This is a genomic window from Alkalihalobacillus sp. FSL W8-0930, from assembly GCA_037965595.1.
Classification (GTDB): Bacteria; Bacillota; Bacilli; order Bacillales; family Bacillaceae_D; genus Alkalicoccobacillus.
The window spans coordinates 2,938,629-3,053,971 of the sequence record CP150183.1; the positions used below are offsets into that span (position 1 = coordinate 2,938,629).

A 115,343-nucleotide genomic window follows, 5' to 3' on the forward strand; every position below is an offset into this window, starting at 1 on the left:
ATACACTTGTATTCACTGCCTTCGAGGTGGTGCTTTTGATGAAGATAGAACCGGCATTGAAACGCCACCATCGAGGAAAGCAGAATGTGTATAAGTTTCCCATACATGTGGCAGAGAAACCGATCTGGATTCATCGCGCGCACGTGATCAATGGCGAAAAGGGATTTCCACGTTTTGAAAAGAATCTCGACTTGCCAGCGTAAGGAATACATCGGATACAATGCTTGCACATCCATTTCTTCCTGTGTTAGGTTAGTGGCAAGGATTTGGGTATGATCCTTTTTGTCGGCGGATTGGGTATGACCCCCTTTCCGTCTTCTTTTTCGTAAACCGGCTTTCCTCTTGTTTTGTTGATCCTCTGTCAATCGTTGCACGATGACACGGGTTTGAAGGGTGTTCTTTCCTTTGACCCCTAATTGGATGACCCCATAATCTTTGATCGCTCCCGGTTCTAGCTGCTTCGCATCTTCTTCTGGTTTGATTTGGATTCGTTCCCCTTGATCATCTCTAGTCCAATAGGTCATATTGGCCGGCGTCCGCGTGATATAAGAAGCGCCTGCACGATCGATTTGTTTCAAATGGTCGCCAGAAAAGTAGCCGAGATCACGGATGATCAAATCACCTGGTTGAATCGTATCGGCTAATGCATAGGCGGCGTGATGGTCACTTTCTCTTGAACCGGAAAGTAAGGTATGCAAAAATTTCCCCTCATATAGCTCATACTCTAAATGAATTTTCGCTCCATCTGAAGAAGTACCATCTTTCTTTGGTCGTTCAAATGAAGTCGCATCTAAGATGCGGATCCGAGAAAACGGGGTCTCAGGAAGAGGTGGCATGGCCATCAACTCTTGTTTGGCCGCCAATTGAAAAAACACATGCTTCAAAAAAGCCGCTCCTTTTTCATCGAAGCGTTGATGTAAGGCTTGTTTGGAAAGGTGGGTATTGGATTCACGTGAAAGAGCCCCGCAAAGCTGTGTTAACTCTGTCGCACCGACGGGTTGAGGAAGAAAGGAACAAATACTTAGGAAATCCTCAGGTTTTAATTTCTTTAGACGCTGTACAAACCCAACATCTCGGGCAGATTGGCGAAGGTTCGGTACAGATAAAACGTCCAACACGGTTTTCGCAAACGTACTGAACTCCTCTTTTAAAGACACAAACGATCCCTCCCTAGGACTGGTTAAACCCCCATCCTAACGAAGAATCGTCTATAGTTAAACCGATTTTACTTAACTTGACGGCTATGGGGAACGGCCTCAGCCCCTTTCGCGAAAAGGGCACCGCTACAGTGTCTTCACCGCGTTCTGTTCCGTAGGAGTCTCGAGTTCTCCCTCCGCTAGTTTTAATAAAACTACAAATGGCGAATGATTCTGCAATCGAATCATTCGCCATTTGTGTATTGATTTTTTAGTTTATGTCCCAAGCTCAATCATTTCAAAGTAGCTTACTGAACCGGTAATACAGCACCTTCGTACTTTTCTTCAATGAAATCTTGAATTTCTTGAGAGTGAAGTACTTCTACTAATTTCTGAATGTCTTCACGCTCTTCATCACCAGCACGAACAACAATTAAGTTACCAAATGGGTTATCTGTACCACTTGACTCTGTGATCAATCCGTCCTCTGAAGGGTTAAGATCAATCTCAAGTGCATAGTTTGCATTGATAATTAGCGCATCACCTTCATTGTTTTGATATAACTGTGGTAATAGCGATGCATCTACATCATTTCTAAATTCTAAGTTTTTTGGGTTCTCTTCAATATCGTCCAATGTTGCATCATAGCCAACACCTTCAGTTAATGTAATTAATCCTTCTTGTGCAAGTAGTTGAAGAGAGCGTCCTTCTTCTGCAGGGTTATTACTAAAAATAATAAGTCCACCTTCTGGAATATCATCCACATTATCATACTCCGAAGAATACAATGCGTAAGGCTCAATATGAACCGCATCTCCAGCTACTGCAAAATCATATCCAAACTCTTCCGTTTGCTTATCTAGGTAAGGCTGATGCTGGAAATAGTTTGCATCAATATCTCCATCTTCTAGTGCAATGTTAGGAATGTTATAATCTTCCGCAACAATAATATCTAAAGCAATGCCATCGTCCTCAAGGATCGTTGCTGCTTCTTCAAGAATTTCAGTGTGTGGAACGTTTGAAGCTGTAATACGAATCGTGTCTTCATCTCCTGAACCACAAGCTGCAAGTGCAAGAATAATACTGGATGTCCCAAGCGTACCTAAGATTTTTTTCATGTTTCCATCCCCCATCTGATTTTTTAGCGTTTGTCTGTTTTATATGTGAGAAGGTCGCCGATCCACTGCACAATAAATACAATGAGTAGAATGACAACTGTAGCCACCAATGTTACATCGCTATTATTCCGTTGGAACCCTTCCTGATATGCAAGTGTTCCAAGTCCTCCACCACCAACAATTCCAGCCATTGCTGTGTATCCAATCATCGCAATCGTTGTGACTGTAATCCCTGAAATAAGTGCAGGTGTTGACTCTGGTAATAAGACTTTAAAAATAATCGTTGAAGATGTGGCACCCATTGATTGGGCTGCTTCGATGACACCACGGTCAATTTCTCTTAAAGCAATCTCAACCATACGAGCATAAAATGGAGCCGCTCCAATAATAAGTGCAGGCAAGGCAGCGGTTGGTCCAAGAATGGTTCCAACTAATAACTTTGTAAATGGAATAATCAAAATTAACAAGATGACAAATGGTATCGATCGAGTAATATTTACGTAGGCACCAATCACCGTATTAATCGGCTTGTTAGCCCATAAGTTTCCCTTACCAGTTAAATATAACAGTAATCCGAGCAGAATACCAAGAATAAATGTAGCGATTAAAGAAATTCCCGTCATATAGACGGTTTCAAGGGTTGCATCCCAGATGCGATCCCAACGAACGTTTGGAAATAATTCAGTCACGGCGTAACACCTCCGCTTCAACCTCTTTGGTCATGATATAATCTAATGCTTTTTTCTTTTCTACTTCATCGCCGGTGATCTGGATAAAAAGAGTTCCATAAGATCCACCTTGAACCTTTGTAATTTTACCGTGCAGAATGGACACATCAATTTCAAATGTACGAATGAGCTCTGAGATTAACGGGCGCTCTGCACTTGTTCCTGAGAACGTAAGCTGAACGATGTCACCTGATCCAGTATCATTTAAAATTTCTTGAATCGTTTCTTCTGTATCATCCTGCTCCGTAATTTGTTTGAGAAATTCTTTTGTCATTTCTTCCTTAGGGTGTCGGAACACATCAAGTACAGGTCCCTTTTCAACAATTTGTCCATTTTCCATTACAGCAACCTCTGAACAAATCTTACGAATAACATGCATTTCGTGTGTGATCAATACAATAGTCAGCTTAAGCTTTTGGTTTATATCTACTAACAAATCTAAGATCGACTCAGTGGTTTTTGGATCAAGTGCTGATGTAGCTTCATCACAAAGGAGTACCTTCGGATTATTTGCGAGAGCTCTTGCTATTCCCACGCGCTGTTTTTGTCCTCCACTTAACTGAGAAGGATAACTTGCATCTCTTCCTTCTAGCCCCACAAGCTTAATCAATTCTTTCACACGCTGATCTTTATCAGTCCCTTTTACTCCTGCAATTTCTAGAGGAAAGGCGATGTTATCGTACACTGTACGAGACCATAGCAGGTTAAAGTGTTGAAAGATCATTCCCATTTCTTGACGGGATTTACGAAGATCTTTTTTAGATAACTTCGAAATGTCTTCTCCATCTATGTTTACCTCGCCACTTGTCGGACGCTCTAACATGTTCAACATACGTATTAATGTACTCTTTCCTGCACCACTATACCCAATGATGCCAAAGATACCGCCCTTTTCAATCGTTAAGTCAACGCCATCGACTGCGGTAACGGCACCGCTTTTTAATTCAAAGACTTTCTTTAATCCTTTAAGTGTTATCACAAGCGTAATCCTCACTTTCTTCTCGTACTAAACAAAAAAACCTCATGCAGATAAGCAGAAGGTTTTCATCTATCCCTCTCTCATCTATCAAAGTAACAACCGTTACTTTGCTGGAATTAGCACCTGCAGAATCTAAATAAGATTCCGTGGTTGCCGGGCATCGTCGGGCCAGTCCCTCCGCCACTCTTGATAAGAGTTTATTTAATTTGTACTAAGTTGGGAAAATCATAGCATGCAATCGTAACCTGGTCAACTTTTTTCGATAACGAGAGGGGCTGGAATATCTTTCTGCTTTCGTCCAAAGACAAAATAGAAGTAAACAGACCCAATTAAATAGAGACATGCGGTAATCGTAAAGACAATGGCGTAGCCTGTATACGAACCATACATTAATACAATCCCCATGGACACCGGTCCCATGATTGCCCATCCTAATTGAAAAACCATCTGTCCTAATGAATTGGCAAGACCACGCATTGACGGGTCCACCAATCGCATCATGAGTGCAGAATGAATGGGGTTTCCAGCATTCATTAAGGCTTGCCTAAACAGAAAACCAATAACCGCGAGCCATAGAATTTCCGTATAGGCACTTAGTAAAAGAAATGGCAGTGATCCAATTTGAAGAAGGACAACGGCCTTAACCTCACCAAAGCGTTTAACAACACTCGGTCCAATCATCATGGCAACGGCTGTCATCCCCTGTCCGAGCGCCAGAATGATCCCTACAAGTGAATAGCTCACATCAAATCGATCTGTGAAATAAAGGTTTAAATATGGAATAACCAGCCCTGAGCCAAATCCAATTAACAAACTGGCTAATGCAAATAAGACAATTAACTTTAGTGATTCTTTTTTCTCAGCTAACTGCTTGATGCCAGATAGTCGACCTGCTGAGAAAGAGGCTACTTTGCGTTTTTCTTTAATTTTGATGAGAGGCAACAAACCTATACAAACAATGGTTACACCAATTAGTAGTGTAATTCGGACACTCTCAAGCATTGATATGCCAAACCACGTATGTAATGAATCCGTTAAGACTCCACCGAATAAATTCCCAATTACATTGGCTGCCATCATCATGGCAGCATTTAAACTAAACAAATGAACGCGTTCCGATTCCTTAGAGTTTTCTGCAAGAAGCGGAATGGATGTCACTTGGACAAATGCCATGAAAAACCCTGTGATGAAAGCTCCAAGAATTAATAAATCCTCTGCCACACCGACACTTCGCAACACGAGGCTTGCTGCAACCACTACTGAACCAATTAAAATTAATCGTTTTCGTCCAAGCCGATCACTAAGCAATCCGACTGGTAACAAGGCAATCGCTGTAGCCGTAGCTTGCATCGCAATGACACGACCATTTACATCATCAGCATAGCCAAGCTCTCGTATATAATAATTGTAAATGACCATAAAAATGCCCATTCCTACATTAAGCATAAAAGAAGCCAAGAGAAATAGACGTATGTTCAGATTGTATCCTTTGATTTTTGTTGACCAATCCTTTGTAAATTGAGCCATTTGCCCTCTCCTATATCTTTCTATTTCGGTTCCCTAAGTAATCATATACGAACTTCTATAGAAAGAGAAGAGATAAAGCACAAAAAAACCCTTCAAGATTGAAGGGCCTTACGTGCATATTAGTCTTCGCTAATCATTGTGTTGTACTCGTCAGCAGACATTAGCTTGTCCACTTCGCCTGCATCTTTAGGTTCAACGACAATCATCCATGCTTTTTCATATGGAGACTCGTTCACAAATTCTGGAGAGTCATCTAAGTTCTCATTGATTTCAACAACTTTACCACTAATCGGTGCATATAATTCAGATACTGTTTTCACTGATTCAACACTACCAAATGGCTCGTCCGCTTCGATTTCGTCTCCAACCTCTGGAAGCTCAACGAACACGATATCCCCAAGCTCTGATTGAGCAAAGTCTGTAATTCCGATACGGACTTTGTCACCTTCTGTTTTTACCCATTCGTGTTCCTCTGAATACTTAAGTTCTGCTGGTAAATTGTTCGTCATGTCATAACCCCTCCATCAACTTGTTCCAATCTGCATTTATTATAACTGAACTTCCTCATAAAAAAAATGAGTTAGTTCCAGATTTGTTCAAATTGTTCTTCTTTAAATCCAAGAGTGACCTTCTCCCCGTCTGTTGTAATCGGCCGTTTAATCAGCATTCCATCCGATGAAAGCACTTCTAACATTTCATCTTCATTCATTGTTGCCAGCTTATCTTTTAACCCTAGTTCCCGGTATTTTTGACCACTTGTATTAAAGAATTTCTTGAGTTCAAGTCCGCTTTTATTATACAAATCTCTAAGTGTCTTTGGTGATGGCGGATTTTCAACTATATGTATAGAGTTCACATCAACATTATGATCTTCTAGCCACTTCTTTGCCTTTCGACATGTACCGCATTTCGGATACTGATAAAATGTCACACTCATGTTTGTTGCCTCCCTAGGTTTTTTCTACTGCTATTATGTCCGATTTAAGATATCTCTACAATGGATACGCATTTTTGATGGATAAAAACCGACAACATTTTTCAAACTAAGGAAGTATGACCAGTTAGATAAAAGAAGGAGGGTACATCATGCAACAGCAACAACAAGGCACACAATCAAACCAGCAGCAAGGGTTTATGCAAGAACCGCCACAGGTGATCTCTGTAAAGGATCATCTTTACCTTAATGACATGCTTTCATGGAATCTCCTTGCGATGAAAAAAGCGAATTTCTATGCTTCTTATTGTCAGGACACAGAAATCAAGGAAGCGATCACGCAAGCTGGACAGATGCATCAGCGCCATTACGAGCGATTACTGAATCACCTGAAGCCAACTACCGAACAACCGACAGTACAATAAAAAGAAGGGAGCATTCACATGAAAATTCAAAACCAAGAAACATCATTTCCAAAAGATACACAAATGACGGATCGTGAATTTATTACAGATATGTTGACGACTGAAAAGTACATCACACATTCGTATGATGTAACTGAAAATGAAGTGAGTCACTCCGAGCTGTATCAGGACGTAAACACGATTTATCAAGAGTCTCAGGATTGCCAACGTAAGCTTTATGATGTCATGTTTAGAAAAGGTTTGTATGCAATCGATAGTGAATCACCACAGAAATTACAGCAAAGCTACCAGCAATTTTCCGGATACTCCAACCAGTTTCCTTACTCTGGTACGCATTAATGAACTTTAGAAAACACCTCTAGATCAACGCTTTCTAGAGGTGTTTTTCTTATGCCTCCAAAAAATATTCCTTTAATTGGTTGACATCCTACCACCTACGTCATATAGTTAATTACATAAGTAATGAACCAAGGAGGTCAAGATGTCTCACTCGATTGATGATAGTCAGCCGATCTTCCAACAAATTGCAAGACGGATCGCAGACGACATTATAAATGGCACCACAAAAGAAGGCGAGCAAGTACCTTCAACGAATCAATTCGCCAAGCATTATCAGATCAACCCAGCTACTGCCGCAAAAGGGATTAATCTTCTTGTTGAGCAGGAGATCTTATTTAAAAAAAGAGGTGTCGGAATGTTTGTTGCAGAGGGAGCCAAGGAGATTTTATTGAAAGAGCGTAAAGTAGAGTTTTACGAGCGATATATTGTTCCATTGCTACAGGAAGCTGAATACCTACAGCTTAGCAAAACCCAAATTAAGCAGTTAATTGATGAAGGGGGAAATGAAAAATGACGTATCAAGCAACCGTCCAGCAGGTATCAAAGAAAATCGAGAAAAGCCAAATTTTAACCGAAGTCAGTTGCTCGTTTAAAAAAGATGTGATCTACGGACTGTTAGGAAGAAATGGGGCAGGTAAAACAACTTTATTAAACCTCCTTTCAGGAAAAACCCTTCCAGATACAGGAGAAGTTAAAGTCAATAATCATCAACCCTTCAATCACTCTGACACACTGGATCACATTTGTTTTATCCGAGAAAGTAAGAATTTTAAGCCATCCCTTACAATTAAGACAATCTTAAAAACAATGCCTGCCTTTTACCCAAATTGGAATGCTGAAAAGGCGCTTGAGCTTCTTGAGATGTTCGAGCTGCCTCATCACAAAAAGGTGTCTCAGCTTTCAAAAGGGATGGAGTCCGCTCTCGGCATTACAGTCGGTATTGCTAGCAGATCACCACTAACTATTTTTGATGAACCTTACATCGGTATGGATGCCCATGCACGCCAGCAATTTTACGAAGTCTTACTTGAGGATTATTCCGAGTTTCCTCGAACAATTATTCTATCCACTCACCTGATTGACGAAGTGAGTGATTTATTCCAGGAAATCTATTTTATGAAAAAAGGTCAGATCTCCTTGCACGAAACGGTGGAGCAGCTTCAAGAGCGTTCATTTCTTATAAAAGGACCAAAGGAAGCCATTGAAACACTCGCAGCAAAAGGGAAAGTCCTGGATCGTTCTCATTTCATGGGAGATTACAGCATTACTCTTTATATTGAAGACGCGGAAGAATTAGCAAGCCTCCATATACCGGCAAGTTGCTCCAGACAAAAGCTCTCTTTACAACAATTAATGGTTTATCTAACAAATCACAAGGAGGAGTCATTCACATGAATCAGTTAGTTGCTCAACTGCGTATGCATGCTTCTGAACTTATAAAAGGTGCACTCATTTTCTGGACAATTTTGCTTACGATCATTGTGGTCTCTTATTTGATTGCTTTCTTTGGAGGTGTGCCAGATATGTTTGTTGTGACAAACGCACCAATCATTGTCTTTGTCGCCATTACTGCTTTTCGCTTAGTTAAAGAAGATCTTAATTATTCCATTCATCTCGGTTTAACACGAAGTCGATTTGCTTTAGGAAGTCTGGTTTATATTCTTGGGATTTCCGTGCTCTTTAACCTATTTCACCAAATCATTCTTTTTATCGCCGCTACTCTTCAAGGATCTGTTTTAAAAGATACACTAACCTTTCTGTCTTGGTCTTCCATCTTAAACAATGAAACTAGCTTCTTATTGGACTTTGGATTGGATTTGTTATTAACCGTATTAGTAGGATTTCTTCTCTTCTTTCTGGCTAGCTTGTTGAATCGCTTTGGACAGTTAGCGCTGTATATCGTGGGGCTGGTAAGTATTGTTGCAATGATCGTTCCCGCGGTGAATCAAAAGCTATTTGAAATGGTTATGAATTTCTACCATGGAACAGACCCGCTCTTCATATGGGGAATGATTGGTGTACTGATTTTATTGCCAATTTTTAGCTTTTTCACCTTACAGAAAGCTTCTGCATAACTAAAACAAACTGGCTCCCCAAGGAGAACCAGTTTGTTTTAGTTATTATTCATTTGACTCAACTACACCACACGCTACTCGGTCACCAGCATCCCCTGTTGACAATGAATCTTCGTCTGGCCCAGCCTCGTCTTGCTCACTAGATTGATATCTGTCAGGAATATGTCCAAAGTTATCAGGACCTTCATGAATCATGACTGACGTTTCATTCGTTATATCTTCTACAGTAAATTGATCGTAGCTAAAGGTTAGTTGTGCAGTTCCGTCCTCATTCACATAAAGTGGCGGGAAATCCCCCGCATGCTCGCCATGATCTGACCCTTCAGGATTATAGTGTCCTTCAGCCGATGTAAAGGCTCCATCACTGTGATCATGCTCACAGTTTGGTGCTTCGTGTAAATGAAATCCGTGATATCCCGGCTCCATCCCGTTCACCGTAGCCTCTACAAATAGTTTTCCATCTGGAGAAAGGATAAAGTCAACCATGCCAACCGAGTTTCCCTCATCGTTCATCAACTCAGCCGATGCTTCTGGCTCTTTACCTTCCGACACCTCAATATCTGAATCTGGTTCAAATGCATCCGATGCCGGCTCTTCCTCCCCGCAAGCAACTAACCCAAGACTGACTGTGATTCCAAATAAGATTGTTGCAACTCGTTTCATTTAACCGTCTCCCCTCATTATGTATAATTTTCTATAACCGTTATAAGGGGACCTTAAAACATCGATTTCTTGGGAAAATCTAAAAAAGAACTCGGTAACGTGCACCGAGTCCTTAATTGCCTTCTTATTGAAGAATTTCTGATAATGGTGGTACCACTTGTTTTTTTCTAGAAACGACACCAGGAAGGCTCGCTGTATGATTCTCGAGTGTTACATTAAATGCTTTTTCAACCGCATCTGTTACTGATCCAAGAGCAAGAACCACTGAATCATTTGCAAGGATGTCTGTGATCACAAGAACAAACAAATCTAATCCTTTTTCTGAGATCACTTGATCAAGTGTTGCTTCAATCTCAGACTGACGAGCCAAAACATCTTGAACGTCAACCGTATTGACTTGAGCAATCTCAACCTTTTTCTCACCCATTGCAAATTCTTTTGCATCTAAAGAAATCAGTTCTTGAACTGTTTTTTGGCTTAAGTCCGCTCCTGCTTTAAGCATGTCTAAGCCGTACACTTGGCTGTCTACTCCAGCAATGGCTTCAAGTTCTTTTGCTGCTGCCACATCTTGATCCGTGCATGTTGGCGATTTAAAAAGAAGAGAATCTGAAATGATCGCTGAAAGCATCAGTCCAGCAAGTTCCTTTGTTACTTCTACATTGTTTTCTTTAAACAGTTTTAAAAGGATTGTTGCCGTACAACCAACTGGTTCTGCACGGTAATAAAGAGCTTCATTCGTTTCAAAGTTTGCAATACGATGGTGGTCAATGACTTCAACCACACGTACATCTTCAATATCGTTAGCACTTTGTTGCTTTTCGTTGTGATCAACAAGAATGACGTCTGATACTTCATTCGCTACCGTATCAACTAGTCGTGGCGCTTCAGTGTTGAAGTACTCTAACGCAAAAGCCGTTTCCCCGTTCACTTCACCTAAACGAACCGCTTCTACGTCCGCTCCTAGTTTCTTTTTAAGCTCTGCATAGACAATCGCAGAAGTAATTGTGTCTGTATCTGGATTTTTATGACCAAAAACTAATTGTTTACTCATAACTCTCTCCCTCTTTATCCAACTTAATAAGTGTTCATGTCCATATGATCATACCAAATCTTTTCCTTTAGGGAAACCAGTAGAGAAAGGGAAAATGAAAAAATCTGTCGGAATACTTTGATATTAATTTATGTGATGGAATTCTTCACGCAAAATGGCGTAATAATATTCATCCCACCATTTCGAAATGATCGGATGGTTAATCTTTCCGTTGTGATATTCATATCATTTCCTCTCTTTCCTAAAATAAAGAAAAAAATTAATTAGTCGAATCATGACGAATGTGATATGATAGCTTTTATTATTTAGAACTATTTATGTAATCACACAATTTAAATAGTCTGAATTTACACATTAGTAAATGTACACACTTTTTTTAGAATGTTTGGGGGAAATCATTATGAATCCAGTTGTTGTCACCATGATCTTGCTTCTAGTCCTTGCATTAGGAGAGCTTATTTCCATTTTAACAAAAGCTCGCGTTCCTATGCTCCTGGCTTCGTTAATGATTTATTTAGTTCTATTATGGACAGGTATTGTTCCAGCCGGTTTAATGTCAGATTCATTGTTAAAAACATTTGGTTCTCTTGCTATTGCACCACTAATCGTGCATCTAGGGACACTCATTCCTTTTTCGCAGATTAAGGGGCAAGTGAAACCGATCGTTATTGCCGTATCTAGTTCACTATTCGCAGTTGGTCTTGTTCTAATAATTGTTACAGCACTCTTTGATTATACTACAGCCGTTTCAGGGGCTGGACCAGTTGTTGGTGGAATTGTAGCATTTTTATTAACAAGTGAAAAACTAACTCAAATTGGTTTGGGTGCTCTAGCCGTTTTACCTGCACTTATTTTAGCTATTCATAAATTAGCTGGCATTCCATTTGCCTCATACTTTTTAAAGAAACATGCTTTATCGATTAAAGCCTCAATTAAAGATGGATCGTTTAAAGGCTCAACATCCGAGTCAACGAATCCACATGCAGTGGAAACAAGAAAATCAGTACTACCTGATAAGTTCCAAACTCCGATTATTTTACTTGCGCAGTTATTTATTGCAGGTTCAATCGCCATTGGGCTTGATGCATTAACAGGAATAAACTACTCGATTTTCTGTTTAATCATCGGTATTGTAGGAACCTATTTCGGTGTGTTGCAACCACAAATGCTAAACAAAGCCAATTCGACAGGAATTTTTATGGCAAGCTTAATGCTTGTTGTTATCGCATCAATGGATCAAGTAACACCAGATGTATTCTTTAGCTACCTTCCACAAGTCTTTACAATTTGTCTGATTGGTACAGTTGGTGTCATGATCGGTGGTTTTATCATGTCAAAGCTATTCAAGTATGAAAAGAATCTTGGAATTCCTGTGGCGCTCACTGCACTATTTGGATTCCCGGCAGACTACATTCTTTGCGAGGAAGTCGCACGAGAAGTCGGAGAAAACGAAGAAGAGCGCGCAGCCATTATGAATGGGATGGTCACCCCGATGTTAATGGGTGGATTCGCAACCGTTACAACCGGCTCGATTGTTATTGCGAGTATTTTAGTAGAGACATTGTAAAAGAAAAAAGAGGACCGGATGAATCTTTTGATTTGTCCGGTTTTTTGTTTTGGGATAGGCTTTGATGCTTGAAGGTCGGCCGAGTGCTTTGATTTAACACGGGTTTCACCTGGTTGTGCGCGACTTTCAGCCTACTATGAGTGGACTCCCCTCATTTTGCTTGACTCTATTAACCCCCTTACCACAAGTCACCAAAGATGGATAATCTCATAGTTAGTAAAACTATTTTCCCAATCTTAATTCTTTCATTCTAGCGATATAATGGAGATCATTCATATATCTGGAGGGACATTCCTTTGAAACCAGCAAACACATTTTTAAAAACTACAGTAGCAGCGACCATTCTATTATCTAGTACTTCCTTTTTACCTGAAGCAATGATTGCACACGAAAATCAGACAAGCTCATCTATTATCTCTTCACCCTATGATCGTTTAACTGCAAGCGCATCCCAAACTCATGATTGGTCATACTCCGGATCAACGGGCCCTGAATTCTGGGGAGAGCTGGACTCTCAATTTAAAGCCTGCTCAAACGGCACTGAACAATCACCGATTGCGCTAGATCCAAGTGAGGTTGGAGATGAAAAATGGGCCATGGACCTGGATTACGCGAGAACAGAGTTTTTCATTGAAAACAATGGTCATACCATCCAAGCAAATGTGATTGAGAAAAAAGGACAGCCTTCCAATCAATTAACACTTGGCGACTCCACATATGAGTTGGTTCAATTTCATTTTCATTCACCGAGTGAGCATACGCTCGCAGGAGAGTTCTATGAAATGGAAGTGCACCTTGTACATAAAGATGAGCAGGACGATCTTGCTGTTTTAGGGGTATTAATGGAAGAAGGCGAGAAGAACAAAACGCTAAAAGACATGTGGAAGTGGATGCCGACTAGTGTCGGAACTTCAACTAAAACCGTTAAGTTAAATCCTAGTGACCTGGTTCCTACTGATCTATCTACTTTCCAATATGACGGTTCTCTTACTACCCCGCCTTGCTCGGAAGGTGTGAAATGGAGTGTGAGTGATACTTCCATCACACTCTCTGCAGAACAGCTAGAAGCCTTTCAAGATCTGTATCCAGATAACTATCGCCCGATTCAAGATTTAGGGGATCGTGAAGTTGGTTTTCATTACTAAAATTCAGAAGCTCATCGCATTTTACTGCGATGAGCTTTTTTAGTGTTTATATCCAATGAGAAGGTCGCTTTAGATTCATTGGCAATTTAGTCGTTTGATCTCCAATAGCAGCATTCATTTGAGCCTGAGTTAGAAAAAGAGCACCTGTAAAATCTGCTCCACGCACATCTGCATCCCGGAAGTCAGCTCCTAACAACTCTGCACATGTGAAATTAGCTCCACGTAGATCAGCAGCAATGAAAAATACACCTCTTAAATTTGCGCCTTGAAAGTTGTGCCTTTTCAACTGAGCTCCCATAAATTCAAAAGCCGCTTTCTGGATTCTAGGTTCATTGGCTTTTGTAACTCCTACAAGCTCTCCAGCTTCTGAGAGATATTTACTAATCTCCAAACGAATAGATGCAAGATCAAGTGTTAGAATCGTCTCTGGATCACTATAGGTATAGGCATCAATTTTATTAAATTCCTTCTTAAGCTGTGTGTGAATCGGCTTTGTTTCCTCTCTTCTAAGAGCTTCATCTAAATATGAAAGCATCTCATGGAGTTGTTGAATAACCGGGAACACTTCAAACATTTCTCCCGACGATTTTTTATTCCAACTCACACCTTTATATATACTTTGAGATACCTTCTGTCCCGCTCCAAAACATTCATACACTGTGCAGCCCTTGTACCCTTCTTCTCTAAGCTTTGAATGAATGGTACACATAAAGCGGTCATTTAAGTTATGACAGGGAGTCCCTGCTGCTTTGTCTTTTGCAAAATCAGTGGATTGTATATAAGGTAGTGCCACACAACATAGTCCAAAGCACTGAGAACAATCTGATGTCAGCTCTGTCGTAGTCATAGGATGGATCACCGTCTTTCTAACTCTCGTGCCTAAACATTATACCATATAATCCCAAACACTATGAAAAAGCTTTAAATTTTAGGGGCACTCAATCAATCGTCCTATTCGCAAAAATAGTTGTCTGAATTGCCTGCGGTGTGACAATCACCGGCCAATAAAAAGCTCCGCCACGCCATCCTTGCTCCAACAGTCCATTTTGTCTCGTTAATATCAGTGCTGGAACGGTCCTCGCAAGCTTTCTCGCTACTTTTAATTCATCCTGTGTTGTAGCTGGTGAATCTTCAAAGCTATTCGTTGAACTTCTGATCCGTCCAATGTTCCGGTTCTCCCTTAGAACAATCCAGATCTTGCCTCGGTCCCTCGTCTCATTTTCCTCAGTTAAATAGTTCAGGATTGCTACATGTTGATCCAAATCCCATTCATAGTTTTCATGCATCACATATGTCTCTGCGATTAGCTGTAATAGACGTACTGCATCCTCCTTAAGAACGAGGAATGAGCGCCGGTCCTCAGCATCTATTTTTGATGCATTCTCACGCACCTTTTTTACAAAGGCGTCGATCTTGTTCATCTTTGGTTTTAATTGAGTTTTAGGTAGTGTCTGAAACCCTATTGGTAATAATCTTTTACCTGCTTTTAACGTATGAATACTAGAGAGTAGAATTTTATTTGGGTTACATGGAATGATGTTGTGATTCAGGTCTTTTCTGATAAAGGTGACTTCTCCACCGTTTGCACCCGTTTCAAATGCCCGGCGTAGCTCTTTATCAAACTCATGCATCCGCTCCATCACTGAATAAATACGATTCGTTGTATAAAAACGAGTGAGCGCTACATCTGCTAATGGGCGAGCACCATACATTCGGGAATGCTGTAACACTGTATCCTGTTGGAACTTTTGCGGGTTACGCCCATAATAAAATCCAATTAAATTCCCGATCGTGATCCCTCTATCTAAAATTTGACCACCTATAAATAAATTAAGAGGTGTACGTAATTTTAGCTGTCCTGACTTATCCAATAAATTCTCTACATCTTTTTCTGAATTCACGATTTCAATTAGTAGCTCTTGATCTAGTAGTGATTCTTTTACACTTTCTAGTACATCAGTAAAAGTTGGAAAATAGACATCGTTTAGTTTAGATCGTTTCAAATCGTTATAAGAATGGAGGATTAGTTCTTTAAAGAGAGTTGGATCATTCTTCAGAGTTTCTACTAGCTTTTCTTCCATTAAAACGGCAACATCTTCTTGCCATTGATGAGCTGATTTCGAAGTCATCGTATGGATAATAAATGCGTATTTTTCTAATCTATCTCCCAACTTCCGCTGCTGTAAATTTCGAATTTTGCCAGCTACGATAAAGTTAATCAGAGCGCTTCGAATACCCTCTATACGAGAATTCATCAGTAACGTATCTGCTTTGACTCTGCGCTTATCACTTTTTGCTAAAATCTTCAGCTCTTCTTCTTGAATTTCGTGATAGATATAACTTGCGGGGTGTTCCTCAATCTTTGAACGTTCAAAGTACATGTCCCCTCCAATATATCTATTATGAATAGGAACTAATTCAGTAAATGCAGGACGCTTCGGTTGATACCTTTTATGTTCATGAATCGCCATATCATCTGGTTGCAAGTAAAGTGAATACGGTGTTGCGGTTACTTGTAAGTACGAAGCATTCACGAGCTTTGCGCGAATATTATCAATTTGACCAGCAATCACCTTTAACTCGATAATGTTTTTCTCTTTTGCATTATCATACGCAACAGAAGCAAAGTCTGCCTCATCATCAATAAACAAAAGCTTGCGTGATGCTAACACCGTATATTGCTCAAAAAGCAGCTTTTCGAGTCGTTCCATGTTCTTCTTTTCTTTTTTTAACACAATGACTAACTTTTTCTTTAATTCATAGTTACGTAGCTTGTCTGGCATTTTCATAATGTCATAAACAGTTAGTTGATCTTGATCAATCGCCTCACTGTACTCCTGCTCAATACGTTCATAGGTTTGTTTAACTAGTGCACTTGAATTCTTTGTGAAAATAATGACCACATCATACCCATTATCATAGGCTAAGCCCATTGCTCCGATAAACGAACGTGTTTTACCGGATTGGATGTTTCCTAGAAGCATTCCTGGTTTGTTTGAAGACGTTGAACATGCAAGCAAATTTCGAACGGTGTTTTGCATCGTCTTCAGTTCATCTTTATTGTATTTATTTTTTTCATTTAAATGCTTGAAATAATTCCCTACTACGAGCTCTGTCGACATCTTTCTTAACCTCTCTTCGAAATAAATGGCAATAAAAAAGCCACAAGCGTGAATGATTCATCGCTTGTGACGCTTGGCGAGGTTCAGTGAACCCCTATGTATGGAGACGGTGGGAATCGAACCCACGTCCAGAAACAACGACACTTACGCTTCTACGAGCGTAGTTACTGTATTAGCATTTCGCCGTCATCTCAGCCCAGTAACAGGCTTTGATACGGCTAGTCCGATTATTCTCTTCCTCCCCCTTCAGACTGCAGGGGAAAAGGCGTAGCCCACTTAGAGTGAGTCCCAGGTCCTACCACATGGGCGATGGAGGGTGGAACCGCAAAAGAGCTGTTACGCTGCTACTGCGAAGTTGTTGTTTTCTTTGCCAGTTAATTGGCTTTGGCGTTTTAACGTGGCCGACCCCCACGACTCGCAACGCAAGCACGACCTGTTCCTGTCGAATCCAAAACGTCCCCGTGTCAGAAAAAGTTCCGAGTTCTACTGCCTCGGAACTCTAATCATAACATAATCAACGGACAAAATCCACACATGTGCTATCCGTTAAATCTTTCCTTTAGTGCACGATCGACTTCGCGTTTGGCGTCCTGACGACGAAGGGTATCACGCTTGTCATAGTTCTTTTTCCCTTTTGCTACTCCTAACAATACTTTTGCAAAGCCATTTTTGATATAGACTTTAAGAGGAACGAGTGAGTAGCCTTGCTGCTGCGTTTGTCCAATCAGCTGACTGATTTCTTTTTTCTTCAGCAACAGTTTACGAGCACGAGTTGGCTCGTGATTAAATCGGTTTCCCTGCTCATATTCTGCAATATGCGCATTATGAAGATAAACCTCACCATTACGGATGCGGGCAAATGAATCTTTAAGGTTCATTCGCCCTGCTCGCATGGATTTGATTTCTGTTCCTTGAAGAACCATTCCTGCTTCGAATGTTTCTTCAACAAAGTAATCATGTCTGGCTTTTTTATTTTGAGCGACTACATTATCATCTGTTTTTGGTTTTGCCATTGTCCGCACCTCAAATTCTCTTCGTCCATCTATCTTAGCAAAGGCTTTAAGTGAACGTCAATTGGAGCTACTAGCTAAGAACGCTTTTTCCGTTTCCCTTTTTTGCGCTTTGCTCCTGGAGCATTTTCATAAAACGGCTTTTTCTTTTTACGATTGCCTGTTGAAGACGAACCCTCACCAGGTTTCTTGTCTCGTGATCCAGCTGTTTTAAGTGGTTTACGTGCATTCTTCCCGGGGCGTTGCTTACGTTTTCCACCGTCGATTACTTTAGGACGACTTTTAGGAGCACGTGGCGCTCGAGCTTTCATACCCGTCAGTTCAAAGTCAATCGATGCTTCCTCCACATTTACTTGGACCACACGAATTTCAACTTCATCACCAATTCGGAACATCTTTCCTGTTCGTTCTCCGATCATGGCAAATTGCTTTTCGTCGTAATGGTAGTAGTCATCTGTTAAATAGCTAACATGGACAAGACCTTCAATGGTGTTCTCAAGCTCAACAAACAACCCGAAGTTTGTGACTCCACTAACAATTCCCTCAAACACTTCACCAATCTTATCTTCCATGTACTGAGCCTTTTTCGCGCTATCAGTATCACGCTCGGCTTCTACAGCACGGCGCTCCATTTCAGAAGAGTGCTTTGTAATTTCAGGTAGCTTTTCTCTCCAGTATTCTTGAGTAGCCGTATCAATTTTTCCTTTAATTAAATACGTACGAATCAAGCGGTGTACGATTAAGTCTGGATAACGACGAATTGGCGATGTAAAGTGAGTATAGAATTCTGTTGATAAACCAAAGTGGCCAACACTATTAGGATCATATTTAGCCTGTTGCATAGAACGAAGCATTAACGTATTGATGACCGCTTCTTCCGGCTCACCTTTCACTTCTGCTAAAAGCTTCTGCAACGCACGTGGGTGCACAGTGTTTGCTGTTCCGCGCACAACATAACCAAAGGTCGTGATAAACTCCATGAACTTTTCAAGCTTTTCCGTTTTAGGATCCTCGTGAATTCGATACACAAATGGAAGGTCCAGACGGTGGAAATGCTCAGCAATCGTTTCGTTTGCTGCAAGCATAAATTCTTCAATGAGCTTTTCAGCAACAGAACGCTCACGAATCGCTACATCAACTGGCTTACTTTCTTCATCTACAATGACCTTTGCTTCTTTAAAATCAAAGTCAATGGCACCACGCTCTGTACGCTTGTTGCGCAAGATAGCCGCAAGCTTTTCCATACGTTCAAAGAATGGAATCAGTTCTTTATACTTTTCACGAACCTCATCATCTGTGTTCAGCAGGATCGAATTTACATCCTTGTAGGTCATACGCTCGGTTGTACGAATCACACTTTCAAATATATCGTGATTCACGACTTTCCCTTGAGCGTCAAATTCCATCTCACAAGAAAGAGTTAAACGATCCACCTGAGGATTCAATGAGCATATTCCATTTGAAAGGCGATGCGGAATCATTGGAATCACTCGGTCAACCAAGTACACACTTGTTCCACGCTCAGCTGCTTCCACATCGATTGGAGAGCCTTCTGTGACGTAATGAGTCACGTCGGCAATATGAACACCTAGAACATAGTTTCCGTTATCAAGCTGTTTCACTTGAACGGCATCATCTAAGTCTTTAGCATCCGCACCATCAATGGTAACGATTGTCTCATCGCGTAGATCACGGCGACCTTCAATTGCAGCAGGGTCAATGGTCTCTCCGACATCTTCTGCTTGCTTAAGCGCCTCATCTGGGAAGGCTAAAGGAATGCCATGCTTATAAATGATACTTAGAATATCCATTCCAGGATCATTTTTGTGACCGAGTACTTGCTTTACTTCCCCTTCAGCACCGGCGCGGCCTTTTGGATACTTTGTGATTTCAATAACCACTTTGTGACCAGCGACTGCTCCTTTTTCTTTGCCTTTAGGAATTAAAATATCATCAGGAATTCGCTTGTCGTCTGCTCGGACCATTCCATAGGCTTCGTAATCTAGATATTCACCGACAATATCAGTAGACCCACGCTCAACAATCCGTATGATTTTTCCTTCTTGCCTTGAACCTGAGGATTTTGAATGGAGTCTAACAAGAACGGTGTCTCCATTCATCGCACCTTCCATGTCTTCCGCGCTTACGTAGATGTCCGTTTCCCCTTGTTCCTCAGGAATAACAAATCCAAAGCCTTTAGCATGCGCCTGAAGTCTACCTCGAGTTAAGTTCATTTTCTCTGGAACACCGTATCGATTTGTTCTTGTTTGTACAAGAATTCCTCTGCGTTCCATCTCATTTAATACTTTTACAAGCTCTTTAAATTCATCACTATCTCTAGTGGGAAAAGCCACTTCTAATTCCGAGACAGATAGCGGCTTTTCTGCTACATCTTTAAAATAGTGAGTGAGTTTAACAATTAATTCTTCATTCATTTTTTCGTACTCCTTTCGTTTCTTTCATTTGCCCATTCTATCTGTCCCTGCTCCAAGCTACTGATCCCAATCACATGATTCAAGAAAGTCGAGTACATCCTGATGGAGCTGTTCCTTCTCATCACCAAGCGTAATGACGTGGCCTGAATGCTCATACCACTTCAGCTGTTTGTTAGCTGACTCAGCTTCATCATGAATAATGTTTGCGCTGTTTGTATCAATCATGCCATCGTTACGTGCTTGTACAACAAATAGTGGCGAATAAATAAAGTCTAGCTGACTTCTTACATCGTCCATTAACTCTTTTAGTTTAAATAGTGTATCCATTGGAAGCTGCTTGAATGCGTCCATTTCTTCCTTGATCTCATTCTCTGACTTCTGTTCTCGTTTTTTATATGCTTCCGCATACTCGAGCATACCATTATAAATTGCATCCTCCGTTTTAGCTTTAACCGGTGCACACATTGATACGATACCCTTTACAGGTAAAGTGTAACCGATTTTCAAGGAGAATACCCCTCCAAGTGATAAACCGCAAACAGCGATCTCATCATAGCCTTTATCTTTTAAAAATTGATAACCCGCTTCAACATCACGCCACCAATCTTTAGGGCCTGTTTGAACCAATTCTTCAGGTGGTACCCCGTGTCCACTATAAAGCGGCGCGTATGAGGTGTAGCCCTCCTTTTGAAGGAAGCGTCCAATCATACGAACATCTGCGGTAGTTCCAGTAAACCCGTGCAGAAGTAAGACCGCACGCTTGCCTCCTTCAAAGAAAAATGGCTTAGGTGCTACTAATTTCATGTTGCTCATCCTTTCGATCGATCTGACCCACTAAAAAATCATGTATAAGAATCATCAATTGATCTTTTTCAAATCCATGACAAATCATATGACGTCCATCTTTTAAATAATGAATGTGTTTCTCTTCGGATGCAATGGTACGAAACAAGAATTCCGAGCTTTTTCTTGGAACTAACGCATCCTTTTCTCCTTGAATAATTAAAACAGGCGTATGCACATGGCGAATGTACGGACGAATCTTTTTTACAGCCGCCATAAACTGACGGACAGCAGTCATCGGCGTATGTGTCATTTTATGTGTATACAAATCCACAAGCTGGTCCGGTTCTGCTTCACCTGTTAGCCTGGTATGGACAGCCGCCTTCACACTTTCAAATAGCATAGGGGGATTTAAATAGTAGGCTGCTGCACTTAAAAGAACCAGTTTCTTTATCTCATATTTGGCCGCAAGATAACAAGCCAAAAGACCACCCATTGAAAATCCAATGACGTATACTTCCTCACACCGTTTAATGAGCTCACGCGCTGCAACCTCCACCATGTAAAGCCACTCTTGATAAGTGACCTCTCGTAGGTCTTCGTCTGGGCCATGTCCCGGTAATGTAGGAGCGTAGACAAGCCACCCTTTTTGTTTTCGTAAGGATTCAGCAATCGGTTCAATTTCCCACGGTTCCCCCGTAAAGCCATGAATACACAGACAACCGATCATGATTTTCTCCACTCCTTTTTCATAAAATCACTATTTTATGTTCAGAGCCTCTGATACGAGTTGATACGAACGGAAGCGATCAGCGAATGAATGGATATTACAAAGAATTAAAAATTCATCTATACCATAACGCTCGGCAAGCTTACTTAATTGCTCACGCACCGTTTTTGGTGAACCAATGATCGTTCGCGTCCGGTTATGTATCATACGCTTGTGGTCATCATCTGTATACTGATACTCGCTTGCTTCTTTAATAGAAGGTACACGGCTATCAAGCCCTTTTTCAACGCGTAGTAGCCAAAGATCCTGACTGCTTGCCAGTCGCTCAGCCTCTTCATCTGTGTCGGCACAAACCACAAATACAGCAGCAAGCATTTGTGGCGTCTGGGACCATTCGTTTGGTCTAAAATGCTCACGATAGGTGCGCATTGCCTGCTCCCCGCGTGCTGATTTAATAAAATGGCCAAACACATACCCGAGCCCTCGTTTTGCCGCTTGCTCCGCACTATTTTCACCTAATCCTAGAATCCAAAGCGGAGGTGGAGTGTCTATTGCAGGTGCCGCTTTAACTCCTGCATTTGGATGGGTACGCGGCAGGGTGTCTCTGACATAATGAATGAGATCATCTACTTGTCGCCAAAAATCATCTAAGCTTCTAGGTGTTCCATCCACAAGGGCCCGACGCAACGCCGGGGTACCTCCAGGAGATCGCCCTAGCCCAATATCAACTCGGTCCGGAAAAATAGATTCAAGCTGTTTTGTCACTTCAGCTACTTTAAACGGACTATATTGAGGAAGGAGTATACCACCAGAGCCTACTCGAATTCTCTCTGTTTTAGCTGCAATGGCTGCCATTAAAATTTCAGGCGCCGTACTTTGCATGCCCTTTGTTCCATGATGTTCAGCAAACCAATATCTAGTATACCCCAGCTCCTCAGCAAGAGTAGCCACCTTTATCGTTTCTTGCATCTTTTCCGTAACCGTTTGACCTTTTGATAGAGGGACTTGATCTAACACACCTAATTTGATCATCTGTATTCGCCTCCCTCTAGCTATTGTATCCTTTTACGTTTATTTTCCCTATTTATCTGCTTTCCACACATGGTGTGTGGAGTTTATCGATTCACCTCACACCCTCTCCCCCACACAAAAAAGCAGTGAGCCTCCACCGACGCTCACTGCTCCTACCTCTTATACAGTTAATCCTTCCGACTGAACAGTTACTTCCTTTGGTCGATAGGTTGCCATCACTTCGCCCTCTGCGTCTGTACAGAACAATACGGAACGCTCTTGTTCTATCGTGACAGAATACGTACGATCCAGAACTGGATTTGTTACTTCAACATCTACATCTCCGGCACACTCGGATACAAAGATATACAAATCACCATGTTCAAAGGAAAGTCTACGTCCATAGATACCTGGATGATCGCCACCCTTTTCCCATATCAATTCTTCTCCGATAAATGCTTGTTGAAGTGCATAACCGTATATCGCTTTCACCGTGTCAATTCGGTCGTTCAGCTCTACAGGTAAAGGACTCCAAATGAATGTTCCTTGCCCGATTGTTAGTGTTTTCACAGAAGCAGTTTTCGTTTCATGAAGCTGCTCCTTAGACAATTCAGCAATCTTTCGTTCACCAAAGCTGACTGGAAGTGTCTTTCCCTCAAGTATTAACGACTCTTCGCGCAGCACGTTCAGTAGAGTTGACTTACCTAGTTCGTCTGTAAGTCTTTCTGTCATTTTCCAGCCTTCATTTAATCGTAGTGGTCCTGTATATAGAACCGTCCCTCCTTGATCGGCATACTCTAAGAGCTGATTAAATGCTTCCTCGCTAAAGTTATGCGCACTTGGAACAATGACAAGCTTCGGCTTATCCTTACGTAAATCATCTAAATGATACTCGCTGAGTCCCCGTGCATGAACATTACATTCATACGAAAGCGTGCGCACAGCTTTGGTTGTGGCCTCAAACGCAAGCTTGCGAGTAGAAAAGTCATTTGAATACGGATAAACAACCGCCACTTCTTCAAGCTTCCGATCAACAAAGAGCTCTTTTGCTTCATTTATAAATGCACCAAAATCATAGGATACATCCGCTTCCGGCTTCTCGGTTCCATCCGCACGAAGCGCTCCAATATTAGACTCATTCACATTATCCATATAGAAGTTTGTATTCCAGAGCCACTGTACTGCACCGGCCCCTCCAGTTGAAAATGCGTACGCATATTTACGCTCTAGGATATTGCGCAGCTCTTCCTCTGTGCGTTTCGCACGTCCATCCGGTTGCTCTAGATACATAATGCCCGTTTCTTGGACTAAATTCGGCTTTGAAGCTGTTTTTGTAAATACACCGTCCCACACAAGATGATCCATCTGCCACCACGTATGATTCGTGGTGTAATCAACAACGGACTCATAGAAAAAAGGAGTTGGACGTTGAGAACGTAATGCCTCGTCCTGGCCGACAGTAATCAAGCGATCGCTATGGATTGCCTGAATGGTTTTTGATAAATCCTGCGCCCACCTGTTATGCATATCCATCGTAAATAATGTATAGTCGCGCCAAATTAAGTTCTTTGCTGGTTTTCTCATATCCTGGACATCAAAATTCATATCCTCCGGTTCAGGAGGTAGGATGTCTTCAAAGCTTGGCAGTTCAACAGAGGAATAATTCCATGCTTCTTGAACCTTTCGAATCGTACCATACGTTTCCTTTGTCCACTCTTGAAATGCGTTGATTTCAAATGAATCTCTGGCTGATCGCGGTCCAGAAAAGATTCGATTTGGATCAAACATCGATGGCTCGTTAATTAAGTCCCAATGCAAGTGCGTCGCCTTTTTGTATCTCGATACAATAGCTGCAATAAATCGTTTTTGTGCGTCCAGACTTCTTGGATCAAGATATGGATTCTTCCCTTCCCACATTTCTGGAGTGAAGGCAAAAAATGTGAAGCATAGATCAAGGTCGTTCTTTTTAGCCGTTAACACAAATGCATCGATGGCACGAAGCACCTCTTCATACGGATGGCCATCAACATACATCACCTGTCTCCAGGCCGTCCAAATACCCGATCGGATATGATTAATGCCTGCCTCCCTCATTTGCTCCATGTCTTGATCCCACACAAGCGCATTCGGCATAAAGAGAAACTTTCTCGCCACATCCGATGTCATATAGGTCATACCAACAATCGGAAATGGTTTCCCGTCTTTCTCAAAATAATCCCTGCCTGCAACTAGCGGAGTACCTTCTTGCAGTAGGGTTTCAGAGAATCCCCAAAATCCTTGGTTAAAATGGATAACCTCTCCCGTTGATGAAATGGCTTTAACATGGATGGTGTAGAAGCCCTCCTCCACCTGAAACGGCATCGTTCTTCTGAGACTTGACCATTCTCTCGACTCGTCAAACGTAAATACCTCCTGATAGCTAATCTCATCTGACCCATCTTTTAAAACGTGCAGTTGCATCGTCCATTGCTTGCCTTTTATGTGAGCCAGACTTTGTAATTGTATTGTTAGAGTTGGGGTCTCACCCGGATAGTAGCTGGCATACCCTGGCTTTACCCATATTTCCGTTACGCCCTCAGACGCATAGCGAGTAGACTCATTAAGGACCTCTACTCCATGCTCCCAAAACATATCATCTGTTCGCTGATTAATGAAAATCCAGCGACCACCTGTAAATGAACCCTTTGTATGTTCAATTAACACCACGGGAGCTGAAATCTCTCTACCTTCCTCCGATATTCCTTTAAGCAAGGGATAGATGTGCGCATCCATCGGACCACTTGACCCATTTTCGTGTGGTTGATCATCCTGCTTGGTTGGGTGTAAAACAAACCCGTACGTCGGTTGAATCGAAAATGCCTTCTCTAGTCCATCAAGCAATGGCCGATCAGCTGAACTAACAAGCTCACGAACCTTAGAGCTGTTCACCTGAAGCGCTTCGTGAATATGAAGATGTTGATGGTAGGCTGTTTGCTCTACTTCAATCTTCCACTCACCGTCTTCTTTATAAACAGGGAAACGAAAAGGGATCTCTCCTACATGGACAAACCCTCCTCCATTTTTCAGGAAACGCAAGATTGTAGGCCAATGATCTTTCGGAAAATAAGAACCATGTAAATGCACAAGGGTCTGATAGTTGCCACTCTCAAGCGCTAAATCCAACTCATCGGTGTTTGCAATATCTTGGAAGCTAGCAAGCTGGCTGTCAGACGGACGCACGCCATCAAATGGAAACGTAGAATCATAGAAAAACAAAGTACTCATGATCGAACCCCTTTACTTCTAGTTTTTCACAGCACCTTCAGTAAGACCTGCGATAAAGTAACGACTAAACAAGATAAATACGATTAAGATCGGAAGTGTTGCCATAAAGGTTCCTGCTAGAATCATTGAATAATCAGTATAAAAAACATCATTTAATGTCCGTAACGCAATTTGAATCGTGTGTACACTGCGATCTTTTAAGACAACCAACGGCCAGAGAAAGTCATTCCACGTGTTCATAAATGTAACGATTCCAAGTGTGGCAAGCCCTGGCTTCACAGTAGGAAGCACAATGTTCCAATACGTCCTAAACGTGCTGCACCCATCCATTCTAGCTGCTTCTAATAGCTCATCAGGAATGGCAGATGAAATGTACTGTCGCATCCAAAAGACTCCAAATGCACTGACCATCGCAGGCACAATAACTGCTTGTAGCGTATCAATCCACCCAAGACTACTAATAATCATAAAGGATGGGATTAATCCCAATTGAGGTGGAATCATCATCGTTGCTAGTAAGAAAACAAACAAGAGATTTTTCCCCTCAAACTGAAGCTTGGCAAAAGCAAATCCAGCCAACGAACAAAAGAACAATACAGATAACGTAACGGTTGTTGAGATAAAAAAGGAATTAAACATCGCTCCAAAAAAGTCAATGCGATCAAACACATTCATTGCATTCTCAATAAAATGAGTTCCCGGTAACATGGCTGGCGGGAATTGATTCACAGAAGAGGTTGTGTTAGAACCGATAACAAACATCCAGTAAAAAGGGAACAGCGATAATAAGGAACTGATGACCAAAAAGGTATATAACAACACTTTAGGCCCTTTTCTTTGTCCAACTTCTTTCATAGTCATGTCACTCCTTTTATGCAGACTTTATCCGTTTGGTTAAGAACATATTTAGTAGCGAAACAAGAATGATAATGAGGAACAACACCCAAGCAATCGCTGCTGCGTAACCAAATGAGAATCGTTCAAACGCTTCTTGATATAAGTAAAGTGTCATCGTTAGCCCTTGAGACTCTGAGCCAGCACCAAAGATTAATGGCTCTGTGAATACTTGCATTCCACCGATAGACGATAGAAGAACAGTAAAGATAATAATTGGTCGTACCATTGGAATGGTAATATAAAAGAACTGCTGAACCTTTGTAGCTCCGTCAATTGTAGCTGCTTCATATAAGTCTTTCGGAATACTTTGAAGGCCTGCTAGATAAATAATCGTATTGTACCCAACCCATCTCCACATAACCATGAGAGAGATGGCGACATGTGTTCCAAAGTAGGAGCCTTTCCAGTTAACCGGATCAATCCCAATCATGCTAAGAACATAGTTGATGATTCCGTACTGAGTTCCAAAGATTGCAGAGAACACAATCGTTACAGCAACGATTGACGTAACGTTTGGCATAAATACAGCCAGTCTGAATAAGCTTTTCCCTTTTAAGAAGGCCTGGTTTAAAATAAAGGCTAAAATTAATGCAACAAACAACTGCGGAATGGTTGAGAGTGCCCAAATACTAAATGTATTTCCGACCGATTTCCAAAACAACGGGTCGTTTGTAAATAACCCTACATAGTTCGCAAATCCAATAAACTCTCGTTCGCCGAGAATGTTCCATTTATGAAAAGATAGATATGCTGTGAAAATAAGAGGAAACATCCCAAATACACCAAACAGTAAAAAGAACGGAGAGATATATAGATAACCTGAGATTCGGTCACGAACACGCTGGTTATATTTTCTCTTTGGCGCGCGGGGTGCAGGTGGTGTCTCTTGTTGCACGTTAGTTGATGTAGCCATTATCTTCATCCTTTCTAATATTCATAAGAAACAGCGTAAGATCTCTCCTACGCTGTTATCCATCCTGTTAACGAGAGACCTGTCTATCTACCTCTTCTAATGCCTTATCCCATGCCGCTTCAGGAGTAGACACCCCATCCGCAATAGAACCGAGCGCATCCTGCATAATCGTATTAATTGGTGCTGTCATTGGAGCACGATACACATCTTGAACTAAAGTGGCTGCTTCAGCATAGATCGCACCAATATCTTTACGGATAAAGAATTCATCATCTAGCTCTTGAACCGCAGGATCATCATAAATACCTGGTGTTGATGGGAAGTTTCCATTTTCTTTAAAAATATCTAATTGATTTTCTGGTGACATTAACCATGTAATAAACTCGTACGCTTCCTCTGGATGATCACTCTGTTTTGGTACAGTAAGGAATGAACCTCCCCAGTTACCTGATCCTTCAGGCATTAAAGCAATGTCCCAAAGTCCTGATGTGTCTGGTGCATCATTTTTAATGTTTTGCAGCATCCATGGTGGTAAGAAAACCGTTGCAAAATCGCCATTTGCAAGGGCCGCTCCCCACTCAGGTGTGCCTCGTTCAATATTCGCTTGAATATCCATCGCTTCAACAGATTTATCCCATGCCTTTTGAATTTGAGGACTGTCTTCTAGGATGAGCGTTCCATCCGTCTCAAAGTATTGCTTATCCCCTTGCTCTCTGATCGCAGAATACATATCCGCCACATCACTGAACATAAAGGCGCCTGTCTGTTCTTTTAGTTGCTCACCTGCTTCAATGTATGAATCCCATGTTCCAAGGACTTGGTTCACTTCATCAGGATCAGTTGGTAAGCCCGCTTCTTCAAATAAATCAACTCGGTACGCCATGGCCATCGGTCCGATATCAGTTGGAATACCAATTACGGATCCATCTTCTGAAGAGGCCTGCTTCCACTTCCAATCAAGATAATCTCCCTCTAAGTCCTGAGCACCATATTCAGACAGATCGTAAAACATATCGCTGCTTTCTTTAATTCGTTCTAAGTATCCTTCATCTACTCCAGAGATGTCAGGAGCTCCCGAGCCTGCTGCAAGGGCCGTAATTAAATTTTGGTGAGCATCTGCATATTCCGCTTCTTGAATATCAATCTTAATTCCGGGATTTTCTTCTTCATATTGTTTAGCTTTTTCAGCAAAACCCATCCCTGGCCAGAGCCACATCGTTAAAGTGACATCACCACCACTGTCACTGCCACCTCCATCAGAACTTGATCCTGATGAACATGCTGCTAAACTAACTGCAAGTCCGGCACTTCCTAAGACCAATAACGATTTTTGAGTAAGCTTGTTCATATTAACTCCCCCTTTGTTATTTTTGTTATCTTAAGTTGTTATTTATAAATAAAACATATCACTACTAAAGAATAATGTAAACGCTTAATTATTTATAAATAAAAAATCGATGAGCGCTTGCTCATCGATTCCTTGGTACATCAACGGATTCTTTTAACAACATATCGCCAGCAATTAATATTTTCTCAGAAGGATATTCAGGATGCTGTAATCTCCACACTAACCGTTCTACCGCACGCTGCCCAATCATTTGTTTTAAGACCTGAACAGTAGTAAGCGAAGGCTTTTTCCCTTCTTCTTCATCTAATAAATCAAACCCGGTAACAGATACATCCCTAGGACAGGCATACCCGTTGTGATCAAGTAAGTTAATCATCCGTCTACCAATGTGATCATTCGCGCAAACAAAGGCAGTTGGGAATTCAAGTTTGCTTCGCTTCCACTTATCTATCTCTTTTTGAATCGCTACTTCCATATCATCATTGTATTCAATGTCCATTAAAGTTGAGAAATGCTCAAGTCCAGCTTGCTCAATAGATGTTCGATATCCTAACCACCGATCAAAGAAACTGGTAGAATAGTTCACTTGCCCAACAAATGCTAATCGCTTATGACCTAAACCAATTAAATGATCTGTCACTCGTTCAATGCCATTACGATTGTTCATAAACAAGCTATCCGCTCGCATCATCTTATCGTCATGATCGATCATGACGATTGGTAAACCGTAATCAGATAAAGCGACTAGCGTTTGTTCATCTAACGTACCGAGTGTGATAATCCCAATTAAGTTGCCTAGATCGACTTTTTTAGTTAAGTCCATTTCATTGGAGATAACGATCATCCCAGCTTTTTTAGACTGAATACTGGCAGACACACCTTGAAACACTGTTCCCCAGTATGTATAGGTAATATTTTGGTATTGTTGATTCGGTAGAAAAACAAGGATATACCCGTTTTCAACTTCTACTTTTTCATTATTTAAACCCTGGTTCGGATTGCCCCCCTCTTTTAAATAACCTAATTGCTTAGCCGTAAAAAGAATTTTCTTTCTTGTTGCCTCACTTACACCAGGTTTACTATTTAACGTTTTAGATACCACATACTTCGACACTCCTACTGTATCAGCAATCACTTGCATGGTTATCTTTCTATGACCCATTCTTCCACCCCGTCGACAGTCTCTTTTGTTATCTTTGTTAGCATTATAACAGAATAATTAGCAGAAAGCGTTTAAATTAATGGAATGACTATATAAAGCAAAGGTATATATACAATCAATAGACTTGTATTCACCAGCCAGTTTGAATTGGCCAAATTAACATCAAGCTGATAAAGCTGAGGAGGGACTAAAGCAGAAACGGCTGTAGGCATCATACATAAGATAAGAATGACTTGTACAATATACCCATCGTTTAAGCTCCCAAGTCCCAATGCGAGCGCTACACCGACCACGAGAAAAGGAACAAGTAAGCCTTTAACAAGTGATAGCGAAAGACTTAGTTTAAGATGCTTCCGTACAGATTTGACTCTCATTGAAAAACCTACAGGAATAAGCAATAAAATGGCGGTGATCGGAACAAGAACTTGTATCATTTGACCATATCCGTCCATCCGTTCCAGACCTGAAATATTTAAGATACCTCCGATGATAATTGAAAAAAACGTCACCATAATAAACGGGTCACGTATGATCGAGCGCCAGCCTTTATGCATTCCTTCATTTTTAGAAACACCGTAACGTTTAGCGACTGGATAACAAACCGTGTAATAAAATAATTCCTCAAGCAGCCTAAACATTGCAACGTACGCTAAGCTTTTCTCTCCTAACAGCATTACACAAAAGAGTGAGCCAAATGTTCCTAAATTTATAAAGGACCCAGTTACAAACATAGAACCTGTTTGTTTACGATTCAGTAAAAAAACCTTTGATAATAAAATGCCAAAAAGCCCTCCAAGCACAATCGTCAGTACTCCGAGCAATGGCAGGAAAACAAGGTGACCATCTGTTAATTCAGCAGACCAAAAAGCACCTATTAGAATGATAGGGTTCATTCCAAGTAAAACAATTCGAATACAATAAAACAAGAATTGAGATAATGGAAACCAGCTAGGTGTATATTGCTTATCAGCCATCATTCGTAGCAATACGCCAATGATTAGCCCTAAAACAATCACACTCATTGCAAACACTAGTTGATTGATTCCAATCCACTCCTAATTATATAATAGTTGGAAGAAAAGGTCTAAAAAAGAGAAAAATGGGGGACGAAACATTGAAATCAGCTCTACTTATGCTTGATATACAAAACGGGTTTACACAAGCAGGGGACTTCGATGATGTCATATCTCGTAATCATTTACTTGCTACTCATTTCCATCAGCAAGAACGTATAGTAATTATGACAAGACATGTAGATCATCATGAAAAGAGTCTCATACAAACAAACACTTCCGCCGGGGAATTAGATGCATCACTTCATTCGTTTGCTCACAAAGTTGTTGAGAAACAGCAGCCTAGTGCTTTTTTACAGACAGATTTAGATGAGTATCTGCGACAAAATCAGATCACACATCTTGTTGTTACAGGGTTTAATGTGGAATTCTGTTGTTTGTTTAACAGCATCATCGCTCATGAAAAGGGGTATCACGTCACATTGATTGAAGATGCTTCTGCAATCGTTAACACAGATCAAACCTATGAAATGCCCGGGTTGGATATACGAGACTTTGTTGCGACTATACTTGATTGGTCTGGAGCGATTCAAGTAATGGACACTGATGAATACATAGGATAAAAAGAAAGAACCACTCCATTACCTAAAAGCGAAATGGAGTGGTCGAGTATCGATCTATTATAAGAAGTAACCAAGAGTAACTGCCAAGATAAAGAATAGAACAGCTAGAACGATTGTTGCTCTATGAAGAACTAAGTCCACTCCTCTGGCTTTTTGTTTACCTAGTAATTGCTCAGCTCCACCTGAGATTGCTCCAGATAAACCCGCACTCTTACCTGATTGAAGTACAACAACTGTGATTAAAGCGATTGAGACAATCACTAACGATATCATAAGTACTAATTGCAAAAAATCCACCTCCAAGCACATTTTACGCTAATTTTAATCTACCATAACCACGTAATCAATTCAATCTACTTTAGTAAAAATTGTTTATAAGTCATATAATAGCTAAATTCAGCGACATTCTACAGCATCTCATCTATTTCCCGAGCAATAGTTATATTTCCACTGACAGTCATTAGAGAAAATCTTATGACACAACTAAAAAACAAGAAAATGGCGAATGGTTCGGTTACATAATCAATGCCATTCGTGATTTTATTTGCACAAGCGGAGGGAGAACCCGAGACTCCTACGGAACAGAACGCGGTGAAGACACTGTAGCGGATATATCGCTATAATCGTGGTTTGCTATTCACATTAATCGAACATCCCGACCTCATAAGAAAAACCCACTCACAGCGGTGAGTGGGTTTCAACTGCAATTACTTAGAAAGATTGTAGAAAGACTTACGTCCGCCGTATACAGATACGTCAGCAAGCTCGTCTTCAATACGAATCAATTGGTTGTATTTCGCTACGCGGTCTGTACGAGATGGTGCACCCGTTTTAATTTGACCAGCGTTTGTAGCAACTGCGATATCAGCAATTGTTGCATCTTCAGTTTCACCAGAACGGTGAGAGATAACTGCTGTGTAACCAGCACGTTTAGCCATTTCGATTGCTTCGAATGTTTCAGTAAGCGTACCAATTTGGTTAACTTTGATAAGGATTGAGTTAGAGATTCCTTTTTCAATTCCTTCAGCAAGCTTTTCAGTGTTCGTAACAAACAAGTCATCACCAACAAGCTGAACTTTGTCTCCAAGCTTTTCAGTTAAAAGCTTGTGACCTTCCCAGTCGTTTTCGTCTAGGCCATCTTCAATTGAGATGATTGGGTATTTAGAAACAAGATCTTCGTAGAAAGTAACAAGCTCTTCAGAAGATAATACTTTACCTTCACCAGAAAGGTGGTATTTACCGTCTTCTTTGTTGAATAGCTCAGAAGAAGCAACGTCCATTGCAAGTTGTACTTCTTCGCCTGGCTTATAACCAGCTTTTTCAATTGCTTCAATGATTGTTTGAAGCGCTTCTTCGTTTGAAGATAAGTTAGGAGCAAATCCACCCTCATCTCCTACTGCAGTGTTATAGCCTTTAGCTTTAAGAACTGATTTAAGGTTGTGGAAGATTTCCGCACCAATTTGAACAGCGTGCTTGAAGCTGTCAGCTCCAACAGGCATGATCATGAATTCTTGAATATCTACGTTGTTATCAGCGTGCTCTCCACCGTTGATGATGTTCATCATTGGTACTGGAAGAGTTTTCGCGCTGAATCCACCAAGGTAAACGTATAAAGGAATACCAAGTGCTTTAGCAGCAGCATGAGCAACAGCCATAGATACACCAAGAATCGCGTTAGCACCTAATTTTGCTTTGTTTTTCGTACCGTCAAGCTCAAGAAGAAGCTTGTCGATTCCTAATTGATCCATTGCGTCAACACCGATTAATTTTGGTGCAATGATGTCATTTACGTTAGCAACAGCTGTTAAAACACCTTTGCCCATGAAACGGTCTCCACCGTCACGAAGTTCTACTGCTTCGTATTCTCCTGTTGATGCACCACTTGGTACAAGGGCACGTCCCATTGCTCCAGATTCTACATATACTTCTACTTCTACTGTTGGGTTACCACGTGAATCAAGAACTTCACGAGCATGAATATCAGTAATCATAGTCAAGCTAATCATCTCCTTAAAGGTTTGTTTATTTTATTAGTGTTTTCCCAGTCATTTCTTCTGGTTGTTTTGCATCAAGTAATTGAAGAACAGTTGGTGCAAGGTCAGCTAAAATACCATCCTCACGTAGTGTAACGCCCTTTTCAGTCACAATGACCGGCACACGATTTGTTGTGTGGGCTGTCATTGGATTTCCTTCAAGGGTAACGACTTCGTCAGCATTTCCGTGATCAGCGGTAATGATGGCCGCGCCACCTTTTTCAAGGATTGCGTCAACTACTTTTCCAAGACATTCGTCTACTGCTTCAATCGCTTTAATCGTTGGTTCAAGCTTTCCTGAATGGCCGACCATGTCAGGGTTTGCGAAGTTTAAGATAATCGCATCGTGCTTGTCCGCTTCAATGTCAGAAACTAATGCATCCGTTACTTCGTATGCACTCATCTCAGGTTGTAAATCATATGTTGCTACTTTAGGTGAATCAATTAAAATACGTGACTCGCCAGGGAACTCCTGCTCACGTCCACCACTAAAGAAAAACGTGACATGAGGATATTTCTCGGTTTCAGCAATACGAAGCTGACGAAGGTTTTGCTGAGAAAGAACTTCTCCGAGTGTGTTATCAAGATTTGTTGGTTTGAAGGCTACAAATCCGTCTACAGACTCACTAAACTTTGTTAAGCACACAAAGTGTAGCTTCTTTGGAAATTTCTCTCCACGGTCAAATCCTCTAAAGTCTTCATTTGTGAATACTTGAGATAATTGAATGGCACGGTCAGGTCGGAAATTAAAGAAAATGACAGCATCGTTATCCTGAACAGTAGCTACTGGTTTACCTTCTTTGTCCGTCAACACAGAAGGAATCACAAACTCATCATGGATTTCGTTTTTGTAATTATCTTCAAGTACATCTAGAGCATTCTCATATGAAGGTCCATCACCATAAACCATGGCGCGGTATGATTTCTCTAGACGATCCCAACGCTTGTCGCGGTCCATTGCATAGTAGCGGCCATGCAGAGTAGCAAGCTCACCTATGCCGACCTCATCAAGCTTTTCCTGAAGAGAACGTAGGTAGGTTTCCGCACTTGTCGGAGCTACATCACGTCCATCAAGGAAGCCATGAATGTAAACTTTTTTCACATTTTTGCGCTTCGCTAAGTCTAACAGTGCAAATAAGTGCTCAATGTGACTGTGAATACCACCGTCAGATAACAAGCCATATAAATGAAGAGCGGTTCCCTTTTCATTTACATGATCAATGGCATCAAGGAAGGTTTGATTTTCAAAAAACTCACCTTCACGGATAGCTAGATTCACTCTTGTTAAACTTTGATACACGATACGGCCAGCACCAATGTTTAAGTGTCCAACCTCTGAGTTCCCCATTTGACCATCTGGTAGGCCAACTGCTTCCCCATCTGCTTTTAGAGTCGCATGAGGGAATTCGTTGTGATACCGATCGAAATTAGGTTTTTTCGCCTGCTCTACCGCGTTGCCTTTGGTTTCGTCCCTTAAACCAAAGCCATCAAGGATAATTAGAGCAACGGGTTTCTTACTCATTTTACCGCCTCCAGAAGCTCAAGGAATGAAGCAGGCTCAAGGCTCGCTCCCCCAACTAAAGCTCCGTCAATATCAGTTTGAGCCATGTATTCAGCAATGTTAGCAGGTTTTACGCTACCGCCATACTGGATACGAACAGCGTCAGATACTTCATGAGTGAACGCTTCTGCAACAACGGTACGGATGTATCCGCAGCCTTCGTTTGCATCTTCAGAAGAAGAAGATTTCCCAGTTCCAATTGCCCAAACTGGCTCATAAGCGATAACCGTGTTTTTCACTTGCTCTTCAGAAAGTCCCTCAAGACCTTTTGTGATTTGCTCGTGAAGAACATCATTTGTACGGTTAGCTTCTTTCTCTTCTAATGTTTCACCGCAGCAAAGAATTGGAGTGACTCCTTGTTCGTGAGCAGCATGAACTTTTTTGTTAATCAGTTCATCAGTTTCTCCGAACAATTCTCTACGCTCAGAGTGGCCTAAAACCACATAGTGAACACCTAGATCAGCAAGTGCTGATGGGCTGATTTCACCAGTGAACGCTCCACTTGTTTCAAAGTAAGCATTTTGAGCTCCTACTTTTAAATCTGTACCTTCTGCTGCTTCCACTAAACTTTGTAGGAAAAGAGCAGGTGCACACACAACTGAATCAACAGACTCAGAGCTAGGCAGCTTTGCTTTTACTTCTTCTGCAAACGATTTTGCTTCAGAAAGTGTTTTGTTCATTTTCCAGTTACCTGCAATAATTGGTTTACGCATGGTTCATCACCTCTCGTAATTAATTACTCTTTATCTGAAAGAGCGACAACGCCTGGAAGGTCTTTCCCTTCCATAAACTCTAATGACGCGCCTCCACCAGTAGAGATATGGCTCATTTTATCTGCCAGTCCAAACATTTCAACAGCAGCTGCTGAATCTCCTCCACCAATAACGGAATACGTATCAGTGCTATCTGCAAGAGCTGTTGCTACAGCCTTTGTTCCATTAGCGAATGCTTCAATTTCAAACACACCCATAGGTCCATTCCAGATAACAAGCGCAGATTCAGATACGACACTCTTGTATGTATCTTGAGTTTTTGGACCGATATCTAATGCTTCCCAATCAGATGGAATTTCACTAATTGGCACAATTTTCGTATTGGCATCATTTGAAAAATCATCTGCTACTAATACATCTTGTGGCATATAGAAGTTCACGCCATTTTTCTTTGCTTTTTCCATGAAGGTTTTAGCAAGATCAATTTTGTCTTCTTCAAGTAAAGATAATCCAACTTCGTGACCTAATGCTTTTACAAATGTATAAGCAAGTCCACCACCAATGATTAAGTTATCTACTTTATCAAGAAGATGATCAATAACACCAATCTTGTCTTTTACTTTTGCTCCACCGATAATCGCTGTAAATGGACGCTTAGGCTCAGTTAATGCTTGTCCAAGCACTTCAAGCTCTTTCTCCATTAAGAAACCAGCTGCAGATGGAAGGTGTTTTGCAATACCTTCTGTTGAAGCATGAGCACGGTGAGCTGCACCAAATGCATCATTCACATAAAAATCAGCTAGAGAAGCAAATTCTTTTGCAAGCTCAGCATCATTTTTCTCTTCACCAGCATAGAAACGCACGTTTTCAAGCAATAGAATGTCGCCATTCTCAAGCTTACTTACAGCAGCTTCTGCCACTTCACCGCGTGCTTCAGTGCTTGCTGCAACAGGCTGGCCTAAAAGTTCAGACAAGCGCTCTGCAACTGGCTTAAGACGAAGTTCTTCAACTGCTTCACCTTTAGGACGTCCTAAGTGACTAGCAAGAATCACTTTTGCCCCTTGGTCTACTAAATGCTTAATCGTTGGAAGTGCAGCTTTAATACGAGTTTCATCCGTGATTGCCCCATCTTTCATTGGAACATTAAAATCCACACGTACAAATACGCGCTTCCCAGTAAGTGTTACGTCTTGAAGGGTTTGTTTATTCATAACGAACCTCCTCCTATTCATATGTTGTGACAAGCGGAAAGGGGAGTCAGATTCTGGACCCTCCTCCCCTTCTATGCCGCTCGCTTAATTATAGCCCTTTGCTAGCGATGTATTCAACTAAGTCAACGACACGGTTTGAGAAACCAGTTTCGTTATCATACCAAGAGATAACTTTAACCATGTTACCTTCCATAACCATTGTAGAAAGTGCGTCGATTGTAGAAGAATGAGTGTTACCATTGTAATCTTGAGATACTAGTGGATCTTCAGAGTATCCAAGGATTCCTTTAAGGTTACCTTCAGCAGCTTCTTTAAGAGCAGCATTTACTTCTTCAGCTGTAACTTCTTTGTCAAGTTCAACAACAAGGTCAACTAAAGATACGTTTGGTGTAGGTACACGCATAGCAGCACCGTTAAGTTTTCCTTTAAGTTCAGGAAGAACTAGTGCAACTGCTTTAGCAGCTCCAGTTGAAGTTGGGATGATGTTTTCAGCTGCAGCACGCGCACGACGGTAGTCTTTGTGCGGAAGATCAAGGATTTGTTGGTCGTTCGTGTAAGAGTGAACAGTGTTCATTAGTCCACGACGGATACCAAATTGATCGTTTAATACTTTCGCAAATGGTGCTAGGCAGTTTGTTGTGCAAGATGCGTTAGAGATAACGTCATGGCTTGCTGGATCGTATTTATCTTCGTTAACACCTACAACAACTGTGATATCTTCATCAGATGCTGGTGCAGAGATGATTACTTTTTTAGCTCCTGCTTCGATGTGCTTCGCAGCGTCAGCACGCTTCGTGAAGAAACCAGTAGACTCGATTACAACTTCTACTCCGTGCTTATCCCATCCGATTTCAGCTGGGTTACGCTCAGCAGAAACTTTGATCTCTTGACCATTAACAACTAAAGAGTTGTCTTTTACTTGAATGTCAGCATCAAGGATACCGTGAACCGTGTCATGCTTAAGTAAGTGTGCAAGCATGTTTGCATCCGTTAAGTCGTTGATTGCTACTACCTCTACGTTAGGGTTGTTAAGAGCCGTGCGGAAAACGTTACGTCCAATACGACCAAAACCGTTAATACCAATTTTTGTTGCCATGTTAAATTCCTCCTGACTTCTATTAAAAAGCAAAATCTATCAAAAAGGGCAAAACCCTTTTCTTCCTATTCATTATGAAGCAATCCTCTAGCGGCAGCTTCATCCGTAATGAGAACATCACTTGGACGATGCTTCATGTAAGCTGCAATGGCATTTGCCTTTGATGCGCCACCCGCAACAGAAATCACATGCTTTCCTGCATCCAGCTCATCCAATTGAAGACCAATGGTCCGCTGTTTGTGAATGATCTCTCCCCTTTGGTTAAAGTAATAACCAAAGGCCTCTGCTACTGCATGTTCCCGTTTTAGTTTGTTCATAAACGGTTCTTCTGAGCTTCGTCTCGCCGCCATTCTAGTAGCATCACCAATCCCATGAAGTAAAATTCGAGATGTTCTAATTAAATCTAGAATTTCCTTAACGGATGGCTCAAGTACTAATGAAGAATAGGCTTCTTCACTTAACTGATCTGGAACATGCATGAGCCTGTATTCAGCCCCCGCTCGATCAGCAAATTCCGCGCTAATGGTGTTGGCTTGATTTTCAACTCGTTCTCCGAGTCCACCTCTAGCTGGAACAAATATTGATTGACTCACCTTTGGATCAGGTGTCATCATTTGTGCAACAGCAGCAAGCGTTGTTCCACCCATTACTGCAACAACTGAGCTTGGAATAATGATTGATTTCAGCTCACGGACACAAGCCTGCCCCATCTCTTGCTTAACCCAATCTTCTTCGTCACTATTTCCCGGCACAATAACGACCTTTGTCACGCCAAGCTTTTGTTCAAGCTCCGTTTCAAGCGCTCGTAACCCGAGAATTTCCTTCATCATTTCCTCAAGCTGAACAAGAACAGTTTCTCCTTCTCTTGTTAAACTCATTCCCGCCGTATTAAATGAAATAAGGCGTTGGTCCTTCAGAAAGGTGACTTCACCTCGCACCACTCGTTCGGAAAGCTGAAGATTCACTGCAAGCGACCTTCGTCCAATCGGTTGTTTAAGATGAACAAACTGTAGCATTCTGTATCGCTTCTGCATGGTTTCCACTAAATCAGGTACTAACTGTTTTTGGATATTAACCAGCTTTCTCAACATTCAGCAGCACCTCTTCCTCAGATAGGGACTATATACGTCCCGCGATGACATTTTACGTCCCGACTAATGCGTACGAAACGTTTGCCACAAGGTCATCATACCAATCGTTCACGAATATGACAAGTTTTTTACCTTAGTTTTTTTTATTAAATGAATCGTTGATATGCGTGGCAGAATGGATTGCTTCCTTTAACGTATCGTATGAAAGGATTCCTTCATCGGCAACTTGTCCATTAACCGTCACGACAGGAATACGAAACATGTAGGTTTCAAGCAACGCGTCATCTTGATAAATATCAACGGATTGATAGTGGAGGTCTAATTGATCTAACACCTTTTTCCCTTTCTCACATAACGAGCATTGATTCTTTGTATAGAATATAATTTCCACGGACAATCCCCCCTTAGTTGTACTCCTATCCACAGTATACCAAACAAGGTTTTTATATCTAACGGTTTAACTTCTTTTAGAAACGGAAATGATGAATAGAGGATTTACGCAATGAATAGGGAATGTATATGTGTAGAGTGGTTTTTATTTGACCTTCTCTGACCTAATAGGTATGATGTACATAACAGCAATGAAAGAGCTGACAAACAGTAAAATGAATTTAAATTACATTTCACAGGAGGAATGATCCATGAATCTCATCCCTACAGTTATTGAACAAACAAACCGCGGCGAGCGCGCGTACGATATCTACTCTCGTCTTTTAAAAGATCGTATCATTATGCTAGGAAGTGCAATCGATGATAACGTAGCAAACTCAATCGTTGCCCAGCTTTTATTCCTACAAGCAGAAGATCCAGACAAAGATATCTCACTTTACATTAATAGCCCAGGTGGTTCCATTACAGCTGGTATGGCAATCTACGATACAATGAATTTCATCAAACCAGACGTATCAACGATCTGCATCGGTATGGCTGCATCTATGGGTTCATTCCTACTAGCAGCCGGAGCAAAAGGTAAACGTCTTGCTCTACCTAACAGTGAAGTCATGATTCACCAACCACTAGGTGGAACACAAGGTCAAGCGTCTGATATCGAAATCCACGCTCGTCGTATCATCGAAATGCGTGAGAAACTAAACGAAATCCTATCAGAGCGCACTGGTCAATCTATCGACATCATCTCTCGTGACACAGATCGTGATAACTTCATGACAGCTGAACGCGCGAAAGAATACGGTCTAATCGACCAAGTCATCTCTTCACCATCTGATCAGAAATAAGAACGAAAAAAAAGCAGCCCATGTGGCTGCTTTTTTTGTGTGGTATGGTCGTGGGTGCTGGGATTAGCTAGGATCTGAAGTTTTAGGTGAGCTAGCATCGTATCAGAAGGTTCTATCTTTTTGCGCATTCCACAGCTTTTTTAGCACATACCCTGGGTTTTTGCGCATTCCACAGCTTTTTGAGCACAGACCTCGTTTTTTTGCGCATTCCACAGCTTTTTGAGCACACACCCGGGTTTTTTGCGCATTTCACAGCTTTTTGAGCACGCACCCGGTTTCTTCTCGCATTCTACAGCTTTTTTGAGCACGAACCCTAATTTTTTGCGCATTCTGCTGCTTTTTGAGCACGCCCCCCGCTTTTTCGCGCATTCCACTGCTTTTTGAGCAAATCAAGTTAATTTCAGAACCTCCACACCAAGCGGACGAGATGGCCGACCGACTCCTAAGAGAAGAAAAGGCAAGGTTGAAATGATTCTGGCATAGCCAGAATTAGTTCAACGCCTTCCCTAGGAAAGCGTGTCGGCCAGCTCGGGAGCGTGTTCACTCCTCCGCACATGGATACCCAAATCCTACTATCTAATTCCTCTTCCTAGGGAAAGCCTGCCGAACAGCTTGGGAGCGAGTTCGTTCAATACCACATTAATTAACTATAATCATCCTTCTCCACAAACAAAGAAAAGCAGCCCCCATGGCTGCTTCTCCCTTAAGCGTTCTGAATATAATCAACTAGCGTATCTAATGCTTCCTGTTCGTCGTGTCCATCTGTACTAATCACAATTGTGGCATCCTGCCTAATGGCTAAGCTCATAATACCCATGATGCTTTTTGCGTTTGCTACCTTTCCATCCTTCTCAATGTTCACTACGGATGTAAAACGATTCGCTTCTTGTACAAACATGGCTGCTGGTCTTGCTTGCAGGCCTCCTTTAATGGCAACCTTTACTTCCGACTTAAGCATAACGAGTCCCCCTTTGATTAAAATATATTCAGCTATTTATCATATCTCCTGATCGGATCTTTTCGGCAATTTCGTCAATCTTCTTTAATCTGTGATTAATCCCAGATTTGCTCACTTTACCACCTTCAAGCATGTCCCCAAGTTCTTTTAGCGTCACGTCTTGATGAGTTAATCGAAGCGTAGCAATGTCCCTTAATTTCGGTGGCAGCTGATCCAAACCGATCGTCCGCTGGATCAACCGGATGTTTTCAACCTGTCTAAGCGCCGCACCTACCGTTTTGTTCAGATTGGCGGTTTCGCAATTCACCAGTCGATTTACAGAGTTCCTCATATCCTTTAAAATACGAACATCTTCAAAATAAAGCAACGCCTGATGCGCACCTATAATACTTAAGAACTCTGTAATCTTCTCACTTTCTTTAATGTATACAATATATCCTTTTTTTCGTTCTAGTGGCTTTGCTCGCAATCCATATTCGTTCATTAATTCACATAACGATTGATTATGTTCCTCTGATGAAGAAAAAATTTCTAAATGATAGGAGGATGTTTCCGGATGATTCACAGAACCACCCGCTAAAAAAGCTCCCCGCAAGTACGCTCGTTTACGTTGTTCCGTATGAAGGAAGTCAGGTGTAACCGAACGAATCAGCGTGAATCCTTCACCGATAATCCCTAACGTCTCCATTAGAGGTTTCGCCCCTCGTGATACTCTTACCAAGTAGACATTGTTCTTTTTTAATCGCATTTTTTTCCGAACAAGCAGCTCGATAAAAATGTCTGGAAACAATTGTTTTAATAAAGTGTAGATTCGTCTGGCAATTGCAGCATTTTCGGTGGTAATATCCAAACCGACCTGCTGCCTGGCAAACGATAGTGAACCATTCATACGAACGAGAGCAGCCAACTCAGCAGAAGCTTGTGGAGTCGCAGGATCAAGCTGAGTTAATTCTTTTTTTACTTTAGCTGCAAAAGACATCTTGTCCCCCCCTTTCAGATGAATCTAATTTAAGTCAGGGGCACATCCAAGCTCCCTGATCGAAGAATGGCCTCTGATACCATTTTTGCATTGTGTCTTAATTGGCCGTCCTGCTCTAACACAAAGTCATCACAGATTATGTTAACACCCATCTCTTGTAGTCGTTCATGATCAACCGTCACTGGAAAGGCAATCTCTTCCTCGTATCGTGCTCGCACGTTTTGAGAGATAATTGAACCATTTACCAGGATGTCATCAACCAAATGAGGTCCACAATGAAAAATCAGTCCATATAGGTGATCAGCAGCAGAATATCCATCTGTCTCACCTAGTTGAGTCATTGCATTGCAGATATACATTTTTCTAGCGTCGGATGCCCGAATCGCTTCCACAATACCTGGTACGAGTAGGTTTGGTAATACGCTAGTATATAAGCTGCCCGGACCAAGTACAATAAGGTCTGCATTCTTAATTGCTTCAAGACTTTCAGGTAGGGGCTCAATCACTTCAGGTGTTAAAAAGACACGCTTAATCGGCTTACGGGCTGTTGGAATCTTTGATTCACCCGTAACCATTGAACCATCTTCCATCTCTGCATGAAGTACGATACTCTGATTCGCAGCTGGAAGAACTGTTCCGCGTACATTTAACACTCGACTGACAGCAACAATGCCTTGATGAAAGTCACCAGTGATGGACGTCATACCAGCTAGAAGCAAGTTCCCTAATGAATGACCTGATAAGCCACTTCCATTTTCAAACCGATGCTGAAAAAGCTCTTCAACCAGCGGTTCCACTTCGGCTAATGCGGTTAACACGTTTCGCACGTCTCCTGGCGGTGGGATATCTAATTCCTTCCGTAATATGCCTGAGCTTCCGCCATCATCGGCTACAGTTACAATAGCCGTTATATTAACCGGAAACGTTTTGAGACCGCGAAGTAAAACCGATAAACCCGTGCCGCCTCCAATGACAACTACATTCTTACTCACAGGTTGAGAACCTTTCGTTTCGCGATATCGCGGTGGCTTGCATGAACCTCATAATCCGCCTCGAATTGTTTTGCGAAATGCTCTACCAGTGTAACGGAGCGGTGTTGACCACCTGTACAGCCGATTCCAATAACAACCTGGCTTTTGCCCTCTCTTTTGTATTGCGGAAGCATAAAATCAAGCAGGTCCGTTAATTTGTCAACAAACTGCTGAGTTTCAGACCACTTAAGTACATAGGACGACACTTCTTCATCCAGGCCTGTTTGTGGACGCATATGCTCAATATAGTGTGGATTGGGCAAGAATCGCACATCAAATACTAGGTCTGCATCAATCGGTATGCCATATTTAAATCCAAAGGAAACAAGCTGGATTGAAAAGGATTGTCTAGCATTAGAAGAAAAACGACGGATGAGACGCTCGCGTAATTCCACCGGCTTTAAATCCGTTGTATCAATAATCAGTTGAGCACGTCCTTTTAACTCTTCAAGCATTTCTCTCTCAAGACGGATGCCTTCAAGTGGCAAACCATTTTTGGCTAAAGGATGCGTTCTTCTTGATTCCTTGTATCGTTGTACCAGCTTGTTATCTTTTGATTCAAGAAACAAAATCTGTACGGCTGGTTTCATATGACTATGACTTAATTGATCAACTGCCTCAAATAAATGATCAAAGAAACGCTGTCCACGTAAGTCCATGACAAGCGCTACTTTATTCATCTTTCCACTTGCACCTTCAACTAAATCCATGAATTTGGGAAGCAGTGCAGGAGGAAGATTATCAACACAGAAATAACCTAAATCCTCAAAGCTTTGAACAGCAACGGTTTTCCCCGCTCCTGACATTCCCGTAATTATGACAATCTCAATGGTTTGTTCTGTCTCTCCCATTCATCAACACCCTTTTCCTATTCTGGCTTCGTTTGTGCAGCTGGGTCTAGGCGTGACCGTAATAGCTTATAATCCGGAGTGTAATAAAACGTTCCATACTGAACGCCTTTACCATTTAATGCATGTTCAATAATGAACTTGTCTCCCGCAGCCATTGGCAGATGAGCTACCTCTTCGCACGGCCACCATTTTAATTTTCCTTCAGGAGATTGCTCGAGCAATGTACCTGAATAAGCTTCTGCTTTAAATGTAAACAACATCCACTCTGAAACTGTCTCGTTGTTTTCTTCTATTACAATGGTATACACACCATTTAATTCTGGATGACTAACGGATAAGCCTGTTTCTTCTCTAATTTCTCTAGTAGATGATTCTTTAATTGATTCTCCAGACTCCATTTTCCCACCTGGAGCAACCCACCAGCCACGACTCGGCTTTTGAAGAAGCAATACTTGATCATTTGTTACAAGTACGCAATTTGTAACCCTTTGCAATTCGATCACCTCATTGTCTATACATCATAAGTATACATTTATTTTAGGACTGCTACAATTATTCAAGGGACGAATTAAAGGATTTGACAAAAAAAAGGGCACGAGCTTCAAAAGCTCGTGCTAAAGATATATAAAAAGGGGGTCAATTACTTAAACATATTGTAACAGTTATATATTTCATGATTGTTACAGAATGATTAAGAAGGAATTACGAAACCCTTGGCGCGCAAGGGTTTCAGCATTAGTCCATTTTAGAAAATTGACTAATTCATACCGTCTTTATGACTACTTTTTATACAACAGTTTGGCAATTCGTCACGGATTGACTTTTTCAGCAAGACTTTCGATGTAATGTTGCACGTTTTGCGCTGCTACACTTCCATCACCAGTTGCTGTAACAATTTGACGAAGAGATTTCTCACGGACATCTCCAGCTGCAAAAATACCAGGGATTTTTGTTTCCATCTCTTCATTTGTCACAATGTATCCTTCTTCATTCAGGATACCTAGGTTCTTCACACTTTCATTCAATGGAAGCAAGCCAATGTAAATGAATACGCCGTCTGTCTTGAACTCAGAGACTTCGTCTGTTTTTGTGTTTTTCAGTTTGACACTTCCAACTTTGCCGCCTTCTTCATCTATCTCAGTAACAACGTGATTCCAGATGAATTCAACTTTGTCGTTATCAAAAGCACGTTGTTGTAAGATCTTTTGAGCACGTAATTCATCACGACGGTGAATAACAGTAACCTTTGAAGCAAATCGCGTTAAGTAAACCGCTTCTTCTACTGCAGAGTCTCCTCCACCTACGACGACAAGCTCACGATTTTTGAAGAACGCTCCGTCACAAACCGCACAGTAGGATACGCCGCGTCCGCCTAGCTCTTTTTCACCAGGTACGCCAATTTTCTTATACTCGGCTCCAGTTGTAACGATCACAGCTCGAGCGCGGTATTCTTTTGATCCTGCAATGACGCGTTTTGTGTCGCCTTCATCTATAATTTCCTTAATGTCTCCATATGCATATTTGGCACCAAATTTCTTTGCGTGCTCAAACATTTTAGTTGAAAGATCCGGTCCTAAAATATGATCAAAACCAGGATAGTTTTCAACTTCTTCTGTATTGGCCATTTGTCCGCCTGGAACACCTCGCTCAAGCATTAATGTGCTTAATTGTGCACGAGATGTATAGACAGCTGCAGTCATCCCTGCAGGTCCTGCTCCGGCAATAATAACATCATAAATGGTTTCTTCACTCATGGTTCGTACCCTCCTAAAATACACGTTAGAACGTATGTGTGTCTATCGTATCCAAATCAATCTAAAGTGTCTATTGATCTGCTCATATACTTTGTGGCCATAGACGGAAGCTGACCTCGCTTTTTTCTGGGTGCGCAAGATCTGCCAATCTTTCTTCTGTTTCAGTATGTCCTTTTTTGATCGCCTTTTTCCATAAAGAAATCGCTCGTTCCTGTTTTCCAAGTTGGAACTGGGCAACTCCAAGGCAATCATACAGCTCAGGATCAAGATCAAAGGTAAGTGTATCCACTTCTGCTAAACGTCTTTCAGCTTCCTGATACTCCCCTAACGCACAAAGTACACGCGCTAATTTTAAATAATGATCTGTGTCCATTGGATAGACCTGAGTGAGCACCTTCGCATAGGATTTTGCTTCACTCATTTCACCTAGCTCCAGGTTAAATAAAGCAAGATTACATAAAGCAAACAGGTTGCCTTTATCTTCGGTAAGCACATGCTTTGATATAGTAAAGGCTTTACCAATTTGCCCAGATCTAAAATAGGCTTCAGCTAAATGATTAAAGGCTGCCCAACAGCTTGGATAATCCTCTACCATCTCTTTTAAAACCGGAATAGCCTGTTCTGGCTTGTTTTGCTTTAGAAAAGATCCAGCTGTAGTATGGCCAGAAATCAGGCTTTCAATCTCCTCTGACTCATCCTCCATTGCTAGTTCTTCTTCCTTAAGCATTTCCAGTAACTCCTCAGCACCCTCAAGGCGAGATTCAGCTGTAGTCTCTTTTAAATACGTTTTTACTGATTGCTCAGCTAACAAAAACTGACCTAAATAAGCATAGTTATTGGCCATAAAAAAGTAGCATTCAGGATAATCACTCGTCTCGGTTAACACAGCACGAAGAATATCATTTGAACGCTCATATTCACTAAGCTCTGACAATACAGCAGCTAATTGAATTTGAAACACAGGTTCTTTATCTGTTAGCTTGACCGCTCGTTCAAACAACGTGACGGCACGCTTTAAATTCTTTTTTTTGTAGGCATCAATGCCTCTATGAAAGAAGTAATCTCCATTTTGTAGAAATGGGATTACATTGGTCTGTTTTTTTCGATAAACCGATACATCCATATAGACTGCTTTCCCTCCAGATGTCTTCTATGTGCTTGTCCAGTATACATCATCTGTATGAAAAATGGGAGAGAAGCGATTGACAATTAAACGAAGAATCTTTCCAGAGTCTATAATAACTTGAAACATCCCTACTATTCACACAATCATTTCCATGTTTCGGTTTATAAAAGTTAAGGAATATGATGGTCAGAGATGGTGCACCCTCTCAAGATTCGACACAAATAGATAAAGCTATCCTTTTTTTAGAGATGTGATTTGCTTTATGTAGAAAGGATGCGAACGTGTGAATCTGTTCATTCGATTTGTTTTAGGCGTTTATGCCTTACTCACACTTCTATTAACAGCAAGTGTTCTACTCACTGTAACAGACACGTATGACCCAATTAATGCTTGGCTAGATGCTCAACAAGCGAATGAAGGGTTTTGGATCATCATTGGGATACTTAGTTTCATCGGGTTGTTATCCCTAATCTTCTTAATCCAGGCATTCAAAATGAAACGATCTTCTGATTCTAAGTATGTGGCACCGACTGATATCGGAGTCATCGGAATATCAAAAGCATCCATTGAATCAACGGTGCTAACGATCATTAGAAGATTTGACGGGCTTAGATCGGTCAAAGTCGATGCGAATATTCTATCAAAATCTCAGCAAATTTTGATCAATGTCCGTTATACGCCGTTTGGGACAAGCCCAGTACAAGAAAACGCAAAAAAACTTCAAGAAACGATAAAAACAGAGCTTGAGAAGTGGTTAGAGATCCCTGTTAAAGAAGTGAAAATTGCTGTGGAAAATGAACCGTACACTTCAAAGAAACGGGAACGCGTCATATAAGGAGGAAGCGTAATGAATCCTGAAACCTTCATGCGCTATCGTGGGCGCATTCTAGGATTATTGATTGCCATCGTCTTCAGTATTTTGTATTTGACGATTGGCTTCGGATATACAGTGGCCGTTGCACTATTTGTTTTAATTGGTTACGTCATTGGAAAGTGGATAGATGGAGACTTAGATGTAAGTACCTACATCCAGGCGTTATTTAGCCGAAGAGATTAACAACAAAGGGAGATGCGAGAGATGGAAACAAACATTAAATCAACTGAAAAGACAAATGCACAATTACAAAAGGAACAAGAGCAACAATCAACAGAGCAAACAAACCGTGAAAAGCTAACCTATGATGATGAAGTCATCAAAAAAATTACGGCACTTGCCACAAATGAAGTATCAGGAATCCTAGGAATGAGCGGCAACCTGTTCCAAGGAGTGAGAGAAACATTTGGCGGCGATGAAAAGATTACTAAAGGTATCCACGCTGATGTCGGGGAAAAACAAGTTGCGATCGACATTGAGGTCTATGTGGAATATGGTAAGAACATTCCAAGCATTTACCGTGAAGTAAAAGAAAGTGTAAGCAAAAATATCCATAACATGACTGGACTTGAGCTTGTAGAGTTTAACATGAATGTAGATGATGTCTACACTCGTGAAGAATTCGAAAGCAGAAAATCAAATTCAAGCTCATCTACTGCTGGAAGAGTAGAGTAATAATTAGAGATTTGAAACAGAACGTAATCAATTAAAAAATGGCGAATGATTCTGCAACCGAATCATTCGCCATTTTTGTTTTAACACAACAAGCGGAAGGAGAACCCTAGACTCCTGTGGAATAGTACGCGGTGAAGACACCGAAACGGTGGGTTTTCGCGTACCCACGGAAAGGGAGGGATTCTCCTGCAGCGGATTTGTTGCTATATTCTTTTTTTACTTAGCTACATTCATGTTATGCCTCGACCTCTTTAACATTATTTACGAACGTTCCTTTAAAATATCTGTTACTTCGCTAAATGACACCTTCTGTTCTCTGAGTAAAACAAACAGGTGATACAAAAGATCCGCAGCTTCGTTTGTTAGCTCCTCGCGATCACGGTTTTTCGCCGCTATAATCACTTCCGCTGATTCCTCGCCTACTTTTTTCAGGATCTTATCGACTCCCTTTTCAAATAAGTACGTCGTGTAGGCTCCCTCTGGTCGTTCAGCTTCTCTTTCGGCAATGATTTGTTCAAGTTCCGTAAGAATAGTTACCGAGCTCGTTTCACTAACAGCTACCTCCTGCTCATCTAATGAAGAAGAGAAGCATGTGTATGTGCCCTTATGACATGCCGGGCCTTCTGGCGTAACAAGCACGAGTAATGCATCCTTATCACAGTCGTAACGAATATCTTGGATTTTCTGAGTGTTTCCAGAGGTTTCACCTTTATGCCACAGCTCCTGCCTTGAACGGCTGTAAAACCAGGTTTCTCTTGTTTCAAGTGACTTAGTTAATGATTCCTCGTTCATGTACGCAAGAGTTAATACTTCTTTGCTTGCTGCATCTTGAACAATGGCTGGCACAAGACCTTTCACGTCATATTGAATGGATTCTAGATTCATCGAATGGACAGCCCTTCCTCTTTAAGATAGCTTTTCACTTCTGCTACAGATGTTTCTTTATAATGAAAAATAGACGCTGCAAGTGCGGCATCAGCCTGTCCCTCATGGAAGGCTTCTAAAAAGTGTTCCTTGCCGCCTGCTCCACCTGATGCAATAACAGGTACGGTGACCGCTTCATTTACTTTTTGTAAAAGTGGAAGATCAAAGCCTGTTTTCGCTCCGTCCTGATCCATACTCGTTAGCAGGATTTCACCTGCACCAAGTGTAACAACATGTTTGGCCCACTCTGAGACGTCCCAATCGGTTGCTTTTCGTCCACCATGTGTATAAACACGCCAGGATTTAAGGTCAGCATCGTATTTTGCATCTATGGCAACCACAATACATTGGGCTCCAAAGAAGTCCGCACCTTCTTTGATTAATTCCGGTCTTAAAACAGCTGCTGTGTTTAAGGAAACCTTGTCCGCTCCTGCACGCAGCACACGTTTCATATCAGCAAGTGTGCGAATGCCACCGCCCACGGTAAAAGGAATTGCTAGTTTTCCAGCTACTTCTTCAACTACCTCAATCATCGTCTCGTGACCTTCATGAGAGGCAGAAATATCAAGAAACACAAGCTCGTCTGCACCTTGTTCATCGTAAAAAGCAGCAAGTTCAACTGGATCTCCAGCATCTCGTAAGCCGACAAATTGAATGCCTTTTACAACTCGCCCTTCCTTCACGTCTAAGCATGGAATAATTCGTTTGGTCAGCATCCAACTACCCCTTTCTGTCCAGGGCTTCTTCAAGCGTAAATTGATTGGTATATAAGGCTTTTCCAACGATTGCCCCATCAATCCCCGATGATTGCTTCGCTGCCAGTTCATCTAAATCTGCGAGTGTACTGACTCCACCTGATGCTATCACTTTTGCACCGCTCGCTAATGCTAATGCTTCAATGGCTTCTGTATTTGGTCCTGACAACATCCCATCGCGTGCAATATCGGTAAAAATAAACGTCTTTGCACCAAAACGAACCATTTCACGAGCGAGATCCTCTGCTTTTACTTCAGATGTTTCAAGCCATCCCTCCGTTGCCACATATCCATCTCTCGCATCAATTCCAATGACAATTCGATCCCCACCATATGTAGCAAGCATCTCTTTTGTGAAATTTGGATTTTGTACCGCGACACTCCCGAGGATCACTCGGTCTACATCGCGCTCCAAATAATAAGCAACATCTTCAGCCGAACGAATGCCTCCACCGATTTGTACTGAGGCATCTAATTCTTTTGCCACACGGATAACATATTCATGGTTCACGCGTTTTTTCGCTTTTGCTCCGTCAAGATCAACCATATGGATCCACTTCGCTCCAGCTTGAGCAAACGATTTCGCCATTTCAAACGGCGAATCTCCATACACCGTTTCCTGGTCATAGTCCCCTTGGACCAGGCGAACACATTTCCCGTCCCTCATATCAATTGCTGGATAAATAATGAATTCAGTCAAATTGTTTCACCCCTTTTTCAACCAAACGTCCGAAGTTCTTTAGTAATTCCATGCCGACCTGGCTACTTTTTTCCGGATGGAATTGCGTACCGACAACAGAGCCTCTTCCAACAATGGCAGGAACGTCCTGATGGTAGTCAGAAGTTGCAACCAGGATGTCTTCATCTTCTGTTTGTACTGCGTACGAATGTACAAAGTAAACATACCCCGCATCAACTTCTTGAAGAATGGCATGATCCTTATGAAACTGGAGCTGGTTCCATCCCATATGTGGAATTTTGTAACTCGCACCTTCACTCGTTACCCCTGTAAACTTAGTCACTTTTCCAGGTAATAATCCCAATCCCTTAGTTTGTCGATGTTCTTCGCTTTCTTCAAACAACAGCTGCATCCCAAGACAGATGCCCATCAATGGCTTCCCCTCTGCTGCCCATTGTTTAAGAAACTCGCTTTTTCCTGTTTCATTTAAAATCTCCATGGCATCCGGAAACGCACCAACACCGGGTAAAAGCAAGCCGTCCGTTTTAGCAAGCTCCTCTATTTCCTCTGAAATGAGGTAAGGCAGACCAATTCGCTCCATTGCTTTTGAGACACTATGCAAATTGCCCATGCCATAGTCAACTATTCCAATCATCTACAACATTCCTTTCGACGAAGGGACTCCTTTTACACGTGGGTCAATCATTGTTGCTTCATCTAATGCACGTGCTAATGCTTTAAATACAGCTTCAATCATGTGGTGTGTGTTGTGACCATAATGAACAATCACATGCAGATTCATTCGTGCCTCCAACGCAAATTTCCATAAAAACTCATGAACAAGCTCTGTATCAAATGTCCCTACTTTTTGGGAAGGAAACTCTGCTCTAAACTCTAAGTGTGGACGATTACTAAGATCCACAACCACTTGAGCCAACGTTTCATCCATCGGGATAAAGGCGTTTCCGTAACGTTTAATCCCTTTTTTTGTACCTAATGCTTCCTTCACAACCTGCCCAAGACAAATTCCAATATCCTCTGTTGTGTGATGATCATCCACATCGGTGTCACCATTCGCCTGAACAGACAAATCAAATTGACCATGCTTTGCAAAAAGGTCCAGCATATGGTTCATAAAAGGCACCCCTGTATCAAGTGTGGTTGTGCCTTCTCCGTCAATATTAAGATCTAGCTTGATTTGGGTTTCTCCCGTATTACGCTCAATACTGGCATTGCGTGTTTCTTCAGTCATTTTGTTCATCTCCTAATCGAATCTCTACCGCACGTGCGTGAGCCTCTAATCCTTCTAATCTGGCAAGTGTTGTAATCGCATCTGCCTGTGCCATTAATGCTTCTTTGGAATAGGAGAGCACACTCGATTTTTTCACAAAGTCATCTACACTTAATGGGCTTGAAAAACGAGCCGTTCCTTCGGTTGGTAACACGTGGTTTGGTCCTGCAAAATAATCTCCAATTGGTTCCGTAGTATATGGACCGATAAAAATAGCACCAGCATGACGAATTTTTCCTAGCTGCTCCATTGGATTCTGAACAATGATTTCTAAATGTTCAGGCGCAATTTGATTGACTGTTTTAATTGATTCCTCTAGGTTTTGAGTCACATAGATTACCCCTTGACCTTCAATCGATGCGCGCGCAATGGCTTCTTTTGGTAAGGTCTGCAGCTGAAGCTCAACCTGCTCGGAAACCTCTTCTGCTAATTTCTCTGAATCTGTTACTAAAATGGCCGTTGCCAGTTCATCATGTTCTGCCTGCGAGAGAAGATCAGCTGCAACATGAGAAGGAATCGCTGTTTGATCCGCTAAGACGGTAATATCACTTGGACCTGCGATCATATCAATGTCCACAACGCCATATACTGCACGCTTGGCAAGCGCAACATAGATATTCCCTGGACCGGTAATCTTATCAACTGGGGCAATTGATTCCGTTCCGTAGGCTAGTGCTGCAACCGCTTGAGCCCCACCAATTTTATAGATCTCTTTAACGCCTAGTTCACTCGCAGTAACAAGGACTCCAGCGGGGAGTTTGCCATCTTTCTGTGCCGGTGAAACCATCGCGATCTCTTCCACGCCTGATACTTGAGCCGGAATGATATTCATCATAATGCTTGAAGGATAAGCGGCCTTTCCACCCGGTACGTAGACACCCACTCGGTCAAGTGGTGTGACCTTTTGTCCAAGAATGACGCCATCTGGTTTTGTTGTCATCCAAGACTGTGTCACTTGTCTCTGATGGAAATCTCGAATTCGCTGGATCGCTTCACGAATCGCTTCGATTACGTTAGGTTGAAGGTGTTGATACGCTGCCTCAAGCTCTTTAGGATCAACCTTTAACTGAGTGAGTTCCGCCCCGTCTAGCTCCTTGGTATAGCGATACAATGCATCGTCTCCATGATCTCGAACGTCCTTCATAATTGATTCTACAATTTGTTGTTCCTTTTCTTTTCCAGCCTCTATCGTTCGCTTAAACGTTGTGGATCGATCTACTCTTTGAATCTTCACCCGTTATTCCCCCTCTACCACATCAAATAACCGCTCTACCATTCGATCAATTTGCTCTGCTTTCATCCGGTAGCTTACAGGGTTCACAATAAACCGAGATGTGATTGGCTCAATGGTTTCAAGCTCGACTAGCCCATTATCTTTTAACGTTTGACCTGATGAAACGATATCGACAATTCGATCCGCTAGTCCGATAAGAGGTGCCAATTCGATGGATCCATTCAGCTTAATGATCTCTACTTGTTCACCTTGTTTTTTAAAATAATGAGCAGCTAGATTTGGATACTTTGAGGCCACCTTTGGGTTAATTTCCTGCTTTTGATAACCCGGCAAGCCTGCAACAGCCATATAGCATTCACTAATTTTTAAATCAAGCACCTCGTACACATCACGTTCTTCTTCAATCATGACGTCTTTTCCTGCCACACCAACATCTGCCACACCATGCTCTACATAGGTTGGCACATCCATTGGTTTCGCTAAGATGAATCGTAAATTTTCTTTGGGAACTTCAATAATTAACTTTCGTGAATCATCAAACTCTTCAGGAAGCTGGTAGCCCGCTTTACGCAGAAGGTCCAAGGCTTCTTCAAAGATACGGCCCTTTGGCATTGCGATTGTTAACGAATCACTCATCAGCTTGACCTCCTTGCTTGGATTTCCCAATGACATAAAGGATTTCATCGTATTCCTCACTCATTTGATCAACATTTGCAATTCCATTTAAATCTTGAAGAACAACGACCTGCCCTTCCTCTCTTAACTGACGTGCCTGACCAATTGCTTCCGCTCGTCTTTCTCGACTAAAGATCACACATGTCCGTTGTTTGGTCGGAGCAATTTGTCCAACAGCCTCCGCTAACAGATCTAAGCGAATACCAAAGCCAATCGCTTGTGCAGGACGGTTAAATTGCTGTAGCAATTCATCGTAGCGCCCTCCACTTCCAAGCGGAACGCCAAGCTCCTGACTGTACACTTCAAAAACGGTGCCAGTATAGTAGCTCATATGAAGCACAAGATTTAAATCAATCGTGATAAACGAGTCTAGTCCATATTCCTCTAGTACAGACCACAGCTCTTGAAGTTCCTCAAGCGCTGCTTTGCCTTGTTCGGATTCAACGAGCTTCCAAGCCTCTTCAAATAATTCATTTCCACCACGAAGCTTAAGTAAGCCGAACAGTCTTTTCTTATCAATAGAAGAAAGCTGAAGTCCTTTTACATGCGATCTGAACCCAACATAATTTTTTTCATAAAGAAAACGGCGAAGTACCTCTGCGCGTTCCTTATTTCCAACGATTTCAAGAAGCAGTGCATCAACAAATCCAACGTGGCCAATCGCCAGTTTAAACTGCTGTAATCCAGTCCGCTTTAACGATTCAATTAAAAGAGCTATGGTTTCAGCATCGGCACTCACTGAACCATCACCGATTAATTCCGCTCCTACCTGCTCAAACTCCGCCGGACGACCGCCATCGTATTGCTGCGCTCTAAATAAATTAGAATGATAGCCTAAACGAATAGGATAAGCTGTTTGATTTAAGCTTGAAGAAACGAGTCGTGCTATCGGTGCTGTCATATCTGGACGAAGCACCAAGGTATAGCCCTGTTTATCCATTAACTTAAACAGCTGCTGATCCAAAATGGCCGATTTGGCTCCAATTGTATCGTAGTATTCAACCGTTGGTGTCTCAACCATTTGATACCCCCAACGTTTCATTTCATTTACAATCTCAGTTCGTAAATACGTTTTTGTTTCGTACAGCTCTGGCAACGTGTCTCTCATGCCAAGAGGTTTCTCAAACATGAATAACTTTGACAATATTCGCACCCCACTATGTATCGATTCATCTTATTTTCAGTATATCACACGATTTTGCTTTAGTTCGCTAAATCAATAGCGAGGTAAAGGATTTATTGATAGTTTACATCGCTCTTCCTTATGCGTCAACCAATTCGTGTCATTGTAAGAGCGCAAATGTAAAAATAACAGTCATTTCACTCACAATAAAAAGGACGGGACTGGGACATAACAGTAAATCGCTCACGAAAACACGAAAATAGCAAGATATCCGCTACAGGAGAATCCTTCGCTTTCCACGGGAACGGCCTCAGCCCCTTTCGCGGAAAAGCGCCGCTACAGTGTCTTCACCGCGTTCTGTTCCGTAGGAGTCTCAGGTTCTCCCTCCGCTCGATACATAGAAATACGAATGGCGAATGATTCGCTCATTGAATCATTCGCCATTTTCTCGCTTATTTTGAGTTATGTCCCAGGCTCATCCTCTTATCATTTATGTTCATTTAATTCGTTGAAATTGTAGCATTTACCGACTCGAGTGCTTGTTTAAAATCAGCCAAGATGTCCTCTGAATCTTCTATCCCACAGGATACACGGATGAGCCCTTCTGCAATGCCCATCGCCGCACGTTCCTCTGGCGTGCATTCCACATGACTCGTTGTTCGAGCAGGTCCAACGGTTGTTTCGACGGAGCCTAAATTTGCCGCCCGGTTGGCAAATGCAAGCCTTGGCAATAGCTCACGTACCGTATCAATGCCACCTTTTACAGCAAAACTCAGCATCCCTCCATATCCCTTCATCTGACTTTTGGCAATGTCATGATTGGGGTGAGTAATGAGCCCCGGATAAAATACAGACTCGACCAAATCACTTTGTTCAAGGAATGTTGCCAGCTTCATCGCATTTTCAGCCTGACGTTTCACACGCAAATCCAATGTTTTCATTCCTCTGAGTAATAAGTAGGCAGCCCACGGATCCATTGTGGCACCATTAATCTCACGGTAATGATAGATTGCCTCTACCAATGCTTCATCATTACCAACCACTACTCCCCCAAGCGCATCTGCATGTCCGCCAAGAAACTTAGTGGCACTATGAATGACTAGATCCGCTCCAAGAGTTAGTGGATTTTGGTTAATCGGTGTCGCGAATGTATTGTCCACAACCACAAGGGCCCCCGAGTCTTTTGCACATTGAGCTGTACGCTTGATATCTGTTATTTTTACGGTTGGATTAGTTGGTGTTTCAAGGTACAGGAGTTTACATCCTTTTGCAATTTCCTCTTCAATTTCTTCGTGATTACCTGTTTCGCAAAAGACAACCTCAATATGAAGCCTTGGAAGAAATTCAGTAAATAGCTTGTTTGTCCCACCATACGTATCTTTAATCGTTACCACACGATCTCCTGGTACTAAGAAGGTGTAAAGCGTATTACTAACAGCTGCCATTCCAGTCGAAAAGCTAGTCCCTGCTTTCGCTCCTTCAAGCAACTTCACCTTATCTTCAAAAGCTTGTACCGTGGGATTTGTATTTCGTCCGTAGATATGCCCCTTTTTCTTTCCAATCGCCACGTCATACCATTCGTCCATATCGTCATAGCCAAAAGCTACACTCGGAATGACCGGGACTTGTGTAGCGCCATGAACTAAATACTCCTTCTCTCCACCCCAAACAGCTTTTGTACCGATTCGTGCCTCATTAAAACGACTCATCTAACCTCTCCCCTCGTTATCATTCCATATGAAAGAAGGCTTGAATCAAGCCTTCTTTTATTTACGATGCCGTGTGAATATCCGGTTGCTTACAAACAAGTTCTCTTGGAAACTCTGCAAAGGTCTCACACCCATTTTTCGTCAGGCGAATGGATTCACTAATCTCAACTCCAAATTGATCAAACCACATACCTGGAATCACATGAAACGTCATGTTTTCTTGGAGAATCGTCGTATCTCCTCTTCGAAGGCTTGCTGTATGCTCGCCCCAGTCAGGAGGGTAATTCAGCCCCATTGAGTAGCCAAGCCTTGATTCTTTATCCAATCCGTGCCTGGCAATGCTCTTTCGCCAAACCGCTTCAACTTCTCCACAGGTCATACCTGGTTTCGTTGCATCAAGGGTTTCATTTAATCCCTCAATCACAATCTTTGAAAGCTCAGAAATGTGTGGGTCTGGTTGACCGACAACAAGGGTGCGAGCAAGCGGACAATGATACCGCTTATAGCATCCTGCGATTTCTAAGATAACCGTTTCTCCTTGCTTATAGGTCCCGTCTGTCCACGTTAAATGGGGTGAAGATGTTTTGATTCCTGATGGAAGCAGTGGAACGATCGCAGGATAGTCTCCGCCGTACTCCTCTGTCCCTGATATTTGTGTGTGATAAATCGTTGCTGCAACATCGCATTCACGGACTCCCACTCCGATAGCATCCATTCCTGCCTGCATAGAGCGTTCAACAATGCGCGCTGCCCGTTTCATGTATTCAATTTCTTGATCAGACTTAATGAGTCGCACCCAGTTGACTACATTCGTCGCATCCTTTAGTTGTCCAAGTGGCAGATGCTGTTTTAAATGCTGGTAGCAAGAGGCTGTGAAATAATACTGATCCATCTCTACTCCTACTACTCGGTTTCCTTGGCCAATTTCCGTTAAAAACTGTGCAACAAAATCCATTGGATGCTTACTTAAAGACTGAACATATTCCTCAGGGTAGGGAATAATGTGATCATGATGTAACCAAGCGGTTTGCTTTGCTCCATTCGCATCCTGTGATCGACCAATCCAAAGGGGCTGCGGTTCATCAATAATCACCACAGCCAGCTGATGAACGTAAAAGGACCAGCCATCATACCCTGTTAGATAATTCATATTGGCAGGATCACTTATTAGGAGAACTTCAATTCCTGATGCCTCCATCCTTTGTTTTGTTTTTCTTAAACGATCCTGATATTCCTCCATTGTGAATGAAAGCATCGCTGTTCCTCCTTTGTCATAGCAAGCAGTACAAACAATTGTGTTAATCATCTGAATACTCAAAGTATATGCAAGGAGACAACTTACAAACAATCATCAAAGTGTAAGAAATTCTAAACCTACTTGTAGTCAAATAAACCAAAAGAACGTTTACATGCAGTTTTATGAAAGAAAATCTTTCATTAAAGTCTGTCCCTTTTTTGCATTTGCCAAATACGAATACTAAGCTCCAATAAAAAGATATCATCTGGATTGGCTAGAGACAATTGGGTTAGAGATTCAATTTTTCGTAACCGATACAACAGTGATTGCCTGTGCAAATGCAGGGCACGTGCGGTTTGACTGATTTTACTTTGATTTCGATGATACGTAGTAAAGGTTCCTATTAAGTCCATATTGCGCTTGAGGTCATACCGGTGTAAGGGGGTAACGACTTCAAGAACAACTTCATAAAGCTCTGGATCATCTCCCATTGCCTTCAATACTCGATCCACACGAGTATCTGAATAAAAGACTCGACGAGATTGATCGTTTCTTCGTTTACCAATCTGTAAGGCTTGAAAGGCTTGTTCATAGCTTTGTGAAAAAGAAGATAAGGAGCCTCCTCCCTCACCAATGCCCCAATCCATAACCATACTTGGAAAAAGATTAATCAGTCGACGGCTTATTAAATCTAAGAAATTGTGGACGGTTTCTCGTTCAGCATCTTCTGTTACTTCTAAAAAGATAATCAACTCATTGTTTTGAAAGGTAGACATCGTTTGATGATGAATCGACCTTGCTACAAGATTCACCTCTTTTTCAACGTAATGCTCCAGACTAACTGCCCATGCATCCTGAGAGTGATTTTCGAAAAAGGAATGTGTGATATCAGGGTAACCAACAATCGCTACATACGGTAAATCAAGATAATATCCCAATACTTTTGCACGACTCTGCATTTCTTCATCTGAACGAATTAAATCTTTTGCAAGCTCCCATACAAAATGATTTTTCACTTTTGCTTGAGCTTCTAGAACCGCATTTTCTCGTAAAAACCAAAAGGCTGCAGCTGTGCCTATGTGCTCCAGTACGATTAAAAATGTATCGGGAACAGACGTTGGATTGTGATCGAGTATCATATACACATAGCCTTGAGGGACTTGTTTGCCTTGTGAGATGGGGAGTCGTATAAACGTACCCAAAGCTGTAGATCCGGTTTCAACTTTTGTTAAAAGGGGATGATCAAGATTTCCGGGAATTGGTTGTGCAAGCGAATCTGCTTGTTTTTTGATTAAGGTAACCCAGTTTAATGGATCTTCAATGTCTAATGCAATGGGACCCATTAACTCTCCATCAGGATCAGTAATGTATGTCGATAAGTGAAGCTCATCGCGTACATACTGAGTCAATTGTGCAAGCGTGCCTCCACCTAAAACAATAGATAAAAGCTCTTGTCCAATTGTCTGTAATTCTTCCATGTATCCTTTTTTTACATCCATCATTTTCGTTGTAATCGATTGTGTGACATCAGCGAACCGTACTTCCCAAGGCAGACAGATAATCGGAAAATCGTGCTCTTCAGCTAGTTCAAGACAGAACGGATCAATATCCATAATGTATCTGCCTGTAGCGACACCAAGACCTGATGCCCCCGACTGAATCACATCTTGAACAAACTCATAAAACCGCTCTGGCTCCTGCGCGTACCCAATTCCCGTTGTTAAGACCATTTCATTTTTACGCACAAAATGTTCAACAGGCGCTTCCGTTATGGAAACCCATTCAACAACACGCTCCTGAAGAGATGGATACGCCGTTTTTACAGCAGATGTCTTTAAGATGTCTAATTCCATTACTTCTTTCATTGTGAGCATCCGTTTCATCCCCCCTCAAACAAAACTAAGGTTCATCACTAGTTCTTGATGTAGTAGGAGAAATCCTTTATTACTGGCGATTTTTTGACAATCTGACACATATAAAAGAGACTGGTACATAACAGTAAATCACTCACGAAAACACGAACATAGCAGTATATCCGCTACAGGAGAATCCTTCGCTTTCCACGGGAACGGCCTCAGCCCCTTTCGCGGAAAAACGCCGCTAAAGTGTCTTCACCACGTTCTGTTCCGTAGGAGTCTCAGGTTCTCCTTTCGCTCGTTTCGCAAAAACACGAATGGCGAATGATTCTCGTTGAATCATTCGCCATTCCCTCGTTTATTTTGAGCTATGTCCCAGGCTCAATATTATTTTACTTTACCCTCAGGTCTAGGAAGCTTTCTAATTATTTGCATGGGGTTTCCCCCTACAAAGGTGTACGGTTCAACATCACGATGAACGAGCGTACATGCTGACACAATCGCTCCATCACCGATCGTGACTCCAGGTAGAATGGTGCTGTTTGCTCCAATCATCACTTCATCACCGATCTTAACCTCACCTAATCGATATTCCTTAATTAAGTATTCATGAGCAAGCAATGTCGTATTGTATCCAATCACCGAATTACGACCGATGGATATTTTCTCAGGAAACATCACATCCATCATCACCATTAACGCAACAGCTGTTTCCTCACCAACCTTCATTCGAAGACCATGGCGGTATAGCCAATTTTTCATGCCTAGCCAAGGTGTGTACCGAGCGAGCTGTATCACGATAAAATTCTTCATGACCTTTAAAAAAGGAACCGTTTTGTAGATATGCCATAAAGAGTTAGCCGACGGAACTGGATAACGTTCCGTTTTCCGACTCACGACTGTGTCACTCCAACAATATCCAATAAGTCATCCATGGTGTGTAAGATGTAGTCGGGGTTAAATGATTTAAGGTACTCTTCTCCCTTAATGGCCCATCCAACTGCAGCCGTGGTTACACCTGCATTTCGACCTCCCAAAATGTCATGAGAATTGTCTCCAACCATAATGGCCTCTTCAGGTGTTGACCCAAGTGCCTCAAGAGCTTTCATTAGAGGTTCTGGATCTGGTTTGGCTTTTGTCACATCATCTAGTCCAACCACAACATCAAAAAAGCCATCAATCCCTTTAAGCTTTAGCCCCATATGAGCCGTTTGATTTTTCTTTGTTGTGACAATCGCCATTTTAAACCCTTGTTCATGCAGCTTTTGGAGACCTTCATACACTCCCGGATACTCTTCGACAAGCTCATCATGATGCTTATGGTTGTGAGTCCGATACGTTTCAACCATCTCTTCCCAGCGTTCGGCATCAATTGATTGGAATGTATCTTGAAGAGTTGGTCCGATAAAAGGGAGAACCGTTTCACGCGTATACTCGTTTGGCCGATAGTGTTCTAATGTATGCAAAAATGATGCAATAATTAATTCATTTGTATTAATAAGAGTCCCATCTAAATCAAACAACAATGTCGTTTTCTTCATCTAATCTTCCTTCCTACTTCTTCTTATTCTTCTTCGCTGGCTTATCCTCGTCAAGATAACCAGGCGGACGAACAACGAAGCGACGGTAAACAATAAGCGCTATTGCACCTACGACAAGTATAACTGAAATCAATTGCGCCACTCTTAGAACATCTCCAATTAGAAGGTAGTCTAAGCGAATGCCTTCAATGAAGAATCGTGCGATCGAATACCAGATCACATAGATCAAGAACAGCTCACCTAAACGCAGATTAACACGGCGAAGCCATAATAGAAGGGCTACCCCAATAAAGCTTAAAATGGATTCGTATAAAAACGTCGGGTGATAATAGGTACCATTAATGTACATTTGATCAATAATAAACGTTGGCAGATGTAGATTTTCTAAAAAGGCTCTACTAACTTCTCCGCCGTATACCTCTTGGTTCATAAAGTTACCCCAACGGCCAATCGCTTGTCCGAGCAAAATACTTGGTGCTGCCACATCTGCAAGCTTCCAGAAGGAAACGCCTCGCTTACGAGCAAATACAATGGCCGTAATGACTGAGCCAATTAATGCTCCGTGGATCGCGATCCCACCCTCCCAGATGTAGAACACTCGAATAGGATCATCAGCAAACTGATCCCACCGGAAAATCACGTAGTAAATACGTGCGGAGATAATCGCTATTGGTAAAGCAAACAATAAGAGATCTGCAAAGATGTCTTTAGGTAGACCTCTTCTTACACTCTCCCTAGATGCCAGAATGTATCCGAGTAAAACGCCTAGCCCAATAATTACGCCATACCAATAAATAGTGATAGGCCCTAGCTCTAAAAAAACTCGATTTAATGCTTGTATGTTTTCATCCATCTTTACACCTCATTTAACCACGTAGATTGATTAGTATTCATCGCGGTCTCCATCTTGTATCACTTCTGTTAATCGCTCTGAGAATTCCTGTGCCGCATTAAACCCTAAGCGCTTCAGCCTAAAGTTCATGGCAGCTACTTCAATGATAACGGCCAAGTTACGTCCTGGGCGAACCGGAACCGTCAGTTTAGGAATTTCCGCATCAAAGATCTTAAGCGTTTCCTCGTCTAGTCCCAAGCGATCATACGCTTTTCCTTGATCCCAGTTTTCAAGATTAATACACAGGCTAATTCGTTTAAATGGACGAACGGCTCCTGCTCCAAACAGCGTCATCACATTAATAATACCGAGACCACGTATTTCAAGCAAATGACGAATCAATTCCGGAGGATGTCCAATTAACGTATCCTCATTCTGTTGTCTAATTTCAACGGAATCGTCAGCCACAAGGCGGTGACCACGTCGGACTAAGTCAAGAGCTGTTTCACTTTTACCGACTCCACTACTACCTGTAATCAAAACGCCAATCCCATAAATATCGACCAATACACCATGCATTGCTGTTAACGGAGCAAGCCTACCCTCAAGGAAGTTAGTCAATCTACTACTTAATTGCGTCGTCGTATGTGTTGAGCGAAGAACGGGAACTCCCACCTCTTCAGCCGCCTCTACTAATTCTTTAGGCGCTTCCAGCCCTCTTGAAAGAATGACGCCTGGCGTATCGTATGTACATAGCTTTAACATACGCTCTTTTTTCTCTTGATCACTTAGTTGTTTAAAAAAGGACAATTCTGTTCGACCAATTAATTGAAGTCTTCGTGCTGGATAATATGTAAAAAAACCGGCCATCTCAATACCAGGACGAGAGATATCACTCGTTGTAATTGGGCGATAGATCCCTTCTTCTCCGGCTACTAACTCAAATTGAAACTTTTCTAATAGATCATTCGCAGTCACTTTTGCCATTCCTGTCCAACCCCTTCAGAAGCTTCATTCTACACACGTATGTACTCACCCATTTTAGCACGTTTTGACTAAAAACATTCAAGAAACCACCAAAGAAAAACGACGAGTCAGCCAAATGATTGGATAACTCGTCGTTACGATTACGAATGTGCAGATTTAATTGGGTTAATAAGCAGTGTTTGAAAAATCGTTAAGATCAAGGAAGCGAGTAAAGCTAATCCAAATCCGTTGATCACAAAGGCATCGCCCATAAACCATGAGGCCAAGTAAAGCGTGATCCCATTAATAACAAGCAGAAACAATCCTAACGTCAGGATGGTCGCTGGTAATGTAAACAAAATTAAGATTGGTCGAACGGTTACATTTAATAGTGCTAAAACTAAACTAGCCACAAAGGCAGCGCCGTATCCTGTTAATGTGATGCCATCAAATAAGAAATCAATTAGAAGTAGCACAAACGCATTTAAAATCAAACTTACAATAAATTTAATCATCGAACATTTCCTCTTCATTTGGCACAACTAGAGCCATAATAATATAAATTAAAAGCGCTGTTCCTGACGTGAAAAATACAAGCAATGCCCATATAATACGTAAAAGGGAAACATCGAAATTATATTGTTCAGCAATTCCTCCACAGACCCCAGCTAGTTTCCGATCATTTTGTGATCGATATAACTTTTTCATTCTTCATGCCTCCTATTTAAAAGCGGTCTGCCAGTTGTCCTGGCAGACCCTATGCTTTCTTTTAGTCTAAATCTTTTGCTTTAATAGAGCCAGTATTTGAAACAGCACTCACCTTCACGCGCGGAGAAGCACTTGGGTTTCCAACGAAGTGTAAGGAGCGGTTAGCAAAGTCCTTTTTCTCCTCTAACACTTCTGAGTCAGCCATTGCATTTGAGACTCCACCAACATTTGTTTTAAACTTGCCTTCAAGACGAATCGTTGACGGAACATGAATATGGATCGTTCCAGTTGTTGTTTTCAGTTCGGCAAAGCCTGCCTCATCCAGCGATTCAAGCTCATACGTTAAAGTTCCATTAATCGCTTCGATATCAGCATCTTGAATTTTACCACCTACAAACACAGTACCATTTAGTGTTTTCGCATCGACAAGGTGAATCGTTGAATCTTTTAATTGGATGCTTCCATTCACCGTTTCAACGTTTGCTTTTTTCGCTTTCACACCTTCAAATGATAATGCGCCATTTAAGGTGTTTACATCAAGAGTATCCACCTCTAAATGCGAGGCAGCAATTTCGCCGTTAAAACTGTATAGTTTCACACGATCATAGCTTGATTTAGGTACATAGATCGTTGTTTTTACTTTAAGTGACTTCACTTTAGAGTGGAATGTAAGTTTTTTATCTTCCACAGCAAAAGCAGTCTCTTGAAGGAAAATCCGTCGTGCCTCTTCTGAATCCTTGACTCGATAGACATGAGCTTGGCATTCTACTCGAATATCTGATTCTTCCCATGGAATCAGTGTGATTGCACCATTTTCAAGTGAAACATCAATGACTTCTGGGGTTTCGTCTCGGTGATGAAACGTATGATCAACAACAACATGAGAACCAAAATTAAAATCAAAGTCAGCTTCTTTTATTTTCTTAAAAGCTGTTTCAACAAAGTCTGTGAACTTGGTCGCATACGAGCCTGCATCAGACTTAGTCTTATTTTCTCGTGATTCATTTCCTTTTTCCCAGTTCACTTCTGTAGAAAGTTGAGTGGAGCTTGATGTTGAGTCGTCCTTTTCAATCGCTTGAAGTAACTTAATTCCCTCTTCAGCAGTTACCTTACCATCCTCGATCATCTTCAGGATCATTTTCTTCTCTTCCATGCTTTCACTCCTCCAGGTACATTTAGTTATTCTTACTAGTCTATACGAGGCTTCGGACAGAAATGTTTCAAGAAATTAAGATTGTTGTTGTAATTCTTTTTGCTCAAGTCTAACGCGCATTCTTTCTTTGTCCCGTTTTAAGATTGGATCTAAGTATTGACCGGTGTAAGATTTCTTTACAGCTGCAACCTCTTCAGGGGTTCCCTCTGCAACAATCGTTCCACCTTTATCTCCACCTTCAGGACCAAGATCAATAATGTGGTCAACGGTTTTAATCACATCAAGATTGTGCTCAATCACTAGAACCGTATCTCCATTGTCTACCAAACGCTGCAGCACATGCAAGAGATGTCCAATATCCTCAGTGTGCAAACCAGTGGTTGGTTCGTCTAAAATATATAGCGTGCGTCCAGTCGCTCTTTTATGAAGCTGAGAAGCTAATTTTACACGTTGTGCTTCTCCACCTGAAATGGTTGTCGCCGGCTGACCAAGTCGGATATAACCGAGCCCTACATCAACTAAGGTTTGAATCTTACGTTTTATTTTAGGAATGTTCGTGAAAAATTCTAGGCCTTCTTCCACCGTCATCTCAAGAACGTCTGCAATCGTTTTTCCTTTATACGTAATTTCAAGTGTCTCTCGGTTGTATCGTTTCCCATCACAAACCTCACACGGAACGTATACATCCGGAAGAAAATGCATTTCAATCCGAATAATTCCGTCTCCACGGCATGCTTCGCAGCGTCCACCTTTGACATTAAAACTAAAACGACCTTTTTTGTACCCACGTACTTTTGCTTCATTCGTCATGGCAAATACGTCGCGAATATCATCAAATACACCAGTGTATGTGGCTGGATTAGAGCGCGGTGTCCGGCCAATGGCTGATTGGTCGATATCGATGACTTTATCTATTTCTTCAATACCCGTAATTTCTTTATGGGCACCCGGCTTTTCCTTGGCACGATGGATAGAGTGAGCAAGTGACTTATGCACAATTTCATTAACCAATGTACTTTTTCCTGATCCCGATACACCTGTGACCGCAGCAAACACACCGAGTGGGAAGCCAACTGTCACATTTTTCAAGTTATTCTCCGTTGCATTTTTCACAGTGAATTTGCGGCCTGTTAACTCTCTGCGCTTCTCTGGAACAGGGATAAACTTTTTACCAGATAGATATTGTCCAGTAAGCGATCCTTCATCTGCCATAATTTCATTAGGTGTCCCGGCAGCCGTAATGGTTCCACCGTGTACTCCGGCACCTGGGCCGACATCTATGATGTAATCCGCAGCAATCATTGTGTCTTCGTCATGTTCAACGACAATTAGAGTGTTACCTAAATCACGCATTTGCTCAAGAGCTCGAATTAACCGATCATTATCTCGTTGATGAAGACCAATGGATGGTTCATCGAGAATATACAGAACCCCCATCAATGATGAACCAATTTGAGTCGCTAAACGAATACGCTGTGCTTCCCCACCAGAAAGTGTTCCAGCGGCTCGTGAAAAGGTTAGATAATCAAGTCCTACATTAATGAGAAACTCAGCTCGATCATAAATTTCTTTTAAGATTAACGCACCGATTGATTTTTCCTTTGGTGTAAGGTCTAAATGCGTAATAAAGTGTTGAGCATCCTTTATGGACATTTTCGTTACTTCTCCAATATGCTTCTCATTTACCTTAACTGCTAATGCTTCTTTCTTTAATCGATAGCCTTTACAAGTAGGACAAGGCTTCTGACGCATATAGCCTTCCATTTGCTCACGAATGTAATCAGAGCTTGTCTCATGATAACGACGTGAGATGTTCTTTAGAACACCTTCAAACTCAATGGTCCCCTCACGAACGCGCCCAAAATCATTTTCATAGTGGAAAAAGATTTTTTCCTTTCCACTTCCTTTAAGAATCTTATCCATTTGGGCAGCAGGTAGCTTTTCAACAGGAGTGTCCATATCAATACCAAAGTGGTCACATACCGCCTCAAGCAACTGCGGGTAATATTGAGAGCTTATAGGTTCCCAAGGGGCAATGGCATGCTCTCTTAATGTTCTAGATGGATCAGGGATCACTAAATCCACATCTACCTCAAGCTTTGTGCCTAAACCATCACAACTCCCACACGCACCATAAGGACTGTTAAATGAAAACAAGCGAGGCTCAAGCTCTGGAATTGAAAACCCACAGATCGGACATGCATAATGTTGACTAAATAAGATTTCTTCTCCATCAATTACATCAACAAGTACTCGTCCATCAGCAAGCTGGAGTGCCGTTTCTAACGAGTCGGCTAGACGGCTATTAATTCCTTCTTTAATGACAACACGGTCAATGACCACTTCAATTGTATGTTTTTTGTTCTTCTCCAGTTCAATCCCTTCTGCAACCTCATGCATCTCACCATCAATTCGAACACGCACATAGCCTTGCTTTTTTAAATCATCAAGAACCTTTACATGTGTTCCTTTCCGACCAGATACAAGTGGAGCTAGAATTTGCATTTTTGTGCGTTCAGGAAACCCTAATAGACGATCTACCATTTCTTGAATCGTTTGTGAGGAGATTTCAATGCCGTGATCAGGGCAATATGGTCGACCGATACGCGCATACAATAAGCGAAGATAATCATAAATCTCGGTTACTGTCCCAACCGTTGATCGCGGATTACGGCTTGTTGTTTTCTGGTCGATAGAAATGGCCGGAGATAACCCATCAATTGAATCAACATCTGGTTTGTCCATTTGACCTAAGAATTGTCTCGCATACGCAGACAGAGACTCAACATATCGTCTCTGTCCTTCTGCGTAAATCGTATCAAAAGCAAGTGACGATTTCCCTGAACCAGATAATCCTGTTAAAACAACAAGCTTATCACGTGGAATTGTCACATCAATATCTTTTAAGTTATTGGAACGAGCTCCTTTTACAATGATATTTTCCTGTGCCATGTGCTCACCCTTCCGCTTTCATTTGAATCACGATATCTCGTAATTCTGCCGCTCGTTCGAAATTAAGATCTTTTGCTGCTTGTTTCATTTCAGCTTCAAGACGCTCGATCATCGCAGCCTTCTCTTGTTTGCTTAGCTTTGTTTTAGGAGCAGCTGATGCAGCGTAATCCTCTGTATCCTCCGCAGCGTACGTTGCTTGAATGACCTCAGGCACTTTCTTTTTAATTGTTTGAGGCGTAATTCCGTGCTCCTCATTAAATGCCTTCTGTATCGTTCGTCTACGCTGAGTTTCATCTAAGGCCACTCTCATCGAATTAGTAATTTTGTTTGCGTACATAATGACGTGTCCATTCGAGTTACGAGCAGCACGTCCGATTGTTTGAATAAGCGATCGTTCCGCTCTTAAGAAGCCTTCCTTATCAGCATCAAGAATGGCTACAAGTGAAACCTCAGGTATATCAAGACCTTCACGGAGTAAGTTAATCCCAACCAGTACGTCAAATGTACCTAAACGAAGCTGCCTTAAGATTTCAATCCGTTCAAGTGTTTTTATTTCAGAATGAAGATATCTTACCTTAATACCAAGCTCCTTCAGGTAATCTGTTAAGTCTTCAGACATCTTTTTTGTTAAGGTTGTGACTAATACACGCTCATCGCGAGCCATGCGGTCATGAATTTCACCAACAAGGTCATCAATCTGACCTTCTATTGGACGTACATCAATCGTTGGATCAAGTAATCCAGTTGGTCTAATAATTTGTTGAACCATATCAGGTGTTTTTTCAAGCTCATAAGGGCCCGGAGTTGCTGAAACGTAGACAACCTGATTCACCTTTTCTTCAAACTCTTCAAATCGTAATGGTCGGTTATCTAAAGCAGATGGTAAACGGAATCCATGATTCACTAAGATTTCTTTACGTGCTTTATCTCCATTAAACATTCCGCGAACCTGCGGCAGTGTTACGTGGGACTCATCCATAATTAATAAGTAGTCATCGGGAAGGAAATCCATCAATGTATATGGTGTAGCACCGGCTTCTCTTAATGTCAAATGACGTGAATAGTTCTCAATCCCTGAGCAAAAGCCCATTTCAGCCATCATTTCTAAATCATACCTAGTCCGTTGCTCCAAGCGTTGGGCTTCAAGCAGTTTTCCTTCTTCTTGCATGTTCTTAAGCTGTTCCTCAAGCTCTGCTTCAATGTTTGCCATAGCGCGCTTTAATTTTTCCTCACGCGTAACGAAGTGAGATGCAGGGAAGATCGCTACATGTTTTCGCTCGCCTCTAACTTCTCCTGTAAGAGCATCAACTTCTGTAATTCGGTCAATTTCATCTCCAAAAAGCTCAACACGAATACATTGCTCATCACGGGAAGCTGGGAAAATTTCTACCACATCTCCACGCACACGGAATGTACCACGAGTAAAGTTAATATCGTTTCGGTCATATTGAATGTCAACCAGTTTCCGTAAAAGTTCGTTTCGATCAAGCTCCATCCCTACTCGCAGGGACAAAACAAGGTCTCTATACTCCGTCGGAGAACCTAAACCATAAATACACGAGACACTCGCGACAATGATCACATCGTTACGTTCGAACAATGAGCTTGTTGCAGAGTGTCTAAGCTTATCAATTTCATCATTAATACTTGCATCCTTCTCTATAAACGTATCAGAACTCGGTACATATGCTTCCGGCTGATAATAATCATAATAACTAACAAAATACTCCACAGCGTTATTCGGGAAAAATTCCTTGAACTCACTATATAACTGACCAGCAAGTGTTTTATTATGAGCCATAATTAACGTTGGCTTATTCACTTGCTTAATCACATTTGACATGGTGAATGTCTTACCGGTACCTGTTGCGCCAAGCAACGTTTGAAACTTTTCACCATTATTTAACTTCTCAACAATCGTTTTAATTGCTTCTGGCTGATCACCCTGAGGTTCATAATCAGAAACAAGTTCAAATTCTTTCTGTTCCACAAGCCAGCCTCCTAATCGAACATATGATCACATGCTAAGTATATCATAACTACATTAAATACACACAAAAAAGCGAACGTTCGTACCCCATTTATTGTAGCCAATCTCTGACACTCACATACTCTATAAAGCATTAATACCCGTTTCTCTGAATAATAAAATGGCAAAACTTTTTACTGGACGAATTCTGATGGGTGAGCTATGATATGAACTATCGAAATGAAAATAGAATATGGATCTTCGGGGCAGGTGTAATTCCTGACCGGCGGTGATGTTTCATTAAACTAAGCCCGCGACTCCAGCTGCTTGCAGCTTGGACTGATCTGGTGTAAATCCAGAGCCGACGGTTAAAGTCCGGATGGGAGAAGATATAGATAGGCGCATTTATTTAAGTGTACCTATTTGAAGATGCATGTTTATTTGTGCTTTTTCTGACTTCTAGTCCCGATTGTCTACTAAGTTGATCGGGTTAATCAGAACAAGCGGAATCCATGCATCTTTTTTATTTCTTACGAACGATCCCATATTCAAACAACTAAAAGGGGTTTGAATCATGGAACAAACAGGTCTAAAATCAAAAAACACGTTTTGGCTCATCGTTATAGGTGCTGCCTTCTGGGGAGTCAATCCGCTCTTTAGAGTATTACTTCTCGATACATTAACATCTGCACAAATTGTGTTTATTGAACACATGTTACTCGCTTTTATTACGATTCCTATACTCTGGTTTAATCGCCGAGAGTTAAAAGGGCTGAAGAAAAGTCATATTGGTGCATTGCTTTTCATTTCATGGGGAGGATCCGCTTTAGCTACGCTGTTATTTACGGCAGGTTTGACGTATGGAAATATCAATGCTGTATTATTGCTTCAAAAAATGCAGCCATTGTTTGCGATTATACTCGCACGTATCTTACTAAAAGAGATGTTTCCAAGACACTTTACACCACTCGTTATTGTCGCTTTAATTGGAACATACTTTTTAACGTTTGGTTTCTCGTTACCACTTGGTCATATGGGTGAAGTCATTCAGATGGGAAGTATCCTTTCATTAGCTGCCGCAGCATTATGGGGTGGATCAACGGTAATGGGTCGATTATTATTAAAGCAAATGAAGTTTGAAACCGTCACGTCCTTACGATTCGTATTAGCTATTCCATTTATTACAGTCATTATGCTTATTCAAAATGCTGCGTGGACACTTCCAAGTGATTCCGTAAGTATGACACTAATTGGTGTAAATCTATTAGTATCTGCGCTATTGCCAGGATTGTTCAGTATGCTTCTTTATTACAAAGGGTTGACGAATACAAAAGCAAGTGTCGCTACACTCGCTGAACTAAGTTTTCCGATGACAGGTATGATTGTGAACTGGCTTGTTTTCCAAGAGAGTGTCACTGCTGCTCAATTCACTGGATTCATCTTGATTTGGATTGTTCTCTTTACAATCTCTAAGCAACGTGAAATTGTTGCTCCGATCTCAAAGGAACAAGCACCGTTACTATCAAAAACGTCTTAACAAAAAGCCAGAATGGACCTAGTCCATTCTGGCTTTAATTTTGTTCCTCTGCATAATAACGGATAGCCACTTCAAGTGCCCTTCCTTTATTAACTGGTACACCGTAATAAACAAGAACGCCCTCAAGTGCACCTAGAACAGCGAGAATGTTTTCTCGTCGACAGCTATATCCCATTGTACCAATTCGCCAAATCTTCCCATGAAGTGGTCCAAATGAGCTCGCAATTTCAATCCCAAACATCTCAAGTAATGTGTGCCTCACTTCATCGGCTTCTACACCTTCAGGCACGTTAATACATGTAACCGTCGGCAGTTTAACCGAATCGTCTCCGAATCGCTCTAATCCCATTGCCTCGAGACCGATCATTAATGCCTTCTCATGATAAGCATGACGCTTAAAGCGCTCCTCCAATCCTTCTTCTAAAACAAGACGTAACCCTTCGCGTAAGGCATAAATCATAGTAGTCGCTTCCGTGTGATGGTTTAAACGACGCGGCCCCCAGTAATCCTGAAGCATCGATAAGTCAAAGTAATTACTACGAATAAATTGCTGATTGGTTAATTTAAGCTCTTCTTCTGTTGCAATGCCTCGCTCTACTTTCTTACGTTTAGCAATCCGCTCTTCCACTCGTTCGTTGTATGTTAACGGAGCTAGACCAGAAGGAACGGATAAGCATTTTTGAGTACCGGCAATTAATCCATCGATACACCATTCATCCACTTTCACATCTGCTCCACCAATAGAAGCGACGGCATCAACAATGAATAAAATGTCTTGCTTGCGACAGGCCTCGCCCACTTCTTTTAATGGCTGCATACGCCCAGTTGATGTTTCAGCATGAACAAGCGCAACGATATCAGGGTTAACCTCGTTCATGGCTCTAATGATTTCCTCTGGCTCAAAAACACGACCCCATTCTTTCTCAATCACCTTGACTGTTGCACCATATCGCTCACAAATTTCAATTAACAGGTTGCCAAATCGACCATAGACAGGGACGAGAACAACGTCTCCAGGGTGAATCACACTACAAAGCATCGCTTCAATGCCCGAGCGTGACGTCCCATCGACCGGAAAAGCCCATTGGTTCTTCGTTTGAAATAACTGACGTAACATGTCCATTACTTCATTCATAACACCCGTAAATGCTGGGTCAAATTGGCCAACAATTGGTGTGGACATCACACGCAATACTCTCGGATCAACCTCCACTGGACCCGGTGTTAAAATCGTTCGCAATGGAGTAGATAAATCTTGATACATGAGTTCATTCCTCCTATTCATACGCTAGTGCATAAAGCTGTGCTTTCAGAAGTTGAAGTCCTTTTTCAAGTGCCTCTGGGTCTGTCCACTCCTCAGGAGAATGACTGATCCCCTTTTGACTTGGTACAAATAAAAGCAAGGTTGGACAGGTTTGTCCAAACACCTGCGCATCATGCCCTGCCCCACTCACCATTTTTTCAGAAGAGAAGCCAAGCTCGTCTGCTTGAGATAATGCCCGTTCAACAAACACATTGCTTAATTGGACTGGCTCAATCTGTAACCAGCAATCTTGGCTCATCTCCATCTCATTTTGCTTAGCTACCTCTTTAAATTGATGAATGATTGTTTCAAATTGATCTAAAACACTCGTTTGTGCGTGTCGTACATCTAAGCTGCACTCAACCCCTCCAGCAATGACATTTGGCACATTCGGTGATGCCACTAAACGTCCAACCGTCGCCACGAGTGATGAATCAAGTTGTTCAGCCTGATCTGTGATGTATGTGATAAATTCAGCTGCTAAACGCATAGCGTCTTTTCGCATGGACATCGGTGTGGTTCCTGCATGGTTACTCTCACCGCTAAACTGGATCATGTATCTTCGCTGCCCGACAATGTCGCTCACAATCCCAACGTCCTTTTGTTTCTGTTCAAGAAGAATGCCCTGCTCAATATGAAGCTCAATAAAAGCCTGAATCGTTTCTGCTGACGTATTTGTTGAAAGGCTCTTTCCAAATCCAGCATCAATCATCGCCTGCTGAAGGGAGATGCCGTCAGAATCAATATAGGTGTCTGCCGTATCCAACACACTTTGTCCAGTTATCCATTTGGAACCCCAGAACGTAAAAGGGAAACGACTTCCCTCCTCCTCCGCTAAAGAAACCACATCAATCGTCCGCTTAGGGGGGCCATACTCAAAGTACAATTCACTTGCCGCCAGAAAACTAGCTAGCACTCCATAGGCTCCATCAAACTGTCCTCCATCACGAACCGTATCAATATGGGAGCCTGTCAGAATGATAGAATCTGGTTCATCTGTGCCGACATAACGTCCATACAAATTACCAACTTCATCAAAACGAACCGTGAATCCTCTTTGGATCATTTGTTTTTGTAATGCAAGCTGAGCTTCCAGCCAGGACTCTGAATAGAGAAGCCTCGTCACCCCTCCATTTTCCGTTTTCCCGTAGGATGCTAACCATTTAATCCAATCACTAATTGATTGTTCTGGATACATCGGCTGTAGTTGTGCGATCGTTCTCGTCCTCCTTTACTCCACTCTATCTGTTAGCTTTATCATAACGATTTCAAGCTAATGATACATTGGCGATAACACCAAATAATAGTTCATTTTTTAGATAAAATAACTAAACACACAATAGAAAAAAGGCCTCTCGTTGGCCTCTTGTTTGAATTAAGTTTCAGGAAGAAATTCCGTTGTGAAAATGTCTTCTGTTTCAAAGTCTTCATCTAAAAGGTTTATTTCAAGGAGTTGATCTATTAACGTCCTCCACTTATCAGCTGTCATATACCCTGTTCCCTGGCTAGCTGCATCAAACCCGTAAATATATTCATATTGGGTTTCTGCTTCGTAATTTAATTCTTCTAGTGCGATATTAGGATTTGCCGCTGTAATAACTTCATTAATCTCCTCGTAGTTTTCTTCGTACAATTTCCATCCTTCAAGGTAACTGTCTACAAATTTCTCCACAACGGATGCATGCTCATTTAAATAATCTTTGGTGACAAATAACACCACATTGTATGGATCATATCCCGATTCAGAAACTAAGAGTGTCTCCGTAGGAATCCCTTCACGTTCTAGAAAAAATGGTTCTGACGTCACAAAAGCCTGAGTAACGGACTCCTGTTTTTCAATAAACGTTACGTTCTGACCATTATAAGCCAGTTCATTTACGCCTGATAAATCATATTCATTTTTAAGAAAGTCCCAGTATGTAATACCTGGTTGAATGAATACCTCGCGACCATTTAAGTCTTCAAAATCATTTATTTCTGTTCCCTCATGATACATAAATGCCTGAGGACTACCTTGCATGGTAGCGGCAAGTGCCACCAACTCTATGCCTTGATTACGTGCGATGACTAGTTGATCAGCGTGTGCTAGTCCAAAATCCGCATCACCAGCCGCTACAATCTGAATCGGTGATACTTGGGGACCCCCCGGCTCAACCGTTAACTCAATCTGTTGTTCTTCAAATAGCCCCTCTTCTATTCCTGCATATACTCCTCCATGCTGAGATTTAGGAAACCAGTTTAATACAAGCTTTACATCCTCATGAGACCCATCCGCTGCTCCCAAGGCACTTCCTTCTTCTCCACACCCCGCTAAAAGAACTCCAGTCGCAATCATTAAGCTTGCTCCCACAAATGATGAACGTTTCATAGATTAGACCCCCAACTCCAGTTTAATTTTCGAGTTTCATGGCCGATTCATGCCAGCTGGCAAGCAGCCATTTTGCACATAGGCTAACAAGCAAATAGAAACAAATTCCGAGAATAGCAGCTGCCATTCCACACGCGAACAAAAATGGAGTCTTCACCTGAATGGCTGCCACTGTAATGGCATAGCCAAGTCCACCATTACCGCCTCCAATGCCCGCTACATATTCTCCAACGATGGCACCCACAATCGACAAGGTACACGAAATTTTTAAGCCAGTCATCATGTATGGCAATGCAGCAGGGATTCGCAACCTCCACATTCTTTGCCATCTAGAAGCACGATAGATTGTAAAAAGCTCATTCATTTGTTTATCTACTGATTGAAGACCCATTAATGTATTTGAGATTACAGGAAAGAACCCTATAAGAAACGATATGACCACAATTGAATTCAAACCTGCGCCAAACCAAATAACGATGATAGGGGCTACAGCGACAACAGGAATACTCTGCAGAACGATGGCGTATGGGTACAAACTTCTTTCAATGATTTTTGAACTAGCCAAAAGAATTGAACTTGAGATTCCTATAACCGCACTAAGTAAAAAACCGATAACAGATTCTAGGATTGTTACTTGCACAGCTGCACTTAAAATGGCCCAATCGGTGATAGCAGCTTGAAAAACGTCTGTTGGCTTCGGCAAGATAAAGGGTGGAATCGTAAATAGGAGCGGAACAACCTGCCACAAGGATAGAAATAAGATAAAAGCCACGATTGGTCCTACATAATATTCTTTAAATGTAAGCCAACCTTGATTTGGTCTTAATTTTTTCTCAGCTACTCGCTGCACAGTTTCTACTTCAGATGTTACTGGCATTAGCCTGTCTCCCTTCTTCCGCTTTTTTGTTCTAGCTCTAAGGAAGCTTCTTCAACATAGTGGACAAATTGAGGGTTTGTTCGTATTTCTTCTGTTCTTGGATAAGGTAGATCAATATTGAGTGTGGCTGTGAGTCTACCGGGACGAGAAGACATAACAGCAATCCTTGATGAAAGGTACACAGCCTCATACACATTGTGTGTAACAAATAAAATGGTCATCTGCTCTCTTTCCCAAATGTCCAGAAGTTCACTTTGTAAGGATTGCCTTGTTAATTCATCTAGTGCCGCAAATGGTTCATCCATCAGTAATACCTTTGGCTTAGCTACAAGTGTGCGAGCAATAGACACTCTCATCTTCATCCCACCTGAGAGCTCTCTTGGGTAGGCATGTGCATAATCCTTTAATCCAACAAGTTCAAGAATCCGCATGGCTTCTTTCTTATTCTCTGCTTTTCTTCCTCCTCGGAGTTCAAGTGGCAGCATGACATTATCAAGAACTCTTCTCCATGGAAGGAGATTTGCCTCTTGAAACACAAATCCAATATCGTTTGTTTCTTGAAGGGCTTGCTTCGGAGATCGTCCAAAGATGGTAATCTCACCTTCTGTTTGTTCTGACAAACCCGCTGCCATTTTTAAAGCCGTTGATTTCCCGCAACCTGAAGGGCCTAAGAAACTAATGAACTCTCCTTCCTTAACAGTCAATGAGAACGAATCTAATGCGGTTGTGCCATTAAGGTATTGCTTTCCAACCTGCTTAAAGCTCATTGCCAGCTGTTTATCACTCAATGTCCCTCACTCCCCTCTAGTAAATGTTGAATCGACCTGATAATCCCGCCATAACCCGTACATCGACAAAGGTTTCCAGACAGCGCTTCTTTAATCTGTTCTTCCGTAGGATTTGTGTGAGTGGCAAGCAGTGCATCAATGGCCATCACCATTCCAGGGGTGCAATAGCCACATTGAAAGCCACCATGCGTGAGCATTGCTTGTTGTACGGGATGGAGCTCTTCACCCTGCACTAGATTCTCAATCGTTGTGACGGATTTTCCTTCTACCTGATAGGCCATTGTTAAACAGGAAGCAGAGAGTTCCCCGTTAATGTGTACAGCACAGGCACCACATCGGCCGATCCCACATGAGCGCTTTGTCCCTGTTTTTCCGCAATCTTCTCGTAGGACATCTACTAACAGCTTGGTTGGCTGAACTTCTTTTTCGACCGATTCATTATTCAACTGAAATTGAATAGTCATCTCACCTGAAGCATGTTTGTTCACCGACTGACTCATGTACGTACCTCCCTTTTTGTTAGAGAGTGTAATATGAATTCAGGAGAGATTGGCAGCTTGTGAATTCTTACGCCAATCGCGTTATATACAGCACTCGCGATCGCTGGAGCAACACCTACCGTTCCAATTTCTCCCACACCCCTTGGGCCATAGAGATCGTGTTCTGGTAAATCTTCAATTGGAATGGTTTTCATCTCAAAAGGAAGATCAGAGATTCCAGGCATTAAATACGTATCAAGGTTTGTCGTTTCATATTGTCCGTCCTTCATCAACGCTTCTTCCATTAACGTATAGCCCACTGCCATACTTCCTCCACCTTCAATTTGACCCACGTACCCGTTTCGGTTCACAATCGGTCCGGCAGCCACTGCTTGATCAAGTTGAATCAGTTTCACTTTTCCAGTGAGTACATTCACTTCTACTCCTGCTAGCACACCACTATACGAATATAAAAAATGACCAGAATCAATAGGGTCTGGTGTTGTCGGAAAATCAAAGCGTGTATCCATAACGATTTCTTCCTTTAACTCGGAAGCGAGCTCGGCATAGGTTAGAACAAGGCGAGATTCAGCTTCTTTGTTTTGCCAAATCCCTTGCTTTCCTAATAGTAGTGACGGTTTATCCATTCCTAGCTTTAGTGCAGCACAAGAGATCAACTTTTCTTTAAATGGTTGTTTGAGCTTTTGAAGTGCGTGCCACACCATGCTAGTTCCTCTCGATGCTGTTGTAGAACCCGAGGTAGGAACTCGAGATGTATCGCCGATGACAATGGACAAATCATTTACGTCACATCCAATTTCTTCTAATGCTAAGGTTTCAATGACTGCTAGAATTCCTTGCCCTGCTTCTTCAAATCCAAAGGCAAGCTCAATTTTTCCATTTCTTCTTAACGAGATTCTTCCCCCCGCAGGGTCAAGTCTTCCATAACCTAATCCGCCTCCGTGCATGGTTATCGCTGTTCCGAACCCTCGAATGACGTGTGACATTGGAGAGGCCTCTATAAGCTGCTGTTCCTGATGTAAACGGTCTATGGCTTCAAGAACCTGTGATGCACCATCCGTTTGGGCAATTCGTTGACCAAGAGGGCCCAAATCGTGTGCTTTTCGAAGGTTTTTTTTTCTAAAGTCAATTGGATCCATCCCCAGCTTTTTTGCTAATCGATCCATTTGACCTTCTAGGGCAAACGTCACCTGATTTCCACCGAAGCCTCTAAATTCTCCCGCCACACCATTATTCGTAAAAATGGAATAGCCTTTTGTTTTCACAGCTGGAATCACATAAGGACCTGTTGCGTGCTCCACTGAGAAATCAAGAACGGCTGGACCAAGCGTTGAGTAAGCGCCTGTGTCTGCTTTTATCAACGTTTCATGAGTGAGGAGATACCCATCTTTATCTACACTGGTTTTCATTGTAATAGTCATCGGGTGACGTTTGATGCTACTGCGAATCGACTCCTGTCTTGTTTGATGAAGATGAATAGGTCGCTTTGTTGCCAATGCAAGTAACGCGCCGTATGGTTGGATGTTCAACTCATCTTTGCCTCCAAAGGATCCACCCATGGGTGATGAGACAATTCGAATGGCTGATTGGGGCATGTTTAAGATACGCGATAGTTGAAACTGATCTTTGAAGCCATGCTGGGTTCCTACATACACTGTGAGCTCACCATTTTCTTCTGGAACAATCACACCTCCTTCTGTCTCCATATATCCATGCAGCTGTCTAGGAAGCTCATAGGTTTGTTCAACAGTATGAGCTACATGTGTAAACGCTTTGTCGAGATCCCCCCTAACGTGACCAGCTTCATGCAGGATATTTCCATTTGGGTGAAGCGCTGGATACGCTGGATCAAGAGCCTTCTCTAGCGTATCGATTACCGGAAGTGGTTCGTAATCCACCTCAATACATGTACATGCGTAGGCTGCAATTTCCTTTGTTTCAGCCGCGACACATGCGATTGCATCGCCCACATATCGCACCCTATCCCAGCAGAGAACTGGCTGATCTGGCAGAATAATTCCGAAGCCGTTTGTACCTGGCACATCTTTATACGTCAGAACGGCATGCACACCTGGGATTTGCTCTGCCTTTTTGGTATTAATGCTGAGAATGTTTGCATGTGCGTGAGCACTACGAAGTATCTTGCCATACAACATTCCTGGCATATCCAGATCAGTCAGGTAAGATAAGCGACCCGTTACCTTTGCCTTCCCATCCGGACGAATTCGATTTCTCCCATCTATCTGTTCCATCTTCATATCCCCCCTCTCGTTACGATGACTGAATAAGCTCTTTAAACTGATGGTAAATCAAATTCGTTGCCACCATTTCAAGATAAGAACCTGAAGAAAACGCGCTCCCACTAAAAGTAATATCTGACTGCAAGCTTGTTTTTACTTGTTCTAAATCTAGAGTATCCATTGACGAAGCCTCAATGACGGATTGAGATGCTTGTAATCGTTGAGGTGGATGATCACTGCCGGATACAACAAGTCGGGCAGATTGAAACGTCGTTGTATCATCCCACGTTAAACACATCGCGACTGTAACAGTGGAAGGAACAAACGCCTCCCTTCTTCCGACTTTTTCATAAAACCAGTAATGATTCTTAGGTTCTACAACAATAGGGATATGAACAGCGACTAACATAGCAGAGTCTATATCGTGTAAATACTCCTCTAGAAGCACGGTCGAATAACCACTTGCATTGTACGTGGTAACTGTTGCTTCTAAAGCAAGTAACGCAGGCAAGGTATCACCGATTCCGTAGACAACGTTGCCTCCAAGAGTACCCTGATTACGAATAGCCGGGGCACCAATGGTTGAGATCGCTTTTGTAACGAGTGGTGCGCCCTCTTTAAGAAGTGGTTGACTGAGACATTGGCTTAACGTAACATTTGCCCCTATGGTGAGGGTGCCTGCTTCTTTTTCTTCCATTCCTTGCAACGCTGAGATTAGATGCAAACTAATGAGTTGAGGTGCAAGAATACCAAGCTTCTCTCGTTTCACCTGGACAAGCGTCCCACCAGAAACAAACTCAGCCTCTTCTCCATAGGTTTCTTTGAATTGCCAAGCCTCCTCTACCGTTTGAGGTAGCCAAACACTTGGTGATTGAGGGATGATATCCTCCATTTGCTCAGCTCCCTTTTTTTGCAATGTACTGCCTATAATCTGAAGGAGTATCAATGTCTTTTAAATAGGCTACTTCAAGGTACGTTCCTTTTGTTGCAAGTGGGTTAGCACGGATCAATTGCCCCGCTCCCCGGTCACCTTTTAACTTATGAAACTGTGGAAATAATTGCTTTGAGAATAGAATTGGAGGTTGTGGAATTCCATTTAAACGACTAGCTACAAATAAAAGGTCCTTGGATTGTTTATAGCGACTAATCATGTGGTTAAGATAGCTTTTCGTAATATGAGGCTGATCTGCAAGTAAAATAAGGACGGCATCGGCAGCGAGCTGTTTAGTTGCTTCCATTCCACATTTAACCGAATACGATTGCCCCTTCCAAGCTTCGGGGCAAACGACAATAGACCACTTGTGCGACCAATCTGAATGACTGTATTCTTGTGGTGCCCACAGACAATGATTAGTTGGATTTGTCACAACGATGGTATGGTCTACGTTCGATTGAAGTGACGATGATAACACGCTTCCAGCAATGGTTCCGCCGCGAATAGGCAAACTTAGCTTATCTCTTCCCATACGTTTGCTTTGTCCTGCAGCAAGAATGATGCTAATAATCTTCATCAAACAAGCACCTTATTTACATTTGTTGATTTTGAACGAACCACCTGGATGAGCTCGGCAACAATACTTATGGCGATTTCTGTGGCACCTTGGGCTCCTATAGAAAGCCCAACAGGTGAACGAACATCTGGTGGAACATCCTCTTGCTCGACTAAACGTGCGGTTCGTTTAGCCGATCCAAGTACTCCTAAAAAGGTAAGTTCTTTGCCTCTGAGTTGCTTTAGGAGCGTTCGATCATGCTCAAAATGATGGGTCATAAGAATAACAAAATCATTTGAGCAAACATCTAACGTTTGCAGGACTTCATGAGGGAAACCATGTAAGACACTTGTTGCCTTGGGAAACCGTTCAACTGTACATAAACGTTGGCGCCAATCCGAAACCATGACGTTAAACCCTACATCTGCGGCCATTGTCACAAGCGGGAGAGCATCTTCTCCAGCTCCAAATAAGATTAAACGCGGCTTCGGAGTGATTCGCTGTATAAAAAGGGGATTGCCTGTCTGTGTATACACTCGTTTACTTACATAACCTAAGGAATCCGCTTGATGTTTTATTTCCTCCATTTCAGACCTTGAGAAAGGTGAAGCACTGCCAAACGGGTTCTCTCCTTCAGGAATAAATAAGGATCTGTTCAGAGACAGGTCTTTCACAACAAGAACCTCCTTCCCGCTTTGAACAAGCCTTTTCACTTGTTTTAAATGAGTGAGATAAATAGAATCCATCCTCTCTAGCCGTACATGGATAATGCCATTACATCCTGCACCTGAACCAAACGATACGTCGTCTTCTGCACTCATATCATAAATAACGGTTTGTGAATCCTCTCCTCGTTTCACTCGTTCAATTAAGTCCTGTTCTAGGCAACCTGCGCTTATAAACCCTACTGTCTTTCCATCGCTTTGAATCAACATACATGCCGATTCTTTTTTGTAAGCAGATCCTTCAACTTCAACAATCGTTGCAAGATACGCTGGTAGCTTTACTTGATCTAGGTGATCCAACACGACATGTATATCATTCATACCGAACCCTCCCAATCAACCTGTTTAACTTCCGCGATACACTTGATAGCCCCATGGTGAAACAAGAAGTGGAATGTGATAGTATTCTTCGGCTACAGATAGAAAGATTCGGGTAACAATCCATTCTGTAAAATGCGGCTTCTCTTCAATTAGACTCTGTTGCCTAAAGTATGCTCCTGCGGCGTAGTGGATCTCGTATTCACCTTCGTGAAAATGCTCGGAAGATATGAGTGGTTGGTCCATTCGACCATCCGCATTTGTTTGTTGTGATGAGATCAAACGTTTCTTCCTATTTGATTCGAGCGCGTATATGTCAACATGAATCCCTTCTGCTGGGCAACCTCTTGTTAAATCAAGGACATGAGTAGTTACTGTTGTCATTTACCGTACACCCTCTTGAGACTGTTGCTTTTGTCGACTACCTACATCTTCCCTCGTTACGGTAAAGAGCTGAAATCCATAAGGTGGTCTTGGCTCTGTATAGACTTTTCCAACTGATCCTGGAATGTCTTCTACAATGAGATCCCACGTGTGGTTCTGTGATTCAAATGACACATGTGTGAGCTGAGGAAACGTTGATAAAATCGTGCATCCTATTTCATAAATTAAATGCTGAATTGATTTTGTTTCTGTCTGGTCAAAGATAGATGCTGCAAGATCACGAATTTGCTCAGCTGCTACATACAGTTCAGGTTGATGACCAAGCGCATCACTCTGATGTTCATAAGCCCAATGAATGTCTAAGTAAATAAACAAGGGACGATTTGAATCCTCAGGTAACGTGGTGTATTCATCTCTCACAAAACCAGAAAAGGAATTCCCTTGAACTTTAATGAGTTGAAGATTTTTTAAGCTACTTTGTTGTTTAGTGATTTCGTATGAATCATCCAGTCGCTCCATGAGTAGGGAAGCTTGTGATTGTTCGTTGTTTGACTGTTTAAAAACAAGCTCACTGGCAAGCCGTTCCACTCCATTTGTGACATCCATCTGTTCAAATGATAGAAGATCTCCTGTAAGCTCTACTGACGACATTTGATCGTATTTATCTAAAAAAGCTCTAGCGACATAATCGAGGAATCCTTCCATAGTCGAACCATTATAAGATCCCAAATGACGCTGAATGAAGTTCTTCATTGAATCGGTTGCCACAACTAATGAGTTATCTCCTTCTGAAAAAGACGGACGAAAGGCTTCCCCTGCTACCTTTACTTGTATATTGGAAGCAAATAAAATATTGGATCGTCCTTTAAAGACCGATTCAGGAATTACTTTTACCCCCACAAGAGGAGGAAGATATGTGCGATAGGCAAGCACACTCCCTTTTCCATACGCAACTTCATGCTGAGATTTTGTCATATTTAACACCCTTTCTGAATCGTATTAATATTCCGTCAAATGAAGCGATGAAGAAACAGCTTAAATTCCTTTAAGCTGTTAACCATGTTCCTGTCCTTGATTGGATGGGTCCATTCTCCTGAGAAAAAACCTGGATGCCTGATGCAAGAACCGTTTCAATGCGTGCATCAAATTGTTCACTTGTATATAGAGAAAGGGGGTGTCTCGCATACATGTTTTCAAGGGTCACTTCGTGCGACTGAAGGGCGACAAAAACAAGATCCGCATCCTTCCCTTCCTTAATCGAACCCTTTCGTTGACTAAGGCCAAACCGCTCTGCCGGATGTTTTGCCGTCCAGTTCACCACATGAGAGAAATCTAGCTTCTCTTCGATAGCAAATTGAATGGCACCAAGTAATGTGACGCCTCCTCCATTAATCCCTCCCCATGCATCAAAAATAGAATAGGTCGAAGCATCCTTTAGCTCGGCCGCGCATGGGGAGTGATCGGATGTTAAAAAGTCAATTCGGCCATCCTTCATTGCCTGACGAAGTTGTAGATGGTCCTCCTGCTTTCTAAGTGGAGGTGCACACTTTGCAAGATTCTTCTTTTCAAATAACGCTTCATGTGAAAATAGTAAGTAGTGAGGACATGTTTCTAGTGACACATTCATCCCTTGTGCTTTTGCCTGCTCGATTCTTGAAACGGCCGCTACACTGCTTATATGGACAAAATGTAGAGGACAGCCTGTGATTTTTGCATAGTGTAACGCTCGGTCAACAGCCTCTACTTCTGCCTCAATCGGACGGGATGCTAAGTAATCATGATAAGTCGTTCGATGCTGACTCTTCATTTTTTCAGTTAAGAAGGTTGTCATTGGGCCACTTTCTGCATGAAGAGCAAGAACCTTGCCAAGCTCGGCAATTCGGTCCATTCCTTCAATTAGGTCCTTATCTCCTACCGATTCAAATTCTTTGTTTCCCGTTGGAGACAAAAAGGCTTTAAAACCTAAGCAACCAGCTTCGGACAACCCAGCAAGTTCATGTACATTTCCTGGAACCAATCCACCCCAGAGACCAAAATCGACAATTGATTTTTCTTCACCCAATCTCGCTTTATCATACAGGTCCTTCTTTGTTACAGTAGAAGGGATGCCGTTTAAGGGCATATCAACGAATGTGGTTGTTCCACCTGCTGCAAACATACTTGAACCTGTTTCAAAGCCTTCCCAGAACGCACGACCTGGTTCATTTAGGTGTACGTGTACGTCTACAGCTCCTGGAAACACGTACTGTCCCTTTGCATCTATTTCCTTTACTCCCTGTATTGAAATAGTCTTGGATAGCTCAGCAATTTTTCCATTGTTAATGCCGATTTCACTTTCAACTACTCCTGTTTCCAATACAACTTTTGCATGACGAATCACTACATCGTACATGTTTGTCCCCCTATATTTATACCAACGCTTACGTACATTGATCGTAGCACTGTTCTCTTTTTTTCGTTTGTCCTTATCAGATTATCTTCCAACCTTTTTTAATTACTCTTGAATAAGATCCTTTAAACGGAATAAGGCAATCTTGTCAACCTCGGCCAAAGCTGTGTCAAACTCTGTTTCAGCTGAGTGGTGGACCCTTCTTTCCATCTCATGATAAATTTCCTGCTTCTTTTTCCCTTTTACAGCTAAAATAAATGGAAACGTAAATGTGGCCATATAACGTTTGTTAAGTGCTTTAAAGCTTTTAAACTCCTCTTCTGTTAATTCAGTGAGACCTGCTTGGCTTTGCTCTGCTTTTGATGAATCTGTCATCTGAATTCGTTCTCCGAGATTCGGATGCGCACAAAGCAGGTTTAACTTGGTGGCTTCGTCCGATTGACTGACTTCCATTTTCATTGCTTCATAAAGAGAATGAATGGACTTAAAAGGTCGATAGTTCACCACTTGTTCAGCCACCCATGGTGAATGCTCATACATTCCTGCAAGGGTTTCAACGAATTCTTCAGGTGAACAGTGATTAAGCTGATCAAGTGTTTGTTTTATCACTGACATCGTACCTTTCTGCTTTGATTTCCATTATTCTACGAAACCAAGACTCTTCTGTCATTGGTGATTCTAACTAAATATTTAAAACAAACAGTCATTTCTTCCAGAATGAATCTGACTATGCTACGATGAGAAAAAACATGTGGATTGGAAGAGAGAGATGAAGCTACAAACCCTACTTACACGTGAACCATTTACTCAGCTATCCGTTATTGCTGGCGCATCTGGACTCAACCACGACATCAGTCATGTAACGATGATGGATGCGCCAGATATTTTACCATATTTAAAAGCAAATGATCTTCTGGTGACAACAGGCTACCATTTTAAAGATAAGCCTTGGGAAATGGCTCATTTAATTGAGGAGATGAGTAAAAGACATTGTGCAGGGCTCTTTGTGAAAACAGAACGCTTTATCCACGCCCTTCCTCAACAAGTCATTGATAGTGCGAATACTTTAGGTTTCCCTATTCTTAACCTTCCCTCAGATTGGTCTCTTGGAGATACCGTAAATCAACTGCTATCCATTATTTTAGATAAACGAACGAATGAGCTTCGACATGCCATTGATACGCACCGGCAATTTACGTTGCAAATGATGAACGGAAAAGGTCTTAATACATTACTTTCTCGATTAAGCGGGCTTATCCAACATTCCGTTATCTTAACAAATTCATATTTAACACCAATTGCCGGACAGGAACAGGTGCTTAAATCGATGCCATATTTAACAGAGCTCGCTCAGTACGGATATCTGCTTCTGCCAAAATCAACTGAAGTAGCATTTTGTGATCTAGCGACTAAGCAAGAAATGACGGTTTATCCAGTCCATAAACATACGAATCAACCAGATTTATTATTTATCAAAGGCTCAATCGCTCCATCTGACCACGTGAATCGACTGACCATTGAACAGGCTGTCAATGTATTATCCTTTGAACGGATCCGGGAAGAAGCGATTAAACAAACAACGCGCCGAATCCGTAATGAGTTCTTCTCAAGCTTTCTTGATCAGACGTATTCAAGTACAAAGGAGATGGAGAATAGAGCCAGTGAGTTTGGGTTACCAGTTGAACAAGAATATATTTGTGCGGTAGGAGAACTGGATCCTCTGCATGAGATGTGGAATGATCAAAGTCATCATAAAGAGATGGATCAGCTCTATGACTTTCTTGAGAATGAGCTGCAATCCTTAGCTGTCCCTTGTTACCTTTTTACAAAAGGAGAACAATTAATACTCCTTCTTTCTGTGAATGACTTAATTGAGGATACACAGGCATTCTGTGAGTCCTTCTTAGAACTTCTCCAATTACGGTTATCCCGTTTCTATGAAATGACGGTATCATTTGGAGTCAGTCACGTTTGCTCCTCTTTCTTTGCGGTACATCAAGGCTTTGAGGAAGCACAAAAAGCATTGTTTCAACATAGTGGCTGGCGCCAACCGTCCTCTATTCATTTCTTCCAGTCTACCGATATTAGCGGCTTACTTAGGATGATTCCTGAAAAAGAATTGATTGCCTATTATCATCAGACCTACAAACAATTACGTCTAGATTACTTAGATGAGGACCAAACACTGCTGCAGACATTGTTTATGTACATGGAATGCCAATGTCAGATTTCTGAAACAGCCAAACAGCTTTTTGTTCACCGGAACACGGTCGTTTATCGTTTGGAAAAGTGCGAGGAATTATTACAGACTTCATTAAAAGATCCAGAGTTTACGTTGCAAGTTCGTACCGCTATGCGGATTAAGCAATTAATCGAATCATAAATGTTACAAAAAAACGAACCAGCCTACGTAAGGCGGTTCGTTTTTTAACGACTATTACTCTTTTACTACACGTTTTTTAAGCTTCATTAGTAATTCATAGACTAACGGTACGATTAACAACGTGAGTAGAGTTGAACTTGTTAATCCTCCAATAACGGTCACTCCAAGACCTTTAGAGATTAGTCCTCCGCCCTCAAATCCAAAGGCTAATGGGAGAAGCGCACCAATTGTCGCAATGGCTGTCATCAGAATCGGACGTAGTCGTGTAGATCCTGCTTCAAGCAGTGCCTCTCTAGTAGACAATCCTTCGTTTTCTTGGTGAATCACTCGGTCAATCAATACAATCGCATTTGTTACAACAATCCCAATTAACATAAGCGCACCAATCATAGAGGATACACTAATGGTCTCACCCGCAATGAGTAAGGCGACAAGTGCACCAATTACGGTAAATGGTAGCGAGAATAGGATTGCAAATGGGGCCAACCCTCCACCAAATGTCAAGACAAGAACAAAGTAAACAATAGCGATGGCGGCAAGCATGGCTAGCCCAAGCTGAGTAAATGATTCCTCAATATCAGCAGACACCCCGCCCATTGAAACGTCTACACCAGTAGGTAGATCCAGTTCATCAAGTTCAGATTGAACGGACGTTGCGACTGCTCCAATATCATTACTTGTGATTTTTCCTGATGCGTCTGCATAAATGTCGCCATTTCGTTTTGAGATCGTATCTGGAGTAGTTCCTTCCTCCACATTAACGACATCGCGAATTGCTATCTCTTCACCAAGTGCCGTCACAATTGTTTTATCTAGTAATTCATCAATATTTGCAAATGATTCTTCCTCCGATTCAACAAACACATCAAGCTCTGCTCCATCCTCGTTAACAGTTGTGAGTACCTCACGCTGTCCCTGATTTGAAAGAGCCATGCCTACTTGTGCAGCTGTTAAACCGTTTTTACTTAGTTCTTCTGCATCAGCAATTAAATTAAATTGCTCATATTGTTCAGATAAACTTGTATCCACATCCGAAAGATCCTCTTGCTCGGATAATAATTGTTCTACTTCTTTTACAACAGGTTCAATGACTTCGATCGAGGGACCACTTACCTGAACAGCAAGCTCACTCGAACTTCCAGACATGCCAGTAAAGTCTTGATTAGCCCAAGTCCCTTTCTCGGTCATTGCCGTTAGTTCATCCATTACTTTTTCTTGTTCGTCTACAAATCCGCTAAAATCATCAGCATATTCTACAAAGATAATAGACGAGTTCGATGGACCAAAGCTCATCGGATTGTCTCCACCAATTGATAACTGAATGAGCTCAACCCCGTCTCGTTCAGTGAGGAAGGTTTCCGCTTCTCCAGCAATCTCCTCGACCTCAGATAAAGTCTGACCTGGTTCTGGGTTATAGGTAATATACAATGCTTTTTCCTCATCTGCCGGTAAGAAGCTGACACCAACAGCAGGGACTAAGAACAGACTACCAATCAATAAAGCAATCGCCACAATGGATGTAATCCATTTATGATTTAGCGACCAATTCAACACATATTTGTATCCATTAGATAGTCGACTTGGCTTTTCCTCATGAGACATGTTGCTTTTACTTAAGCCCTTTTTAAACATCGAATGAGCCATCATAGGCACAATCGTAATGGCTACTAATAATGAAGCAAGTAGCGCGAAGACAACAGTTAATGCGAATGGAAGAAACAATTCACCAACCATTCCCTCTACTAATCCTAGTGGTAGGAAAACAGAGATTGTAACAATAGTGGATGAAAGAATCGGCATAAACATTTCTTTTGTGGCATCCACAATTAATGCTTTTCCTTTTAGTGGTTCATCCGCCATGCCCATCCGCCTAAAAATGTTTTCGATGACAACAATGGAATCGTCAATGACTCGGCCAATAGCAACGGTCATCGCGCCAAGTGTCATGACATTTAACGTAATATCCATTTGGTTTAAGATGAGGATCGCAATTAATAGAGATAAAGGAATTGAAATGACCGAGATAATCGTTGTTTTCACATTCCGTAAAAACAGCAAAATGATGATCATCGCAAACAATGCACCGAATAATGCTTTGCTAATCATTGTTTCAACCGATTCTTTAATTGGCTCACCTAAATCAAGTGTTGAAACAATTTCAAGTCCATCATACTTTTCTTCAAGATCTGCAGCCGCTTCTAGCGCTTGATCAACAACATCAACCGTATTTGCATCTGCTGTGCTTACAATTTGTAGACCTATTGCATCTTTTCCATTGGTTCTCGAAATGGAGCTTGATTCATTTACAACTTCAATCTCAGCAAGCTCACCGAGTGAGATTGTTGGAATCTCTATATCAACCGGTAGATCTTGCTCACCAGCTGCAGGTATTCCAGCTTCGGCATCCATATCCATAGAAGGCTGTTGTTCTTCTCCCCCAACTGGACTAATTGGGATTGCTATAGATTGGAGATCTTCAATCGTATTCACATCACCGTCAATAACAACAGACTGTTCCTGATCTCCAAATGTATATAATCCAAGTGGGAAGGTTACATCCGAGCCTTGAATGATTTGTAAAACAGTATCTTCATCTAATCCATTGGCAAGTAGTTCATCCTCGTCGAATCGAAGCTGAACTTCTTTCACTGACTGTCCACTTAAACTAACAGAGGCAACACCGTCTAATCCTTCTAAGGTTGGTGCTACGTCATTCTCAATCAAATCAGTTAGTTCAGTAAGAGAATCCTCACCCGACGCACTTAACGTCAGCACAGGAAAGGCCGTTAAACTTAACCTGGATATTGAAGGATCAGTCACGCCATCAGGAAATTCCTGACCATCCAACGCGTCTTTTACCTCCGTTAGTGCTTCATCCATATCTTTACTAAATCGATATTCTATTTGAATCGATGAAGCATTTTGAAAGGAGCTAGAGGTTACATTAGAAACACCATTTAATCCTTCTACCTGCTGCTCTATCGGTTGCGTTACTTTATCTACAACTTCCTCAGGTGTAGCACCTGGATAGGTTGTTGAGATCGTAATAATTGGAGTATTAATGTTCGGAATAGTTTCCATCTTCATGTTCAACCCGGAGTAGAGACCAGCTACCACAACCATGATGGTTAGTAACCATAAAGCAAACTTATTCCTTAATGAAAACTCAATAATCTTTTTCATTGTTTCCTGATTCCCCCTCTTTCTGTTCTTGACTTCCATTTACTTAAGCGTATATAATTTGACCACCTAGTCATTACTCACCTTATGTTAGTTGACCGGATAGTCATTAGTCAAGAACAAATCACAAAAGGAGTTGAAAAAATGACCGAGAAAAATAAGCTAATTATTGAGAATGCGATTAAATTATTTTCAACAAACAGTATCTCATCCACATCCATTCAAGATATTGCGACTGAAAGTGGTATTTCAAAAGGGGCTTTTTACTTACATTTCAAATCAAAAGATGCCTTAGTTGTTGCTATTATTAACTATTATTCTGATTTAATAACCAGCTGTATCCAGAAAAGTGACTATGATGAGCTTGCTCCAAGAGAACAATATAGTCGAAAGCTCACTGATTTATTTGAATCTATTCTTAAGCACAAGGATTTTATACTCGTACAAATGAAAGACCCTTCGATCCCACTAACAGATGAGATGAAGTCAAGCCTTAAGCGTCTAAATTTTAAAATGACACAGTTTCACCAAAGCTATTTTACCGAATTGTATGGAGAGCAAATAAAGCCTATACTATGGGACTTAACACTGATCATTGATGGATTATTTCATTCCTACTTAAAGTTTTTAATTCATGCACCTGTTGTAGAAATTCGTACACTTGTGCCATATATATTAGAAAGGGTTGACTCCATTGTTGGGGGATTAAAGTCAGAGGATGCTCTTCTAAAAGAAGAACAGATAGCTTCCGTTTTGACCGAATTTTTTGAAGTGGATCACTCGATCTCTGTTTTAGATACACTCAAAGAGATACGAAATACGATTAGAGAATCCGATCATAAGGACGACCTTTTTGTATCCATCGATATGCTTGAAGAGGAATCTCAAAAAGCTCGCCCTCGCCTACCTATAATTCAAGGGATGTTATTGAACCTGCACAATGAACCTGGATTAAGAAAGCTGACTCAAAGGCTTGTCACCTATTATCAGCTTAATGACTCACTGTTTAATGACTAAGCAGTCATAACTTAAAAGCTTCTACGAATTGTTCATATCGTTTTTTCACTTCTTCTCGTTCGGGAGTAGCTTGGATCAATTCATTAATGGAATATGCCTTTCCACCCTTTACTACGAGCGATATGCTTTGCGTTGCTTTTATATCTAGTAAAGGGTTTTCTTTTAGAACAACCATGTCCGCTACGGTACCTTTTTTAATGGTCCCTAAATCCTTGCGTTTTAGTGTACTAGCCGCATGAATCGATGCAGACCTAATTGCTTCAAGAGGAGAAAAACCAGCTTCAACAAGTAATTCAAGCTCTCGATGCAGAGCCATACCTGGAAATGTCCATACCCCCGCTGGAGTGTCTGTGCCAGCCACTACACGCCCTCCCATATCCGAATAGGTTTTTGCGATTTCCTGTATATGGGTTGTTTGAATGCCCATCTTGTCTAAACTTTTTGTGTACTGGGTGAAGTGTGTCCACTGCTCCGCTAATGAACCGACCTTGGCATATATCCCTTGAATAACCTCATGCCTAGGTTCCCATCTATGTCTAGATTGTTTCTGCTGATCATATAAAACAAGCGTCGGACAAAGAATTACATCGTGTTTTAAAAGCTGTTCGCATACGTCACGGATTCTTTCGACGCATGGCTTATCCCATCTAATTTGTTCCCATTCATCTTCTGTCGATTGCATCGTCCAATTCGAATAAACAGCTTGAAGCACTCCTGATGCATGTTCAATCCATTTCACTCCAAGATCAGCTGCATCTAATGCCGTAACGGACGGCGAGTGTAACAAATCCGCACTTACTTCCTTGCCATGCTTCTTTGCTTCTTCTACAACCGCTTGAATGAGCTCCTTTTTCAGAAGTCCATAAACCTTAATAAAGTCGGCCCCAGCTTGAATTTGCCGTTTCACTTCTTTCTTTGCTAAATCAATTGTATCTACATTGATACTCCATGGACTTGTATCTCCCCACAGACCAGGTGGTCCATCTATAATGCGATCAGCAGAAATGACTCTTGGCGTTGGGTCAGAGCTATCCGCTTGAATTAGAGGATTCAACTCGCACACATTACCTCCAGTGTTTCGAACGGTGGTCACTCCTGCCGCCGTAAAGAATGGCGCAAACGATTCTTTAATATGTACATGCATGTCAATAAGGCCTGGTATCACGAATTTTCCATGTAGGTCTATGCGATTAGTCTTGGAATCTGCTTGAATCGTTGAGGCGACCTCATGTATGAATCCATCCTTAATCGAAATTGAGGTTTTTCTAATCTCTCCTGCTTCTACATCTACTAATTGAGCATTTTCTAGAATAATAGACAATCCTTCCTCTCCTTTCTGTTCCTCTTACATACGTGTTTGCAGACATGATTGTTTCAATACATTAAAAAAGCTTTGAGCGGTATGCTCAAAGCTTTTCTTTATGTAACTGAGTCAGATAAGGAAACGTCTTTTTTCACTAACAATACGCCAAGCTGGTGATGCTCACTATCATACAATGCGCCTTGTTCAAAGCGAACCTCTTGATCATAGTCGAGCACATCTAATTTACAGAAAGCCGAATTTGCTTGAAGAGCTTCATAGAAACTCGTCTCATCTATAACTTTACGACCGTTTACTTTCACGATCGTCTCTCCAACTTTCAAATCTAGTTTATCTGCTAGACTTCCAGGCAACACACCAAGAATGGTGCATCCTTCTGTTTGTTCAACGTACATGGGTAACCCTTGTTTGTCGCGAGTCTTTGCTAAATGCCACAGATATTCTCTACCAATGATGGCAATTCCAGCGACAACATAAGCGATCCACCCGACAAATAAGGTTGAAATGGCTAGAAGAAGCAAAACAATTCCAAAGACCAGTACTTGTCTCCCGGCAGAACGGATGGCGTCCTTTGGAAGAGAAGATGTTATCTTTTGCTTAAATCCAATTAAAAATGGAATGAGTAATGGCTGCAGCTCCATCCCTGCAACAGGAAGAACTGGCCAATATTCAAACATCGGAATGATGCCATCTGGAATAAATACAATGAGAGGTAGAAACCAAATTCGTTCTGATAAATGAAACCCTATCCACTTTCCTCTGGATGCTCTCTCTAATCTAGGTGAGGTGTAAACCGTTCCATTTTTTTGAATAAGAATTCCCTCGGCAATAACTAGCAACCCTAGTAATAAAGATAAAATCGGTATAAGCTTGTCCACTTGCATTAAATCTATGTAATCATGTATAAACGGATAATCTCCCGTAAGTGGAATCACTACTAGAGCGATAATCGTAAATCCAATAATGTACGACGGAGAAAGCCATCTAAGCTGAAATGTAAGCATGATTAAAAATGTGATCATCATCATGATCGCTAATGCCTGCCATTCCAACACAAACCCAATGCCTAGTAAAAGAACAGATAAACATAAACCAATAAGTAAAGCTGGCCAAAAGGGTACAATAAAATCTGCCAATCGACGATAAACTCTTGTATGAAAAGAAGACCGTTCTTTTTTTACACGTTTTGAAGCGATAATGTATACGAGTAGCAATCCAAAATAGGTAATGGGATTTGCAAAAAAACTAGCTAATGCGATTAAGATCGTTTGAACGATTTCCATTGACGCCCTCCCCCTGCTTATCTATTCTACTACACATTTTATAAAAAGACTGCCTCCCTGGAAGCTAGAATCTGCGCCCTCTTGCAGGAGCCTACAGAAAACCTATCTGCTTTCCAGTGAGGACAGTCTTTCACTTGTGTTGATCTCTTATTCTCGATTAGAGCATGAGTTTAGTTAATCTGCTCGATTGCCACATCAATTGCTTTTTGTAACTGTGAATCATTTTCTGCTTTACGAATTTCTTCTACAATCCGTTCTTGAAGGGCAGTAGCCGTTTCTTGGTTGATCTCTCCACTCGCTTCAATGCCTTCATCCTCTTGGAATGACTTCACTGCATCAACTGTTTGTTGATCAAAGTAGCCGTCCTCACGACCTGGATTATAGTCCAAGCCTTTTAAAATAAATTGAGCATTTTTCACTTGTTCACCAAGTGAATCAAAAACGATTGGAGAGTCCTCTTCAACAGACACAGCTGTTGAGAAGAAATACTCAGGTTGACTGACTTCAATGGTTGGTGTTACACCTTCTTGGTTAATGCTGTTACCATCTGGCGTTAACCATCTCATCATCGTCAGTTTTAAGTCACTGCCATCACCAAGGTCAACTGTTTGTTGGACCGTCCCTTTTCCAAAGGTTGTATTCCCGACTAGATCATATCCGCCTGATTCTTTTAATGCAGCTGCCAAAATTTCAGATGCAGAAGCACTTCGCTCATCAATTAAACCAATGATTGGGTAATCCTTCGCTTCTTTCAGCTTTGATGTATACCCTGTACGAGCTCCTTCACGATCCTCCGTTTGCACAATGGCTTTTTCATCCGGAATTAATTCGTCGCCAATTTGCTCAACCGCATTTAAGTACCCTCCTGGATTACCTCGGACATCGATAATTAAAGCATCCATTCCATCCTGCTCTAACTCCTGTAGCTGGTCTTTAAAGTTAATCGCCGTATCTTCAGAGAACGATGTAATTTCAAGAAGTCCAATGGTTTGACCATCTTGTTCAAACGTTTGCGTTCGTACCGTTTCAATTGGAATGGTATCACGTTCAACAGGAACATCTAATAATTCAGAACTACCGTCTCTTTCAATGGTTAGCCGAACCGTTGTTCCTTTTTCACCACGAATCTTAAGGACAGCTTCATTTACAGAGAGCCCTTCAATATTTTCACCATCAATTTCAATGATGCGGTCATTAGCCTGTAAGCCTGCTTGCTCTGCGGGTGAGTCACGGAACGGGGATACGATGGTAACCTTCCCATTAATCATACTTACCTCAGCACCAATTCCTTGAAATTCTGACCCAAGCGACTCAACAAATTCATTGGCTGTTTCTTGATCCATATAGTCCGAAAAAGGATCTCCTAATTCATCGATCATTCCAGAAATAGCGCCTTCGATCAATGCTTGACGATCAACTTCTTCCACATATCGATCCTCAATCGTATTTAAGGCTGTTTCAAACTTTTTCATCAACTCATCGTCACTAAGTTCTACAATTTCAGTTTCTTGTGAGTCGTTGTTACCCGAATTCATTGGAGAAGCATTTGTTGCAAATTTCCCAGTTAAATAATAACTTCCCGCCCCAAATATCGCTACAAGTATCACAACAATAAACAAGCGTTTACTGTTCACCTTCACCACTCCCATGTATTAAAACATCAACAAGCCTGCCATCATCATATGCATTGCCTGTACACATTATGTCGCTACTCGATTACTACCATTTTAGACAATCACTACTATGAAGTCAAAGCTGTTTTGAGAGCTTACACGTAATTTCATAATCGATCGTCAGGCATCGTAATCCTAGAAAACGTAGCTCATGTACAGCTGTCAAACGTCCAGGATCTTCTGTTGCGCGAACATGGAAATATTCCTCGATCGGTACCCTGATCGTCCATTTTCCGATCGTTACATAAACCCCCTCATCGCCAAGTGAACCAGGCTCTCTAAAGCTAGTTAGAATGAGTCCATTTGATTCATCATGGTCTGGACGAAGGATACCTGTCATAACTGAATAGGGCAGGGGTAAAGCAATATCCATATACGTTTTTTCTTTAGTCGCATAATACGCATAAAAAGCGACAAAGATTTCTTCCTTTGTTTCATAGTCCTTTCGTATCCATGCTCTAACGGGATGCCTCCCATCAATGGTCTCATCAATTGGATAGATGACAGCTTCCATCCTTTGTTTCTTTGGATGCTTGCTTGCCGCTCTTAAATAAAGCTGTCCAATTTTTCCTGTAACCCAATGATAGGGTCTAGAAAGAGGATAGTAGATTCCATGCCATCTTGTGGTAGCGGACATCTCATAATAATTGGTTTTTTCGTAGAAATTCTTTATTGATGAATCAACCTTTTTTGGGGAAAAACCCTCACGACTAAAAGCAGAAAATGTCTCAACCAACCCATCTACCTTTTCATTCTTATCTAAAATGTGAGTGTCCTTTAAGAAACGTTCTCCTACTCTCCCCTTCCCACGAAGTCGACTAAGTCTAAATTGACCGAATGAGAACAATGGACGGGGTTTTATAATCGACCATCCAACCAATAGTAAAAAGCTGTACCCAAATGCTTGTGCGTAGCCATGATAAAGGACCATTTGATCAATCGCAATCAATGTTGTTCCCAATGAAACACCTGCACTATACAAAGCAGATAAAACCATGGCAGCTATTGATATCACTGAAGCTAACAGGATGAACATGTGTGCTACACGATATTGGTGAATCTTCATAAGGACACGAAACGTTTCAAATGCTAACCAGAACATCGCAAGAACATAAATGCCAACAAACAACAAATCAGCCACTCCACCAATTGTAATCCCAATTCCAACAAGAACTGGTCCTAAAATAAGCAGCCCTGACAACAAACCATATCCATGAATGTTAACTTTATGGTGAAAAGCATACCGTCCAAGTAAACCAGCCACAACCGGTACTATCAAACTGGAATAATGAAAATGAACCGCTGTTAACAACACAATGACGGGTGAAAAAGGCAATCCTTCTATCCCTGCCTGACTCATAAAAAGCCACACACCGCCTAAAGCCATGTACACATAGGCTGAATCAATAGCGTTTTCTTCCATTCGCACAAACCCTCTTGTTGAGGCACGTGCAATGCCGATACACGCAATCCAGCACGTGTACAGTAACCAACAAAAAGCAAGTGCTGCTGAGAGAACTCCCGTTTCAATAAATAAGCTTCCCGCACCTAGTAATGAGAAAATAGGTTGTGCTATTAAAAACCATTCACGTTCTCTCTTTTGATGATACGTCAGTTCGGTAACGAGAGGGACCAAAACCAAGATCGAGAAACTTAAAAGAAGCTCAATGGATTGATCATATCCAAATCCAATAACAAACATTGTCCAACTAATTAGTCCAAAGATCACTCGTATATTTCTCATCGTAACGCGCTCCTAAAACAGAATAAAAAACAAGCGTGGTTCACATTTCTAGTGTATCATCCACAGATGATGAAAAGGAAATGTAACCCACGCTTGTTTTAGTTATACGTTTAATTACTATTAATTATCTAGATACATAGTTTAACGGATTAACGGAATTCGATTTCGCACCATTCCAGTTACCTTCATGAACCTCAAAGTGTAAGTGAGCGCCAAATGATTGACCAGTATTCCCCATTAAACCAATTTGTTGAGATTGAGATACTTTTTGACCAGCACTTACATCAATACGCTCCATATGACCATATAATGTTGTAACTGTGCGTCCATCTACCACATGAGTAATGATGACTGTGTTTCCATACCCATTCATCCAGCCAGCTGAAGAAACCGTTCCTTCTTTCGCTGCGATAATTGGCACATCCCCAGTGCGTCCATTCTTACCAAAGTCAATACCGTGGTGCATTTTCCCCCAACGTTGCCCATAAGTTGACGTGACAGAGCCTGTTGTAGGTCTTACAAAACCAGACGTTGACTTCTGTGGTGCTTCGCTGCTTGTCGTTTCACTTTTCACCTGTGGTTGTGAAGACTTAGAGCTAGATGATGATTCTGAGCTCGAATTGTTATTTGAGCTTGTATTATTATTAGAACTTGTAGTTGCATTTGAATTACTTTGTGTTGGTGATTCTTGTTTAGCAGAAGCTTGCTCAGCTTGTGCTTTTGCCGCTTCTTCTTGTCTCTTCTTTTCTTCTTCTTCTTGACGTTTCTTCTCTTCAGCTAAACGTTTTTGTTCTTCTTCCCATGCCGCTAATTCACTTTCAAACGCTGCTTCTTGTTGAGCAAGAATTTCATCTTCGTTCTCAATCTCACCTAGTTCAGCCTCAAGCGTTTCTTCTTTTGACTGAAGATCCCCGCGTTTACTGTCTTTTTCAGCACGTTGATTCTCTAAGTCTACTTTCAATGTTTCTAAGTCTGCTAGATGTCCTTCAAGCTTACTAAGCTCATCTTCAACCTCTGTCTTAGCAGCTTCTAAATCTTCATGGTCCTGGACATGTGCATCAAGAATAGACTTATCTTGACTTGCAATCGTACTAAGTGCGTTCATGCGGTCAAGCAAATCACCAAAATCTTTTGCTCCTAAAATAACTTCAAGGTAATTTACTTCGCCGCCTGATTGATACATATTTTTCGCACGATCTTTTAATAGTTCATCACGTTCAGCAATTCGTTCTTCTAATTCTTTTATTTCTTCTTTAAGCTTTTCAATATGAGCTTCTACTTCAGCAATCTCATCTTCTTTTGAAGAGATCTTATCAGCAGTATCTGCTTCTTCCTTTTCTAGCTTGTTAATCTCATTGCTTAATGTTTCCATTTCTTGCTTTAAATCAGCAACTTCCGCTTCTTTTTGCCTAGCTAGTTCCTGGTTTTCACCACGCTCGCTTTGAACATCTGCGATCTTGCTTCTTAAATCTTCATTTGCATAGGCTGTGTTTCCAAGCCCTCCAAAACCAATCGAACCGAGTGCCATAACTGCGGCAAGTGTAACGTATCCAAACTTTTTCATTAAATCGTTTCCTCCTTAAGTGATCTGCATCTACTAGTGCTTCGGTTTCGCTTATACTTTCAGGAATTTACGTACTGACATCACACTGCCCCATGCTCCGATGAACAATCCAACCGCAAGCAATAATAAGGCTATCTGTAACATATAAGGGTATACAGGTAGTAACGCAAAGAAATTACCTTCTATTTGTGTTCCATAATTATCATATAAAAATTTATATCCATAAATGACGAGCAGAATCGGGATTAATGAGCCAATCAATCCGAGTAGCAGTCCTTCTACTAAGAACGGCCATCTAATAAAACCGTTTGTTGCCCCTACTAGTTTCATAATCCGTATCTCTTTACGTCTCGCCAGAATAGTCAATTTAATCGTGTTAGCTATTAAAAACATCGCTGTGAGCATTAAAGCAACAACGAGCCCAAGACCAATGTAACGACCAACATCTGTTATTTGTAGCAATCTTTCTACAAAGTCTTGACCGTAAGCTACGCTCTCCACGTTACTCAGGTCTTCAATTTCAGAAGCAACTGTTTCAATGGATTGTGGGTTAGCAGCTTCGATTACAAACATATCGTTTAGCGGATTCTCATCTCGAACCGACTCAAAGGCCTGTCCACCGTCTCCTAAGCTATCAATTAGATTACTTAGCCCTTCGTCTTTGCCAAGAAACGCTACTTGTTTTACATCAGTTATGTCTTCAATGCTTGCCCTGAGTTCTTCTTGTTGATCTTCATTTGCAGTTAACTCAATATAGGCTCTAATTTCAACGTCGTCTTCAACCTGTGTTGCCATATGATTCATATTAAGAATAAGTAAGAGAAAAATTCCTACTACTAGAAGCATAACGGTGACTGCACTAATTGATGCGAATGTCATCCATCCGTTACGTCCTAAATTCTTTGTTCCTTCTTTCAAATGGCGACCGACGGTTCTAAATTTCATAACCGTAGTTCCCCCTTACTTCATCACGTACAACTCGACCATTTTCAATGGCGATAACTCTTCGTTTTAACGTGTTTACAATGCTTTTATTGTGGGTAGCCATAATAATAGTAGTCCCACGATGGCTAATATCATCTAAAATGTCCATGATGCCCCATGCAGTATCAGGGTCTAAGTTTCCTGTTGGCTCATCGGCAATTAAGACTTCTGGCCGATTCACAATGGCACGAGCAATGGCAACACGCTGTTGTTCGCCTCCAGAAAGCTCATCTGGAAGAAACTTCGCTTTGCCTTTTAATTTAACAATATCCAGCACTTCCATCACTCGTCGTTTAATTGAGGCGCGTGGCTCTTCAATCACTTCAAGTGCAAAAGCGACGTTTTCATAGACCGTTAAAGTTGGTAGAAGTTTAAAGTCCTGAAAGATCACGCCAATCTTTCGTCTAAGCTTAGGTACATGTCTTTCTTTAATACTATTAAGCTTTGTTTGATCAATAATGACTTCACCTTTTGTTGCTTTCTCTTCTCTATATAACAAGCGGATAAATGTTGATTTACCTGCCCCACTTGGTCCTACTATGTAGACAAATTCACCTTTATCTATTTTTAAAGTCATTCCGTTAATCGCTTTAACGTTATTAGAATAGACTTTCCATACATCTTTTAATTCGATCATGAAACAATCACTTCCTTGCTGTATTACATAAAGATATTGTAGAAATACCACTAATTCTATAAGCTTCTGTCGTATTGCTTGTTCATTATACCATTCATCAATCCTTCATATCATTACAGTTTTATTTCAGTTTGTGACAATTAAGAAGGCTATGCAAAGGATTGTTAGTCTAAAGACCTATATGTTCTAACTTAAAATGGAATACCACCCATAAAGTATATAAAATCCTTTTACTTGTGTAGTGATTCGCTACATTTGTTTTTTAAATCCCTCACCCAAGACCTCCGTCGCATTCGAAACAATTACAAAAGCATTAGGGTCTGCCAACCGAACAACCTCTTTCAATTTTGTCACCTCATGTTGATTAACAACACACATAAGCACGGGTCTTTCTTCGCTTGTATAGCCTCCTTGTGCACTGAGCTTTGTCACCCCGCGATCAATATCGCGAAGAATCGACTGAGTCACTTTATCTTCGTGCTGAGAAATAATATAGGCAATTTTTGCGTAGCCAAGACCCATCTGTACTAGATCGATCGTTTTTCCCGTCACAAAAAGAGAAATTAACGCGTAAAGAGCAAGTTCTAGTCCAAATACAATCGCTGAAGAAATGACGACTAGCCCATCAATTAAGGCAACCGCGAAACCAGAAGTTAAACCGGTGTATTTCTGTAAAATTTGTGCCGCAAGATCTGTTCCACCAGTGCTTGCTCTCGCTCTAAATGCTAGCCCTAGACCAGCACCTACACCGATTCCACCGAAAATGGCTCCAAGCAGCGGGTCTGTGAATCCGACATCCCAATCTCGAGTTAAAAAGACGACAAACGGTAGAAACAAGGTTCCCACTAGTGTTTTCATTCCATAGGATAGTCCACCTAAAAGCAGTAAGCCTGCGATAAAAAGCGGTATATTTAATGACCATTGGATGTAAGCAGGTTCAATGCCCGTTAAATTCGTGACGATCGTACTAATTCCGCTAACTCCACCTGGTGCAATTTGATTTGGTAATAAAAATAGGTTAAATGCAAGTGCAACAATAGCCGAACCAGATAAAATATATATATAATCAACCACTATTCGATGCCAATCTTTCATACACATAACCCCTTTTACGATGAATATATAGTAGGAAAAGTCCCGATGTAGTATAGCATTGCCACGTTCCTATGTAAACGCAGCTCTAGTGACGCGTTAGCAAAGTAAAGTAACGCAAAAAACAGACTGACTATCGTAGCCAGTCTGCTTTCTTCTATAATGCTAGTGACGAACGAAGGTATGCATCAATAAACGGATCCAGATCTCCATCCATGACTGAGCTTGTATTCCCAATCTCATGATTCGTGCGATGATCCTTCACCATACTGTATGGGTGGAACACATACGATCTGATCTGACTTCCCCAACCGATGTCTTTTTGCTCTCCACGAATCTCAGCTAATTCTTGCTGCTGTTCTTCAATCTTTAATTGGTAGAGCTTTGCTTTCATCATTTTCATTGCTTGTTCACGGTTCTTGATCTGAGAACGCTCGTTTTGACACGTTACCACTGTGTTTGTAGGGATGTGCGTAATACGAACGGCTGAGTCGGTTGTATTAATATGCTGACCACCAGCCCCACTTGCACGATACGTATCTACTTTTAAGTCTTCTGTCGCCACTTCTATTTCTACATTCTCATCAAGCTCAGGCATGACTTCACATGAGACAAAGGACGTATGTCGGCGACCCGATGAATCAAATGGAGAAATGCGGACAAGGCGGTGTACCCCTTTTTCAGCTTTTAGATAGCCATACGCATTGTGGCCTTTAATAAGCAGTGTCACGCTTTTCACTCCTGCCTCATCACCAGGCAAGTAGTTCATGGTTTCCACTTTAAATCCTTTTTGATCGGCCCATCTTGTGTACATGCGGAGCAGCATGGAAGCCCAGTCTTGAGACTCGGTTCCACCTGCACCAGGATGTAATTCTAAGATCGCGTTGTTTTTATCATAAGGCTCACTTAATAATAGCTGGAGCTCAAACTGATCAATGGTTTGAGAGAGTTCGCCAACACCTTTTGCAAGCTCTGCCTCAAGCTCTTGATCCGCCTCTTCTTTCACAAGCTCATACGAGACTTCCAGATCTTCATATGTTGACTCCATTGAAAGAAAAGTATCCACTTGTTCTTTTAACCCGTTTGACTCATTAATCACTTCTTGAGCTGTATCTTGGTTGTTCCAAAACTCAGGGTCTGTCATCTTTTCCTCTAGTTCTGCAATACGTTCTTGCTTCTCATCAAGGTCAAAGAGACCCCCTGAAGTTTGTAATTCGCTTCTCAATTGAAGCAAGCTCTTGCTTAATTTCTACCATATCCATTGCATATGACCCCCACAATTACCGTACCTGAATCTTATTGATTTTGGCCGCAGCAATTTTTATATTTTTTTCCGCTCCCGCAAATGCACGGGTCGTTTCTTCCGATGACTTCACCCTTTTGGATCGGTCGTTTTTTTGGTTTCTTATCGCCTTCGTTTGCGCTCTGTTGTACTGCTTTTCCTTCAGCGACTTTTTGACGCTCAAGGTTTTGCTGCACTTGTGCTTTCATAATATACATGGCGACTTCTTCTTCAATGGCTGAAATCATGGATTCAAACATCTCAAAGCCTTCAAAACGATACTCTCTTAACGGATCGTTTTGACCATACGCACGTAAGTGAATTCCTTGACGTAATTGATCCATCTGATCGATATGGTTCATCCATTTACGATCAACGGTACGAAGTAAGATCACTTTCTCAAACTCGCGCATGTTCTCAGGAGTAAATTGCTCTTCCTTCGCTTTGTATGCTTGAAGTACTTTTTCTTGTACGATTTCAATGATCTCTGGCGTGTCTTTCCCTTTTAGCTCTTGCTCTGTCATTTCATCTTCACTTAGAAGCTGAGTGTTCATATACGTAACAATTGCGGACAGATCCCAGTCCTCTTGTACTTCAGCATCTGGGGTATGAAGTGTAACCACCCGTTCAACAACGGATTTCATCATATCTTCTACGATCTTGCTTAGGTTGTCCGACTCAAGTAACTCAAGTCTTTGCTTGTAAATGATTTCACGCTGTTCACGCATCACATCATCATACTGAAGAATTTGTTTACGTGCATCAAAGTTATTTCCTTCAACTCGTTTTTGAGCGGTCTCTACAGCCTTAGAAACGATTTTACTTTCAATTGGCTGGTCTTCTTCCATGCCAAGTCGTTCCATCATGGATCTCATGTTATCTGATCCAAAGCGACGCATAAGCTCATCTTCCATTGAAAGATAGAATTGAGAAGAACCCGCATCCCCTTGACGTCCAGCACGACCACGTAGCTGATTATCAATTCGTCTACTTTCATGACGCTCTGTACCTAGTACATGCAGACCACCAAGATCAAGAACACCATCGCCAAGCTTGATATCCGTTCCACGTCCAGCCATATTGGTTGCGATTGTAACGGCGCCTTTTTGACCAGCATTCTCAATGATTTCAGCTTCACGCTCATGATTCTTTGCATTCAGGACATGGTGCGGAATGCGACGTTGTTTTAGATGTTTTGAAACGAGCTCAGACGTTTCAACACTCACCGTACCTACTAAGACAGGTTGACCTGTTTGATGAAGCTCTTCAATCTTCAACACAACGGCACGGAATTTAGCTTCCATTGTTTTGTAGATCAAGTCAGCTTTATCATCCCTTGAGATTGGACGGTTTGTTGGCACAACCATTACATCCATCCCATAAATGTTACGGAATTCCTCTTCCTCTGTTTTGGCTGTACCAGTCATTCCCGCAAGCTTTTGATACATTCTAAAGTAATTTTGGAATGTAATAGAAGCAAGAGTCATGCTCTCTTTTTGAATCTGCATGCCTTCCTTCGCTTCAATGGCTTGGTGAAGTCCATCGCTGTAACGACGTCCTTTCATTAATCGCCCTGTAAATTGGTCAACAATCACCACTTCGCCATCTTCAATCACGTAGTCCTGATCACGCTGCATCACGACATGTGCTTTTAAGGATTGATTTAAGTGATGGTTTAATTGAACGTGCTTTTGATCATAAAGATTCTCAATACGAAATGCGCGTTCAGCCTTATTAACCCCATCCTCTGTTAATTGAACGGTTTTTGCTTTTTCATCAAATGTATAATCTGTATCAACCTTTAACATACGGATAAATGAGTTCGCTTGTACATAAAGCTGAGTCGATTTTTCAACCGAACCTGAGATGATAAGCGGTGTTCTCGCTTCATCCACTAAAATGGAATCCACCTCATCCACTAAAGCAAAGAACAATGGTCTTTGCACCATTTGTTCTTTAAATAGAACCATGTTATCTCTTAAGTAATCAAACCCAAGTTCATTATTTGTACTATACGTTACATCCGCAGCATAGGCCTCTTGTTTCTCTTCCTTAGATAAGCCTGTTTCGTTTAGACCTACTGAGAGGCCTAAGAAGTTAAAGATTCGACCGTATTTTTCCATGTCACGACGAGCAAGGTAGTTATTTACTGTGACTAGATGAACACCTTTCCCAGCTAGTGCATTTAAATAAACCGCCATGGTTCCAACTAGTGTTTTACCTTCACCGGTTTTCATTTCAGAGATGTTTCCTTGGTGAAGACCAATGGCACCGAGTACTTGTACACGATATGGAAACTCATTAATTACCCGGCCTGCTGCTTCTCTGGCAACAGCGAATGCATCAACTAATAAATCGTCAAGCGTCTCTCCATCTTGAATTCGCTTTTTAAATTCAACAGTCTTTTGTTTGAGTTCCTCATCAGACAGTTTCTTCATGTCGTCTGCAAGAGCTTCTATTTTATCAACAATTCGTTCGTTTTTTTTCAATTGCTTCTGACTCGGATCACCAATGACCTTCTTTAATAGACCTATCATGGAACTCGTCCTCTCTTCCTTTTGCCTACTTCTTCATCTTAGGCAAATCACACTACAGTTAAGGCTTATTTTATCAGTTTAAATGAAGGCTTACAAGATGGTAGGATGCCAACATCAAAAAGGACACGAGTTTCCTCGCGTCCTGTGTGTTCTATGTTTAGGCTTCCGGCTCAATCAACCCGTACTTTCCATCCTTACGACGGTAAACGACACTTGTGTCTCCACCCTCAGCGTTTGAAAAGACAAAGAAGTTGTGACCTAGCATGTCCATTTGTAAAATAGCCTCTTCGGCATCCATTGGTTTTAAGTTAAAGCGTTTAGTACGAACCACTTCAAGGTCTTCATCTGATTCCACTTCTTCTGTTTCGCCCTCTAACGGCTCAAGTTCATTCTTAAACATATATTTCAGACTGCCTTCCTGTCTGAACTTACGGTTAACCTTTGTTTTATGTTTGCGAATTTGTCGTTCGAGCTTTTCAATGACCTTATCAATTGCTGCATACATGTCAGAATGAGTTTCTTCACCACGTAATAAAAGCTGTGGCATCGGAATGGTTACTTCAATTGCTTGCTGGCTGTTAATCACTGATAGCTTGACATTGACATCCGCAACCGGAGTTGTGTCAAAATAACGCTCAAGCTTACCTACCTTTTTTTCTACGTAGTCGCGAAGAGCTGGAGTTACTTCGATGTTCTCGCCACGAATATTATAATTCATTAAGAACGCCTCCTTTATATCTATAGATTAACATATACCCTTAACAAATGCTCACATAAACATTATGAAAAATTTAGAAAAATCACAAAACAAAAAAACCTGCCCGAAGACAGGTTTTGTAGTTATTTAGCAATGATTCATTTCCTAAACCCAGGAATGTGAATTAAAGCTTTTCGACGTTAGAAGCTTGAGGTCCACGAGCACCTTCAACGATTTCGAACTCAACTTCTTGACCTTCGTCAAGAGATTTGAATCCTTCTGCATTGATAGCTGAGAAGTGTACGAATACGTCATCCCCATCTTCACGTTCGATGAAACCAAATCCTTTTTCTGCATTAAACCATTTTACTTTTCCTTGCATGCTTCACATTCCCTTCGTAACTTAATTCATGTGGTCTTTCCACGCTTTTAATATATCAGTGCGCTATGTTAATGTCAAACGCTAGACCACGGCTAAAATCGTCTAAGTTTGAGGATTTCTGACGATTTATAAAACGATTTCTGATAACGCTTTCTTTTGTATCAAGGGTTTCACACGTTTTTTCATCTTATTCACATGTTCTGGAACAATAGCAAAATGTGTCGAAAAGTTTTCATAGATTTTTAGAAAAATAGAATTTTCAAATTTGAGACCTTTTACCTGTTGGTTTATATTGGGTATGTTTGTTACCATGTAACATGTTGAAAGCTGGTTTGATTTTCATTATATAGGGTAATTGAAAAAGGTATTTATGTCTGAGATTATTTTACAACTTGGGGGAGTTAACATGAAAAAGGTCAAGTGGCTAGTTACAGGTTTAGTGTGCACGGTAGCCTTGGTTGCATGTGGTAACGAAGATGCAACCACAGAAGAAACGGGTACGAATGAGGAAACGGAAGCAGCAGCGAGTGAGGAAGGTACAGACGAGGCAGCGACTGAAGATTCAACAAATGAAGAAGTTGCAACCGACGATGCTAGGTCCATTCTTGAACAGTCCATCAACGCGATGACTGACGTTGAAAGCTTTAATATGGATATGACCATGAATCAAACGATGGAGATGGAAGGCGAAGAGCCACTTGAAATATCCACAAATTTAAAGATGGATGCCATTCAAGACCCATTATCGTTCTATCAAGTTATTGAGTCCCCTGATCCGATGTCAGGTGAAATTGCAGAAGTAGAACAGTATTTTGTAGATGGGGAAATTTATACATATGACCCGTCTCAAGATATGTGGATCAAGATGTCTGGAGACTTAATGGGTATGAACGACATTGAAGACTTGGAAATGTCACCAGAGGAACAGCTTGAAACATTAATGGGGTTTGCTGACGACATTACCGTTGAGGATGAAGGCGACCGCTATGCTTTAACCATCAATGGATCTGGTGATGAGTTAAAGGAAATTGCTCAAGGATTAGCGAATGCAGAAACAGATGCTACGATGCAAGCTCAGATGGATCAGCTTTTTGAAAGCATGGACATCACTAAGCTTGATTATGTTCTTTACATCAATAAAGAAACGTACTATCAAGAAGAAATGAATATGAATCTGGATATGGAAATGGACGCTGAAGGTGATACGGTTACCATTAGCCAAGTTTCAAATGGAACATTCGGCAAATTTAATGAAATTGATGAAATTACCGTACCAAGCGAAGCAATTGACAATGCTGTTGAAATGACTGAAGAAGATCTTGGTGGAATGAACGGTGATTGGGAAGCAACTGAAGAAGAAGATACTGACAGCGAATAATAGCAAAAAGCGTAGAGATCAACTAAGTTAATCTCTACGCTTTTTTTATACGCCTCTTTTATCAAAAAAAGCTCCGTCTGTCATGCCCTCGTATGGTTGTTCATATTTTCGACCTGTTTCCCTCTTCCGGTGAAGCTGGTGCAGGTCGTTTCGAATGTGCTGTTGAAGAATGAGAAGTGTAGCTTGAAAGGTTTTGTTTTGCTTAATAACCTCATCTCTTAATTCATCCTTTGATGGGTCCTCCGGAGCGTCAGCTAACTGCTCAATTAATGTGCCGCGTTTAATTAAACCCTCATCTAATGTCTGAATAAAAGCCATTCGTTCATCATCACCAGGCGGAAGACCTGCATCCACATGTTTTTGGAGCTCAGCCGTCTGCTTGAAGAGCTGAGTTAAAATCGACATTAGGCTTGTCCACCAGAACCATGTCGCTTCTGCCGATCAATTTGGATAACCTGCTTCCACGTATCTCGAAATTCGACCACAAAACCTTCTGCATCCTTTAATGCCTGCTGATCGTTTTTCACATTCGCATCGATGAGTTTTGAAAGAATAAATTCATACATTCTATACATGTTCTTTCCTACTTCATCCTCCGCCTTTAATGTAACCATGAGCTCACGAATGATATTTTGTGCTTTCGTTAAATACGTATTTCTTCGTTCAACATCCTGCTCAACCATTGCCTTGTCGGCTTGATGAATGAACTTTAAGCATCCATTATAAAGCATTAATGTAAGCTCACCTGGACTTGCTGTATTTAATGCATTTTGCTTATATGCCGATTGCATCGTTGATACGGCCATCTCATTCCATCTCCTTTTCTAATTAAAATCCACCATTACCCATGAGCTGAGACATCAGCATGTCTCCTTGGTTATTCGCTCGTTGCACCGCCGACTCCATGGCTGTGAACTGTGCCCAATAACGCTTTTCCTTTTGTTCTAATCTCATCTCAAACGTCTTGATTCGTTTATCGATATCATTTAATTCGCGACCGATCGCAAACTGATGATTTTGTGCATAACCCGCACCACCTGCTGTTTTAGAGATAGAATCAACAGTTGTGGAAATAGAGTTCCGAAGCCTTCTAGCAATTCCTTGCTCTCCAGACGTTTCGCCATCCGCATTAAAAAGATCGAACACCCCATCAGGATCTTTCTCAATCGCTGCCCGAAGCTTGTCTTCATTAATTTCCAACTTACCTCTCGACATGTAGTCACTTGACGTTGTGATTCCGATTGCAGATAAATGAGTAAATTCACTATCTGATCCTGTATTCACTGGCTGATACATCACTTGTCGCATCTGATCAAAGCTTCCTCTAAGCAATGGATCATTACGCAAGTGACCAGCACGTGCTTTTTCCTCCCAACGCTCCGCTTCTTTTTCAGACAACCCGTCACGCTCTTCCTCCGTTAACGGATCAAAGTCACGATTCCGCGTTTCCGTTAGCTTTCCGTTCACGTGTTCAAGAAGTTCATTATATTGTTTGACGAACTCTTTGACTGTATCAACGACCGAATCAACATCTGTTGAAGCATTTAACGTCACGGCTTTCCCTTCAGAAAATGTATCTTTAAGTGTAACCGTCATGCCGCTGATGGTGAAGGTATTTGTGCGACGTTCGGTAACAAGACCGTTTACGGTGAAGGAGGCGTTGGATCCCGGGATTTCTTTATCATTATTTAATTTTAATGTCTCAGTCATGAATGAGCCTGAGAAAGTCATTTCTTTTGAAATTATTTTTTGTTTTTTATTATCTTCTTCTGCTCCCGTATCAACTTCACTTTCCGAATTTTCATCAACTGGTTCTTTAAACTGATTATAAACCCCAGTCTCTTTACGAGTAACAGATACTTGTCCTGTATGGTCATCGAAAAACATATTGACCCCTGCATTCGAATCATTAAAGCTCTTCATTACAGAATCTAGTGATTGGGAGTCTGTGAAAAGAAACCTTGCGTGAACCGTTTCATCACTTGCGTTAACTGTATCTACTCCAGCAGTTGTGTATTTTTGCTTATATTCTATTGTAATATCGTCTTTAGGCTCAAAACCTTCTTTAAAGGCTATCTGTCCCGTTTCGCTATTAACTTCATAACGCTCTTTATTAATAGTTTCAGTTTGGCCTTTCAACTTTATTTCTACATTATTAATATTTTTTATACCGACATTAAAAGTTGATTTAGGCTTTACTCCTTCAGCAGGCGCAGCATAAGTAAATGTCTTTTCTGCAGTATCAGCTGCATATGTTACATCAACTGTTAGGTTTCCAGTAAGCTCTTCTGAGAAAGTAAGTGTACCATTTTCATTAACACTAACTTGATTTTTTTTCAATTTCTCATCAGAAGCTGCTACAACATCCATCGTTTTTCCATTAACCTTAACTACAACATTTGAGAAGTCTTCTATTTTTTGTGGAGGTGGTTGCAATTCAGTAGTTCTTTCACTAGAATTTAGCGAAACTTTTTTTGTTCTAATTCCGCCTTCCTTCCATACTGAACCATCTGTAATTTCATCACTTTTAACTTCACCAGTTAATTGGGCTAAAGTTGAATTACTCGTTGTTCCCTCTTTTATCCGTTCAGTACTCTTATTACTCGCCGACGTCGCCAACTGCTCCACCTTCGATATCGAAAACGACGTATTCCCGATATTCGAGCTCGCTGTCGCTGTAATTAAGTCTGAATTCGAGCTTTGCACCGTTCGTTTTTTCATGACTGAACTTCTCATCATGTTATCAAAAATCGAGTCACTGAATGTACGCAGCTTCAGGTTGATTTCACGATAATCTTCCATCTTCCATTCAAGTGTTGATTGTTTTTTTACTATTTTGTTGAGAGGCATGCGTTCTGCTCTCATTAGATCTTTTACGATTTGATCAATGTCCATTCCTGTGGCCATACCAGTCAAACGCATCAATTTTCATTCACCTCGGATGTTTTATTCGCTATCTTTTATATCGGCTTTTTATAAGAGAGCTTAAGTCCAAACAAAAAAAGAGAGTCACTTTTTATGCGCTCTCTCTTATACTCGTTCGTCTACGATTAATCCTGCATTTTTCAGCATCGAAGCAACCATATCAAGGAATTCCTCTGGTGGAATTTCTTTTACGACTTCTTTTGTTTGCTGGTCTACGACTTGAACATAAATTCGGTCTAAATCTTTGTGCATGTTAAATTTAATTGAGGTAGGTGTGGTACTAAGTAAATCATTCATACTATCAATTTGATGTTCTACAGTTGCTTCTGTAACAACTTGTTGGCCAAACGGAGAGCTTCCCCCATTTTGTTCTGGTGATTTTTGCTGCAGGTCCGCTTTTACAACAGATTGAGGGCGACCGATATCTGGAATAGCAGAAGTTGAATGAATGTCCATATTCTCATACTCCTCATTAGTAGAATGTACTGCTTCTACTAGCTTTATCGGACACCCATACAATCTGCTTAAGACTTACTTATCAATATGCAACTTTGGTAGGACTTCTTTCAGTTGATCTAAAGAAAGCTGATTGACCGCTTGGGCATTTTCTTGTTGGATGGCCAAGTACACTTCTTTTCTATGAATGTCAATATGCCTCGGGGCATTGATTCCGATCTTAACTTGCTCCCCTTCAATAGCCAAGATTGATATGGAAATGTCTTCTCCAATTTGAATATGTTCGTTTTTCTTTCGTGTGAGTACGAGCATCTTACTCACTCCCCTTTTTAACAGGTTCAAATAACGTATGCTTAGTTTGATAGATTGAATCATTCGTAAACACTTGTTTTCCAATCTTTGAAACCGTATTTATAATGACTGGAGCTTGAAGATTGGCTGTTGTTTGCACAAATGGATCTTGAACCGTTAATAAAACATACACAGCAACATCTTCTTCTTTTTCGATTTCGAGTTGAGAGATCGTAGATTCAGACAGCTCGACTTGATAGTCTGGCATATATTGAAATGGAGAAACGGTAATAAAAGCTACGTCTGAGGCTTGGACAGACTGTAACACATAAAACGGTGTGCCCTCATCAAATGGAAGTAACACAAATGATTTCAAGTCTTCAAATGCAGGTAATCCAGCAGGTATGGTAATTACTTCTTCTTCCGTAATCGTTACCTCGCCAAAATATTTTGATTGTATGTTCAATGCACTCATCCTTTTTTCTTGTCATCCTCTAAAGTATAGGGAAATCAATCGATAACAATCAAGCGTAGATTAATTAAAATAAAAATCCAATAAAGTTCATTTTTTTGAAAAAAGTTGAAGGGTTTTGGTGTTTTATGTAGAACCTACTACTATAGCCCTGTAATTTACGCATTACAAAAGGAGTACACCCCGTGACTATTACCTCACTTTCAAACCAATTCAAGCATTCTGCGCAACTGTTCTGTTATGAATCCTGGCGTATTCCTAGCTCAATCTATTCATATGAGGCTAATTGTTTATTCACGGGCGAAAGGCAAGAAACGTTTAGAGTAGGGTCAAACAACACCGCAAGCCTGTTTCTTCAGTGCGAGCAGCAATCACATTCGTTACTCGTTATTGCACATGTTAGTAAAGAGTTTTACCTAAGCCCACATTTTATTCAAGCCCTGTCTGAAGCGTTTTCCTCACTCGACAGAGTCAGCTCACAGCCATTGAATGTTTGTGGTATCATCATCTACGATCCATCTCGTCACATTACTGTTAAGACCTTCAATTATCTTTATTCTACTCACGTCCGTGAATTTAAGGTGTATCCATTATTCCCTCTTGAAACGATTCCTGTTATATCCCCGCCACCAGATATCACACTATCTTTTGAGAGAGTCATTGGAAACAACCGACAACCTTATCTGTTTGATGATTTACAGGTAACAGCAGAATCAGCATTGAACATGGCATCACACTTTTATCGTTCTATCCTCGGGCTATAGGTGATGGTTTGATAATTATTTTTTCACTATTCGTTATTATCGGACATTGGTTTGAATCGATAAGAAAACAGCAGCCTACTCTCCTGTGGCTGCTGTTTTTGTTTATGCATTCTCTACTCTAAATGAGATCGACGGCTTCTGGACCAACTGTTGCGTTGTCGTCCACTATGGGATGTCCAGTTTGTTTGGAGTAGGCGTTATTTGAATGGAAAGCTCTGAGTTAGGTGCCTGTATATTGAGCTTCCCAGGTTGTACTTGAATCTTCACCCGGTCAACGGAATGCGGCATATATGCGATCGTACTCGAAGGGGGAGGCGACACGTTTTGCTGCTCGGCAAGCCTTGCAAATGTGACACCTCGTTCAATCCTCGTCAATTGCTTTCCTTCTTGAGCTTTTTCAGCTACATATTCACTCGCTGCCGCCTGACCTTTCGCCGCCCAATCAGCAGCTAGCTGAGTCGTTGGCTTTAAATTTGCTTCTGAGAATGCTTTTGACTGATCGATAAATAACGTTGCTGCTTCTTGACTGATTTCGAGCGTATCCGAACCATTTTTATGAATCTTCATCTCGGCTGAGCCCTGTTCAATCCTCATCTGTGGTCGAGATGTTTTCATTTGTAGCTTGACATCCGTTGTTTGAATAAGAATCTGACTTGAGATCATACCAAGTTACCGTAGAAAGTCCATCAGTGAAGGTTGCATAATACGAGCGCCTGATGACATCGCAATTCGATGAACATTTTCCGCCATAATTAAATTCATGATCGTTTCTTCAATATCTACATCTTCATTGTTTGTCATCATCTTTTTGACGTTTGCATCCTGATCCTCAAGACGATTGGTCATCATCTCAATTCGATTTAAACGGACTCCCACTTCAGACCTCTCTGACACGAAATTAGAATGATGCGCATCGATATTTGTGATAAAGGATGTTAAATCTTCTCCAGTGGTATTAGGGTCTTTTAAGATCGCTTCTAATCGTGTAATCTCTCCAAATAATTCTGCAGAAAAAAGATCACTTCCCTGAACATTTACTGGGATATGAATGCCTTTATTGACTTCAATCGTAACATCTTGATTGTTCATCGAGATCGCTCGGTTTTCAACCATTGCAAGTTCACTTACCTCAACGTTTTCAGAGGTTCCACCATTTGCTGGGCTACTGTACGTGATAGTTGGATTCTCTTCGTCTTGAATATTGATCGTAAGTAATACGCGTTCGTCTTCCTCCAGCTCTTGACCAATTTGACGTGTATCCTGATATACATACGCTCCATCTTCACCTTCTACATAACGAAAGCTTTGGTTATTGTAGACGATTGTATGGTCCTCTGCATTGGCACCTTCAAGTAAAGGGCCAATACCCATTGCAATCTTTGCATCCTTTTGAATGGGTGCTGTATCCGTATTTGCTCCGTTAAATAAATAGCGATTATCAACTTTGGAATTCCCTAAATCCTGCATGTATTGCTTAAGCTGACCAATCTCTTTAGCTATATTATCTCGTTGCCCTTCATCGTACGTATCATTTGATGCTTGAATGGTTAGATCCGAGATTCGCTTTAAAAT

General features: G+C 41.4%; 109 protein-coding genes, 1 other RNA gene and 2 riboswitches (2 of these 112 cut by a window edge). Of the genes, 17 read left to right on the forward strand and 93 right to left on the reverse strand.

From position 1 onward, the window contains the following. The 7 genes from NSQ54_15550 to NSQ54_15580 form a co-directional block, all read right to left on the reverse strand. A protein-coding gene (locus tag NSQ54_15550; GenBank protein WYP25720.1) for an IS4 family transposase crosses the window boundary here: on the reverse strand, positions 1-1,157 show its 5' portion. Its footprint begins 190 nt before the window's first position; 1,157 of the gene's 1,347 nt are visible here — the first part of the coding sequence; it begins with the start codon at positions 1,155-1,157; the stop codon falls past the left edge of the window. A 287-nt stretch (positions 1,158-1,444) separates the two neighbouring features. Beyond that, positions 1,445-2,254 carry a MetQ/NlpA family ABC transporter substrate-binding protein gene (locus NSQ54_15555; GenBank protein WYP25721.1) on the reverse strand — a complete coding sequence of 270 codons (810 nt, stop codon included), beginning with the start codon at positions 2,252-2,254 and terminating at the stop codon, positions 1,445-1,447. A 23-nt stretch (positions 2,255-2,277) separates the two neighbouring features. Then, the gene (locus NSQ54_15560; protein ID WYP25722.1) at positions 2,278-2,943 is read right to left on the reverse strand and encodes a methionine ABC transporter permease; all 666 of its coding nucleotides are present in this window, start codon (positions 2,941-2,943) and stop codon (positions 2,278-2,280) included. Further along, positions 2,936-3,961 (reverse strand): methionine ABC transporter ATP-binding protein, encoded by a 1,026-nt coding sequence (locus tag NSQ54_15565; protein WYP25723.1) that lies wholly within the window; start codon positions 3,959-3,961, stop codon positions 2,936-2,938. The genes NSQ54_15560 and NSQ54_15565 overlap by 8 nt, the downstream gene beginning before the upstream one ends. A 77-nt stretch (positions 3,962-4,038) precedes the next feature. Continuing rightward, a riboswitch (SAM riboswitch) is annotated at positions 4,039-4,157 on the reverse strand. Between the two features lie 53 nt (positions 4,158-4,210). After that, positions 4,211-5,488: an MFS transporter gene (locus NSQ54_15570; GenBank protein ID WYP25724.1), complete on the reverse strand. Its 1,278-nt coding sequence runs from the start codon at positions 5,486-5,488 to the stop codon at positions 4,211-4,213. 119 nt (positions 5,489-5,607) lie between these two features. Continuing rightward, on the reverse strand, positions 5,608-5,997 hold the full coding sequence (gene gcvH, locus NSQ54_15575) for a glycine cleavage system protein GcvH (GenBank protein ID WYP25725.1): 390 nt from the start codon (positions 5,995-5,997) through the stop codon (positions 5,608-5,610). Between the two features lie 71 nt (positions 5,998-6,068). Then, positions 6,069-6,425 carry an arsenate reductase family protein gene (locus tag NSQ54_15580; GenBank protein WYP25726.1) on the reverse strand — a complete coding sequence of 119 codons (357 nt, stop codon included), beginning with the start codon at positions 6,423-6,425 and terminating at the stop codon, positions 6,069-6,071. A 149-nt stretch (positions 6,426-6,574) separates the two neighbouring features. Between NSQ54_15580 and NSQ54_15585 the strand changes: the two genes are divergently transcribed. From NSQ54_15585 to NSQ54_15605, 5 genes are all read left to right on the forward strand, one after another. Beyond that, positions 6,575-6,847 carry a hypothetical protein gene (locus NSQ54_15585; protein WYP25727.1) on the forward strand — a complete coding sequence of 91 codons (273 nt, stop codon included), beginning with the start codon at positions 6,575-6,577 and terminating at the stop codon, positions 6,845-6,847. A gap of 18 nt (positions 6,848-6,865) precedes the next feature. Beyond that, on the forward strand, positions 6,866-7,186 hold the full coding sequence (locus tag NSQ54_15590) for a spore coat protein (protein ID WYP25728.1): 321 nt from the start codon (positions 6,866-6,868) through the stop codon (positions 7,184-7,186). Positions 7,187-7,328: 142 nt separating this feature from the next. Continuing rightward, positions 7,329-7,700: a GntR family transcriptional regulator gene (locus NSQ54_15595; protein WYP25729.1), complete on the forward strand. Its 372-nt coding sequence runs from the start codon at positions 7,329-7,331 to the stop codon at positions 7,698-7,700. Then, a complete protein-coding gene (locus NSQ54_15600) occupies positions 7,697-8,581 on the forward strand; it encodes an ABC transporter ATP-binding protein (GenBank protein WYP25730.1) in 885 nt (294 codons plus the stop codon). Before NSQ54_15595 ends, NSQ54_15600 begins: the two co-directional genes overlap by 4 nt. Then, the gene (locus NSQ54_15605; GenBank protein ID WYP25731.1) at positions 8,578-9,261 is read left to right on the forward strand and encodes a hypothetical protein; all 684 of its coding nucleotides are present in this window, start codon (positions 8,578-8,580) and stop codon (positions 9,259-9,261) included. The genes NSQ54_15600 and NSQ54_15605 overlap by 4 nt, the downstream gene beginning before the upstream one ends. Positions 9,262-9,306: 45 nt before the next feature. On the opposite strand, the gene NSQ54_15610 is transcribed toward NSQ54_15605, so the two are convergent. Together NSQ54_15610 and NSQ54_15615 are read right to left on the reverse strand one after the other, a co-directional pair. After that, a complete protein-coding gene (locus tag NSQ54_15610) occupies positions 9,307-9,924 on the reverse strand; it encodes a superoxide dismutase family protein (GenBank protein ID WYP25732.1) in 618 nt (205 codons plus the stop codon). Between the two features lie 124 nt (positions 9,925-10,048). Then, entirely contained in the window at positions 10,049-10,975 is a 927-nt protein-coding gene (locus tag NSQ54_15615) for a manganese-dependent inorganic pyrophosphatase (protein WYP25733.1), read from the reverse strand. Positions 10,976-11,375: 400 nt separating this feature from the next. Between NSQ54_15615 and NSQ54_15620 the strand changes: the two genes are divergently transcribed. Together NSQ54_15620 and NSQ54_15625 are read left to right on the forward strand one after the other, a co-directional pair. Next, a complete protein-coding gene (locus NSQ54_15620) occupies positions 11,376-12,542 on the forward strand; it encodes a hypothetical protein (GenBank protein WYP25734.1) in 1,167 nt (388 codons plus the stop codon). 296 nt (positions 12,543-12,838) lie between these two features. Then, positions 12,839-13,687, forward strand: a complete 849-nt coding sequence (locus NSQ54_15625) for a carbonic anhydrase family protein (GenBank protein WYP25735.1) — start codon at positions 12,839-12,841, stop codon at positions 13,685-13,687. 46 nt (positions 13,688-13,733) lie between these two features. On the opposite strand, the gene NSQ54_15630 is transcribed toward NSQ54_15625, so the two are convergent. From NSQ54_15630 to NSQ54_15695, 14 genes are all read right to left on the reverse strand, one after another. Continuing rightward, positions 13,734-14,534 carry a pentapeptide repeat-containing protein gene (locus NSQ54_15630; protein ID WYP25736.1) on the reverse strand — a complete coding sequence of 267 codons (801 nt, stop codon included), beginning with the start codon at positions 14,532-14,534 and terminating at the stop codon, positions 13,734-13,736. Positions 14,535-14,625: 91 nt separating this feature from the next. Further along, the gene (locus NSQ54_15635; protein WYP25737.1) at positions 14,626-16,809 is read right to left on the reverse strand and encodes a Z1 domain-containing protein; all 2,184 of its coding nucleotides are present in this window, start codon (positions 16,807-16,809) and stop codon (positions 14,626-14,628) included. A gap of 98 nt (positions 16,810-16,907) precedes the next feature. Beyond that, positions 16,908-17,270, reverse strand: a transfer-messenger RNA (tmRNA) gene (gene ssrA, locus NSQ54_15640). A 78-nt stretch (positions 17,271-17,348) separates the two neighbouring features. Continuing rightward, the gene (gene smpB / locus NSQ54_15645) at positions 17,349-17,822 is read right to left on the reverse strand and encodes an SsrA-binding protein SmpB (protein WYP25738.1); all 474 of its coding nucleotides are present in this window, start codon (positions 17,820-17,822) and stop codon (positions 17,349-17,351) included. A 74-nt stretch (positions 17,823-17,896) separates the two neighbouring features. Further along, on the reverse strand, positions 17,897-20,254 hold the full coding sequence (gene rnr, locus NSQ54_15650; protein ID WYP25739.1) for a ribonuclease R: 2,358 nt from the start codon (positions 20,252-20,254) through the stop codon (positions 17,897-17,899). A gap of 57 nt (positions 20,255-20,311) precedes the next feature. Next, positions 20,312-21,058, reverse strand: a complete 747-nt coding sequence (locus NSQ54_15655; GenBank protein ID WYP25740.1) for a carboxylesterase — start codon at positions 21,056-21,058, stop codon at positions 20,312-20,314. Continuing rightward, entirely contained in the window at positions 21,039-21,767 is a 729-nt protein-coding gene (locus NSQ54_15660) for an alpha/beta fold hydrolase (protein ID WYP25741.1), read from the reverse strand. Before NSQ54_15660 ends, NSQ54_15655 begins: the two co-directional genes overlap by 20 nt. Positions 21,768-21,797: 30 nt before the next feature. Next, on the reverse strand, positions 21,798-22,799 hold the full coding sequence (locus NSQ54_15665; protein ID WYP25742.1) for an LLM class flavin-dependent oxidoreductase: 1,002 nt from the start codon (positions 22,797-22,799) through the stop codon (positions 21,798-21,800). 159 nt (positions 22,800-22,958) lie between these two features. Then, positions 22,959-26,042, reverse strand: coding sequence for a beta-galactosidase (locus tag NSQ54_15670; protein WYP25743.1), 3,084 nt, complete (start codon positions 26,040-26,042; stop codon positions 22,959-22,961). 18 nt (positions 26,043-26,060) lie between these two features. Then, positions 26,061-26,897: a carbohydrate ABC transporter permease gene (locus NSQ54_15675; GenBank protein ID WYP25744.1), complete on the reverse strand. Its 837-nt coding sequence runs from the start codon at positions 26,895-26,897 to the stop codon at positions 26,061-26,063. 16 nt (positions 26,898-26,913) lie between these two features. Then, positions 26,914-27,852, reverse strand: coding sequence for a sugar ABC transporter permease (locus tag NSQ54_15680; GenBank protein ID WYP25745.1), 939 nt, complete (start codon positions 27,850-27,852; stop codon positions 26,914-26,916). 67 nt (positions 27,853-27,919) lie between these two features. After that, positions 27,920-29,200, reverse strand: a complete 1,281-nt coding sequence (locus tag NSQ54_15685; GenBank protein WYP25746.1) for an extracellular solute-binding protein — start codon at positions 29,198-29,200, stop codon at positions 27,920-27,922. Positions 29,201-29,321: 121 nt separating this feature from the next. Then, positions 29,322-30,362 carry a LacI family DNA-binding transcriptional regulator gene (locus tag NSQ54_15690; protein ID WYP25747.1) on the reverse strand — a complete coding sequence of 347 codons (1,041 nt, stop codon included), beginning with the start codon at positions 30,360-30,362 and terminating at the stop codon, positions 29,322-29,324. A 71-nt stretch (positions 30,363-30,433) separates the two neighbouring features. Further along, positions 30,434-31,384, reverse strand: coding sequence for a hypothetical protein (locus NSQ54_15695; GenBank protein WYP25748.1), 951 nt, complete (start codon positions 31,382-31,384; stop codon positions 30,434-30,436). Between the two features lie 92 nt (positions 31,385-31,476). Here NSQ54_15695 and NSQ54_15700 point away from each other — a divergent pair, with 92 nt between their 5' ends. After that, a complete protein-coding gene (locus NSQ54_15700) occupies positions 31,477-31,998 on the forward strand; it encodes an isochorismatase family protein (GenBank protein ID WYP25749.1) in 522 nt (173 codons plus the stop codon). Positions 31,999-32,055: 57 nt separating this feature from the next. Here NSQ54_15700 and secG read toward each other — a convergent pair whose 3' ends face one another. The 8 genes from secG to NSQ54_15740 all read right to left on the reverse strand — a co-directional run bounded on the left by secG (position 32,056) and on the right by NSQ54_15740 (position 40,094). Further along, entirely contained in the window at positions 32,056-32,286 is a 231-nt protein-coding gene (secG, locus tag NSQ54_15705) for a preprotein translocase subunit SecG (GenBank protein ID WYP25750.1), read from the reverse strand. A gap of 419 nt (positions 32,287-32,705) precedes the next feature. Beyond that, on the reverse strand, positions 32,706-33,995 hold the full coding sequence (gene eno / locus NSQ54_15710) for a phosphopyruvate hydratase (protein ID WYP25751.1): 1,290 nt from the start codon (positions 33,993-33,995) through the stop codon (positions 32,706-32,708). A 25-nt stretch (positions 33,996-34,020) separates the two neighbouring features. Then, positions 34,021-35,553, reverse strand: a complete 1,533-nt coding sequence (gene gpmI, locus NSQ54_15715; GenBank protein ID WYP25752.1) for a 2,3-bisphosphoglycerate-independent phosphoglycerate mutase — start codon at positions 35,551-35,553, stop codon at positions 34,021-34,023. Then, complete coding sequence (tpiA, locus tag NSQ54_15720; protein WYP25753.1) at positions 35,550-36,305, reverse strand: triose-phosphate isomerase; 756 nt, start codon at positions 36,303-36,305, stop codon at positions 35,550-35,552. Before tpiA ends, gpmI begins: the two co-directional genes overlap by 4 nt. A 23-nt stretch (positions 36,306-36,328) precedes the next feature. Continuing rightward, a complete protein-coding gene (locus tag NSQ54_15725; protein WYP25754.1) occupies positions 36,329-37,516 on the reverse strand; it encodes a phosphoglycerate kinase in 1,188 nt (395 codons plus the stop codon). A gap of 88 nt (positions 37,517-37,604) precedes the next feature. Beyond that, positions 37,605-38,612: a type I glyceraldehyde-3-phosphate dehydrogenase gene (gap, locus tag NSQ54_15730; GenBank protein ID WYP25755.1), complete on the reverse strand. Its 1,008-nt coding sequence runs from the start codon at positions 38,610-38,612 to the stop codon at positions 37,605-37,607. Between the two features lie 65 nt (positions 38,613-38,677). Next, a complete protein-coding gene (locus tag NSQ54_15735; protein WYP28576.1) occupies positions 38,678-39,700 on the reverse strand; it encodes a sugar-binding domain-containing protein in 1,023 nt (340 codons plus the stop codon). 136 nt (positions 39,701-39,836) lie between these two features. After that, positions 39,837-40,094 carry a glutaredoxin family protein gene (locus tag NSQ54_15740; protein ID WYP25756.1) on the reverse strand — a complete coding sequence of 86 codons (258 nt, stop codon included), beginning with the start codon at positions 40,092-40,094 and terminating at the stop codon, positions 39,837-39,839. Positions 40,095-40,344: 250 nt separating this feature from the next. Between NSQ54_15740 and clpP the strand changes: the two genes are divergently transcribed. Further along, positions 40,345-40,938, forward strand: a complete 594-nt coding sequence (gene clpP, locus NSQ54_15745) for an ATP-dependent Clp endopeptidase proteolytic subunit ClpP (GenBank protein ID WYP25757.1) — start codon at positions 40,345-40,347, stop codon at positions 40,936-40,938. 703 nt (positions 40,939-41,641) lie between these two features. Here clpP and NSQ54_15750 read toward each other — a convergent pair. The 7 genes from NSQ54_15750 to NSQ54_15780 form a co-directional block, all read right to left on the reverse strand. Continuing rightward, complete coding sequence (locus NSQ54_15750; GenBank protein WYP25758.1) at positions 41,642-41,896, reverse strand: HPr family phosphocarrier protein; 255 nt, start codon at positions 41,894-41,896, stop codon at positions 41,642-41,644. Between the two features lie 28 nt (positions 41,897-41,924). Further along, positions 41,925-42,875, reverse strand: a complete 951-nt coding sequence (gene whiA / locus NSQ54_15755) for a DNA-binding protein WhiA (GenBank protein ID WYP25759.1) — start codon at positions 42,873-42,875, stop codon at positions 41,925-41,927. Positions 42,876-42,904: 29 nt separating this feature from the next. Then, the gene (locus tag NSQ54_15760; GenBank protein WYP25760.1) at positions 42,905-43,867 is read right to left on the reverse strand and encodes a YvcK family protein; all 963 of its coding nucleotides are present in this window, start codon (positions 43,865-43,867) and stop codon (positions 42,905-42,907) included. Beyond that, positions 43,864-44,757 carry an RNase adapter RapZ gene (gene rapZ, locus NSQ54_15765; GenBank protein ID WYP25761.1) on the reverse strand — a complete coding sequence of 298 codons (894 nt, stop codon included), beginning with the start codon at positions 44,755-44,757 and terminating at the stop codon, positions 43,864-43,866. The genes NSQ54_15760 and rapZ overlap by 4 nt, the downstream gene beginning before the upstream one ends. A 17-nt stretch (positions 44,758-44,774) precedes the next feature. Further along, positions 44,775-45,251: an 8-oxo-dGTP diphosphatase gene (locus tag NSQ54_15770; GenBank protein WYP25762.1), complete on the reverse strand. Its 477-nt coding sequence runs from the start codon at positions 45,249-45,251 to the stop codon at positions 44,775-44,777. Between the two features lie 315 nt (positions 45,252-45,566). Then, positions 45,567-46,511, reverse strand: coding sequence for a thioredoxin-disulfide reductase (trxB, locus tag NSQ54_15775; protein ID WYP25763.1), 945 nt, complete (start codon positions 46,509-46,511; stop codon positions 45,567-45,569). 82 nt (positions 46,512-46,593) lie between these two features. Further along, positions 46,594-47,634, reverse strand: coding sequence for a tetratricopeptide repeat protein (locus NSQ54_15780; protein ID WYP25764.1), 1,041 nt, complete (start codon positions 47,632-47,634; stop codon positions 46,594-46,596). 286 nt (positions 47,635-47,920) lie between these two features. Here NSQ54_15780 and amaP point away from each other — a divergent pair, with 286 nt between their 5' ends. From amaP to NSQ54_15795, 3 genes are read left to right on the forward strand one after another with little or no spacing between them, the layout of a single operon-like run. Then, a complete protein-coding gene (amaP, locus tag NSQ54_15785; GenBank protein WYP25765.1) occupies positions 47,921-48,472 on the forward strand; it encodes an alkaline shock response membrane anchor protein AmaP in 552 nt (183 codons plus the stop codon). Positions 48,473-48,484: 12 nt separating this feature from the next. Continuing rightward, a complete protein-coding gene (locus tag NSQ54_15790) occupies positions 48,485-48,694 on the forward strand; it encodes a DUF2273 domain-containing protein (GenBank protein WYP25766.1) in 210 nt (69 codons plus the stop codon). A gap of 21 nt (positions 48,695-48,715) precedes the next feature. Then, a complete protein-coding gene (locus NSQ54_15795; protein WYP25767.1) occupies positions 48,716-49,186 on the forward strand; it encodes an Asp23/Gls24 family envelope stress response protein in 471 nt (156 codons plus the stop codon). Between the two features lie 261 nt (positions 49,187-49,447). Here the strand turns inward: NSQ54_15795 and hisIE are convergent, their stop codons facing one another. The 20 genes from hisIE to uvrB all read right to left on the reverse strand — a co-directional run bounded on the left by hisIE (position 49,448) and on the right by uvrB (position 70,811). After that, positions 49,448-50,071, reverse strand: coding sequence for a bifunctional phosphoribosyl-AMP cyclohydrolase/phosphoribosyl-ATP diphosphatase HisIE (gene hisIE / locus NSQ54_15800; protein ID WYP25768.1), 624 nt, complete (start codon positions 50,069-50,071; stop codon positions 49,448-49,450). Next, positions 50,068-50,826 (reverse strand): imidazole glycerol phosphate synthase subunit HisF, encoded by a 759-nt coding sequence (gene hisF / locus NSQ54_15805; GenBank protein ID WYP25769.1) that lies wholly within the window; start codon positions 50,824-50,826, stop codon positions 50,068-50,070. Before hisF ends, hisIE begins: the two co-directional genes overlap by 4 nt. Before the next feature lie 4 nt (positions 50,827-50,830). Next, entirely contained in the window at positions 50,831-51,565 is a 735-nt protein-coding gene (hisA, locus tag NSQ54_15810; protein ID WYP25770.1) for a 1-(5-phosphoribosyl)-5-[(5-phosphoribosylamino)methylideneamino]imidazole-4-carboxamide isomerase, read from the reverse strand. Then, positions 51,558-52,199, reverse strand: coding sequence for an imidazole glycerol phosphate synthase subunit HisH (gene hisH, locus NSQ54_15815; GenBank protein WYP25771.1), 642 nt, complete (start codon positions 52,197-52,199; stop codon positions 51,558-51,560). Before hisH ends, hisA begins: the two co-directional genes overlap by 8 nt. Next, positions 52,200-52,796 carry an imidazoleglycerol-phosphate dehydratase HisB gene (hisB, locus tag NSQ54_15820; protein ID WYP25772.1) on the reverse strand — a complete coding sequence of 199 codons (597 nt, stop codon included), beginning with the start codon at positions 52,794-52,796 and terminating at the stop codon, positions 52,200-52,202. Then, the gene (hisD, locus tag NSQ54_15825; protein ID WYP25773.1) at positions 52,789-54,069 is read right to left on the reverse strand and encodes a histidinol dehydrogenase; all 1,281 of its coding nucleotides are present in this window, start codon (positions 54,067-54,069) and stop codon (positions 52,789-52,791) included. Before hisD ends, hisB begins: the two co-directional genes overlap by 8 nt. A 3-nt stretch (positions 54,070-54,072) precedes the next feature. After that, entirely contained in the window at positions 54,073-54,705 is a 633-nt protein-coding gene (gene hisG, locus NSQ54_15830; protein WYP25774.1) for an ATP phosphoribosyltransferase, read from the reverse strand. Then, positions 54,698-55,888, reverse strand: coding sequence for an ATP phosphoribosyltransferase regulatory subunit (locus tag NSQ54_15835; protein ID WYP25775.1), 1,191 nt, complete (start codon positions 55,886-55,888; stop codon positions 54,698-54,700). Before NSQ54_15835 ends, hisG begins: the two co-directional genes overlap by 8 nt. A gap of 479 nt (positions 55,889-56,367) precedes the next feature. After that, a complete protein-coding gene (locus NSQ54_15840) occupies positions 56,368-57,576 on the reverse strand; it encodes a cystathionine gamma-synthase family protein (GenBank protein ID WYP25776.1) in 1,209 nt (402 codons plus the stop codon). A gap of 61 nt (positions 57,577-57,637) precedes the next feature. Then, positions 57,638-58,831, reverse strand: coding sequence for a M24 family metallopeptidase (locus NSQ54_15845; protein ID WYP25777.1), 1,194 nt, complete (start codon positions 58,829-58,831; stop codon positions 57,638-57,640). 182 nt (positions 58,832-59,013) lie between these two features. Then, on the reverse strand, positions 59,014-60,687 hold the full coding sequence (locus NSQ54_15850; GenBank protein ID WYP25778.1) for a PucR family transcriptional regulator ligand-binding domain-containing protein: 1,674 nt from the start codon (positions 60,685-60,687) through the stop codon (positions 59,014-59,016). A 369-nt stretch (positions 60,688-61,056) separates the two neighbouring features. Further along, a complete protein-coding gene (locus NSQ54_15855; protein ID WYP25779.1) occupies positions 61,057-61,566 on the reverse strand; it encodes an acyltransferase in 510 nt (169 codons plus the stop codon). Beyond that, a complete protein-coding gene (gene ppaX / locus NSQ54_15860) occupies positions 61,563-62,210 on the reverse strand; it encodes a pyrophosphatase PpaX (GenBank protein WYP25780.1) in 648 nt (215 codons plus the stop codon). The genes NSQ54_15855 and ppaX overlap by 4 nt, the downstream gene beginning before the upstream one ends. A gap of 13 nt (positions 62,211-62,223) precedes the next feature. Further along, the gene (gene lgt / locus NSQ54_15865; GenBank protein ID WYP25781.1) at positions 62,224-63,063 is read right to left on the reverse strand and encodes a prolipoprotein diacylglyceryl transferase; all 840 of its coding nucleotides are present in this window, start codon (positions 63,061-63,063) and stop codon (positions 62,224-62,226) included. Between the two features lie 30 nt (positions 63,064-63,093). Beyond that, complete coding sequence (hprK, locus tag NSQ54_15870; protein WYP25782.1) at positions 63,094-64,029, reverse strand: HPr(Ser) kinase/phosphatase; 936 nt, start codon at positions 64,027-64,029, stop codon at positions 63,094-63,096. A gap of 140 nt (positions 64,030-64,169) precedes the next feature. After that, the gene (locus NSQ54_15875) at positions 64,170-64,523 is read right to left on the reverse strand and encodes a phage holin family protein (protein ID WYP25783.1); all 354 of its coding nucleotides are present in this window, start codon (positions 64,521-64,523) and stop codon (positions 64,170-64,172) included. Further along, a complete protein-coding gene (locus tag NSQ54_15880) occupies positions 64,516-64,716 on the reverse strand; it encodes a PspC domain-containing protein (GenBank protein ID WYP25784.1) in 201 nt (66 codons plus the stop codon). Before NSQ54_15880 ends, NSQ54_15875 begins: the two co-directional genes overlap by 8 nt. Before the next feature lie 61 nt (positions 64,717-64,777). Beyond that, positions 64,778-65,869 carry a DUF4097 domain-containing protein gene (locus tag NSQ54_15885; GenBank protein WYP25785.1) on the reverse strand — a complete coding sequence of 364 codons (1,092 nt, stop codon included), beginning with the start codon at positions 65,867-65,869 and terminating at the stop codon, positions 64,778-64,780. A gap of 75 nt (positions 65,870-65,944) precedes the next feature. Then, on the reverse strand, positions 65,945-68,821 hold the full coding sequence (uvrA, locus tag NSQ54_15890) for an excinuclease ABC subunit UvrA (protein ID WYP25786.1): 2,877 nt from the start codon (positions 68,819-68,821) through the stop codon (positions 65,945-65,947). A 4-nt stretch (positions 68,822-68,825) separates the two neighbouring features. Next, positions 68,826-70,811, reverse strand: coding sequence for an excinuclease ABC subunit UvrB (uvrB, locus tag NSQ54_15895; protein ID WYP25787.1), 1,986 nt, complete (start codon positions 70,809-70,811; stop codon positions 68,826-68,828). Between the two features lie 232 nt (positions 70,812-71,043). Continuing rightward, positions 71,044-71,185, forward strand: a riboswitch (FMN riboswitch). A gap of 179 nt (positions 71,186-71,364) precedes the next feature. Here uvrB and NSQ54_15900 point away from each other — a divergent pair. Next, positions 71,365-72,327, forward strand: a complete 963-nt coding sequence (locus NSQ54_15900) for a DMT family transporter (GenBank protein WYP25788.1) — start codon at positions 71,365-71,367, stop codon at positions 72,325-72,327. A 34-nt stretch (positions 72,328-72,361) separates the two neighbouring features. Here NSQ54_15900 and NSQ54_15905 read toward each other — a convergent pair whose 3' ends face one another. The 14 genes from NSQ54_15905 to uraD form a co-directional block, all read right to left on the reverse strand. After that, complete coding sequence (locus tag NSQ54_15905) at positions 72,362-73,591, reverse strand: alanine--glyoxylate aminotransferase family protein (protein WYP25789.1); 1,230 nt, start codon at positions 73,589-73,591, stop codon at positions 72,362-72,364. A gap of 13 nt (positions 73,592-73,604) precedes the next feature. Continuing rightward, positions 73,605-74,828, reverse strand: coding sequence for a Zn-dependent hydrolase (locus tag NSQ54_15910; protein WYP25790.1), 1,224 nt, complete (start codon positions 74,826-74,828; stop codon positions 73,605-73,607). A gap of 177 nt (positions 74,829-75,005) precedes the next feature. Further along, the gene (locus NSQ54_15915) at positions 75,006-75,998 is read right to left on the reverse strand and encodes an ABC transporter substrate-binding protein (protein ID WYP25791.1); all 993 of its coding nucleotides are present in this window, start codon (positions 75,996-75,998) and stop codon (positions 75,006-75,008) included. A 22-nt stretch (positions 75,999-76,020) separates the two neighbouring features. Next, positions 76,021-76,875, reverse strand: coding sequence for an ABC transporter permease (locus tag NSQ54_15920; GenBank protein ID WYP25792.1), 855 nt, complete (start codon positions 76,873-76,875; stop codon positions 76,021-76,023). Next, complete coding sequence (locus tag NSQ54_15925) at positions 76,875-77,663, reverse strand: ABC transporter ATP-binding protein (protein WYP25793.1); 789 nt, start codon at positions 77,661-77,663, stop codon at positions 76,875-76,877. The genes NSQ54_15920 and NSQ54_15925 overlap by 1 nt, the downstream gene beginning before the upstream one ends. Next, entirely contained in the window at positions 77,660-78,163 is a 504-nt protein-coding gene (locus NSQ54_15930) for a (2Fe-2S)-binding protein (GenBank protein WYP25794.1), read from the reverse strand. The genes NSQ54_15925 and NSQ54_15930 overlap by 4 nt, the downstream gene beginning before the upstream one ends. Then, positions 78,160-80,415 (reverse strand): xanthine dehydrogenase subunit D, encoded by a 2,256-nt coding sequence (gene pucD, locus NSQ54_15935; protein WYP25795.1) that lies wholly within the window; start codon positions 80,413-80,415, stop codon positions 78,160-78,162. The genes NSQ54_15930 and pucD overlap by 4 nt, the downstream gene beginning before the upstream one ends. 19 nt (positions 80,416-80,434) lie before the next feature. After that, positions 80,435-81,295 (reverse strand): FAD binding domain-containing protein, encoded by an 861-nt coding sequence (locus NSQ54_15940; protein ID WYP25796.1) that lies wholly within the window; start codon positions 81,293-81,295, stop codon positions 80,435-80,437. A 4-nt stretch (positions 81,296-81,299) separates the two neighbouring features. After that, positions 81,300-81,914, reverse strand: coding sequence for a nucleotidyltransferase family protein (locus NSQ54_15945; protein ID WYP25797.1), 615 nt, complete (start codon positions 81,912-81,914; stop codon positions 81,300-81,302). Continuing rightward, complete coding sequence (locus NSQ54_15950; GenBank protein WYP25798.1) at positions 81,914-82,939, reverse strand: XdhC family protein; 1,026 nt, start codon at positions 82,937-82,939, stop codon at positions 81,914-81,916. Before NSQ54_15950 ends, NSQ54_15945 begins: the two co-directional genes overlap by 1 nt. 24 nt (positions 82,940-82,963) lie before the next feature. Continuing rightward, the gene (gene uraH / locus NSQ54_15955) at positions 82,964-83,320 is read right to left on the reverse strand and encodes a hydroxyisourate hydrolase (GenBank protein ID WYP25799.1); all 357 of its coding nucleotides are present in this window, start codon (positions 83,318-83,320) and stop codon (positions 82,964-82,966) included. Then, the gene (pucL, locus tag NSQ54_15960) at positions 83,321-84,295 is read right to left on the reverse strand and encodes a factor-independent urate hydroxylase (protein WYP25800.1); all 975 of its coding nucleotides are present in this window, start codon (positions 84,293-84,295) and stop codon (positions 83,321-83,323) included. A 70-nt stretch (positions 84,296-84,365) separates the two neighbouring features. After that, complete coding sequence (gene allB, locus NSQ54_15965; protein WYP25801.1) at positions 84,366-85,712, reverse strand: allantoinase AllB; 1,347 nt, start codon at positions 85,710-85,712, stop codon at positions 84,366-84,368. 102 nt (positions 85,713-85,814) lie between these two features. Continuing rightward, positions 85,815-86,324 (reverse strand): 2-oxo-4-hydroxy-4-carboxy-5-ureidoimidazoline decarboxylase, encoded by a 510-nt coding sequence (gene uraD / locus NSQ54_15970; protein WYP25802.1) that lies wholly within the window; start codon positions 86,322-86,324, stop codon positions 85,815-85,817. A gap of 136 nt (positions 86,325-86,460) precedes the next feature. Here uraD and NSQ54_15975 point away from each other — a divergent pair, with 136 nt between their 5' ends. Further along, on the forward strand, positions 86,461-88,092 hold the full coding sequence (locus NSQ54_15975; GenBank protein WYP25803.1) for a PucR family transcriptional regulator ligand-binding domain-containing protein: 1,632 nt from the start codon (positions 86,461-86,463) through the stop codon (positions 88,090-88,092). A 54-nt stretch (positions 88,093-88,146) separates the two neighbouring features. Here the strand turns inward: NSQ54_15975 and NSQ54_15980 are convergent, their stop codons facing one another. Continuing rightward, entirely contained in the window at positions 88,147-91,275 is a 3,129-nt protein-coding gene (locus NSQ54_15980) for an efflux RND transporter permease subunit (GenBank protein ID WYP25804.1), read from the reverse strand. Between the two features lie 141 nt (positions 91,276-91,416). On the opposite strand from NSQ54_15980, the gene NSQ54_15985 reads away from it, so the two are divergent. Then, positions 91,417-92,289: a TetR/AcrR family transcriptional regulator gene (locus tag NSQ54_15985; protein WYP25805.1), complete on the forward strand. Its 873-nt coding sequence runs from the start codon at positions 91,417-91,419 to the stop codon at positions 92,287-92,289. 4 nt (positions 92,290-92,293) lie between these two features. Here NSQ54_15985 and NSQ54_15990 read toward each other — a convergent pair whose 3' ends face one another. The 12 genes from NSQ54_15990 to cspD form a co-directional block, all read right to left on the reverse strand. After that, positions 92,294-93,610 (reverse strand): amidohydrolase family protein, encoded by a 1,317-nt coding sequence (locus NSQ54_15990; GenBank protein ID WYP25806.1) that lies wholly within the window; start codon positions 93,608-93,610, stop codon positions 92,294-92,296. A gap of 98 nt (positions 93,611-93,708) precedes the next feature. After that, complete coding sequence (locus tag NSQ54_15995; protein WYP25807.1) at positions 93,709-94,893, reverse strand: PDZ domain-containing protein; 1,185 nt, start codon at positions 94,891-94,893, stop codon at positions 93,709-93,711. A 170-nt stretch (positions 94,894-95,063) separates the two neighbouring features. Further along, positions 95,064-96,527 (reverse strand): S41 family peptidase, encoded by a 1,464-nt coding sequence (locus NSQ54_16000; protein WYP25808.1) that lies wholly within the window; start codon positions 96,525-96,527, stop codon positions 95,064-95,066. 115 nt (positions 96,528-96,642) lie between these two features. Further along, the gene (locus NSQ54_16005) at positions 96,643-98,310 is read right to left on the reverse strand and encodes a YndJ family protein (protein ID WYP25809.1); all 1,668 of its coding nucleotides are present in this window, start codon (positions 98,308-98,310) and stop codon (positions 96,643-96,645) included. Positions 98,311-98,434: 124 nt separating this feature from the next. After that, positions 98,435-99,874, reverse strand: coding sequence for a peptidoglycan DD-metalloendopeptidase family protein (locus NSQ54_16010; GenBank protein WYP25810.1), 1,440 nt, complete (start codon positions 99,872-99,874; stop codon positions 98,435-98,437). Positions 99,875-99,925: 51 nt separating this feature from the next. Next, complete coding sequence (gene ftsX, locus NSQ54_16015; GenBank protein ID WYP25811.1) at positions 99,926-100,819, reverse strand: permease-like cell division protein FtsX; 894 nt, start codon at positions 100,817-100,819, stop codon at positions 99,926-99,928. Further along, entirely contained in the window at positions 100,809-101,495 is a 687-nt protein-coding gene (gene ftsE / locus NSQ54_16020) for a cell division ATP-binding protein FtsE (GenBank protein WYP25812.1), read from the reverse strand. The genes ftsX and ftsE overlap by 11 nt, the downstream gene beginning before the upstream one ends. 249 nt (positions 101,496-101,744) lie before the next feature. Further along, complete coding sequence (locus NSQ54_16025; GenBank protein WYP25813.1) at positions 101,745-102,590, reverse strand: YitT family protein; 846 nt, start codon at positions 102,588-102,590, stop codon at positions 101,745-101,747. A gap of 154 nt (positions 102,591-102,744) precedes the next feature. Continuing rightward, positions 102,745-103,849 (reverse strand): peptide chain release factor 2 gene (prfB, locus tag NSQ54_16030; protein WYP25814.1). Its coding sequence is split into 2 segments (ribosomal slippage): positions 102,745-103,776 and positions 103,778-103,849, totalling 1,104 coding nucleotides; the frame shifts between segments, so codons are not numbered across the junction. Between the two features lie 34 nt (positions 103,850-103,883). Next, positions 103,884-106,406 (reverse strand): preprotein translocase subunit SecA, encoded by a 2,523-nt coding sequence (gene secA / locus NSQ54_16035; GenBank protein WYP25815.1) that lies wholly within the window; start codon positions 106,404-106,406, stop codon positions 103,884-103,886. Between the two features lie 157 nt (positions 106,407-106,563). After that, positions 106,564-107,124 (reverse strand): ribosome-associated translation inhibitor RaiA, encoded by a 561-nt coding sequence (gene raiA, locus NSQ54_16040; GenBank protein ID WYP25816.1) that lies wholly within the window; start codon positions 107,122-107,124, stop codon positions 106,564-106,566. A 163-nt stretch (positions 107,125-107,287) separates the two neighbouring features. After that, entirely contained in the window at positions 107,288-107,485 is a 198-nt protein-coding gene (gene cspD, locus NSQ54_16045; GenBank protein ID WYP25817.1) for a cold-shock protein CspD, read from the reverse strand. A 406-nt stretch (positions 107,486-107,891) separates the two neighbouring features. Between cspD and NSQ54_16050 the strand changes: the two genes are divergently transcribed. Beyond that, positions 107,892-108,863 (forward strand): DUF6612 family protein, encoded by a 972-nt coding sequence (locus tag NSQ54_16050; GenBank protein WYP25818.1) that lies wholly within the window; start codon positions 107,892-107,894, stop codon positions 108,861-108,863. A 45-nt stretch (positions 108,864-108,908) separates the two neighbouring features. On the opposite strand, the gene NSQ54_16055 is transcribed toward NSQ54_16050, so the two are convergent. The 6 genes from NSQ54_16055 to fliW form a co-directional block, all read right to left on the reverse strand. Continuing rightward, positions 108,909-109,268 carry a flagellar protein gene (locus tag NSQ54_16055; GenBank protein WYP25819.1) on the reverse strand — a complete coding sequence of 120 codons (360 nt, stop codon included), beginning with the start codon at positions 109,266-109,268 and terminating at the stop codon, positions 108,909-108,911. Then, positions 109,268-109,669: a flagellar export chaperone FliS gene (gene fliS / locus NSQ54_16060; protein WYP25820.1), complete on the reverse strand. Its 402-nt coding sequence runs from the start codon at positions 109,667-109,669 to the stop codon at positions 109,268-109,270. Before fliS ends, NSQ54_16055 begins: the two co-directional genes overlap by 1 nt. A gap of 22 nt (positions 109,670-109,691) precedes the next feature. Next, entirely contained in the window at positions 109,692-111,785 is a 2,094-nt protein-coding gene (gene fliD, locus NSQ54_16065; protein WYP28577.1) for a flagellar filament capping protein FliD, read from the reverse strand. Positions 111,786-111,893: 108 nt separating this feature from the next. Further along, complete coding sequence (locus NSQ54_16070; protein WYP25821.1) at positions 111,894-112,244, reverse strand: flagellar protein FlaG; 351 nt, start codon at positions 112,242-112,244, stop codon at positions 111,894-111,896. Positions 112,245-112,319: 75 nt separating this feature from the next. Continuing rightward, complete coding sequence (gene csrA / locus NSQ54_16075; GenBank protein WYP25822.1) at positions 112,320-112,556, reverse strand: carbon storage regulator CsrA; 237 nt, start codon at positions 112,554-112,556, stop codon at positions 112,320-112,322. 1 nt (position 112,557) lies between these two features. Next, entirely contained in the window at positions 112,558-113,001 is a 444-nt protein-coding gene (gene fliW, locus NSQ54_16080) for a flagellar assembly protein FliW (GenBank protein WYP25823.1), read from the reverse strand. 191 nt (positions 113,002-113,192) lie between these two features. Here fliW and NSQ54_16085 point away from each other — a divergent pair, with 191 nt between their 5' ends. Next, the gene (locus tag NSQ54_16085) at positions 113,193-113,771 is read left to right on the forward strand and encodes a hypothetical protein (GenBank protein WYP25824.1); all 579 of its coding nucleotides are present in this window, start codon (positions 113,193-113,195) and stop codon (positions 113,769-113,771) included. 165 nt (positions 113,772-113,936) lie between these two features. Here the strand turns inward: NSQ54_16085 and NSQ54_16090 are convergent, their stop codons facing one another. Both NSQ54_16090 and flgL read right to left on the reverse strand, forming a co-directional pair. Further along, positions 113,937-114,434 (reverse strand): DUF6470 family protein, encoded by a 498-nt coding sequence (locus NSQ54_16090; protein ID WYP25825.1) that lies wholly within the window; start codon positions 114,432-114,434, stop codon positions 113,937-113,939. A 6-nt stretch (positions 114,435-114,440) separates the two neighbouring features. Then, positions 114,441-115,343, reverse strand: the 3' portion of a protein-coding gene (gene flgL, locus NSQ54_16095; GenBank protein ID WYP25826.1) for a flagellar hook-associated protein FlgL. 255 nt of this gene lie beyond the right edge of the window; the window shows 903 of its 1,158 coding nt (coding positions 256-1,158); the start codon falls outside the window, past its right edge; its stop codon occupies positions 114,441-114,443.

What these genes read in the sequence shown, in the direction of transcription:
- NSQ54_15920 (WYP25792.1), bottom strand. Translation starts at nt 76,875, where the DNA reads ATGCCAGTAACATCTGAAGTAGAAACTGTGCAGCGAGTAGCTGAGAAA.
- NSQ54_15850 (WYP25778.1), bottom strand. Translation starts at nt 60,687, where the DNA reads ATGCTCACAATGAAAGAAGTAATGGAATTAGACATCTTAAAGACATCT.
- NSQ54_15780 (WYP25764.1), bottom strand. Translation starts at nt 47,634, where the DNA reads ATGGATGTATCGGTTTATCGAAAAAAACAGACCAATGTAATCCCATTT.
- NSQ54_15585 (WYP25727.1), top strand. Translation starts at nt 6,575, where the DNA reads ATGCAACAGCAACAACAAGGCACACAATCAAACCAGCAGCAAGGGTTT.
- whiA (WYP25759.1), bottom strand. Translation starts at nt 42,875, where the DNA reads ATGTCTTTTGCAGCTAAAGTAAAAAAAGAATTAACTCAGCTTGATCCT.
- NSQ54_15580 (WYP25726.1), bottom strand. Translation starts at nt 6,425, where the DNA reads ATGAGTGTGACATTTTATCAGTATCCGAAATGCGGTACATGTCGAAAG.
- smpB (WYP25738.1), bottom strand. Translation starts at nt 17,822, where the DNA reads ATGGCAAAACCAAAAACAGATGATAATGTAGTCGCTCAAAATAAAAAA.
- NSQ54_15695 (WYP25748.1), bottom strand. Translation starts at nt 31,384, where the DNA reads ATGAGTGTGATTGTTTTAGGGCTAATCATTGGCGTATTGCTACGAATG.
- NSQ54_15840 (WYP25776.1), bottom strand. Translation starts at nt 57,576, where the DNA reads ATGAGTCGTTTTAATGAGGCACGAATCGGTACAAAAGCTGTTTGGGGT.
- NSQ54_15795 (WYP25767.1), top strand. Translation starts at nt 48,716, where the DNA reads ATGGAAACAAACATTAAATCAACTGAAAAGACAAATGCACAATTACAA.
- trxB (WYP25763.1), bottom strand. Translation starts at nt 46,511, where the DNA reads ATGAGTGAAGAAACCATTTATGATGTTATTATTGCCGGAGCAGGACCT.
- hisF (WYP25769.1), bottom strand. Translation starts at nt 50,826, where the DNA reads ATGCTGACCAAACGAATTATTCCATGCTTAGACGTGAAGGAAGGGCGA.
- tpiA (WYP25753.1), bottom strand. Translation starts at nt 36,305, where the DNA reads ATGCGTAAACCAATTATTGCAGGTAACTGGAAAATGAACAAAACACTT.
- NSQ54_16010 (WYP25810.1), bottom strand. Translation starts at nt 99,874, where the DNA reads ATGAAAAAGTTTGGATACGTTACACTTGCCGCAGTTATGGCACTCGGT.
- NSQ54_15880 (WYP25784.1), bottom strand. Translation starts at nt 64,716, where the DNA reads ATGAAAAAGTTATATCGATCACAAAATGATCGGAAACTAGCTGGGGTC.
- NSQ54_15680 (WYP25745.1), bottom strand. Translation starts at nt 27,852, where the DNA reads ATGGCTACATCAACTAACGTGCAACAAGAGACACCACCTGCACCCCGC.
- lgt (WYP25781.1), bottom strand. Translation starts at nt 63,063, where the DNA reads ATGGATGAAAACATACAAGCATTAAATCGAGTTTTTTTAGAGCTAGGG.
- ppaX (WYP25780.1), bottom strand. Translation starts at nt 62,210, where the DNA reads ATGAAGAAAACGACATTGTTGTTTGATTTAGATGGGACTCTTATTAAT.
- pucD (WYP25795.1), bottom strand. Translation starts at nt 80,415, where the DNA reads ATGGAACAGATAGATGGGAGAAATCGAATTCGTCCGGATGGGAAGGCA.
- NSQ54_15885 (WYP25785.1), bottom strand. Translation starts at nt 65,869, where the DNA reads ATGGAAGAGAAGAAAATGATCCTGAAGATGATCGAGGATGGTAAGGTA.
- NSQ54_15790 (WYP25766.1), top strand. Translation starts at nt 48,485, where the DNA reads ATGAATCCTGAAACCTTCATGCGCTATCGTGGGCGCATTCTAGGATTA.
- NSQ54_15945 (WYP25797.1), bottom strand. Translation starts at nt 81,914, where the DNA reads ATGAAGATTATTAGCATCATTCTTGCTGCAGGACAAAGCAAACGTATG.
- hisG (WYP25774.1), bottom strand. Translation starts at nt 54,705, where the DNA reads ATGAGTGATTCGTTAACAATCGCAATGCCAAAGGGCCGTATCTTTGAA.
- hisH (WYP25771.1), bottom strand. Translation starts at nt 52,199, where the DNA reads ATGATTGGAATAGTTGACTATGGCATGGGCAATTTGCATAGTGTCTCA.
- NSQ54_15655 (WYP25740.1), bottom strand. Translation starts at nt 21,058, where the DNA reads ATGAAATTAGTAGCACCTAAGCCATTTTTCTTTGAAGGAGGCAAGCGT.
- NSQ54_15725 (WYP25754.1), bottom strand. Translation starts at nt 37,516, where the DNA reads ATGAATAAACAAACCCTTCAAGACGTAACACTTACTGGGAAGCGCGTA.
- NSQ54_16005 (WYP25809.1), bottom strand. Translation starts at nt 98,310, where the DNA reads ATGAGAAATATACGAGTGATCTTTGGACTAATTAGTTGGACAATGTTT.
- NSQ54_15600 (WYP25730.1), top strand. Translation starts at nt 7,697, where the DNA reads ATGACGTATCAAGCAACCGTCCAGCAGGTATCAAAGAAAATCGAGAAA.
- NSQ54_15950 (WYP25798.1), bottom strand. Translation starts at nt 82,939, where the DNA reads ATGAATGATATACATGTCGTGTTGGATCACCTAGATCAAGTAAAGCTA.
- csrA (WYP25822.1), bottom strand. Translation starts at nt 112,556, where the DNA reads ATGCTCGTACTCACACGAAAGAAAAACGAACATATTCAAATTGGAGAA.
- NSQ54_15555 (WYP25721.1), bottom strand. Translation starts at nt 2,254, where the DNA reads ATGAAAAAAATCTTAGGTACGCTTGGGACATCCAGTATTATTCTTGCA.
- NSQ54_15605 (WYP25731.1), top strand. Translation starts at nt 8,578, where the DNA reads ATGAATCAGTTAGTTGCTCAACTGCGTATGCATGCTTCTGAACTTATA.
- NSQ54_15630 (WYP25736.1), bottom strand. Translation starts at nt 14,534, where the DNA reads ATGACTACGACAGAGCTGACATCAGATTGTTCTCAGTGCTTTGGACTA.
- NSQ54_15845 (WYP25777.1), bottom strand. Translation starts at nt 58,831, where the DNA reads ATGCTTTCATTCACAATGGAGGAATATCAGGATCGTTTAAGAAAAACA.
- NSQ54_15940 (WYP25796.1), bottom strand. Translation starts at nt 81,295, where the DNA reads ATGGAGGATATCATCCCTCAATCACCAAGTGTTTGGCTACCTCAAACG.
- NSQ54_16090 (WYP25825.1), bottom strand. Translation starts at nt 114,434, where the DNA reads ATGATCTCAAGTCAGATTCTTATTCAAACAACGGATGTCAAGCTACAA.
- rnr (WYP25739.1), bottom strand. Translation starts at nt 20,254, where the DNA reads ATGAATGAAGAATTAATTGTTAAACTCACTCACTATTTTAAAGATGTA.
- clpP (WYP25757.1), top strand. Translation starts at nt 40,345, where the DNA reads ATGAATCTCATCCCTACAGTTATTGAACAAACAAACCGCGGCGAGCGC.
- NSQ54_15985 (WYP25805.1), top strand. Translation starts at nt 91,417, where the DNA reads ATGACCGAGAAAAATAAGCTAATTATTGAGAATGCGATTAAATTATTT.
- NSQ54_15670 (WYP25743.1), bottom strand. Translation starts at nt 26,042, where the DNA reads ATGAGTACTTTGTTTTTCTATGATTCTACGTTTCCATTTGATGGCGTG.
- NSQ54_15685 (WYP25746.1), bottom strand. Translation starts at nt 29,200, where the DNA reads ATGAACAAGCTTACTCAAAAATCGTTATTGGTCTTAGGAAGTGCCGGA.
- NSQ54_15595 (WYP25729.1), top strand. Translation starts at nt 7,329, where the DNA reads ATGTCTCACTCGATTGATGATAGTCAGCCGATCTTCCAACAAATTGCA.
- hprK (WYP25782.1), bottom strand. Translation starts at nt 64,029, where the DNA reads ATGGCAAAAGTGACTGCGAATGATCTATTAGAAAAGTTTCAATTTGAG.
- fliD (WYP28577.1), bottom strand. Translation starts at nt 111,785, where the DNA reads ATGCGTTTGACTGGTATGGCCACAGGAATGGACATTGATCAAATCGTA.
- uraH (WYP25799.1), bottom strand. Translation starts at nt 83,320, where the DNA reads ATGACAACAGTAACTACTCATGTCCTTGATTTAACAAGAGGTTGCCCA.
- NSQ54_15915 (WYP25791.1), bottom strand. Translation starts at nt 75,998, where the DNA reads ATGAAACGTTCATCATTTGTGGGAGCAAGCTTAATGATTGCGACTGGA.
- pucL (WYP25800.1), bottom strand. Translation starts at nt 84,295, where the DNA reads ATGACAAAATCTCAGCATGAAGTTGCGTATGGAAAAGGGAGTGTGCTT.
- NSQ54_15750 (WYP25758.1), bottom strand. Translation starts at nt 41,896, where the DNA reads ATGCTTAAGTCGGAAGTAAAGGTTGCCATTAAAGGAGGCCTGCAAGCA.
- hisB (WYP25772.1), bottom strand. Translation starts at nt 52,796, where the DNA reads ATGACTGAAGAAACACGCAATGCCAGTATTGAGCGTAATACGGGAGAA.
- NSQ54_16070 (WYP25821.1), bottom strand. Translation starts at nt 112,244, where the DNA reads ATGGACATTCATTCAACTTCTGCTATTCCAGATATCGGTCGCCCTCAA.
- NSQ54_15675 (WYP25744.1), bottom strand. Translation starts at nt 26,897, where the DNA reads ATGAAAGAAGTTGGACAAAGAAAAGGGCCTAAAGTGTTGTTATATACC.
- NSQ54_15905 (WYP25789.1), bottom strand. Translation starts at nt 73,591, where the DNA reads ATGTATCAAGATTTATCTACTCCATTGCGAACGATTTTAACACCGGGT.
- allB (WYP25801.1), bottom strand. Translation starts at nt 85,712, where the DNA reads ATGTACGATGTAGTGATTCGTCATGCAAAAGTTGTATTGGAAACAGGA.
- NSQ54_15615 (WYP25733.1), bottom strand. Translation starts at nt 10,975, where the DNA reads ATGAGTAAACAATTAGTTTTTGGTCATAAAAATCCAGATACAGACACA.
- NSQ54_15570 (WYP25724.1), bottom strand. Translation starts at nt 5,488, where the DNA reads ATGGCTCAATTTACAAAGGATTGGTCAACAAAAATCAAAGGATACAAT.
- gcvH (WYP25725.1), bottom strand. Translation starts at nt 5,997, where the DNA reads ATGACGAACAATTTACCAGCAGAACTTAAGTATTCAGAGGAACACGAA.
- NSQ54_15620 (WYP25734.1), top strand. Translation starts at nt 11,376, where the DNA reads ATGAATCCAGTTGTTGTCACCATGATCTTGCTTCTAGTCCTTGCATTA.
- NSQ54_16055 (WYP25819.1), bottom strand. Translation starts at nt 109,268, where the DNA reads ATGTCGATTTTAACTCAGCTCTTCAAGCAGACGGCTGAGCTCCAAAAA.
- NSQ54_15980 (WYP25804.1), bottom strand. Translation starts at nt 91,275, where the DNA reads ATGAAAAAGATTATTGAGTTTTCATTAAGGAATAAGTTTGCTTTATGG.
- secA (WYP25815.1), bottom strand. Translation starts at nt 106,406, where the DNA reads ATGATAGGTCTATTAAAGAAGGTCATTGGTGATCCGAGTCAGAAGCAA.
- NSQ54_15875 (WYP25783.1), bottom strand. Translation starts at nt 64,523, where the DNA reads ATGATTAAATTTATTGTAAGTTTGATTTTAAATGCGTTTGTGCTACTT.
- NSQ54_15995 (WYP25807.1), bottom strand. Translation starts at nt 94,893, where the DNA reads ATGGAAATCGTTCAAACGATCTTAATCGCATTAGCTAGTTTTTTTGCA.
- fliS (WYP25820.1), bottom strand. Translation starts at nt 109,669, where the DNA reads ATGGCCGTATCAACGATGCAATCGGCATATAAGCAAAATGCATTAAAT.
- NSQ54_16025 (WYP25813.1), bottom strand. Translation starts at nt 102,590, where the DNA reads ATGAAAGATTGGCATCGAATAGTGGTTGATTATATATATATTTTATCT.
- rapZ (WYP25761.1), bottom strand. Translation starts at nt 44,757, where the DNA reads ATGGGAGAGACAGAACAAACCATTGAGATTGTCATAATTACGGGAATG.
- NSQ54_15910 (WYP25790.1), bottom strand. Translation starts at nt 74,828, where the DNA reads ATGTATCCAGAACAATCAATTAGTGATTGGATTAAATGGTTAGCATCC.
- NSQ54_15930 (WYP25794.1), bottom strand. Translation starts at nt 78,163, where the DNA reads ATGAGTCAGTCGGTGAACAAACATGCTTCAGGTGAGATGACTATTCAA.
- uvrA (WYP25786.1), bottom strand. Translation starts at nt 68,821, where the DNA reads ATGGCACAGGAAAATATCATTGTAAAAGGAGCTCGTTCCAATAACTTA.
- NSQ54_15590 (WYP25728.1), top strand. Translation starts at nt 6,866, where the DNA reads ATGAAAATTCAAAACCAAGAAACATCATTTCCAAAAGATACACAAATG.
- NSQ54_15900 (WYP25788.1), top strand. Translation starts at nt 71,365, where the DNA reads ATGGAACAAACAGGTCTAAAATCAAAAAACACGTTTTGGCTCATCGTT.
- NSQ54_15690 (WYP25747.1), bottom strand. Translation starts at nt 30,362, where the DNA reads ATGGGTCATAGAAAGATAACCATGCAAGTGATTGCTGATACAGTAGGA.
- uraD (WYP25802.1), bottom strand. Translation starts at nt 86,324, where the DNA reads ATGTCAGTGATAAAACAAACACTTGATCAGCTTAATCACTGTTCACCT.
- hisIE (WYP25768.1), bottom strand. Translation starts at nt 50,071, where the DNA reads ATGAATCTAGAATCCATTCAATATGACGTGAAAGGTCTTGTGCCAGCC.
- NSQ54_16050 (WYP25818.1), top strand. Translation starts at nt 107,892, where the DNA reads ATGAAAAAGGTCAAGTGGCTAGTTACAGGTTTAGTGTGCACGGTAGCC.
- gpmI (WYP25752.1), bottom strand. Translation starts at nt 35,553, where the DNA reads ATGAGTAAGAAACCCGTTGCTCTAATTATCCTTGATGGCTTTGGTTTA.
- gap (WYP25755.1), bottom strand. Translation starts at nt 38,612, where the DNA reads ATGGCAACAAAAATTGGTATTAACGGTTTTGGTCGTATTGGACGTAAC.
- NSQ54_15665 (WYP25742.1), bottom strand. Translation starts at nt 22,799, where the DNA reads ATGATCAAATTAGGTGTGTTAGATCAAGTCCCTCTATCAAAAGGTCAA.
- NSQ54_15635 (WYP25737.1), bottom strand. Translation starts at nt 16,809, where the DNA reads ATGTCGACAGAGCTCGTAGTAGGGAATTATTTCAAGCATTTAAATGAA.
- ftsX (WYP25811.1), bottom strand. Translation starts at nt 100,819, where the DNA reads ATGAAATTTAGAACCGTCGGTCGCCATTTGAAAGAAGGAACAAAGAAT.
- ftsE (WYP25812.1), bottom strand. Translation starts at nt 101,495, where the DNA reads ATGATCGAATTAAAAGATGTATGGAAAGTCTATTCTAATAACGTTAAA.
- raiA (WYP25816.1), bottom strand. Translation starts at nt 107,124, where the DNA reads ATGAATTATAATATTCGTGGCGAGAACATCGAAGTAACTCCAGCTCTT.
- NSQ54_15610 (WYP25732.1), bottom strand. Translation starts at nt 9,924, where the DNA reads ATGAAACGAGTTGCAACAATCTTATTTGGAATCACAGTCAGTCTTGGG.
- cspD (WYP25817.1), bottom strand. Translation starts at nt 107,485, where the DNA reads ATGCAAGGAAAAGTAAAATGGTTTAATGCAGAAAAAGGATTTGGTTTC.
- NSQ54_15660 (WYP25741.1), bottom strand. Translation starts at nt 21,767, where the DNA reads ATGATCGGTTGTCTGTGTATTCATGGCTTTACGGGGGAACCGTGGGAA.